The 115,343-nt window shown below is 37.4% G+C and carries 100 protein-coding genes, 1 tRNA gene, 7 pseudogenes and 1 riboswitch (2 of these 109 only partly in view); of the genes and pseudogenes, 52 read left to right on the forward strand and 56 right to left on the reverse strand.

The window, feature by feature from the left end; translation table 11 throughout:
- From ACXPAV_RS04600 to purR, 9 genes are all read left to right on the forward strand, one after another.
- Window positions 1-313: the final stretch of a zonular occludens toxin family protein gene (locus tag ACXPAV_RS04600; RefSeq protein ID WP_416080948.1), read on the forward strand. The gene continues 713 nt to the left of window position 1, outside the view; 313 of the gene's 1,026 nt are visible here — the last part of the coding sequence; its start codon lies beyond the left edge, outside the window; the stop codon is at window positions 311-313.
- Window positions 310-1,434, forward strand: coding sequence for a type II secretion system protein GspD (locus tag ACXPAV_RS04605; RefSeq protein WP_458004190.1), 1,125 nt, complete (start codon window positions 310-312; stop codon window positions 1,432-1,434). Before ACXPAV_RS04600 ends, ACXPAV_RS04605 begins: the two co-directional genes overlap by 4 nt.
- Before the next feature lie 550 nt (window positions 1,435-1,984).
- The gene (trpE, locus tag ACXPAV_RS04610) at window positions 1,985-3,520 is read left to right on the forward strand and encodes an anthranilate synthase component I (protein WP_458004191.1); all 1,536 of its coding nucleotides are present in this window, start codon (window positions 1,985-1,987) and stop codon (window positions 3,518-3,520) included.
- A 13-nt stretch (window positions 3,521-3,533) separates the two neighbouring features.
- Window positions 3,534-4,115 carry an aminodeoxychorismate/anthranilate synthase component II gene (locus ACXPAV_RS04615; protein WP_018346574.1) on the forward strand — a complete coding sequence of 194 codons (582 nt, stop codon included), beginning with the start codon at window positions 3,534-3,536 and terminating at the stop codon, window positions 4,113-4,115.
- A 48-nt stretch (window positions 4,116-4,163) separates the two neighbouring features.
- Window positions 4,164-5,165 carry an anthranilate phosphoribosyltransferase gene (gene trpD, locus ACXPAV_RS04620; protein ID WP_458004192.1) on the forward strand — a complete coding sequence of 334 codons (1,002 nt, stop codon included), beginning with the start codon at window positions 4,164-4,166 and terminating at the stop codon, window positions 5,163-5,165.
- A 10-nt stretch (window positions 5,166-5,175) separates the two neighbouring features.
- Window positions 5,176-6,600, forward strand: coding sequence for a bifunctional indole-3-glycerol-phosphate synthase TrpC/phosphoribosylanthranilate isomerase TrpF (trpCF, locus tag ACXPAV_RS04625; RefSeq protein WP_458004193.1), 1,425 nt, complete (start codon window positions 5,176-5,178; stop codon window positions 6,598-6,600).
- Window positions 6,601-6,609: 9 nt separating this feature from the next.
- Window positions 6,610-7,806 carry a tryptophan synthase subunit beta gene (trpB, locus tag ACXPAV_RS04630; protein WP_458004194.1) on the forward strand — a complete coding sequence of 399 codons (1,197 nt, stop codon included), beginning with the start codon at window positions 6,610-6,612 and terminating at the stop codon, window positions 7,804-7,806.
- Entirely contained in the window at window positions 7,806-8,618 is an 813-nt protein-coding gene (gene trpA, locus ACXPAV_RS04635; protein ID WP_065231508.1) for a tryptophan synthase subunit alpha, read from the forward strand. Before trpB ends, trpA begins: the two co-directional genes overlap by 1 nt.
- A 198-nt stretch (window positions 8,619-8,816) precedes the next feature.
- Entirely contained in the window at window positions 8,817-9,821 is a 1,005-nt protein-coding gene (gene purR, locus ACXPAV_RS04640; protein WP_039132913.1) for an HTH-type transcriptional repressor PurR, read from the forward strand.
- Between the two features lie 35 nt (window positions 9,822-9,856).
- Here purR and ACXPAV_RS04645 read toward each other — a convergent pair whose 3' ends face one another.
- Window positions 9,857-10,471 (reverse strand): riboflavin synthase, encoded by a 615-nt coding sequence (locus ACXPAV_RS04645; protein WP_039132927.1) that lies wholly within the window; start codon window positions 10,469-10,471, stop codon window positions 9,857-9,859.
- A gap of 65 nt (window positions 10,472-10,536) precedes the next feature.
- Between ACXPAV_RS04645 and ACXPAV_RS04650 the strand changes: the two genes are divergently transcribed.
- The gene (locus tag ACXPAV_RS04650) at window positions 10,537-11,925 is read left to right on the forward strand and encodes an MATE family efflux transporter (protein ID WP_458004195.1); all 1,389 of its coding nucleotides are present in this window, start codon (window positions 10,537-10,539) and stop codon (window positions 11,923-11,925) included.
- Window positions 11,926-11,940: 15 nt separating this feature from the next.
- Window positions 11,941-12,993: a Gfo/Idh/MocA family oxidoreductase gene (locus ACXPAV_RS04655; RefSeq protein ID WP_039172623.1), complete on the forward strand. Its 1,053-nt coding sequence runs from the start codon at window positions 11,941-11,943 to the stop codon at window positions 12,991-12,993.
- A 175-nt stretch (window positions 12,994-13,168) separates the two neighbouring features.
- Here the strand turns inward: ACXPAV_RS04655 and ACXPAV_RS04660 are convergent, their stop codons facing one another.
- Window positions 13,169-14,374, reverse strand: coding sequence for an ROK family protein (locus tag ACXPAV_RS04660; RefSeq protein WP_458004196.1), 1,206 nt, complete (start codon window positions 14,372-14,374; stop codon window positions 13,169-13,171).
- Between the two features lie 270 nt (window positions 14,375-14,644).
- On the opposite strand from ACXPAV_RS04660, the gene asnS reads away from it, so the two are divergent.
- Window positions 14,645-16,048 (forward strand): asparagine--tRNA ligase, encoded by a 1,404-nt coding sequence (asnS, locus tag ACXPAV_RS04665; protein WP_458004197.1) that lies wholly within the window; start codon window positions 14,645-14,647, stop codon window positions 16,046-16,048.
- Between the two features lie 119 nt (window positions 16,049-16,167).
- On the opposite strand, the gene ACXPAV_RS04670 is transcribed toward asnS, so the two are convergent.
- From ACXPAV_RS04670 to ACXPAV_RS04680, 3 genes are all read right to left on the reverse strand, one after another.
- Window positions 16,168-17,565 carry a surface lipoprotein assembly modifier gene (locus ACXPAV_RS04670; protein WP_458004198.1) on the reverse strand — a complete coding sequence of 466 codons (1,398 nt, stop codon included), beginning with the start codon at window positions 17,563-17,565 and terminating at the stop codon, window positions 16,168-16,170.
- Window positions 17,566-17,618: 53 nt separating this feature from the next.
- A complete protein-coding gene (locus tag ACXPAV_RS04675) occupies window positions 17,619-18,557 on the reverse strand; it encodes a factor H binding protein domain-containing protein (protein ID WP_458004199.1) in 939 nt (312 codons plus the stop codon).
- 362 nt (window positions 18,558-18,919) lie between these two features.
- Window positions 18,920-23,575, reverse strand: coding sequence for a S6 family peptidase (locus tag ACXPAV_RS04680; protein WP_458004200.1), 4,656 nt, complete (start codon window positions 23,573-23,575; stop codon window positions 18,920-18,922).
- A gap of 379 nt (window positions 23,576-23,954) precedes the next feature.
- Here ACXPAV_RS04680 and ACXPAV_RS04685 point away from each other — a divergent pair.
- The 3 genes from ACXPAV_RS04685 to nrdB all read left to right on the forward strand — a co-directional run bounded on the left by ACXPAV_RS04685 (window position 23,955) and on the right by nrdB (window position 28,036).
- Window positions 23,955-24,031, forward strand: a tRNA-Val gene (locus ACXPAV_RS04685).
- 540 nt (window positions 24,032-24,571) lie between these two features.
- Window positions 24,572-26,842, forward strand: a complete 2,271-nt coding sequence (gene nrdA, locus ACXPAV_RS04690) for a class 1a ribonucleoside-diphosphate reductase subunit alpha (protein ID WP_458004201.1) — start codon at window positions 24,572-24,574, stop codon at window positions 26,840-26,842.
- 63 nt (window positions 26,843-26,905) lie between these two features.
- Window positions 26,906-28,036, forward strand: a complete 1,131-nt coding sequence (gene nrdB / locus ACXPAV_RS04695; RefSeq protein ID WP_065231711.1) for a class Ia ribonucleoside-diphosphate reductase subunit beta — start codon at window positions 26,906-26,908, stop codon at window positions 28,034-28,036.
- A 184-nt stretch (window positions 28,037-28,220) separates the two neighbouring features.
- Here the strand turns inward: nrdB and ACXPAV_RS04700 are convergent, their stop codons facing one another.
- From ACXPAV_RS04700 to ACXPAV_RS04710, 3 genes are all read right to left on the reverse strand, one after another.
- The gene (locus ACXPAV_RS04700) at window positions 28,221-29,714 is read right to left on the reverse strand and encodes a surface lipoprotein assembly modifier (protein ID WP_458004202.1); all 1,494 of its coding nucleotides are present in this window, start codon (window positions 29,712-29,714) and stop codon (window positions 28,221-28,223) included.
- A 70-nt stretch (window positions 29,715-29,784) separates the two neighbouring features.
- Window positions 29,785-31,293: a factor H binding protein domain-containing protein gene (locus ACXPAV_RS04705; protein WP_458004203.1), complete on the reverse strand. Its 1,509-nt coding sequence runs from the start codon at window positions 31,291-31,293 to the stop codon at window positions 29,785-29,787.
- A 14-nt stretch (window positions 31,294-31,307) separates the two neighbouring features.
- Window positions 31,308-31,700 (reverse strand): hypothetical protein, encoded by a 393-nt coding sequence (locus tag ACXPAV_RS04710; protein WP_458004204.1) that lies wholly within the window; start codon window positions 31,698-31,700, stop codon window positions 31,308-31,310.
- A gap of 129 nt (window positions 31,701-31,829) precedes the next feature.
- On the opposite strand from ACXPAV_RS04710, the gene ACXPAV_RS04715 reads away from it, so the two are divergent.
- Window positions 31,830-33,038 (forward strand): IS4-like element ISVsa5 family transposase, encoded by a 1,209-nt coding sequence (locus tag ACXPAV_RS04715; protein ID WP_021112574.1) that lies wholly within the window; start codon window positions 31,830-31,832, stop codon window positions 33,036-33,038.
- A 9-nt stretch (window positions 33,039-33,047) separates the two neighbouring features.
- Here ACXPAV_RS04715 and ACXPAV_RS04720 read toward each other — a convergent pair whose 3' ends face one another.
- The 5 genes and pseudogenes from ACXPAV_RS04720 to ACXPAV_RS04740 form a co-directional block, all read right to left on the reverse strand.
- A complete protein-coding gene (locus tag ACXPAV_RS04720; RefSeq protein ID WP_001303004.1) occupies window positions 33,048-33,173 on the reverse strand; it encodes a LysR family transcriptional regulator in 126 nt (41 codons plus the stop codon).
- Window positions 33,174-33,403: 230 nt separating this feature from the next.
- Window positions 33,404-34,492 (reverse strand): annotated as a pseudogene (gene gltS / locus ACXPAV_RS04725) (sodium/glutamate symporter); the annotation flags it as partial.
- A gap of 38 nt (window positions 34,493-34,530) precedes the next feature.
- Window positions 34,531-34,914 (reverse strand): annotated as a pseudogene (locus tag ACXPAV_RS04730) (transposase); the annotation flags it as partial.
- Between the two features lie 372 nt (window positions 34,915-35,286).
- A complete protein-coding gene (locus ACXPAV_RS04735) occupies window positions 35,287-35,910 on the reverse strand; it encodes a type A-11 chloramphenicol O-acetyltransferase CatP (RefSeq protein WP_002570989.1) in 624 nt (207 codons plus the stop codon).
- Window positions 35,911-36,091: 181 nt separating this feature from the next.
- A complete protein-coding gene (locus tag ACXPAV_RS04740; RefSeq protein WP_065189288.1) occupies window positions 36,092-36,433 on the reverse strand; it encodes a TnpV protein in 342 nt (113 codons plus the stop codon).
- Between ACXPAV_RS04740 and ACXPAV_RS04745 the strand changes: the two genes are divergently transcribed.
- Both ACXPAV_RS04745 and ACXPAV_RS04750 read left to right on the forward strand, forming a co-directional pair.
- Window positions 36,432-36,818 (forward strand): hypothetical protein, encoded by a 387-nt coding sequence (locus ACXPAV_RS04745; RefSeq protein WP_000460651.1) that lies wholly within the window; start codon window positions 36,432-36,434, stop codon window positions 36,816-36,818. The genes ACXPAV_RS04740 and ACXPAV_RS04745 overlap by 2 nt on opposite strands.
- 70 nt (window positions 36,819-36,888) lie before the next feature.
- Entirely contained in the window at window positions 36,889-37,512 is a 624-nt protein-coding gene (locus ACXPAV_RS04750) for an ArsR/SmtB family transcription factor (RefSeq protein ID WP_425332587.1), read from the forward strand.
- Here the strand turns inward: ACXPAV_RS04750 and tetR(B) are convergent.
- Entirely contained in the window at window positions 37,490-38,113 is a 624-nt protein-coding gene (gene tetR(B), locus ACXPAV_RS04755; protein ID WP_000088605.1) for a tetracycline resistance transcriptional repressor TetR(B), read from the reverse strand. The genes ACXPAV_RS04750 and tetR(B) overlap by 23 nt on opposite strands.
- Window positions 38,114-38,194: 81 nt before the next feature.
- On the opposite strand from tetR(B), the gene tet(B) reads away from it, so the two are divergent.
- Window positions 38,195-39,400: a tetracycline efflux MFS transporter Tet(B) gene (gene tet(B), locus ACXPAV_RS04760; RefSeq protein ID WP_001089068.1), complete on the forward strand. Its 1,206-nt coding sequence runs from the start codon at window positions 38,195-38,197 to the stop codon at window positions 39,398-39,400.
- Window positions 39,401-39,512: 112 nt separating this feature from the next.
- Here the strand turns inward: tet(B) and tetC are convergent, their stop codons facing one another.
- A complete protein-coding gene (gene tetC / locus ACXPAV_RS04765) occupies window positions 39,513-40,106 on the reverse strand; it encodes a tetracyline resistance-associated transcriptional repressor TetC (protein WP_000428546.1) in 594 nt (197 codons plus the stop codon).
- Window positions 40,107-40,193: 87 nt separating this feature from the next.
- Here tetC and ACXPAV_RS04770 point away from each other — a divergent pair, with 87 nt between their 5' ends.
- A complete protein-coding gene (locus ACXPAV_RS04770; RefSeq protein ID WP_000275180.1) occupies window positions 40,194-40,610 on the forward strand; it encodes a helix-turn-helix domain-containing protein in 417 nt (138 codons plus the stop codon).
- Between the two features lie 9 nt (window positions 40,611-40,619).
- Here ACXPAV_RS04770 and ACXPAV_RS04775 read toward each other — a convergent pair whose 3' ends face one another.
- From ACXPAV_RS04775 to ACXPAV_RS04790, 4 genes are all read right to left on the reverse strand, one after another.
- On the reverse strand, window positions 40,620-41,828 hold the full coding sequence (locus ACXPAV_RS04775; protein WP_001339197.1) for an IS4-like element ISVsa5 family transposase: 1,209 nt from the start codon (window positions 41,826-41,828) through the stop codon (window positions 40,620-40,622).
- A gap of 103 nt (window positions 41,829-41,931) precedes the next feature.
- Window positions 41,932-43,083 carry a hypothetical protein gene (locus ACXPAV_RS04780; protein WP_458004205.1) on the reverse strand — a complete coding sequence of 384 codons (1,152 nt, stop codon included), beginning with the start codon at window positions 43,081-43,083 and terminating at the stop codon, window positions 41,932-41,934.
- 423 nt (window positions 43,084-43,506) lie between these two features.
- Window positions 43,507-45,645 (reverse strand): phosphate acetyltransferase, encoded by a 2,139-nt coding sequence (pta, locus tag ACXPAV_RS04785; protein ID WP_039161120.1) that lies wholly within the window; start codon window positions 45,643-45,645, stop codon window positions 43,507-43,509.
- Between the two features lie 66 nt (window positions 45,646-45,711).
- On the reverse strand, window positions 45,712-46,917 hold the full coding sequence (locus tag ACXPAV_RS04790; protein ID WP_039086774.1) for an acetate kinase: 1,206 nt from the start codon (window positions 46,915-46,917) through the stop codon (window positions 45,712-45,714).
- A gap of 190 nt (window positions 46,918-47,107) precedes the next feature.
- Between ACXPAV_RS04790 and yfbV the strand changes: the two genes are divergently transcribed.
- On the forward strand, window positions 47,108-47,551 hold the full coding sequence (gene yfbV, locus ACXPAV_RS04795) for a terminus macrodomain insulation protein YfbV (protein WP_039086772.1): 444 nt from the start codon (window positions 47,108-47,110) through the stop codon (window positions 47,549-47,551).
- Window positions 47,552-47,575: 24 nt separating this feature from the next.
- Here the strand turns inward: yfbV and moaE are convergent, their stop codons facing one another.
- The 5 genes from moaE to topA form a co-directional block, all read right to left on the reverse strand.
- Window positions 47,576-48,031, reverse strand: a complete 456-nt coding sequence (moaE, locus tag ACXPAV_RS04800) for a molybdopterin synthase catalytic subunit MoaE (RefSeq protein ID WP_458004206.1) — start codon at window positions 48,029-48,031, stop codon at window positions 47,576-47,578.
- A 1-nt stretch (window position 48,032) separates the two neighbouring features.
- Entirely contained in the window at window positions 48,033-48,278 is a 246-nt protein-coding gene (moaD, locus tag ACXPAV_RS04805; protein ID WP_458004207.1) for a molybdopterin synthase sulfur carrier subunit, read from the reverse strand.
- The gene (gene moaC, locus ACXPAV_RS04810; protein WP_039142352.1) at window positions 48,275-48,757 is read right to left on the reverse strand and encodes a cyclic pyranopterin monophosphate synthase MoaC; all 483 of its coding nucleotides are present in this window, start codon (window positions 48,755-48,757) and stop codon (window positions 48,275-48,277) included. The genes moaD and moaC overlap by 4 nt, the downstream gene beginning before the upstream one ends.
- A gap of 22 nt (window positions 48,758-48,779) precedes the next feature.
- Complete coding sequence (gene moaA, locus ACXPAV_RS04815; protein ID WP_458004208.1) at window positions 48,780-49,796, reverse strand: GTP 3',8-cyclase MoaA; 1,017 nt, start codon at window positions 49,794-49,796, stop codon at window positions 48,780-48,782.
- Window positions 49,784-49,914, reverse strand: a riboswitch (molybdenum cofactor riboswitch). Its footprint overlaps the gene before it by 13 nt.
- 62 nt (window positions 49,915-49,976) lie before the next feature.
- The gene (topA, locus tag ACXPAV_RS04820) at window positions 49,977-52,583 is read right to left on the reverse strand and encodes a type I DNA topoisomerase (protein ID WP_458004209.1); all 2,607 of its coding nucleotides are present in this window, start codon (window positions 52,581-52,583) and stop codon (window positions 49,977-49,979) included.
- Between the two features lie 261 nt (window positions 52,584-52,844).
- On the opposite strand from topA, the gene folM reads away from it, so the two are divergent.
- The 3 genes from folM to ftnA (ACXPAV_RS04835) all read left to right on the forward strand — a co-directional run bounded on the left by folM (window position 52,845) and on the right by ftnA (ACXPAV_RS04835) (window position 54,716).
- Window positions 52,845-53,567, forward strand: coding sequence for a dihydromonapterin reductase (gene folM, locus ACXPAV_RS04825; protein WP_335796648.1), 723 nt, complete (start codon window positions 52,845-52,847; stop codon window positions 53,565-53,567).
- 153 nt (window positions 53,568-53,720) lie between these two features.
- Complete coding sequence (gene ftnA, locus ACXPAV_RS04830) at window positions 53,721-54,206, forward strand: non-heme ferritin (protein ID WP_039171512.1); 486 nt, start codon at window positions 53,721-53,723, stop codon at window positions 54,204-54,206.
- Window positions 54,207-54,221: 15 nt separating this feature from the next.
- Window positions 54,222-54,716: a non-heme ferritin gene (ftnA, locus tag ACXPAV_RS04835; protein ID WP_039171509.1), complete on the forward strand. Its 495-nt coding sequence runs from the start codon at window positions 54,222-54,224 to the stop codon at window positions 54,714-54,716.
- 59 nt (window positions 54,717-54,775) lie between these two features.
- Here ftnA (ACXPAV_RS04835) and ACXPAV_RS04840 read toward each other — a convergent pair whose 3' ends face one another.
- The gene (locus ACXPAV_RS04840; protein ID WP_167332833.1) at window positions 54,776-54,919 is read right to left on the reverse strand and encodes a hypothetical protein; all 144 of its coding nucleotides are present in this window, start codon (window positions 54,917-54,919) and stop codon (window positions 54,776-54,778) included.
- 140 nt (window positions 54,920-55,059) lie between these two features.
- Between ACXPAV_RS04840 and ACXPAV_RS04845 the strand changes: the two genes are divergently transcribed.
- Window positions 55,060-55,830: an FNR family transcription factor gene (locus ACXPAV_RS04845; protein ID WP_013747225.1), complete on the forward strand. Its 771-nt coding sequence runs from the start codon at window positions 55,060-55,062 to the stop codon at window positions 55,828-55,830.
- A gap of 78 nt (window positions 55,831-55,908) precedes the next feature.
- Entirely contained in the window at window positions 55,909-56,850 is a 942-nt protein-coding gene (gene uspE, locus ACXPAV_RS04850) for a universal stress protein UspE (RefSeq protein WP_458004210.1), read from the forward strand.
- Window positions 56,851-56,999: 149 nt separating this feature from the next.
- Here uspE and ACXPAV_RS04855 read toward each other — a convergent pair whose 3' ends face one another.
- The gene (locus tag ACXPAV_RS04855; protein ID WP_039171500.1) at window positions 57,000-57,203 is read right to left on the reverse strand and encodes a hypothetical protein; all 204 of its coding nucleotides are present in this window, start codon (window positions 57,201-57,203) and stop codon (window positions 57,000-57,002) included.
- 146 nt (window positions 57,204-57,349) lie between these two features.
- Here ACXPAV_RS04855 and ACXPAV_RS04860 point away from each other — a divergent pair, with 146 nt between their 5' ends.
- The gene (locus ACXPAV_RS04860) at window positions 57,350-57,796 is read left to right on the forward strand and encodes a nucleoside triphosphate pyrophosphohydrolase family protein (protein WP_458004211.1); all 447 of its coding nucleotides are present in this window, start codon (window positions 57,350-57,352) and stop codon (window positions 57,794-57,796) included.
- Window positions 57,797-57,861: 65 nt separating this feature from the next.
- Here ACXPAV_RS04860 and mukB read toward each other — a convergent pair whose 3' ends face one another.
- The 4 genes from mukB to ACXPAV_RS04880 all read right to left on the reverse strand — a co-directional run bounded on the left by mukB (window position 57,862) and on the right by ACXPAV_RS04880 (window position 65,306).
- Complete coding sequence (gene mukB, locus ACXPAV_RS04865; RefSeq protein ID WP_458004212.1) at window positions 57,862-62,328, reverse strand: chromosome partition protein MukB; 4,467 nt, start codon at window positions 62,326-62,328, stop codon at window positions 57,862-57,864.
- On the reverse strand, window positions 62,328-63,047 hold the full coding sequence (mukE, locus tag ACXPAV_RS04870; RefSeq protein WP_013747220.1) for a chromosome partition protein MukE: 720 nt from the start codon (window positions 63,045-63,047) through the stop codon (window positions 62,328-62,330). Before mukE ends, mukB begins: the two co-directional genes overlap by 1 nt.
- Before the next feature lie 21 nt (window positions 63,048-63,068).
- Complete coding sequence (mukF, locus tag ACXPAV_RS04875) at window positions 63,069-64,409, reverse strand: chromosome partition protein MukF (protein ID WP_458004213.1); 1,341 nt, start codon at window positions 64,407-64,409, stop codon at window positions 63,069-63,071.
- Window positions 64,410-64,556: 147 nt separating this feature from the next.
- Window positions 64,557-65,306 (reverse strand): SDR family oxidoreductase, encoded by a 750-nt coding sequence (locus tag ACXPAV_RS04880; protein WP_458004214.1) that lies wholly within the window; start codon window positions 65,304-65,306, stop codon window positions 64,557-64,559.
- A gap of 387 nt (window positions 65,307-65,693) precedes the next feature.
- Here ACXPAV_RS04880 and ttcA point away from each other — a divergent pair, with 387 nt between their 5' ends.
- Window positions 65,694-66,614 carry a tRNA 2-thiocytidine(32) synthetase TtcA gene (gene ttcA, locus ACXPAV_RS04885; protein ID WP_458004215.1) on the forward strand — a complete coding sequence of 307 codons (921 nt, stop codon included), beginning with the start codon at window positions 65,694-65,696 and terminating at the stop codon, window positions 66,612-66,614.
- Between the two features lie 205 nt (window positions 66,615-66,819).
- Here ttcA and ACXPAV_RS04890 read toward each other — a convergent pair whose 3' ends face one another.
- Window positions 66,820-67,272 carry a LexA family protein gene (locus ACXPAV_RS04890; RefSeq protein ID WP_039135946.1) on the reverse strand — a complete coding sequence of 151 codons (453 nt, stop codon included), beginning with the start codon at window positions 67,270-67,272 and terminating at the stop codon, window positions 66,820-66,822.
- Between the two features lie 154 nt (window positions 67,273-67,426).
- Between ACXPAV_RS04890 and modF the strand changes: the two genes are divergently transcribed.
- The 3 genes from modF (at window position 67,427) to ACXPAV_RS04905 (ending at window position 72,919) form a co-directional block, all read left to right on the forward strand.
- Window positions 67,427-68,884 (forward strand): molybdate ABC transporter ATP-binding protein ModF, encoded by a 1,458-nt coding sequence (gene modF, locus ACXPAV_RS04895; protein WP_458004216.1) that lies wholly within the window; start codon window positions 67,427-67,429, stop codon window positions 68,882-68,884.
- Window positions 68,885-68,972: 88 nt separating this feature from the next.
- The gene (gyrA, locus tag ACXPAV_RS04900) at window positions 68,973-71,606 is read left to right on the forward strand and encodes a DNA topoisomerase (ATP-hydrolyzing) subunit A (protein ID WP_039137748.1); all 2,634 of its coding nucleotides are present in this window, start codon (window positions 68,973-68,975) and stop codon (window positions 71,604-71,606) included.
- A gap of 167 nt (window positions 71,607-71,773) precedes the next feature.
- On the forward strand, window positions 71,774-72,919 hold the full coding sequence (locus ACXPAV_RS04905; RefSeq protein ID WP_458004217.1) for a 5-methyltetrahydropteroyltriglutamate--homocysteine S-methyltransferase: 1,146 nt from the start codon (window positions 71,774-71,776) through the stop codon (window positions 72,917-72,919).
- Window positions 72,920-73,695: 776 nt separating this feature from the next.
- On the opposite strand, the pseudogene ACXPAV_RS04910 reads toward ACXPAV_RS04905, so the two are convergent.
- The 9 genes and pseudogenes from ACXPAV_RS04910 to ACXPAV_RS04950 form a co-directional block, all read right to left on the reverse strand.
- A pseudogene (locus tag ACXPAV_RS04910) lies at window positions 73,696-73,951 on the reverse strand (VENN motif pre-toxin domain-containing protein); the annotation flags it as partial.
- Entirely contained in the window at window positions 73,948-74,328 is a 381-nt protein-coding gene (locus tag ACXPAV_RS04915; protein ID WP_458004218.1) for an Imm41 family immunity protein, read from the reverse strand. The gene ACXPAV_RS04915 and the pseudogene ACXPAV_RS04910, both read right to left, overlap by 4 nt.
- Window position 74,329: 1 nt before the next feature.
- Window positions 74,330-75,379 (reverse strand): annotated as a pseudogene (locus ACXPAV_RS04920) (toxin C-terminal domain-containing protein).
- Between the two features lie 45 nt (window positions 75,380-75,424).
- Window positions 75,425-75,865: a hypothetical protein gene (locus tag ACXPAV_RS04925; protein ID WP_155275117.1), complete on the reverse strand. Its 441-nt coding sequence runs from the start codon at window positions 75,863-75,865 to the stop codon at window positions 75,425-75,427.
- Window positions 75,846-76,493 (reverse strand): hypothetical protein, encoded by a 648-nt coding sequence (locus tag ACXPAV_RS04930; protein ID WP_458004219.1) that lies wholly within the window; start codon window positions 76,491-76,493, stop codon window positions 75,846-75,848. Before ACXPAV_RS04930 ends, ACXPAV_RS04925 begins: the two co-directional genes overlap by 20 nt.
- Window positions 76,442-77,065: a VENN motif pre-toxin domain-containing protein gene (locus tag ACXPAV_RS04935; RefSeq protein WP_458004220.1), complete on the reverse strand. Its 624-nt coding sequence runs from the start codon at window positions 77,063-77,065 to the stop codon at window positions 76,442-76,444. The genes ACXPAV_RS04930 and ACXPAV_RS04935 overlap by 52 nt, the downstream gene beginning before the upstream one ends.
- 415 nt (window positions 77,066-77,480) lie before the next feature.
- The gene (locus tag ACXPAV_RS04940; protein ID WP_458004221.1) at window positions 77,481-83,297 is read right to left on the reverse strand and encodes a hemagglutinin repeat-containing protein; all 5,817 of its coding nucleotides are present in this window, start codon (window positions 83,295-83,297) and stop codon (window positions 77,481-77,483) included.
- 16 nt (window positions 83,298-83,313) lie between these two features.
- The gene (locus ACXPAV_RS04945; protein WP_458004222.1) at window positions 83,314-86,253 is read right to left on the reverse strand and encodes a two-partner secretion domain-containing protein; all 2,940 of its coding nucleotides are present in this window, start codon (window positions 86,251-86,253) and stop codon (window positions 83,314-83,316) included.
- A 460-nt stretch (window positions 86,254-86,713) separates the two neighbouring features.
- Window positions 86,714-87,319: a DedA family protein gene (locus ACXPAV_RS04950; RefSeq protein WP_039171452.1), complete on the reverse strand. Its 606-nt coding sequence runs from the start codon at window positions 87,317-87,319 to the stop codon at window positions 86,714-86,716.
- Window positions 87,320-87,617: 298 nt separating this feature from the next.
- Here ACXPAV_RS04950 and rplY point away from each other — a divergent pair, with 298 nt between their 5' ends.
- From rplY to mrcB, 5 genes are all read left to right on the forward strand, one after another.
- Window positions 87,618-87,902: a 50S ribosomal protein L25 gene (gene rplY, locus ACXPAV_RS04955; protein ID WP_039171450.1), complete on the forward strand. Its 285-nt coding sequence runs from the start codon at window positions 87,618-87,620 to the stop codon at window positions 87,900-87,902.
- Window positions 87,903-88,073: 171 nt separating this feature from the next.
- Window positions 88,074-88,871 carry a tRNA pseudouridine(38-40) synthase TruA gene (gene truA / locus ACXPAV_RS04960; RefSeq protein WP_039155149.1) on the forward strand — a complete coding sequence of 266 codons (798 nt, stop codon included), beginning with the start codon at window positions 88,074-88,076 and terminating at the stop codon, window positions 88,869-88,871.
- 206 nt (window positions 88,872-89,077) lie between these two features.
- Entirely contained in the window at window positions 89,078-89,971 is an 894-nt protein-coding gene (gene accD, locus ACXPAV_RS04965; protein ID WP_039171447.1) for an acetyl-CoA carboxylase, carboxyltransferase subunit beta, read from the forward strand.
- 223 nt (window positions 89,972-90,194) lie between these two features.
- Entirely contained in the window at window positions 90,195-91,853 is a 1,659-nt protein-coding gene (locus ACXPAV_RS04970; protein ID WP_458004223.1) for a SulP family inorganic anion transporter, read from the forward strand.
- 46 nt (window positions 91,854-91,899) lie between these two features.
- Window positions 91,900-94,284, forward strand: a complete 2,385-nt coding sequence (gene mrcB / locus ACXPAV_RS04975) for a penicillin-binding protein 1B (protein WP_458004224.1) — start codon at window positions 91,900-91,902, stop codon at window positions 94,282-94,284.
- 26 nt (window positions 94,285-94,310) lie between these two features.
- Here mrcB and mepM read toward each other — a convergent pair whose 3' ends face one another.
- Complete coding sequence (gene mepM / locus ACXPAV_RS04980) at window positions 94,311-95,777, reverse strand: murein DD-endopeptidase MepM (RefSeq protein WP_458004225.1); 1,467 nt, start codon at window positions 95,775-95,777, stop codon at window positions 94,311-94,313.
- A gap of 195 nt (window positions 95,778-95,972) precedes the next feature.
- On the opposite strand from mepM, the gene znuC reads away from it, so the two are divergent.
- The 4 genes from znuC to ACXPAV_RS05000 are packed head-to-tail and all read left to right on the forward strand — an operon-like array spanning window position 95,973 to window position 98,519.
- Window positions 95,973-96,758, forward strand: coding sequence for a zinc ABC transporter ATP-binding protein ZnuC (gene znuC / locus ACXPAV_RS04985; RefSeq protein ID WP_458004226.1), 786 nt, complete (start codon window positions 95,973-95,975; stop codon window positions 96,756-96,758).
- Between the two features lie 8 nt (window positions 96,759-96,766).
- The gene (gene znuB, locus ACXPAV_RS04990; protein ID WP_065231519.1) at window positions 96,767-97,552 is read left to right on the forward strand and encodes a zinc ABC transporter permease subunit ZnuB; all 786 of its coding nucleotides are present in this window, start codon (window positions 96,767-96,769) and stop codon (window positions 97,550-97,552) included.
- Between the two features lie 2 nt (window positions 97,553-97,554).
- Window positions 97,555-97,971 carry a group III truncated hemoglobin gene (locus ACXPAV_RS04995; RefSeq protein WP_039135761.1) on the forward strand — a complete coding sequence of 139 codons (417 nt, stop codon included), beginning with the start codon at window positions 97,555-97,557 and terminating at the stop codon, window positions 97,969-97,971.
- 2 nt (window positions 97,972-97,973) lie between these two features.
- Window positions 97,974-98,519: a DNA-3-methyladenine glycosylase I gene (locus ACXPAV_RS05000; protein ID WP_458004227.1), complete on the forward strand. Its 546-nt coding sequence runs from the start codon at window positions 97,974-97,976 to the stop codon at window positions 98,517-98,519.
- A gap of 77 nt (window positions 98,520-98,596) precedes the next feature.
- Here the strand turns inward: ACXPAV_RS05000 and ACXPAV_RS05005 are convergent, their stop codons facing one another.
- From ACXPAV_RS05005 to ACXPAV_RS05020, 4 genes and pseudogenes are all read right to left on the reverse strand, one after another.
- The gene (locus ACXPAV_RS05005; protein ID WP_094873525.1) at window positions 98,597-98,935 is read right to left on the reverse strand and encodes an IS3 family transposase; all 339 of its coding nucleotides are present in this window, start codon (window positions 98,933-98,935) and stop codon (window positions 98,597-98,599) included.
- Between the two features lie 9 nt (window positions 98,936-98,944).
- The gene (locus ACXPAV_RS05010; RefSeq protein WP_458004228.1) at window positions 98,945-99,643 is read right to left on the reverse strand and encodes an IS3 family transposase; all 699 of its coding nucleotides are present in this window, start codon (window positions 99,641-99,643) and stop codon (window positions 98,945-98,947) included.
- Window positions 99,640-99,933, reverse strand: a pseudogene (locus ACXPAV_RS05015) (helix-turn-helix domain-containing protein); the annotation flags it as partial. The gene ACXPAV_RS05010 and the pseudogene ACXPAV_RS05015, both read right to left, overlap by 4 nt.
- A 559-nt stretch (window positions 99,934-100,492) precedes the next feature.
- Window positions 100,493-101,341, reverse strand: coding sequence for a hypothetical protein (locus ACXPAV_RS05020; protein ID WP_458004229.1), 849 nt, complete (start codon window positions 101,339-101,341; stop codon window positions 100,493-100,495).
- Here ACXPAV_RS05020 and ACXPAV_RS05025 point away from each other — a divergent pair.
- The 3 genes and pseudogenes from ACXPAV_RS05025 to ACXPAV_RS05035 all read left to right on the forward strand — a co-directional run.
- Window positions 101,340-101,405: pseudogene (locus ACXPAV_RS05025) on the forward strand (hypothetical protein); the annotation flags it as partial. The gene ACXPAV_RS05020 and the pseudogene ACXPAV_RS05025 overlap by 2 nt on opposite strands.
- 14 nt (window positions 101,406-101,419) lie before the next feature.
- Window positions 101,420-102,097 (forward strand): IS3 family transposase, encoded by a 678-nt coding sequence (locus ACXPAV_RS05030; protein WP_458004230.1) that lies wholly within the window; start codon window positions 101,420-101,422, stop codon window positions 102,095-102,097.
- Between the two features lie 9 nt (window positions 102,098-102,106).
- Entirely contained in the window at window positions 102,107-102,445 is a 339-nt protein-coding gene (locus tag ACXPAV_RS05035) for an IS3 family transposase (protein ID WP_080735399.1), read from the forward strand.
- Window positions 102,446-102,700: 255 nt separating this feature from the next.
- On the opposite strand, the gene ACXPAV_RS05040 is transcribed toward ACXPAV_RS05035, so the two are convergent.
- The 3 genes from ACXPAV_RS05040 to ACXPAV_RS05050 form a co-directional block, all read right to left on the reverse strand.
- Window positions 102,701-103,576, reverse strand: a complete 876-nt coding sequence (locus ACXPAV_RS05040) for an IS256 family transposase, variant Zn-binding type (protein ID WP_458004393.1) — start codon at window positions 103,574-103,576, stop codon at window positions 102,701-102,703.
- 223 nt (window positions 103,577-103,799) lie between these two features.
- Entirely contained in the window at window positions 103,800-104,084 is a 285-nt protein-coding gene (locus ACXPAV_RS05045; RefSeq protein ID WP_039093854.1) for a HigA family addiction module antitoxin, read from the reverse strand.
- A gap of 11 nt (window positions 104,085-104,095) precedes the next feature.
- Complete coding sequence (locus tag ACXPAV_RS05050; protein ID WP_013747140.1) at window positions 104,096-104,371, reverse strand: type II toxin-antitoxin system RelE/ParE family toxin; 276 nt, start codon at window positions 104,369-104,371, stop codon at window positions 104,096-104,098.
- Between the two features lie 489 nt (window positions 104,372-104,860).
- On the opposite strand from ACXPAV_RS05050, the gene ACXPAV_RS05055 reads away from it, so the two are divergent.
- Entirely contained in the window at window positions 104,861-105,535 is a 675-nt protein-coding gene (locus tag ACXPAV_RS05055) for a P22AR C-terminal domain-containing protein (protein ID WP_458004231.1), read from the forward strand.
- Between the two features lie 30 nt (window positions 105,536-105,565).
- On the opposite strand, the gene ACXPAV_RS05060 is transcribed toward ACXPAV_RS05055, so the two are convergent.
- From ACXPAV_RS05060 to ACXPAV_RS05090, 7 genes are read right to left on the reverse strand one after another with little or no spacing between them, the layout of a single operon-like run.
- Window positions 105,566-105,991: a recombination protein NinB gene (locus ACXPAV_RS05060; protein WP_458004232.1), complete on the reverse strand. Its 426-nt coding sequence runs from the start codon at window positions 105,989-105,991 to the stop codon at window positions 105,566-105,568.
- Window positions 105,981-106,511: a DNA N-6-adenine-methyltransferase gene (locus ACXPAV_RS05065; protein WP_458004233.1), complete on the reverse strand. Its 531-nt coding sequence runs from the start codon at window positions 106,509-106,511 to the stop codon at window positions 105,981-105,983. Before ACXPAV_RS05065 ends, ACXPAV_RS05060 begins: the two co-directional genes overlap by 11 nt.
- Window positions 106,512-106,519: 8 nt before the next feature.
- A complete protein-coding gene (locus ACXPAV_RS05070) occupies window positions 106,520-107,170 on the reverse strand; it encodes a replication protein P (protein WP_458004234.1) in 651 nt (216 codons plus the stop codon).
- A complete protein-coding gene (locus ACXPAV_RS05075) occupies window positions 107,170-108,018 on the reverse strand; it encodes a helix-turn-helix domain-containing protein (RefSeq protein WP_458004235.1) in 849 nt (282 codons plus the stop codon). Before ACXPAV_RS05075 ends, ACXPAV_RS05070 begins: the two co-directional genes overlap by 1 nt.
- Window positions 108,015-108,737, reverse strand: coding sequence for a phage antirepressor KilAC domain-containing protein (locus tag ACXPAV_RS05080; RefSeq protein WP_065233194.1), 723 nt, complete (start codon window positions 108,735-108,737; stop codon window positions 108,015-108,017). Before ACXPAV_RS05080 ends, ACXPAV_RS05075 begins: the two co-directional genes overlap by 4 nt.
- A gap of 38 nt (window positions 108,738-108,775) precedes the next feature.
- The gene (locus ACXPAV_RS05085) at window positions 108,776-109,039 is read right to left on the reverse strand and encodes a CII family transcriptional regulator (RefSeq protein ID WP_013747126.1); all 264 of its coding nucleotides are present in this window, start codon (window positions 109,037-109,039) and stop codon (window positions 108,776-108,778) included.
- A gap of 20 nt (window positions 109,040-109,059) precedes the next feature.
- On the reverse strand, window positions 109,060-109,251 hold the full coding sequence (locus ACXPAV_RS05090; RefSeq protein WP_013747125.1) for a Cro/CI family transcriptional regulator: 192 nt from the start codon (window positions 109,249-109,251) through the stop codon (window positions 109,060-109,062).
- A gap of 120 nt (window positions 109,252-109,371) precedes the next feature.
- Between ACXPAV_RS05090 and ACXPAV_RS05095 the strand changes: the two genes are divergently transcribed.
- From ACXPAV_RS05095 to ACXPAV_RS05105, 3 genes are all read left to right on the forward strand, one after another.
- A complete protein-coding gene (locus tag ACXPAV_RS05095) occupies window positions 109,372-110,127 on the forward strand; it encodes a LexA family transcriptional regulator (RefSeq protein ID WP_458004236.1) in 756 nt (251 codons plus the stop codon).
- Window positions 110,128-110,238: 111 nt separating this feature from the next.
- On the forward strand, window positions 110,239-111,273 hold the full coding sequence (locus ACXPAV_RS05100; protein ID WP_458004237.1) for a dsDNA nuclease domain-containing protein: 1,035 nt from the start codon (window positions 110,239-110,241) through the stop codon (window positions 111,271-111,273).
- Window positions 111,274-111,326: 53 nt separating this feature from the next.
- Window positions 111,327-112,940 (forward strand): hypothetical protein, encoded by a 1,614-nt coding sequence (locus ACXPAV_RS05105; protein WP_458004238.1) that lies wholly within the window; start codon window positions 111,327-111,329, stop codon window positions 112,938-112,940.
- A gap of 31 nt (window positions 112,941-112,971) precedes the next feature.
- On the opposite strand, the gene ACXPAV_RS05110 is transcribed toward ACXPAV_RS05105, so the two are convergent.
- The gene (locus ACXPAV_RS05110; RefSeq protein ID WP_458004239.1) at window positions 112,972-113,124 is read right to left on the reverse strand and encodes a hypothetical protein; all 153 of its coding nucleotides are present in this window, start codon (window positions 113,122-113,124) and stop codon (window positions 112,972-112,974) included.
- Between the two features lie 428 nt (window positions 113,125-113,552).
- Here ACXPAV_RS05110 and ACXPAV_RS05115 point away from each other — a divergent pair, with 428 nt between their 5' ends.
- From ACXPAV_RS05115 to ACXPAV_RS05135, 5 genes and pseudogenes are all read left to right on the forward strand, one after another.
- Window positions 113,553-113,678 (forward strand): hypothetical protein, encoded by a 126-nt coding sequence (locus tag ACXPAV_RS05115; protein WP_458004240.1) that lies wholly within the window; start codon window positions 113,553-113,555, stop codon window positions 113,676-113,678.
- Window positions 113,679-113,835: 157 nt separating this feature from the next.
- Window positions 113,836-114,129 (forward strand): annotated as a pseudogene (locus ACXPAV_RS05120) (transposase); the annotation flags it as partial.
- Between the two features lie 17 nt (window positions 114,130-114,146).
- On the forward strand, window positions 114,147-114,824 hold the full coding sequence (locus tag ACXPAV_RS05125; RefSeq protein WP_458004241.1) for an IS3 family transposase: 678 nt from the start codon (window positions 114,147-114,149) through the stop codon (window positions 114,822-114,824).
- A 9-nt stretch (window positions 114,825-114,833) separates the two neighbouring features.
- Window positions 114,834-115,172, forward strand: coding sequence for an IS3 family transposase (locus ACXPAV_RS05130; protein ID WP_080735399.1), 339 nt, complete (start codon window positions 114,834-114,836; stop codon window positions 115,170-115,172).
- A 58-nt stretch (window positions 115,173-115,230) separates the two neighbouring features.
- Window positions 115,231-115,343, forward strand: partial view of a helix-turn-helix domain-containing protein gene (locus ACXPAV_RS05135; RefSeq protein ID WP_458004242.1) — the 5' portion only. It continues 85 nt past the right edge of the window; only the first 113 of its 198 coding nucleotides appear in the window; the start codon lies at window positions 115,231-115,233; its stop codon lies off the right edge, out of view.

Here is a 115,343-nt window from a genome sequence, read left to right on the forward strand (position 1 = left end):
TTATGCATTTAAATCTTTTTTCCCAAGTGAACAAGAAATTTCATCGCCACCGATACAGGAAGGGAAATCGGTAACCTCATCACAAGATAAAGTGCTAATCCCGTCCTTTTCTCCACCTATTCAGCTCAAATTATCTGATAAATGGCGAATAACAGGAGAGTTAACCAAGAATGGCAATGCTTTTGTTATTCTTGCCGATAATCAAGGAAATCTACGGTTAGAGCCTCGAAGTCAATTTCAGTTTAGCGGTCGAATGTTGCAAGGAGAAATTGATAACCAAACAGTTAATTATTATTCGGGAGTAGAAAAATGAAAAAATATTTATGGGCAATGTTGCTATTACCCTTTGGTGTTTGTGCAAAACATGTAGATTTTAAACTGGAAGCCGTCCCATTACCTAAAGCAATATCAATGATTTATGATGAGGTTTTGGAAAAGCCTTATATGCTTGATCCTAAATTGGCTGGAGATACAAGATTAATTAGCTTTCATACGACTGAAAAACAAGACTTTAACCAGTTCATTGAACGCTATTTTGATAATATGAATATCAAAGTTTATGAGAAAAAAGGCGTGGTTTATATTGCCCATGTTGAGCCAAAACCTGCAAAAATAGTTAAGAAGAGTTTTGTTTATAATCCTATTCATCGTGATACTGAATATTTAGCTCAATTTGTTCAAGGAGAGGGGGTAGTTTCAGCCAGTGGCGATAAACTCGTTTTTTACGGCACAAATGAAGAGATAGCAAGAGCAAAAAGTGTATTAAAATCTGTTGATACAAAGTCTAAAGAGGTTGTTGTAACAGGTTATGTTTTTGAAGTACAAGATATTGAAAAAGAGGGAAGCGGCATTAATTTATTGGCGAAATTGTTATCGGGTAAACTTGGTATTAACATTGGCTATAAACAAAACTATGAAAATTTTATCACTGTCAATGCCGGTAATTTAGATGCAATGATAGAATTATTTCGCACAGATAGCCGTTTTCAAGTAGTGAGTAGCCCGACCTTAAGGGTTAAATCAGGCTCAAAAGGGAATTTCTCTGCGGGGTCTGATGTACCCGTTTTATCTAATCTCACTTATCAAGATGGAAGACCTATTCAAGCCATAGAATACCGTTCTTCTGGTGTTATCTTTGATATTCAACCAACCATCAAGAATCAAGCCATTGATTTGAAAATTCAGCAACAACTATCAAATTTTGTTAAAACTGATACAGGCGTCAATCAATCTCCAACCTTGATAAAACGAGATATTATTACCGATGTTACAGTAAAAAATGGTGATGTGATTGTTCTCGGCGGACTTGCTGAAAATAAACTAACAGAGGGGGAGACAGGATTTTCATTTCTGCCAAAAGGTTGGCTAACAGGGAAGTCGAAATCAAATACAAAGACAGATATTATTGTTCTTTTGCAGATAAAAGAAATTTAAACGAAAATAAATAGCCATCCCCGCAAGAATGAGGAGATGGCTATTTATTTGAGTATAAGAATTAAACGTGCTAAAAAATGATTTTTTTGTTTTTTGAAAAAATCGTTTTTTAGTACGCGACAAACGAACGCCAGTGAGTGCGTCAGTGAAAACAGAACTTGATTATCTCTTTACATTCATGAAATCCCGAGAATAACGCAATCTACACATTTCTATCAACCCAATAACCAACCTTAGCCAAAACCATTTTAAGCTGTGCATAAGCCTGTTAATGGCATCATTTGTTTAGCTATTTTACCCGATAACTAATTTCGTATAATGTATATTATGTTAAATAATAAATATTGTTTGTCACAGTCTATTTTGTTACAGCATTTCTGATTTCCTCTCTTATTTTCTATTTATAGTGATGACATTTCTCAAAAATTTAAAACATACAATCGTTATCACGCTCTATCAATTTTTTAATTTTCTTAAAAGGCGCTTGCAAATCAAATTTTGTAGTTGTACTATTTTGCTAGTACAAAATAATATCAGAGAGGATGCTATCGTGGCTTTTTTAGACGTTATCCAACAAACTATTCCCTATCAAGCGGACACAACTTCTCTTTTTGCCCGTCTTTGTGAGAACAAACCAAACACCCTTTTATTAGACTCCGCTGAAATTGGTAGTAAAAACAGCCTAAAAAGCTTGTTAATCACTCAAACTGCGGTAAAAGTGGTATGCAGAAAACAAACTGTCGAATTTATTGCTTTAACTGAGAACGGAACGGCTGTTTTAACCCAACTTCAACAACATTTTTCTATTAATACAGCATTACAAATCCAACGCTCAACACATCAATTAAGTGTTATTTTTCCTTTATTAAATAATGAGTTGGATGAAGACAGTAAATTAAAAACCATTACCATATTTGATGGATTGCGAACTTTATTACAGCAATATCAACCCTACTCTCAACCAATTTTACTAGGGGGTCTTTTTGCTTATGATTTAGTGGCTAATTTCATTCCAATGCAAGACATTTATTTAGAAGATGATGGTTTGACTTCTCCGGATTATAGCTTTTACTTAGCTGAACAATTAATTGTGATCGATCATCAAAGTGAACAGGCAACACTTTATACTTACGCTTTTTCTGAACAACATAGAACAAAATTACAGCAACAAGCAGAACAGATAGTTTCGACTTTATCTAATAATAATATTGTATTATCGCGTCGAAACGCTTCTACTGAAGTCAAAGTCAATCTCGAAGATGAGGCTTTTAAAACTATTATTGAACGCCTAAAACATCACATTAATATCGGTGATGTTTTCCAAATTGTACCTTCTCGTCGCTTTTCGCTTGACTGCCCTAGCCCATTAGCAGCCTATCATCAATTAAAGCATAATAATCCAAGCCCTTATATGTTTTTTATGCAAGATGAAGAATTTACCCTGTTCGGTGCTTCACCTGAAAGCGCATTAAAATATACTGAAGCTACCCGTCAATTGGAGATTTATCCGATTGCAGGTTCTCGTCCAAGAGGCTTTGATGCGCAAGGTAATATCGATCCTGAATTGGATGCTCGTTTGGAACTGGAAATGCGCTTGGATCATAAAGAACAATCTGAACATCTTATGTTAGTTGATTTGGCTAGAAATGATATTGCTCGCGTATGTGAAAGCGGAACACGCCGCGTTGCAGAACTTATGCAAGTTGATCGTTATTCTCACATTATGCATTTAGTATCGAGAGTTGTCGGTAAACTTAAACCTGAATTGGATGCGCTACACGCTTATCAAGCCTGTATGAATATGGGAACATTAACCGGTGCGCCTAAAATCAAAGCAATGCAATTGATTTATCAAGTGGAAAAACAACGCCGCCATAGTTATGGTGGTGCGGTTGGTTACCTCTCCTCGGAAGGTGATCTAGATACCTGCATTGTGATTCGCTCTGCTTTTGTGCAAAACGGAACAGCTTATATTCAAGCTGGTTGCGGCGAAGTATTGGATTCCGACCCACAAATGGAAGCCGATGAAACCAGACATAAAGCGGCTGCCGTGATTAAGGCAATTAAACAGACAAATTGCCAATAGTAAGGATTTTGTTATGGCTAATATTCTTTTTTTAGATAATTTTGACTCTTTTACCTACAATCTTGTTGATCAATTTCGTGTGCTTGGGCATAACGTGACAGTGTATCGTAACGATTGTGAATTGGATACGTTAATTAAAGCAGCAACAGCGCAATCTGATACTATTTTGGCACTTTCTCCCGGTCCCGGAAATCCTCAGCAGGCGGGTAATATGTTGCCGTTAATCAATGCATTGAAACATCAGTGCCCAATTATTGGCATTTGTTTAGGGCATCAAGCCATTATTGAAGCATTCGGTGGGGAAATTGTCCACGCCGGTGAAGTAATGCACGGAAAAGTATCGAAAATTACGCACGACAATCAAGCAATGTTTGCCGGATTGCCTAATCCACTCTCTGTTGCTCGTTACCACTCTTTAATGGGGAGCAACTTGCCATCCGAATTGATTGTAAACGCAGAATATAATCATATTGTGATGGCGGTTCGTCATCAATCCTTGCCGATTTGCGGCTTCCAATTTCACCCAGAATCTATTTTAACCGTACAAGGTGGACAACTTTTAAAACAGACCATTGATTGGTTATTAGCTCATTAAGCCAACTATAGAAACAACAAAAATTAAATAAACTTGAGGACAAGAATAATGGAAACACAACAAATATTAGAACAATTATTTAGTGGCACTTCCCTTTCTCGTGAACAAAGCAAACAGCTTTTTACTGCTGTCGTACAAGGTGAATTATCTAATGAACAATTAGCCGGTGCATTGATAGCTCTGAAATTCAAGGGAGAAACAGTAGATGAAATCAGTGGCGCGGTAACCGCATTACAAACAGCTGCTGAACCTTTCCCTACACCAAATTATGTCTTTGCCGATATTGTCGGTACCGGCGGTGATGGTGCAAATACCATCAACCTCTCTACTGCCAGCGCCATTATTGCCGCCAGTATGGGGGCAAAAGTCGCCAAACACGGCAATAGAAGCGTTTCCAGTAAAACCGGATCAAGCGATGTATTGGCAGCATTAGGTGTTCGTTTAGATTTAGATGCGACCACCGCGCGTAAAGCACTGGATGAAATCGGTATCTGTTTTTTATTTGCCCCACAATACCATCGTGGTTTTAAACACGCAGTGCCGGTACGTCAGGCGTTAAAAACCAGAACCATTTTCAACATTCTTGGACCATTGATTAACCCGGCAAAACCAAAACATCAATTATTAGGCGTTTATGATGAAAAATTACTACAACCTTATGCTGAAACCGCATTAACGTTGGGGCATCAACATAGTATTGTCGTTCACGGCGCCGGTTTGGATGAAGTAGCATTACACGCAGAAACACAAGTAGCTGAAATTTATCAAGGCAAAATTGAACGCTATACTTTAACAGCAGAAGATTTTGGATTAAAACCGCAACCGCTTGATGCAATTCGTGGTGGCGAACCGGAACAAAATGCACAATATATTCGTGCATTATTACAAGGAAAAGGCGAACCGTCTCACGTTAATGCAGTAGCTGCCAATACTGCTCTGCTATTACGGCTTTTCGGTTATCAAGATCTAAAACAAACTACACAGCAAGTATTGGAACAGATTGCCAGTGGCAACGCCTATAAAACATTAGAAAAACTTTCACAATATTAATGAGATAACAATGATTACACAAAATTTTTCACAAACATTGCAACATAAAGCGACAGTATTGCAAAAAATTGTGGCAGATAAATTAATTTGGGTACAACAGAAGCAACAAAAATTTCCTTTGGCAGAGTTTCAGGCAAAAGTGACAAAAAGTGATCGTGATTTTTATCAAGCATTAGCCAAAGGGACTCAGCAACAACCGGCATTTATTTTAGAATGTAAAAAAGCTTCTCCTTCAAAAGGATTAATTAGAAAAGAGTTTGATTTAGAAGGTATTGCTGATGTTTATCGTCATTATGCTACAGCGGTTTCAGTTCTAACCGATGAGAAATACTTCCAAGGAGATTTTGCCTATTTACCACGTGTTCGCCAGCGTATTTCACAACCTGTTCTTTGCAAAGATTTTATGATAAGTGAATATCAAGTTTATTTAGCACGTTATCATCAAGCGGATGCCATTTTATTGATGTTGTCTGTAGTAAATGATGATACTTATCGTATATTGTCGGATCTTGCTCACTCTTTGGGAATGGGAGTGCTGACAGAAACCTCTAATCAGGAAGAGTTGGAACGTGCAATCAAACTAGGCGCAAAAGTCATTGGCATTAATAACCGTAATCTGCACGATCTCTCCGTTGATTTGCAACGTACGTTAGATCTTGCTTCACAAATTCCGCAAGACCGTATTGTTATCAGCGAATCGGGTATCTATACTCATCAACAAGTGCAACAATTAAAGCCAGTCGCTAATGCCTTTTTAATCGGCAGCAGTTTAATGGGCAGTGATGATCTTAACGCTGCCGTTAGAGCCATTATTTATGGCGAAAATAAGGTTTGTGGTTTAACTCGCCCGCAAGATGCTAAACAGGCATATCAAGAAGGGGCATTATATGGCGGCTTAATTTTTGCCGAACACTCTCCTCGCTGTGTCAGTTTAAGACAAGCCCAAGAGATTAGTACCGCTGCACCGCTGCACTATGTCGGCGTTTTTCAGAATCAAGAGATTGATCTGATTGTGAAATTGAGTCAGCAATTATCTTTATTTGCTGTTCAGTTACACGGTCACGAAGATAGCAACTTTATTCAGCGATTACGTCAACAATTACCGCCGAAATGTCAAATTTGGAAGGCAATCAGCGTTGACGTAGAAAATTCGTATTTTCAATTTAATCCTGATGAAAATATCGACCGTTATGTCTTTGATGCACAATTAAAATTACAAAAAGGTGGCACCGGAAAAATTTTTGATTGGACTCTTTTACCTTCGCAATGGAAGCAGAAAATTATGCTTGCTGGTGGTCTAAACAGTGATAATGTGGATGCTGCGATGTCTCAATCTTGTTTAGGTTTAGATATTAATTCCGGTGTGGAAAGTAAACCGGGCATAAAAGATGCGAATAAATTACATACCATTTTCCAACAAATTATCAATTATTAGGATGAAGTTATGAGTGATACATTATTAAACCCTTATTTTGGCGAATTCGGTGGAATGTATGTGCCAGAAATTCTTGTTCCAGTGTTACAACAACTAGAAAAAGCGTTTGTTGAGGCGCGTCAGGATCCGGAATTTCAAAAACAATTTAACGATTTGCTACAAAATTATGCCGGTCGCCCGACCGCATTAACTTTGTGCCGTAACTTAACTAAAGATACAAAAACCAAACTCTATTTAAAACGAGAAGATCTTTTACACGGGGGCGCACACAAAACCAATCAGGTATTAGGTCAAGCATTATTGGCAATGCGAATGGGTAAAACTGAGATTATTGCTGAAACCGGTGCCGGCCAACACGGAGTTGCTACTGCTCTGGCCTGTGCAATGCTTGGATTAAAATGTCGTATTTATATGGGAGCAAAAGATGTTGAGCGTCAATCGCCAAATGTTTTCAGAATGCGCCTTATGGGGGCAGAGGTCATTTCCGTTAATAAAGGTTCCTGCTCGTTAAAAGATGCTTGCTGCGAAGCAATGCGCGATTGGTCAGCCAATTACGATAAAGCCCATTATTTATTAGGTACTGCTGCCGGTCCGCATCCGTTTCCAACTATTGTGCGTGAATTTCAAAAAATGATTGGTGAAGAAACCAAACGTCAAGTTTTTGAACGTGAAGGACGCTTACCGGATGCTGTGATTGCGTGTGTTGGTGGAGGATCAAATTCAATTGGAATGTTTGCTGATTTTATTAAAGAAGAGTCAGTAAAACTCATCGGTGTTGAGCCGGCAGGTAAAGGAATTGAAACTGGAGAACACGGCGCACCGCTTGGACACGGTTCTATTGGTATTTATTTCGGAATGAAATCACCATTAATGCAAACAAAAGATGGTCAGATCGAAGAATCCTACTCTATTTCTGCTGGGTTGGACTTCCCGTCCGTTGGACCACAGCATGCTTATTTGAACAGTATAGGACGTGCGCAATATGTTTCTATTACTGATGATGAAGCCCTTGATGCATTCCAGCAATTGGCACAATATGAAGGCATTATTCCAGCATTGGAATCCTCGCACGCCTTAGCTTATGCTTTAAAATTGATAAAACAGAACCCAGAAAAAGAGCAACTTTTGGTAGTTAATCTTTCTGGACGTGGAGATAAAGATATTTTCACTGTAGATAAAATCCTAAATGCACAAGGAGTGAACTAATGAGCCGTTTTGATCAACTTTTTAAAAAACTAAATCAACAAAAACAGGGAGCATTTGTTCCTTTTGTGACATTATGCGATCCAACATTAGACCGCTCTTTTGAAATTATTTGTACTTTAGTCGATAACGGTGCCGATGCGTTAGAATTAGGTTTTCCTTTTTCAGATCCTTTATTAGACGGGCCGGTAATCCAAGCTGCGAATAACAGAGCATTATCTGCCGGATTCAGTACTGATGCCTGTTTTCAATTATTAGAAAAAGTACGCCAAAAATATCCACAAATTCCAATCAGTCTATTACTTTGTGCCAATTTAATCTATGCCAAAACATTAGATGGTTTTTATCAACGTTGCCAACAAGTTGGCGTTGATGCGGTACTGGTTGCCGATGTGCCTCTACTTGCTGCGGAACCTTATGTTACCACAGCGAAAAAATATGGTATTCAGCCGGTATTTATTTGCCCACCGAATGCTAGCGAAAAAACGATTGATGGTGTAGCGAAAAATAGTGAAGGATATACTTATCTTGTGTCACGTGCAGGCGTTACCAGTGCTGAAAATCAAGCACACGCAAGTAATTTAGAAGATCTTATTTCTCGCCTAAAATTACATAATGCGCCACCTATTTTACAAGGTTTTGGCATTGCTAAACCGGAACAAGTTCAGGAAGCAATTACTTCTGGTACGGACGGAGCAATTTCAGGGTCTGCAGTGGTTAGAATTATCGAACGGAACCTTAATAACCATCCTCAATGCCTTGTCGAATTAGCTGAATTTGTGCGAAATATGAAAGCTGCAACTGAATTGGTATAAAATCAAATCTAAGGGGCGTTTTCACATTATTCGCCCCGTTTTTCATAAAATCACTTTTTATTTTCTTAACCTACAATAATGATCCTGCTTTTATCTACAAAAACACAATAATTTCTGTGATCTGATGCACAAAATGGATAAAAAAGTCACAAATCGTGATTTTATCTTTATAATAGCGCAAATTTTTTGGAGGTAAGAATGGCTACAATTAAAGATGTCGCTAAATTAGCAGGCGTATCAACAACAACGGTTTCTCATGTGATTAACAAAACCAGATTTGTGTCTGAAGATACGTCAAAGTTGGTTCAAGATGCGATTCAGCAGCTAAATTACTCGCCAAGTGCAGTAGCACGCAGTTTAAAGGTGAATACAACTAAATCAATTGGTATGATTATTACCACCAGTGAAACCCCTTATTTTGCAGAAATTGTACATGCTGTGGAAGAATATTGTTATCAACGGGGATATTCTCTGTTTTTATGTAATACACAGAATAATTTCCAAAAAATCAGTAATCATTTAGATATGTTGGTTAAAAAACGGGTTGATGGGATTTTAGTTATGTGTTCTGAGTATACTCAAGATTCAGTGAACTTGTTTGAGAGCTTTTCTACCCTACCATTAGTAGTAATGGATTGGGGACCAAACAATTCAAAAATGGATGTAATTCAAGATAATAGCTTTGAAGGTGGTTATTTAGCAACTAAATATTTAATTGACTGTGGACATAAAAAAATCGGAATTATTGCCGGTGATCTCAATAAAACAACAGCAAAAACACGTTATGATGGCTATGTAAAAGCAATGAATGAAAAGGGATTAAGTATTAATCCGGACTGGGTGCTAGAGGGACATTTTGAACCAGAAGATGGATTTGAGTGTATGAATAAAATTTTAGCTCAAAATAACCTGCCGACTGCTGTTTTTTGTTGCAATGATGTTATGGCTTTAGGTGCAATTTCCGCCATTGGTGAAAAAGGGCTGTCTGTGCCACAAGATATCTCCATTATTGGTTATGATGATATTCACGCTTCTCGCTTTTATGCCCCACCATTGACAACAATTCATCAATCCAAAATGCGTTTGGGCATTATGGCAATGGATCTGTTAATTGCTCGAATGACTGATAAAAATAAAGAGCCGGCAAAAATTGAAATGCATCCTGAATTGGTCATTCGTAAATCGGTGAAAAAACTAAATTAATCATAGAAAGTGCAGAATCTTCTGCACTTTTTTCGTTATTTTTGTTGGCTTAAATAACGTTCAACCGTATCAACCACTGCTTGTGTTTGAGAATCCAGCTCAATATTAACTAAATCTCCGACCTGTTTTTGCGAGATAATGGTACGTTGTAACGTTTCTGGAATTAAATTAACACAAAATGATTGCTCTTTTACCTCACCAATGGTCAAACTAATGCCATCAATAGCAATATAACCTTTTGTCAGAATATATTTCATTACATCCTGATTCGGTAAAGTAAACCATATTTGGCAGTTGTTCGGTGATTGAATAATTTCTGCGACCGAAGCAGTGCAATAAACGTGCCCTGACAATAGATGTCCGCCTACTTCATCACCGATTTTCATCGCTCGTTCAACATTAATTTCATCCCCTACTCTAAGTTGACCAAGATTGGTAACTCGTAACGTTTCTTGCATTAAGTCGAAACTAATCAAATCATTTTGAATGTCCGTTACTGTTAAACAAACGCCATTATGTGCAACAGATGCTCCTAATGCTAATCCGGCAAGTAAATCCTGTGGCATTTTTATAACGTGTGTTCTAAAATTGTCGCCTTTACTTTTAATTTCTTGGATTTTTGCTTTTCCTTGAATTATTCCAGTAAACATATTTCCCTCTTATAAAAATGATATTGTTATTCCTATAACGATAGCAACTAAATATCGGGCATTTTATGACAAATTGGCAAAGATATAAAACACAAATTATTGAATTAATTAAATTAGCTACGCCTATTTTGCTTGCACAAATTGCACAAAACTCTATGGGATTGATCGATACTATAATGGCAGGGCGTGTTAGTGCAAAAGATATGGCAGCGATTTCTGTCGGTGCTTCTATTTGGTTTCCTTTGTTATTATTCGGTCAAGGTTTATTATTAGCCTTACCACCAACCATTTCTTATTTAAATGGTTCCGGCAAACGCAATTTGATTGCACATCAGGTTCGGCAGGGCTTTTGGATAGCATTTACTATCAGCATTCCTATTTTTCTGATTGTTTATAATGCTCACTTCATCATTGACTATATGCAAATGGATGAAGAACTGGCACATATCACGACTGGTTATTTAAAAGTAATGGCCTTTGGCGCATTACCCTATTTATTAATGATTACTTTCCGCTGTTTAAATGATGGTATTGCTAAAACAAAACCGGCGATGGTGATTGCCTTTACCTGTTTGGTACTCAATGTACCTCTCAATTATATCTTTATTTACGGGGCATTCGGGATACCGGCATTCGGCGCAATTGGCTGTGGAATTGCGACAATGATTTTGAATTGGATCAGCTTTATTTTAATCACAATTTATTGTTACAAAGTGCCGAGTCAGCGTGATCTAAAAATTTTTGCACATATTATTGAAAAACCGAATTGGAAAACTTTGAGTAAATTGATTCGATTAGGATTTCCTATTGCGGTAGCAATTTGTTGTGAGGTGTTGCTTTTTTGTATCATTTCATTATTAATTTCGCCATTTGGTGCAGAAATTATAGCTAGCCATCAAATTGCGTTGAATACCAGTTCATTCATTTATATGTTGCCAATGTCTATATCAATGGCAACTACAATCCTCGTTGGGCAAAATTTAGGTAAAGGCAAGCCGGCAGTAGCAAAACAGTTTACTTATTGTGCTCTCTTTTTCGGTTTAACTGTTACTTGTTTTACCGCTTCTCTAACTCTATTATTCAGAGAGTGGGTTGCTTCTATTTTCGTCAATGATATTGAAGTGATTATGATGGCATCTTCACTTTTAATTTTCGCCGCACTATATCAATTTTCTGATACGGTGCAATCCATCATTGGCGGAGCATTGCGTGGCTATAAAGATACTAAATCAGTATTATGGATTTCACTTTTCGGTTATTGGGTAATTGGAATGCCGGTCGGCTATATTTTAGGAATGACTGATTGGATTGTGCTACATATGACAGCGAAAGGTTTCTGGATTGGCTTTGTTTTTTGTTTAACCACCACAGCAATTTTGCTGTTTTTACGTTTACGTCATATCCAAAATTTACCCGATGAAGTGCTATTGGCTCATTTGGATAAGATTAAATAAAAAAGGAGTATTTTTATGCAATCAGAACAAGTTATTCGTGTCGGTATTGCCGGTTTTGGTATGTCCGCCAACGTCTTTCATTTGCCATTTTTAATGCGTGATCCACGTTTTAAAGTTGTTAAAATTTTTGAGCGTAGAGGCAACAAAGTGGCGGAAAAATTTCCACAAATTGCCACCGTGCGTACTTTTGCAGATTTACTGGCAGATGATGTTGATTTAGTCATTATCACTACACCAAATCTGACACACTACTCTTTCGCCAAACAGGCAATTATGGCAGGGAAACACGTCATTGTTGAAAAACCGCTAAGTACAACTTCAGCGGAAGCAAAAGAGTTAGTGAAATTAGCTCAACAAAAACAAGTAAAATTATCGGTCTATCAGAATCGCCGTTGGGATAATGGCGTGTTAACGGTCAAACAAGTTCTCGAAAATCATCTCATAGGAGATGTTGTCGATTATGAAATTCATTTTGATCGTTATACACAAGCTAAAAACAGTAAACAATGGAAAGAAACCGGTGAGCGTGGAGTTGGTTTAGTTTACGACTTAGGTGTGCATTTAATTGACGGTGTGGTGCATTTATTCGGTTTGCCGAAAGCGCTTTATGCTGATTTACGCCACCAACATCCAGGTTCTCTTGGCGAAGATAATTTTCAGATCTATTTTTATTATGATGATAAAAAAGTGGTGATGTCTTCGAGTAAGTATGTACGTGAAAAAGGACCGACTATTGCTCTGCACGGCACTTTAGGCTCTTATGTCAAATATGAATTGGATAATCAGGAGCCGCTTCTTATTGCCGGCATTGAACCGAAAGGCAACTGGAATAAAGAAGATAAAATATATTGGGGATTTTTGAACACTGAAATTAACGGTGTCCATATTCGCACTCAGTTAGAAACTGTCAATGGTAATTATCAAGCCTACTATGACAATATTTATGAGGCATTAACTTCTAATGAACCGCTTGCCGTCACTGCTGATCAGGCTGTCATTGTTTTAGAATTGATTGAAAAAGTATACCAAAGTGCAGAAACTGGAGTAAAAATCAATATAAAACAATAAGATAAATAAATTTCAAATATTTTTAAAATTTTTGGAACTTTTTATTTTTATAGCGGTCTTAGTAATCGCTAGTGACTGCAAATGCGTAAGCAGATGTTTTTTATTTTATTCATTGAAACCTCCCCCCGTTCTCTCTTGGAACGGGGGTTTTTTCTTTCTGGGTTTAGCTTAAATACTAGCTTAATGAATCTATCAATTCACCACTATAAAGATATTTTTTTACCATTGCATTAGCAACAACTGCATCATTTTGTGAATAGTGACCTGTAATGACATCAACTTGATGCTGATCCAACAGCAAATTATCATTTAACTTCTGTTTTAATCTTTCGACGAACAAAATATGTGAACCGATAATACTCGAATTGACCATTATTTTATCTGATGAAAATATGTTTACTAAATTCATTAATACATAAGAAATATTGTCAGCAACATAGTGGATAATTTCTATTGCTTTTTCATTTTTTTGCTCTGCCTGTTCACATAAATATCGAATTTTTTGCTCATTATCTTCAAGTTGATTCGGTAATAAATTATCAATCAGCTGATAAATTGCAGAGTAAGTGACGTGATGCTTCAATTGTTGACGAGCTTCAGCCGGTAAACGTTCACCAATGATATTCGCTAGTGGACTTAATATTGGAAGACAAACACGATCAATATTCATCCTCTGTTGTTTATCTCCTTGCAACATTTTGCCTTTAATCAAAACACTTATATTAATACTGTCATCAATTTGTAAGAAAATTACATTATCACTACTGATCGCTCCCCCTAACGAAGATTCGGCAAAAACCCAAGAGGAAAAATATTCAGACAAAATAATCGGCAAATGGAAAGTTTGGTGTAAAACAGATTGCAATTCAATATCTATTACGCTACGACCTAAGCGAACAATACCGCTCTGCCAACGGTTAAGCTGTCCGATAATAGTCACTGATATAGCAAAAATCTGTACAATATATCTCTGAAATGTCGTTTGAAAATCGGTCAAATTTCTTATCAACAACTGAGCCAAATCAGAATGTTGACCTACCAAAATTGGATAATGCTTCTCCTGCACTACTTTCCCATTCAGTTCACAGAGAAAGATTTTCATCTCATACTCGCTTAATACAACACAAATAGATTGCCAATGAAAAGGAGATATTGCTAACCCGACTGCAGGACGCCCCCTAACAATAGGCGTTTGTGTAGTACGCTCTATTACCAACTTAAGATCAATCAATTCACGAGTAAAATTGGTAATACTTGCAGGTGCCAAACCGGAAATTTTTGATAAATCAATCCGAGAAATAAGATCGAACTGTTCTATCAAACGATAGATCATACCCAAATGTTGTAATTTTTGCGGTGAATTCAATAACTGCTTTGCCATAATCCTTTAAACAAACAACCAAAACTAAAGGCGTTTGACTCCATAAGATAATAAATTTAGCTTTATACGAATTTTTTTCTCTTATCTCAAGTGGGTTGGATCAAATTTGCGTTAAATATCACATTTTATTTCTCAAATCTTTTTTAATTTTTAAATTTTGTTGATAATTTGTTCCGCTTTGTCGCTTTGTGCATTTATCAGGTGGGGAAAGTATTGTAGAATGACCAACCTAATGAAAAACAAGAAATTGATTAATTCACTGAGGTAACTATGACACAAGCTAAATCTGTTGCTCAAATTTTAAAAGGTGAGGTTGCGATTGGTGAGAGCGCAACTGTACAAGGTTGGGTACGTACCCGTCGTGATTCAAAAGCCGGTGTTTCTTTCCTTGCCGTGTATGATGGTTCCTGCTTTGCGCCAATCCAAGTAGTAATTGAACAAACAATCGAAAATTATCAGTCTGAAATTCTTCGATTAACTGCCGGTTGTTCCGTAATTGTCACCGGTAAAGTAGTAGCCTCTCCTGCACAAGGACAGGCGGTTGAAATGCAGGCACAAAAAGTAGAGGTTTGTGGTTGGGTTGAAGATCCTGATACTTATCCAATGGCAGCAAAACGCCATTCCGTTGAATATTTACGTGAAGTGGCGCACTTACGTCCACGGACTAATTTAATAGGTGCCGTTGCACGTGTACGTCACTGTTTAGCACAAGCTATTCATCGTTTCTTCAATGAACAAGGCTTTTATTGGGTCGCGACTCCATTAATTACCGCTTCCGATACTGAAGGGGCTGGTGAAATGTTTCGTGTTTCAACTTTAGATTTAACCAATTTGCCAAAAACGGAACAAGGTGAAATTGATTTTAGCCAAGATTTCTTTGGTAAAGAATCTTTCCTTACTGTATCAGGGCAGCTTAACGGTGAAACTTATGCTTGTGCTTTAAGTAAAATTTATACTTTTGGGCCAACATTCCGTGCAGAAAACTCCAACACCACTCGTCATTTAGCTGAATTCTGGATGGTTGAACCTGAAATGGCATTTGCCACTTTAGCCGATAATGCCAAACTGGCAGAAGAGATGTTGAAATATGTTTTCAAAGCAGTTTTAGATGAACGTATGGATGATATGGAATTCTTTGCAAAACATATCGACAATACTGTAATTACCCGTCTACAAGATTTTATTTCATCTGATTTTGCACAAGTTGATTATACCGACGCTATTGAGATCCTAAAAAAATCTGGTAAGAAATTTGAATTTCCTGTTGAATGGGGAATTGATCTCTCTTCTGAACACGAGCGTTATCTTGCAGAAGAATATTTTAAATCACCGGTTGTTGTGAAAAATTATCCTAAAGATATAAAGGCATTTTATATGCGTTTAAATGATGATGGTAAAACCGTTGCTGCAATGGATGTTCTTGCACCAGGAATCGGTGAAATTATTGGTGGCTCACAACGTGAAGAACGCTTGGATATTCTTGACCAACGTATGGATGAAATGGGTCTAAAAAAAGAAGACTACTGGTGGTATCGTGATTTACGCCGTTACGGTACGGTGCCACATTCAGGTTTTGGATTAGGATTTGAACGCTTAATTGTTTATGTTACCGGCGTACAAAATATTCGTGATGTCATTCCGTTCCCTCGCGCCCCAAGAAATGCAAATTTCTAATAACGAAAATATGATCTAACACCGAAAAGTTAGACTGCTATTTTAAGGACTGAATCCTGTATTGATCGGGATTCAGTCCATTAATTTAACTACCTTTATTTCTAACATTAAGCATTTTACTAAAATTGCTTCTCTATCGTAAAAAAGAGTTCCTGATTTTTTCGGCTATAAAGTGCAGGAATATTGCTGTTTATCCGTTGATAGCGGATATGTAATTTAGGCAAGAAGCCTCTCCAAGATAATTTTTGATACCAAATCGCACCGTTTAGTTGATATTCTCTATCGTGCCGTTTTAAATGCATTAAATAGTGATGATCAGCAAAATGACGATCTATATAACGAACATTGATTTGTGTACCCCATTGTTTTTGATAATAAGCAATGCCAAAACCACTTGCCCATTTCAACGATGATGAAGACTTCTCTTTTAAACGATCGGACACCAATTCTAAATTAAGCCAAGATTGCCAATGTGTATTATCTTGCCAAATTATAGTGGTCAAAATAGTGTTTTCATTACCATTATAACGATCTGCCAAACTAGTATCAGCATAATGTTTTCTCATATTTGCCAAATGATTCTGCCAAAGCCAGTGTTCAGAAAGTTGAATTTGGCTAAACAACTTTACGCCAAATTGATGATTGTAACGATGAACGCCAAACCAATTCTGTTCAACAAAAGGAATAATTTTTCCAATAAACTGAGCATCTCTCCACATATAGCCTAATGAAAAATGTAAAGTTTGTTCGTTATAATATTGATTATCCCAATAGTAAACCCCGTTATATCCTAATGTCGTTTGCCAAAAATGATTGCCTGTTATATTTTTTATTCGTTCAAGTTCAAACGCATACCGAAAACCTTGTGCTGATTGAGGAAGTGATTCTTCGTCTTTTACAAGCGGTTTACCATTAATAGTTATCTCTCGTTCAGAAGAAGCATTATTCACATTATCTGTTTTCACATATTGAAAATTCACATAGGGCTGCCATTGCTGACGATGTTCAATTTCTTGCAAATAGGCTTCAATCAATGTTTTTAATTTGCCATCTGCTTTAAGCATTAAACGTTCAAATTGTTGTTTGGCTTGTAAATATTGATAATTTTCAAAAAAAATCATTGCCATATCAAAGCGAGGGTAAATGACTTCAGGGTGTAAATCTAATAATGTTTGATAATGCAGAATAGCTTTATCATACTGTAACGTATTGAAATAATAGGCAGCTAACGCATAATGATACAACGCAGGATCATAATGTCCCTGTTGTTGATATTGCCTTAATAATCTAGGTAATAATGCCCATTGTTGCTGTAAAATCGCAGATTGAATTTGTGAATCAATTGGCAATGCCATAGGAATCATTGGCATTTTTTGATAATTAGCATTGGGTTTTAGCAGTGTAGGTAATGAAATATCACCTTCTTGCGAAAAATCAATTGGATCTTGCCGTAATAAAGATTCAGCATTTAATGAATGTGCAAAAATGACAAAACTGGTGATCAATAATTTTTTCATTGCTTTAATACTTAAAAATGCCGTTTAAAATGTATTTAAACGGCATTGCATTTCTACTGTTGTGATTCTTTTTGAGCTGCTAAACCAAATGCTACGCCTCTATTTTTTGCCTCATATTTTTTTCGTGTGCCTCCGTTAGCAGGAATACTATTGTCTAACGAGCTATCAATATAAAGATCACCAGCAATTTCTTCCCCATTTGGCCCAAAGAAACCTAGCGTATATTTTCCTGTAATTCCGCCTGCCATTGATGCATCAGCTTTAATTTCCTGATCATTAATTGAGCCTTGATGTAAGGTAATATGACCTATATTATTTGAAAAATTAGTGATTTCCCCTTGACCCGTTCGCTGTTCAAAATCAACACGATAAGTTAAATCTCCCATATTGTTCGCATTAAATGCTTTTCCTCGATACGTTGCTGAACCTTCACTTGGGAGAATTGTCGGTTCATCTTCAAATAAGTTACCAATGCCATTAACAGAGAAACGCCCTCCTTTTGATAAAACGCCATCAGGCAAAGAAGCTAACCAATTTCTAGCATAAACGACAGAATATTGTTGTTTATAAAGATATCTATCACCAACCAACATCCCTTCACTATCCTCGCCTAAAGGATAAAGAGCCATTACAGGCTGTGTATACAATTGATTTTGAGGTAATTGATCGTGGTTAATAGTTTTTTCCATCAGCCATGGGTTATTCAAAGTTGCCCCCATTGACTCTACGGTATCACTCATTTTTTGCTTAATAATTTCAATAAGTTGCTCACGTTCGGTTAATTTTTGATGAGTTTCAGATAGCTCTTGTAATTTAAGTTGATTTTGTCTTTGTAATTCTTCAAAAACCCTTTCCTTTTCCTTTAAATCAGATTGGATTTGTTTCAAGCTATTAGACGCATCTGTTAATTGTTTTTCCGTTGTTGCTTGTGCGTCTTTTAGGGCTTTAAATTCAGCTGTTTTTCTCTTCAATTCCTCTTGTGCTTTTTTCAAGCTGCTAGAAGTTTCCGTTAATCTATCTTGAGTTTTCTTAAGTTCGTCTTTTTGAGTGGTATCAGTAGAGGTTGAAAGGTTATTTGCTTGATCTTGAGGATGATTAGGAATAATTGGTTCAACATTAGATCTGTCTATATTGTTACTACCCCCCCCCACAGGCGGTTAAAGCTAAAACAATCGCATTGGTAATAATTAATTTTTTGAAGGTCATTTTTTTCTCCCATTGATTAAAACAATGAGTATTATCCATAAAAAAATATACATATCAACTAATACATACTAAGAATTTTATTTTTTCCTAAACATAAATAAAAATGTGCCTTTTCTTTTGCAAGATAGGCACATATTATTGTTATTTATTAGAATAAATAGGACAGTTTAATTTCTGCATTTTTTGCTTTTCGTGAATTATTTCCTTTCCCTACACCTAAACGAGAAGAAATCTGCCACTTTTGGTAAAAATTAATATCGATTCCGGTCTCATAATATACACTTTCGCCAAAATCTTGTTTCAAACTGATATTATCAATATTCATTTTATCGTTAAGCTCTCTTTGCGCAAAATTATCATAATGAAGTGATATTAATGGTTTAAACTCTATATCCTCAGTTCTCCACATTTTTGCTATTGTTAATTCAGAATAATAATTTAATAAATTCAAATCCTTAGTATTTATATTAATACCATTAAACTGATAACTTACATTATTATAATGATAATTCCTCATTCCTAATAATGTTTGTAATTCAATGCCGAATAATGAAAAAGATTGACCAAAGCCTAAACCAATACTATACATTTGACGATGAAAATGTTCATTCTGTTTTTTTAATTTCAGTTCATTATGAGAACGCCCATAACTAATATCCATAGTAACAAAACTCTTAGGTGTCAATTGTTGCTTTAAATATAAGGTCACTTGGTTTACTTTTGTCGTACTTGTCGCATTATCAGATAAATAGTTAGTCGCATAAGCATTCGAGAAAATCGCACCAACACTCTGCCCTTTATCATTAATTAAACTTTGGATACCGATTTCATTAATATTTAAATTTTGTTGATAAGCTCGGTAATTATCTGAAAAATGCCTGGTTTTTTGTTGGGCAAAATTAGTCCATATTGTTGTTTTATCATTTTTTGTTGCAAGTTGTTGATTCAATAATCTTGCAAACTGCAAATTAATATTAACTTCTGCTGCAAATTCAGAAAGCATCATATTCGCAGTAGAACTAATGTTTGCTGCTTGCTTTTTCGCTAAACGTTCTTGTTCTGCTCGTTCTTTCGCTAAACGCTCTTGTTCAGCTTGTTCTTTCGCTAAACGTTCTTGTTCAGCTTGTTCTTTCGCTAAACGTTCTTGTTCAGCTCGTTCTTTTGCTAAACGTTCTTGTTCAGCCCGTTCTTTCGCTAAACGTTCTTGTTCAGCTTGCTCTTTCGCTAAACGTTCTTGCTCTGCTTGTTCTTTCGCTAAACGCTCTTGTTCAGCTCGTTCTTTCGCTAAACGTTCTTGTTCTGCTTGCTCTTTCGCTAAACGTTCTTGCTCTGCTTGTTCTTTCGCTAAACGTTCTTGTTCAGCTCGTTCTTTTGCTAAACGTTCTTGTTCAGCTCGTTCTTTCGCTAAGCGCTCTTGTTCAGCTCGTTCTTTCGCTAAACGTTCTTGTTCTGCTTGCTCTTTCGCTAAACGTTCTTGTTCAGCTTGCTCTTTCGCTAAGCGCTCTTGTTCAGCTTGCTCTTTTGCTAAACGTTCTTGTTCTGCTCGCTCTTTTGCTAAACGTTCTTGTTCTGCTCGCTCTTTTGCTAAACGTTCTTGTTCTGCTCGCTCTTGCGCTAAACGTTCTTGTTCAGCTCGTTCTTTCGCTAAACGTTCTTGTTCAGCTCGTTCTTTCGCTAAACGTTCTTGTTCAGCTCGTTCTTTCGCTAAACGTTCTTGTTCAGCTTGCTCTTTCGCTAAACGTTCTTGTTCAGCTCGTTCTTTCGCTAAACGTTCTTGTTCTGCTTGCTCTTTCGCTAAGCGCTCTTGTTCAGCTTGTTTTGCTTGTAATTCTGCTGCTTTTTCTTTTATTCTCTCTTTTATATTTTCCGGAGCATCCGGATTAACATAAGGATTTGTTAAAACAATGGCATCTAAATTCTTTTTAGCTTTATAACGCCAAGCTCCAGCATCAACATAAGGTTCACCATTTTCACTATTTTGCAAAATAAATGTGAAATTATTTTCTTCATTTGGATTAAACTGAATTAGTGTAAGTGAGTCTGTTGTAGATAATGTTTCTGCTTGATCTTTAACTAATAAAGTTAAAGATCCTCGCAGTGCTCCGTTAACTATTAATTTATTTCCTAATGAGGAACCTATGTTTGTATTAAAATCTAAGACACCTTGCCCATTGAGATCATTTTGAACAATTAAATTAGTATAACCATTACGACGGCTTTTTAGTACAATATGAGCATTATCCTCTAAAGTTAAATAACCTACTTGACTGTTTTGTGTTAATTCCCACAGACTATTGGAAAAAAGATTTATATGTGTTCCTGCTTTAGCAATAGCCCTTCCTTGAAATATTACATTACTTAAATTAGCTGTACTTTCATTGTCTAGAATAATATGTCCTTTCACTAATGTTTGAGGAATAGTATTTAGAACCTCTTGAGAATAATTTGGTTTATCGCATTGTGTATTACCGCTATAGTTTGAACGATAACAAACATCCTGCCCTGTCCGATATCCTAAATTTAAAACAGCTTTGTCAGTTACTGAAAAGATCGTATTTACCTCACTAACATTACGACCAATCGTTAAAGTAGCACTGTTTTTAACTATCATTGCAGACGCAGTATGAGATGTATTTATCCACTCATTATCCAATATCACTTCTTTATTATTAATGTCTCTTGCGTGTGGAACTGGACGCCCAGAAATAATAACATTGCCCTCTTCAACCTCTAAATTACCATTCAAATTTATTGTTCCATTAAGTAAAAGTGTTGAATTAGCTATTTTGGGGCGATAAATAACATCTAATGCTCCATTACTACCTTTGTTAAAATCAGTTTCTCCTAAAGTTCCTTCAAAAGTTTTATAACGAAATTCTGTTGATGTATTTTTACTATCAACAATAAATTGCATAGCTGTTGCTTTATCACTGCTGATAAACTTCCAATTTTTTGAACTATCTTGATTGGTTGGATAGTATCTCCAAGGTTCATCACCAACTAACACAAAATAATCTGTTCTGCCAGCAGCCCATTGATTTTTATATTCATACAGATCTTTACCTTTTTCTCCGTGTTGTCCCCATTGTATCTGATCAGCAGTGAAAGGTTCTGTTCCTGTAAGTGTTAATGTTGCACCTATGTTAGTATTATGGTTAACAATCTGTGCCCCAGAATCACTATGGCGAATATATTGCATAGTTAAGCTATTTCCATTTAAATCTAGACGCCCACCACGAAAACCAAAATAAAGATTATCAGGATTAATTTGATCCTCACTATTTAAAGTTAAAATTGGTCGCCCACTAGTGATGCCTACTTTATTGAATGCCTGTTTTAGCCCATTCTCATCTTCACGCTGATTAAAAATAACAGTGCCATCACCGATACTGATATCCCCTAAATTCTTGCCTTTACCATTTACATAAAGCATTCCAGCACCAATTTTTGATAAACGGTCATTTTCTGGATTTTTCACTTTCCATACAACATACTTCCCTTCGGCTATGGAAATACCACCACCAAGCCAAGTTTGATCTTCTTTTGGTGCAACTGTAAAATTGGTATTAAAATAAAGTGCTCCCGCTCCTTGATTAATATCTTGGTTTAGGATTAATTTTCCATCAGTATCACCATTAAAAATTACATCTTGTCCATAATCAATTGATGGACGAGATTGGTGACTATCATTGGCGGATAAAGATTCATTATATAAATTCACTTTTAATGATGCCTGCTCAGAATGAATATGGCTTGTTGATTTGTCATTATCATCTACCTCCCACTCCCATTCTGTATTTGTATTATTTTGAACAATGCCAGCAGTAAACTTATCCTTAACCAATTTAATATAACTTGGGTAATGTATGTTAAAAACAGTGATATATGGTGCATTAGGCGGTTGTGTTCCACCAATTAATACACCAATAGCCACCCATTTCTTTAACTTAGAATCATAACCCAGTAATGGTGAACCGCTATCTCCAGCATCTCCCCACGTTGGCATTACTCCATAATCAGTTCCAAATAAGCTTCTTGAATCCTGTACCCAAGTGTTATCCGGTAATTTGTTTCCTTTTGACCATAATGTATGCCCTTGTACTGAATGAACACCTAGTATTCCACCACCTGTTAGAAAATTATAAGCATCAGTTATGTTTGTAATCTTATTTTCTACTAGATCATAAACAGATTGATCTCCACTTCCTACACGGACATAACTTAAAAAACGTCCGCTACCATTAATGCCATAAGTGTTATAATTTTCTTTATCATTATTTTCAATAAAAGCATCTGTTACCGATATAGGCGCAACTTCTGTTACTAACTTATGCAAGCGCGGAACGTGATAATCTGTTTCGTATGCTCTAGGTTTTTTTAAGTATCCATTTTCTCCTGATGTCATTTCATTCCTGCTAGTCAGTAAATAATCAAAAGTATGAGAATCAGGTTTATTATCCTGATCACCAAATTGGACACTGCCATATCCTCTATTATGTTGAACACTACTTACAAAAGCATTATCAATTAATGAGGCAAATCCACCATTTTTGTTAGCGATGTTTAAGTCAGGCATAGGTATTCCTTGCATCATTATCCCAATTTTTTCATTATTTTTATTAAAAATAGGAATATTACTTGCACCAACTGTAAATTGCCCTTTATTTTCTGCAAAATCACGGAAATATTGATAATCAATATCCGCACGAACTCGAGAAGCGTTTGCCACCGCACTTGCCAAAATAGATGAAACAAAAAATGCAACTTTAGTATATTTAAATCGAAGAATAGAGTGTAATAGCATAAATTTTATTAGATATTAAAAAAAGTGGTGAAGTATATAGAATCTCAAATAAAGAATTGAATAGATAAGATATTTTTCATTAAGATTTTTATATAGTTTTTCATAAAAATGAAAACTTGATTATAAATATATAATTTCTTTTTCCAATACATATAAATATTAAATAAATGAAAGTTTTCATTAAAAAGATCAAAATTGATGGATTTTTGACTACTTACTATTTCTTCTAAAGAAGACAAATTTAAAAAATATGATTTATAACAATTCAAATCTAAACTTTTTGATAAAAATGCTATCTTTTTAAGCGATTGATTTCTTTCCATTAAAAAATCTTTTGCAATTCTCTTTTTACCCTCTATAATAGCCCTCGTTTTCATATGCGACCGTAGCTCAGTTGGTTAGAGCATCACCTTGACATGGTGGGGGTCAGTGGTTCGAGTCCACCCGGTCGCACCATCTTACCTTTCACAACCGTTCATATCTCATCAAAAAACCTTTATAAATCCAGTAATAACAGGGCTTTTCGGTTGTTTTACCCCTCGCAACCTTTCGTATTAAATCGGTTCTGACCAAAGATTTTAGTAACTATCATAGTAACTATGTAAAAGCCAAATTTAATGATTTATCCATTAAATCAGCGGTAGTTTCCGGCGTATCAGGTGCGTGCAGTGTATTTTCTTCTGATATGTTTTCTTTGGTTTTAGTCGGTTTATCAAATCGATTTAAAGCAATAGGATTATTGTTAAAAGCAGCAATATCTCATTGATTTTAATAGGAATTAAATAGATTATTGTACTTATTTTGTGCAATGTTTTCTTTTTGTGCGAATGGATTCAAAAGCAAATTGAGAAATTCTTTATTTTTAAATAAGTTAGTTTTTGTCAATTGCAGATCTCTCATTTCCACAAATTTTTCTGCTTGAGTTTTTCTCGAAACACATTATATTGACGAAAAATTTTTTTAAAATACAACATATTGTGTTAGGGATCTTTATTAATGAATAAATCACTTCGAGTAACTAAACGTGATGGGCGTTTAGAGCCTATCAATTTGGATAAAATCCATCGTGTAATTACTTGGGCAGCAGAAGGTTTAAATAATGTTTCTGTTTCGCAAGTAGAATTGCGTTCACATATTCAGTTTTATGAAGGCATTAAAACTTCCGATATTCACGAAACAATCATTAAATCTGCTGCAGATTTAATTAGTAAAGATACTCCAGACTATCAGTACCTTGCTGCTCGTTTAGCTATTTTCCATTTACGTAAAAAAGCTTTCGGTCATTTTGAGCCACCTCGCCTTTATGAACAGGTAAAACGTTTAGTGCGTATGGGAAAATACGATGCGTCACTTTTGGTTGATTATTCTCGCGAAGAGTGGGATGAAATGGACACTTATCTCGACCATTGGCGCGATATGACTTTCTCTTATGCGGCAGTCAAACAGTTGGAAGGGAAATATCTCGTCCAAAATCGTGTAACCGGTGAAATCTATGAATCTGCACAATTTTTATATATTTTGGTTGCAGCTTCCTTATTTGCACAATATCCAAAAGAAACTCGTTTAAATTATATTCGCCGTTTTTACGATGCGACTTCCACTTTTAAAATTTCATTACCAACACCAATTATGGCGGGTGTTCGTACCCCAACTCGTCAATTCAGCTCCTGTGTATTAATTGAATGTGATGATAGTCTAGATTCAATTAATGCAACTTCTGCCGCTATTGTGAAATATGTTTCACAACGTGCCGGAATTGGCGTAAATGCCGGAGCTATTCGAGCATTAGGTAGCCCAATCCGTAATGGAGAAGCGTTCCACACTGGTTGTATTCCATTTTATAAACACTTCCAAACAGCGGTGAAATCTTGCTCTCAAGGTGGTGTTCGCGGTGGTGCTGCAACGGTTTATTACCCAATTTGGCACTTAGAAGTTGAAAGTTTATTAGTATTAAAGAATAACCGTGGCGTTGAGGACAATCGCGTTCGTCATATGGATTACGGTGTGCAGTTAAATAAACTGATGTATCAACGTTTAATTAAAGGCGCAGATATTACACTCTTCAGCCCATCTGATGTGCCGGGGCTTTATGCAGCTTTCTTCGCCGATCAGGAAAAATTTGAACAGCTTTATGTAAAATATGAACAGGATCCGAATATTCGTAAACGTTCGGTTAAAGCTATCGAACTGTTCTCGTTATTAATGCAGGAACGTGCATCAACTGGTCGTATTTACATCCAAAATGTAGATCATTGTAATACTCACTCCCCATTCGATCCGTCAGTTGCACCAGTACGTCAATCTAACCTTTGCTTAGAAATTGCATTACCGACAAAACCGTTACAACATATTCACGATGAAAACGGTGAAATTGCGCTTTGTACCCTTTCTGCATTCAATCTTGGTGCATTAAACAATTTGGATGAATTGGAAGATTTAGCTGATTTGGCAGTGCGTGCATTGGATGCTTTATTGGATTATCAAAACTATCCAGTGAAAGCAGCTGAAATTGGGGCAATGGGTCGTCGTGCGTTAGGTATCGGCGTAATAAATTATGCCTATTATTTAGCCAAAAACGGTGTGCGTTATTCAGATGGTTCTGCCAATGATTTAACTCACCGCACCTTTGAAGCTATTCAATACTATTTATTGAAAGCATCAAATCAACTAGCAAAAGAGTTCGGACCTTGTAAATTCTTTGATGAAACAACTTATGCCAAAGGTATTTTGCCGATCGATACCTACAAAAAAGATGTCGATAGTTTAACCAAAGAACCACTGCATTATGACTGGGAAAGTTTACGCAAAGAGATTCAGGAATTTAGCTTGCGTAACTCAACCTTAACCGCATTAATGCCGTCAGAAACCTCTTCACAAATCTCTAATGCAACCAATGGTATTGAACCGCCACGTGGCTTTGTCAGCATTAAAGCATCGAAAGACGGTATTTTGCGTCAAGTCGTGCCGGATTATGAAAATTTAAGTGAAAATTATGAATTGCTTTGGGATATTCCGAATAACGATGGTTACTTGCATTTAGTTGCGATTATGCAAAAATTTATCGACCAATCCATTTCGGCTAATACCAATTATGATCCGCAACGCTTTGAAGACGGCAAAGTGCCTATGAAAGTGTTGTTAAAAGATTTGTTGACAGCGTATAAATATGGTGTAAAAACGCTTTATTATCAAAATACACGTGACGGTGCCGAAGACAGTCAAGAAGATCTTGATGATGGCTGTGCCGGCGGTGCTTGTAAGATTTAATTCTAATAAAAAGGTCAGTCGCTCTGACCTTTTTCTTACTAATATCTAGTCGAGGAAAATAAAATGGCTTATACCACCTTCTCACAACATAAAAACGATCAACTTAAAGAGCCGATGTTTTTCGGACAAAACGTAAATGTGGCACGTTACGATCAACAAAAATATGAAACTTTTGAAAAACTTATTGAGAAACAACTCTCTTTTTTCTGGCGTCCGGAAGAGGTGGATGTTTCTCAAGATCGTATTGACTATCAGTCTTTACCGGAACACGAAAAACATATTTTTATCAGTAATTTAAAATATCAAACACTGCTCGACTCAATTCAAGGTCGAAGTCCAAATGTAGCTTTGTTGCCGTTGGTATCTATTCCCGAATTAGAAACTTGGATAGAAACTTGGACGTTCTCAGAAACCATTCATTCTCGTTCCTATACACATATTATCCGCAATATTGTGAATGATCCTTCGATTGTATTTGATGATATTGTTACGAATCAGGAAATCATTAAACGAGCAAGAGATATTTCAGCTTATTATGATGATCTAATTCGTGATTCACAGCTCTATTCCCTTTATGGTGAAGGGAGTTATACAGTTGACGGTAAAGAATATCAAGTGACATTACGAAATTTAAAACGTCAGCTCTACCTTTGTTTAATGAGTGTCAATGCATTGGAAGCTATTCGTTTTTATGTTTCTTTTGCCTGTTCTTTTGCCTTTGCAGAACGTAAACTGATGGAAGGCAATGCAAAAATTATCAAATTTATAGCACGTGATGAAGCTCTTCATCTCACTGGAACACAACATATTCTAAATATTATGGCTGCAGGTCAAGATGATCCAGAAATGGCAGAAATTGCAGAAGAATGTCAACAAGAAGCCTATGATCTTTTCGTTGCCGCTGCTGAACAAGAAAAAGATTGGGCAAATTATCTCTTTAAAGATGGTTCAATGATCGGATTAAATAAAGATATTTTGTGCCAATATGTAGAATATATTACTAATATTCGTATGCAGGCGGTTGGTTTGCCATTACCATTTACTACTCGTTCCAATCCAATTCCATGGATTAATGCGTGGTTGGTATCCGATAATGTACAAGTTGCTCCACAAGAAGTGGAAGTTAGCTCCTATCTTGTTGGTCAGATTGACTCTAAAGTTGATGTTGATGACTTTGAGGATTTTAAACTTTAATCCTATCTTCTGATAAAGGCGTAGTATTACGCCTTTATTTTTCATCTATCTATAAATCTATTTTACCTCTACCCTAACTAAATTCAGCAGATAAAAAAATCAGCCAACGATTTACGTCAGCTGATATTTTGAAGAAAAAATAAAACCTATTTAATTTCGTATAAGTAAAGCAATACAATGACGATTAGAATGTTTTCTCAAAATTTAAAAAAACTCTATTTTTATCATAACTATACAGTGCTGGAATATTACTATCTACTCTCATCCAACTCAAATTAAGTTTTGGAGTAATTCCCCATAAATGCCATTCACGATTCCATATAGTAAAGACACTATTATATTCTTTATCTTTACGAACTTTATTAAAAAATAGGTTCTTTTCTTTAAAGTTACGATGTTCTATGCCAAATTGTAAACGGGTAGAAAGTCCCCATTTCCATTCTTGTCCCCACCCCAAACGAAATCCCATTCGATCGGAAGAAAACATTCGATTTTGAGCTTTTTCACGTTGATAATCTACTCCCCCATAAAAATAGGTTTTCGCATTAAATAAGTGAAGTAAGGTTGTAGAATAAAGTTGGCTATTACTATCCGCATCACTATTTTCTTTATATTTCGTTTTACTTAATTCAATGGCTGAACTGGTTTGCCATTTTGGTGATAACCAACGTTCATACTCAAAACGAGTACCATAATTACGGCTATATTTCTCACCACCGAACCAGCGATAAGCATAGAAAGGAAGAATAGCAAAACGATTCTTTATATCCTGATATTGATAACCCACTGTAGTACGGTTCAGAATATCGTCATATTCGTGGTTATCCCAAAAACTTTTTCCATACAAATTATTTTCTAAATAAAGAGAATGACGACCAATTAAATTAAATTTTTTGCTCAAATTGATACTATATTGCAAACCATGGGCTGATTGTGGCAAAGATTCTTCACTTTTTTGGAAAGGTACATTACCAATATAAACCACTTTATCTTTTGCTGCATTATTCACATTATCATCTTGTAAATAAGATAAAGAGCCACTAAACGACCACGCTGACTGTTGCTTAATTGCCATTAAATATTGCTCAGAAACAGCCATAATCTCTGGCGGAAGGTTTGAGCTTGCTCGTAATTTATTAAATTGATCTTCTGCTGCTTCTGTTTGATAATCCTCGAATAAGGCTTGTGCTAATGCGAAACGAACAGGTCCAAAGTTTGGATTGTCTGCCAAAATATGGCGATATAAGCTAATGGCTCCTGTTAAATTACCTTGTACACGATAAAGTGTCGCTTGAGCATAATCAATGAGAATAGGATCAGGATCACGAGTTTTCTTATAAATCTCTAAAAGATCAGGCAATAAATGCCAACGTTGTGTATCAATAACATAATTTAATAACCTACGTGCAAGTTCAGGGCGTTGTTGCAACTCTTCATCTGTAATTTCACGGCTGTCATCTTGTTTCGTAGCTGTCTCTTTTGGTTGCACTTTTGGCGTAGAACGTAAATCCGGTTGTGCCACATTAATATATTCTTTTGGCTCAGTCTTAACATCAATAACGGTTGTCGGGGAAGTAACAGGAGCAGCTAAACTATTTGTTATAAAAATAAACGGAAATAACCCTACTACCATAGGAGAAAAGGCAAACTTTGCTGTTTTTTTTACTAAATTAGGCATAATAAATCGTTCTCAATCTAAACAATAAAAAGCCCTGCTAAGCATAAGCCTAGCAGGGAATACAAAAGGATTATTTGGACGAAGCACCAAAAACTTGCGTCTCATCGCCCGGTCTGATGTCATCGCTAATAAACCCGACTACTTCTTCAGCTTTCGGGCCAACAAAAACACCCTTATATTCACCATCTGTGCCCCTATTAGCATCATATGGACCATACTGTATTCTACCTGAAAAACCTATCTTATTAGTTGGTTGTTCTGATATTGGCGTTTGTAGTAAGACTATATCCTGATTATTCTTATAACCACTACGATTAGTTACTGTGCCAGACACCGTATTGTCTGCAAAATTAGCCTTTAACGTTATATCACCTTGCGCTGGAGTGTATTTTCGAGATTCATTGAAATAACCAAGCACTTTACCTCGGTAAGTAACAATCTCTTGGCCAGATGGTCTAGCCCATACATTATTATCCTGCGGTAATTCTTTAAATATATACCCCCTTTTTGGAGACGTAGGATAATATTTATCATCACTAGAATTATATTTCATAGCAGTATGCATAAAATAAGTAGAGTAGGTTTGGTTAACAAAACGTGCTTCCACAATTTTACGCTTAACCGTTGAGTTACAAGCGACTTTAGAAGCACATGCTTGTGCAAACTGCTCATCACTTTGAATTTGTTGCGGATTTACTGGATATTTAGAAAAGTCAATATCTTCAGAAGGAATCTCTCGGATTACTGTATCCTCACCACCTACTGAATTACGTGCAGGTAAAAGGATATCAACTGTATTAGTGATCCCAAAACCTGTCATATTATCTAATGGTATTAATTGTTCTATACCACCATATTCGTTAAATTTAATACTACGCCATTTATATTTATCTCCCATATAATTCTCTTCAGTGTGTGCCTCAACAATAGGATTATCTGGGGTCAGTTGTTTAAGTTGAGATTTTTCTTTATCTAATGCTTGTTCTGCCGCTTTTACTTGTGCGGTTAATTGGCTTAACTGTGTCTGTTTTTGGGTAATTTGCGTAGATAACGATTTCTTTTTACTCTCTAACTCAGCAACAGTTTGCTTCAGGGAAGCAGACTGCTTTTCGGCATTAGTTAATTGGTTTTGGGCTTCAGACAAAGAACTGTTCGCTTTCACCAATGCTTGTTGGGTTTGCGAAAGTTTTTGCTGAATATCATTGCTGTTTCCTAATTTTTGTACCTCTACCAATTCTGCCATTTCTTGAGTTAAACGGCTCACTTCTGCCTTTTTAGCGCTCACTGTATTCGCAAGCTGTTTAACATCACTTTGCGCTTTAGTTAATTGCTGTTTAGTTTCGGTTAATTGTTGCGAGGTTTGAGTTAATGATTGTTGATGTTGATTAACATCTGCTTGAGCTACGGATAATTGCTGTTTTACTTTGGCTAATTTTGTTTTAGCATTATCTAACTGTTGCTGTAATTGTGCTTCTGAACTTGGTTTAGCCGGAGAATCACTGGAAGATGAACTACACGCCATTAATGCTGCACATGCTAAAGTAATTGTACTTAATTGGAAAAATGTTTTCTGTTTCATAATTTATTCCTTATCTATTTTGTTACCTGTGTACCACCAAATACTGAATTTGCTTCATTTGGCAAACCAGATATTGTACCTACGACTTCTTCCATATTTTTACCTGCAAAAGTACCGCTAAAATTAGCATCTCTAAATGGCAAATTATCTGGATTATTCCCTACAGGAATGATAGCTTTCCCAGTGGTGCTTCCAAAATGAATCCCGCTTCCAAAAGCATCTATACTGATTCGACCATGTTTTAATAATAAATCTCGACCATCCTGTGCTGGATTTACAGTTCTGTTTGTAATTCTGCCTTCTACTAGATTTTTATCTAAATCGGCAGTTAATGTAATATCGCCAGATTTACCACCAACATTCAGCATATATCCACGATAAGTAATCTGCGGTGTTTTAGTTTTCACTGCTTCATAACGCTGTTGTGCTCTGATGAATCCCCTAATGATTTTTATCAAAATCATTAAGTTAAGGTAGATACACATCTTGTCATATGATCAAATGGTTTCGCCAAAAATCAATAATCAGACAACAAAATGTGCGAACTCGATATTTTACACGACTCTCTTTACCAATTCTGCCCCGAATTACACTTAAAACGACTCAACAGCTTAACGTTGGCTTGCCACGCCTTACTTGACTGTAAAACTCTCACTCTTACCGAACTTGGCCGTAACCTGCCAACCAAAGCGAGAACAAAACATAACATCAAACGAATCGACCGATTGTTAGGTAATCGTCACCTCCACAAAGAGCGACTCGCTGTATACCGTTGGCATGCTAGCTTTATCTGTTCGGGCAATACGATGCCCATTGTACTTGTTGACTGGTCTGATATCCGTGAGCAAAAACGGCTTATGGTATTGCGAGCTTCAGTCGCACTACACGGTCGTTCTGTTACTCTTTATGAGAAAGCGTTCCCGCTTTCAGAGCAATGTTCAAAGAAAGCTCATGACCAATTTCTAGCCGACCTTGCGAGCATTCTACCGAGTAACACCACACCGCTCATTGTCAGTGATGCTGGCTTTAAAGTGCCATGGTATAAATCCGTTGAGAAGCTGGGTTGGTACTGGTTAAGTCGAGTAAGAGGAAAAGTACAATATGCAGACCTAGGAGCGGAAAACTGGAAACCTATCAGCAACTTACATGATATGTCATCTAGTCACTCAAAGACTTTAGGCTATAAGAGGCTGACTAAAAGCAATCCAATCTCATGCCAAATTCTATTGTATAAATCTCGCTCTAAAGGCCGAAAAAATCAGCGCTCGACACGGACTCATTGTCACCACCCGTCACCTAAAATCTACTCAGCGTCGGCAAAGGAGCCATGGATTCTAGCAACTAACTTACCTGTTGAAATTCGAACACCCAAACAACTTGTTAATATCTATTCGAAGCGAATGCAGATTGAAGAAACCTTCCGAGACTTGAAAAGTCCTGCCTACGGACTAGGCCTACGCCATAGCCGAACGAGCAGCTCAGAGCGTTTTGATATCATGCTGCTAATCGCCCTGATGCTTCAACTAACATGTTGGCTTGCGGGCGTTCATGCTCAGAAACAAGGTTGGGACAAGCACTTCCAGGCTAACACAGTCAGAAATCGAAACGTACTCTCAACAGTTCGCTTAGGCATGGAAGTTTTGCGGCATTCTGGCTACACAATAACAAGGGAAGACTCACTCGTGGCTGCAACCCTGCTTACTCAAAATCTATTCACACATGGTTACGCTTTGGGGAAATTATGAGGGGATCTCTCAGTGCTCAGCATGTTTGAGTGCTTTACTCGCCGCGGGTTGAGAAATATGTAAAACTTCAGCCGCACGCGTTAAGGAACCACAAGTCATTACAGCATAAAAGATATCGAGATGTCTTAATTTCATTCCATGTAGCCTACTGATTATTTATTTCTACGGACTATTCTAACGAATAAAGTATAAATAATCAGATATACTCGTCATAATTCAAATTTTGGTTTAGTTGTCACGAGAATTAATTCGTAAACGTGCAAGCTAAATAGATTGACTAGGGGAATATACGGGGTAAGAAAGCGGCTCGGCATACTGCCCTATAATAAATTGTTAGGAGAAGTACGCCGAGTAGTGTGTAGCTATTAGGTAAAGTATGTACCAATTTCAATAAATATTTTAATTAAGATACTGTTTGAAATATCAACAATAAAGGCACCGACCATAGGAACGACAAGGAAAGCTTTATGTGATGGTCCAAATGCTTTTGTGACTGTTTGCATATTCGCAATTGCTGTTGGTGTTGCTCCCATACCAAAGCCACAGTGACCCGCGCTGATCACGACAGCATCATAATCTTTGCCCATCATTTTGAAGGTGACAAAGCAGGCAAATAGCACCATGACAACAGTTTGTACAGCAATGATAATTAATACTGGCCCTGCCATGCTTGCCAATTGACCAAATTTTAATGACATTAACGCCATTGCCAAGAAAAGCGATAAAGCAACGCTACCTAATACATCGACGGTCGGCTCAAACACTTCGTGTTTAAATACATGAGTCAGTGTATTACGGATAATAATACCGACAAATAAACACCAGACAAAAGTAGGCAGTTGCAGAAAAGTATCTTTAAACAATGCACTGATATAGCCACCAACAACAATACAGATAATCAGCATTGAAATGGTTTCAATAACGTTATTTGCATTGATTTTTCTTTTGACGCTTGGTTGCTCAAAAGCTTCAACGATAGTGTCGCGCTCTTGCTCGGTTGTTTTAGGAATAGAGACCTTTTTCAAAAGATGACGGGCAACAGGGCCGCCAACTAAACCACCCAACACTAATCCAAGTGTTGCACAAGCCATCGCTAATTCAACGGCGCCTGTTACACCATATTTATCAGCGAGAATAGGGCCCCATGCTCCGGCATTACCATGACCACCTGTTAGAGTAATTGAACCTGCAATTAAGCCAATAAATGGACTTTCATTCATCATGACAGCCATACTCATGCCGACAGTATTTTGAATGGCGATTAGGATCGTTACTGCAATAGTTAATAGAACTAACGGCTTTCCTCCTTTAATCAGTCGAGAAAAGTCAGAACTTAGCCCGATAGAGGAAAAGAATGTGAGCATTAATAAACTTTGCAATGAAGCATCAAAAGTAAACGAATAACCTGATGTTTTATCAATAATTAACAGAACAATTGCAACAATAAAGCCACCAACGACGGCTTCTGATCTGACCCCGAAAAGTTAGACTGTTATTTTAAGGACTGAATTCTGTATTGAACAGGGCTCAGTCCATTTAATTTTAATTGTATTCTTTCCTCATTGTAATAACGAACATATTCTTTGATAACAGATTCAAGTTCTTCAATGCTTTCGAAAGTTTTGCCATAAAAACATTCTACTTTCATCCGACCAAAGAAACTCTCCATCGCGGCATTATCTAAACAATTGCCTTTCCTCGACATACTCTGCACAATATGATGCTCAGCTAATAACTGTTGATAACTTGCCATTTGATACTGAATACCTTGGTCTGAATGTAATATCGGGGAGTCACCCTCAGCCAACCGAGCAATCGCTTGTAACACCATCTGTTTTACTAATCTACCATCTGGATGACGACTACATTGAATAGCGTAACTTTGCCAAACGGAATATACGGATACCACAGCCACTTTACTTCTTTCGGCTCGATTTCACTTGCCTTGATGATTTCAAGAGGTACGCTGAAATTCATTTCGTTTTCATTTAGTTTCATTTTTTCTTGTTCTCCTTTTCTCTGAAAATATAAAAACCACAGATTGATACTAAAACCTTGGTTGTGTTTCTTTTTGAAAGGCTTAAATCAAGGAAAAATCCTTGTTTTAAGCCTTTCAAAAAGAAACACAAGGTCTTTGTACTAACCTGTGGTTATGTATAAAATTGTAGATTTTAGGGTAACAAAAAACACCGTATTTCTACGATGTTTTTGCTTAAATACTTGTTTTTAGTTACAGACAAACCTGAAGTTAACTATTTATCAATTCCTGCAATTCGTTTACAAAACGGCAAATGTGAAATCCGTCACATACTGCGTGATGAACTTGAATTGCCAAAGGAAGTATAATTTTGTTATCTTCTTTATAATATTTCCCCATAGTAAAAATAGGAATCAAATAATCATATCCTTTCTGCAAATTCAGATTAAAGCCATCGAAGGTTGACCACGGTATCATAGATACATTAAAAATGTTTTCCGGAGCATTTGGCTTTCCTTCCATTCTATGATTGTTTCCATACCGTTGCGTATCACTTTCATAATCTGCTAAAAATGATTTAAAGTCAGACTTACACTCAGTCCAAAGGCTGGAAAATGTTTCAGTATCATTGTGAAATATTGTATAGCTTGGTATCATCTCATCATATATCCCCAATTCACCATCTTGATTGATTGCCGTCCTAAACTCTGAATGGCGGTTTACAATCATTGCAATATAATAAAGCATTGCAGGATATAGTTTCATTCCCTTTTCCTTTATTTGTGTGATATCCACTTTAACGGTCATGCTGTATGTACAAGGTACACTTGCAAAGTAGTGGTCAAAATACTCTTTTCTGTTCCAACTATTTTTATCAATTTTTTCAAATACCATCTAATTTCCCTCTCAAATTCAAGTTTATCGCTCTAATGAACAAAGATATTATACCACATTTTTGTGAATTTTTCAACTTGCCCACTTCGACTGCACTCCCGACTTAATAACTTCTTGAACACTTGCCGAAAAAGAAAAACTGCCATCACTTGACAGCAGTTCTCTTTCGGATAGTATTCCGTTATGAATACACAATATCGTTTAATACGATTTCATCTACGCAAGCTCTGATATTGTTCATCAATCCTATCCATCTCATCATATCCACAGCCTTTAATTGCTCGGTAACGCCTTGCTTTCTTGCCATTTCCTTTATGAGATATTCAGCCATATCACAAGCCGAAGTGTCAATCTCGGCAAGGTGTTCATATAACTTTCCACTTGTCATCAGAGTGTAATATAAAACTCGCTTGTGTTCTTTCAAATATCGCTCTCGCATTCTTCCGTACCTTGAAAGCAAAGGTTTTTCTTCTGCGGTTAAGCAGGGGTAGTAATAGTCCCCGATAAGTTCATATCGGATAATGTTTGATGTTCACGTTGTTTTAGATAATCAAATAGGACAATTAGCATTACTAGGAAAAACATTAGGTAATAAAGGTATTGGATTGGAAGGGGGAGGGATATTTACGGTTGGTGATGAATGCCATGCTCATTTTCTTGTTGAACAAGGAAAGGAAGCTAAAATAGCGCTAGAGCAAGCTGGACTGTTAGTACTTGCGATCCGGACACCATTAATTCGTAAGTTAAAACAGGAAAAACCGGGGGAACTTGGCGAAATAGCACGAGTATTGGCGGAGAATAACATTAATATTTTAGTGCAATACAGTGACCATGCTAACCAACTGATATTAATAACGGACAATGATAGTATGGCTGCATCTGTTACGCTCCCTTGGGCAATAAAGTGAACTTGCGATGGCTAATTTAATACGAAAAGAGGTTACCTTTGAGTCCTCAATAGCCGCGATAGGGGCGGCTATGTCTGACATTTCACGAGTTAAAATACTCAGTGCTTTGATGGATGGGCGAGCTTGGACGGCCACTGAGCTAAGTTCTGTGGCGAATATATCAGCTTCAACGGCGAGCAGTCATTTATCTAAATTATTAGATTGCCAGCTAATCACAGTAGTAGCTCAAGGCAAGCATCGTTATTTTCGGCTAGCAGGAAAAGATATTGCTGAATTGATGGAAAGTATGATGGGGATCTCCTTAAACCATGGCGTACATGCCAAAGTTTCCACGCCAGTGCATTTACGAAAAGCACGTACTTGCTATGATCATTTAGCTGGCGAAGTTGCCGTTAAGATCTATGATTCCCTTTGTCAACAGCAATGGATCACTGAAAATGGTTCAATGATCACATTAAGTGGTATTCAATATTTTCATGAAATGGGAATTGACGTTCCTTCCAAACATTCACGTAAAATCTGTTGTGCGTGTTTAGATTGGAGTGAACGCCGTTTCCATTTAGGTGGGTACGTTGGAGCCGCATTATTTTCGCTTTATGAATCTAAAGGGTGGTTAACTCAACATCTTGGTTACCGTGAAGTTACCATCACGGAAAAAGGTTATGCTGCTTTTAAGACCCACTTTCACATTTAAGTTGTTTTTCTAATCCGCATATGATCAATTCAAGGCCGAATAAGAAGGCTGGCTCTGCACCTTGGTGATCAAATAATTCGATAGCTTGTCGTAATAATGGCGGCATACTATCAGTAGTAGGTGTTTCCCTTTCTTCTTTAGCGACTTGATGCTCTTGATCTTCCAATACGCAACCTAAAGTAAAATGCCCCACAGCGCTGAGTGCATATAATGCATTCTCTAGTGAAAAACCTTGTTGGCATAAAAAGGCTAATTGATTTTCGAGAGTTTCATACTGTTTTTCTGTAGGCCGTGTACCTAAATGTACTTTTGCTCCATCGCGATGACTTAGTAAAGCACATCTAAAACTTTTAGCGTTATTACGTAAAAAATCTTGCCAGCTTTCCCCTTCTAAAGGGCAAAAGTGAGTATGGTGCCTATCTAACATCTCAATGGCTAAGGCGTCGAGCAAAGCCCGCTTATTTTTTACATGCCAATACAATGTAGGCTGCTCTACACCTAGCTTCTGGGCGAGTTTACGGGTTGTTAAACCTTCGATTCCGACCTCATTAAGCAGCTCTAATGCGCTGTTAATCACTTTACTTTTATCTAATCTAGACATCATTAATTCCTAATTTTTGTTGACACTCTATCATTGATAGAGTTATTTTACCACTCCCTATCAGTAATAGAGAAAAGTGAAATGAATAGTTCGACAAAGATCGCATTGGTAATTACGTTACTCGATGCCATGGGGATTGGCCTTATCATGCCAGTCTTGCCAACGTTATTACGTGAATTTATTGCTTCGGAAGATATCGCTAACCACTTTGGCGTATTGCTTGCACTTTATGCGTTAATGCAGGTTATCTTTGCTCCTTGGCTTGGAAAAATGTCTGACCGATTTGGTCGGCGCCCAGTGCTGTTGTTGTCATTAATAGGCGCATCGCTGGATTACTTATTGCTGGCTTTTTCAAGTGCGCTTTGGATGCTGTATTTAGGCCGTTTGCTTTCAGGGATCACAGGAGCTACTGGGGCTGTCGCGGCATCGGTCATTGCCGATACCACCTCAGCTTCTCAACGCGTGAAGTGGTTCGGTTGGTTAGGGGCAAGTTTTGGGCTTGGTTTAATAGCGGGGCCTATTATTGGTGGTTTTGCAGGAGAGATTTCACCGCATAGTCCCTTTTTTATCGCTGCGTTGCTAAATATTGTCGCTTTCCTTGTGGTTATGTTTTGGTTCCGTGAAACCAAAAATACACGTGATAATACAGATACCGAAGTAGGGGTTGAGACGCAATCGAATTCGGTATACATCACTTTATTTAAAACGATGCCCATTTTGTTGATTATTTATTTTTCAGCGCAATTGATAGGCCAAATTCCCGCAACGGTGTGGGTGCTATTTACCGAAAATCGTTTTGGATGGAATAGCATGATGGTTGGCTTTTCATTAGCGGGTCTTGGTCTTTTACACTCAGTATTCCAAGCCTTTGTGGCAGGAAGAATAGCCACTAAATGGGGCGAAAAAACGGCAGTACTGCTCGGATTTATTGCAGATAGTAGTGCATTTGCCTTTTTAGCGTTTATATCTGAAGGTTGGTTAGTTTTCCCTGTTTTAATTTTATTGGCTGGTGGTGGGATCGCTTTACCTGCATTACAGGGAGTGATGTCTATCCAAACAAAGAGTCATCAGCAAGGTGCTTTACAGGGATTATTGGTGAGCCTTACCAATGCAACCGGTGTTATTGGCCCATTACTGTTTGCTGTTATTTATAATCATTCACTACCAATTTGGGATGGCTGGATTTGGATTATTGGTTTAGCGTTTTACTGTATTATTATCCTGCTATCGATGACCTTCATGTTAACCCCTCAAGCTCAGGGGAGTAAACAGGAGACAAGTGCTTAGTTATTTCGTCACCAAATGATGTTATTCCGCGAAATATAATGACCCTCTTGATAACCCAAGAGGGCATTTTTTACGATAAAGAAGATTTAGCTTCAAATAAAACCTATCTATTTTATTTATCTTTCAAGCTCAATAAAAAGCCGCGGTAAATAGCAATAAATTGGCCTTTTTTATCGGCAAGCTCTTTTAGGTTTTTCGCATGTATTGCGATATGCATAAACCAGCCATTGAGTAAGTTTTTAAGCACATCATCATCATAAGCTTTAAGTTGGTTCTCTTGGATCAATTTGCTGACAATGGCGTTTACCTTACCAGTAATGTATTCAAGGCTAATTTTTTCAAGTTCATTCCAACCAATGATAGGCATCACTTCTTGGATAGGGATAAGGTTTTTATTATTATCAATAATATAATCAAGATAATGTTCAAATATACTTTCTAAGGCAGACCAACCATTTGTTAAATCAGTTTTTGTTGTGATGTAGGCATCAATCATAATTAATTGCTGCTTATAACAGGCACTGAGTAATTGTTTTTTATTTTTAAAGTGATGATAAAAGGCACCTTTGGTCACCAACGCTTTTCCCGAGATCTCATCTATTGAAACAGCTTGATAGCCTTTTTCAACAAACAATATTCGTGCTGAGTTAACCAGTGATTGATAGGTACTCTTAAAATTTTCTTGTTGATGATTTTTATTTTCCATGATAGATTTAAAATAACATACCGTCAGTATGTTTATGGTATCATGATGATGTGGTCGTGACAATCTTAAGAACATTTAGGTTATTTTATGTATATTGAACAGCATTCTCGCTATCAAAATAAAGCTAATAACATCCAATTAAGATATGATGATAAGCAGTTTCATACAACGGTTATCAAAGATGTTCTATTATGGATTGAACATAATTTAGATCAGTCTTTACTGCTTGATGATGTGGCGAATAAAGCGGGTTATACCAAGTGGTATTTTCAGCGGCTGTTCAAAAAAGTAACAGGGGTCACACTGGCTAGCTATATTCGTGCTCGTCGTTTGACGAAAGCGGCTGTTGAGTTGAGGTTGACGAAAAAAACTATCCTTGAGATCGCATTAAAATATCAATTTGATTCCCAACAATCTTTTACACGTCGATTTAAGTACATTTTTAAGGTTACACCAAGTTATTATCGGCGTAATAAATTATGGGAATTGGAGGCAATGCACTGAGAGATCCCCTCATAATTTCCCCAAAGCGTAACCATGTGTGAATAAATTTTGAGCTAGTAGGGTTGCAGCCACGAGTAAGTCTTCCCTTGTTATTGTGTAGCCAGAATGCCGCAAAACTTCCATGCCTAAGCGAACTGTTGAGAGTACGTTTCGATTTCTGACTGTGTTAGCCTGGAAGTGCTTGTCCCAACCTTGTTTCTGAGCATGAACGCCCGCAAGCCAACATGTTAGTTGAAGCATCAGGGCGATTAGCAGCATGATATCAAAACGCTCTGAGCTGCTCGTTCGGCTATGGCGTAGGCCTAGTCCGTAGGCAGGACTTTTCAAGTCTCGGAAGGTTTCTTCAATCTGCATTCGCTTCGAATAGATATTAACAAGTTGTTTGGGTGTTCGAATTTCAACAGGTAAGTTAGTTGCTAGAACCCATGGCTCCTTTGCCGACGCTGAGTAGATTTTAGGTGACGGGTGGTGACAATGAGTCCGTGTCGAGCGCTGATTTTTTCGGCCTTTAGAGCGAGATTTATACAATAGAATTTGGCATGAGATTGGATTGCTTTTAGTCAGCCTCTTATAGCCTAAAGTCTTTGAGTGACTAGATGACATATCATGTAAGTTGCTGATAGGTTTCCAGTTTTCCGCTCCTAGGTCTGCATATTGTACTTTTCCTCTTACTCGACTTAACCAGTACCAACCCAGCTTCTCAACGGATTTATACCATGGCACTTTAAAGCCAGCATCACTGACAATGAGCGGTGTGGTGTTACTCGGTAGAATGCTCGCAAGGTCGGCTAGAAATTGGTCATGAGCTTTCTTTGAACATTGCTCTGAAAGCGGGAACGCTTTCTCATAAAGAGTAACAGAACGACCGTGTAGTGCGACTGAAGCTCGCAATACCATAAGTCGTTTTTGCTCACGAATATCAGACCAGTCAACAAGTACAATGGGCATCGTATTGCCCGAACAGATAAAGCTAGCATGCCAACGGTATACAGCGAGTCGCTCTTTGTGGAGGTGACGATTACCTAACAATCGGTCGATTCGTTTGATGTTATGTTTTGTTCTCGCTTTGGTTGGCAGGTTACGGCCAAGTTCGGTAAGAGTGAGAGTTTTACAGTCAAGTAATGCGTGGCAAGCCAACGTTAAGCTGTTGAGTCGTTTTAAGTGTAATTCGGGGCAGAATTGGTAAAGAGAGTCGTGTAAAATATCGAGTTCGCACATCTTGTTGTCTGATTATTGATTTTTCGCGAAACCATTTGATCATATGACAAGATGTGTATCCACCTTAACTTAATGATTTTTACCAAAATCATTAGGGGATTCATCAGTGTTGTGCTTGTAATTCAAGATTATCAGAATTATCATAAAAATAATCAAAATCATTTGGATGATCAATATGAATAACATAGAAGTTATCATCCCCATAATACCTTCCCTTTAATGATAAAACTGATAGTCCGTCCCTTGCATCTACTATAGGTTGCCAAGCACCATAAGAAGAGTAATTTTGATTAACAAAAAAAGCTTTACCAACCGCTTTTCCTTTATTTTCAGGTTGTTCTGAACTAATCAGAACTTCATTAATTTTGCTAGGATTAGCTTTATATTGGGAAAGAGGTAGAGTAGGTGTATTAAATACAGATACTTTTGGATCTCCGAACTCATCAGTAATTACCTCAATATGTCGCTTCACTCCTACTCCTGTACCATCAATATAAGTAAATTCTGATTTTGAGGCTCGTCCATTATATTTTCCACCAAAATAGATATCACGCCATCTTACTCCATTGCTATCTAATTCATATTGTTTCACCCACTCTTGATTTTTAGTATATTCTGCAATCTTCGTTGTTACTGCTTTTCGCTCTGCTGCAATTTTAGTGAGTTTATCTTGTTGTTGTTTAACTTGAGAATTTAAACCACTTATTTGGGTTTCTAATGGTTTGATTTGTGCTTTGAGTTGTTCAACTTTCGTTGTCGATTGTTTAATTTGGGCAGTTAATTGACTTAATTGGCTTGTTTTACTACTCACATCAGCATTCACTTTTTTTAACTGAGTTTCTGCTGTATTTTTTTGTTTTACTAACTCCACTACTTTTGGATCAATTTTCTTTTGTAAATCCGCCAACTGAGCAGTTAAAGATTTAATTTGTTCTTCCAGCTGTGCTTTTTCTTTACTGCTAGCTTGTAAACTATTAGTTAAAGCATCACGCTCCTTTATTTTTGATTGTAAGTCCTGTTTGGCCTTGGTAATTTTACTTTGCAAATCTTTTATTTGATTATTTAATTCTACTGCTGTCTTCTCTTTCGCTGAAATCTCCTTATTTAATTGATTAATTTCAGCAATAAGTTGTTGCTTAGACAGGGTAGGAGAAGGTGATTTTTCCTGATTTTGTTCTGCAGCAAACACTGTATTCACTGCGATAACATTACTTATACATAATGCAAGTAAAGAAAATTTAATTGATTTTCTCATAATTTATCCTTAAAGGTTATAAATAAGACTCACACTATCAAATAGTGCACAAAAACATCACTATCTAAATATCAAACTCAATACAGCTAAATAGGTTGATAAGTTTTTCTCTAGCAATGGGTATGTTTATCAAAAAATCCAATATCAACTCATTATGAGTTATCATCAAATACACATTCATTTAATATGAAAACACTATATCTGATAATTTCATATTGAAATTTTTTGAGAAAACTTCCCTATTCTAAAAAAAAAAAAAAAACGCAATCGATTGCGCATTATTTTACAAATTTTTTACAAATTATTTATTAATCTAGATAAGATAGGTTTCAAAAATGAAAATTGAGAAAAATAGCCGTATAAAAAAATCAGCCAACGATTTACGCCAGCTGATTGTTCAATAATAAAGATAATAATGAATGATTAGTTTTGGGTTGCCTGAATTGCTGTTAATGCAATGGTGTAAACAATATCATCCACTAATGCACCGCGTGATAAATCATTAACCGGTTTACGCATACCTTGAAGCATCGGCCCGATAGAGATTAAATCTGCTGAACGTTGTACTGCTTTATAAGTGGTGTTACCTGTATTCAAATCAGGGAAGATAAAGACAGTCGCTTTACCGGCCACCGGTGAATTTGGTGCTTTAGAACGAGCTACATCTTCCATAATTGCCGCATCATATTGCAATGGACCATCAATAATCAAATCTGGGCGTTTTTCTTTCGCTAAACGGGTAGCCTCTTTCACTTTATCAACATCTGCACCTTTACCAGAAGTACCAGTTGAATAAGAGATCATTGCAACACGAGGTTCAATACCGAATGCTTTTGCTGAATCAGCAGATTGAATTGCAATTTCAGATAATTCTTCTGCTGTTGGATTCGGGTTAATAGCACAATCCCCATAAACAAGTACTTGATCCGGCAATAACATAAAGAACACAGAAGAAACTAATGAACTACCCGGCGCAGTTTTAATTAACTGAAGTGGTGGACGGATAGTATTCGCAGTGGTATGTACTGCACCGGATACTAAACCATCAACTTCATTTGCTTCAAGCATCATTGTACCCAGCACAACGGTATCTTCGAGCTGTTCACGCGCCAAGACTTCTGTCATACCTTTGTTTTTACGCAACTCCACTAAACGAGCCACATAATTTTCACGCACATCAGCAGGATTGATGATGGTAATACCTTTACCAAGCTGTACGCCTTGTGCTTCGGCAACACGTGCAACGGAAGTCGGATCTGCCAACAACACACATTCCGCAATGCCACGTTCCGCACAAAGTGCCGCAGCTTTAACAGTTCGAGGTTCATCCCCTTCAGGCAATACGATACGTTTTTTCGCATTACGCGCTAATTCGGTTAATTGGAAACGGAATGCCGGTGGTGATAAACGATGGACTTTGGACGTGGTTTCCACTAAAGATTCAATCAACTCTTTATTGAATTGTTGCGCCATATAATCTTTGATAGCTTCGATACGTTCTTTATCATCAATCGGCACTTCAAGATTGAAACTCTGTAAACTTAATGCAGTTTGCCAAGTTGTACCTTCAACACGGAAAATTGGTAATCCGGTTTCAAAAGCACGTTCACATAATTTAGCCACATTGTTATCTAGACGATATCCACCAGTAAGTAACATTGCTCCAATTTCAACGCCATTCATTGCTGCTAAAGCAATCGCTACAACTACATCAGGGCGATCAGCAGAAGTTACCATTAAATTTCCAGCTTTAAGATGTTCAATGACGTGCGGTAAACTTCTTGCACAGAAGGTAATACCACGAATACGACGTTTATTAATTTCACCCTCTTTTAAAATGGATGCGCCTAAATGGCGAGCGATGTCGATTGCACGGCTGGCAACCAATTCCGGATTCCAATCAATGCAAGCAAGCACACGAATTGGGCTTTTTTCAAACAATTTATAAACGGTATTGGCATTAAGATGGCTGTGTTGGAAAGAATCGAAAATCTCTGCCAAATCTAAACGGGTGCGTCCACTTTCATCTGTCGGCGCATTGAATTTGTTAATCACCACGCCCAATAAATTCGGGTTATTTTTACCACCGAAAAGAGAGGCTGCCGCTTCAACACGTTCTTTCAATTCCACCGGAGTATCGGTTGCCGGCGCAGTAACTAAAATAATTTCCGCATCCAATGCCTGCGCAATACGATAGTTAATGCTGTTGGCATAAGAGTTTTTGCGAGTTGGAATTAAGCCTTCAACCACAACAATTTCATTGTTTCTTGCCAAAATTTGATGACGTTCAACAATTTTTTCCAACAATACATCGGTTTGGTTCTGTCCGATCATATTTTCCGCTTCGCTTAATAAAAATGTTTTCGCGGTATCAATAGTTGGGCTTTGATAAAGAATAGAAGTCGTTCTATCTAAAGTATCTTCACCACTGATAGGCTGAGAGATCGGTTTCATAAAACCGATTTTTGCACCTTTTTGTTCAAGGGCTTGGATTAAACCTAAACTGACACTGGTCAAGCCAACGCCGGTACTGATTGGAATCAGGATAATAGTTCTTGACATAATAACCTTCTTACTCAGGAATAAAAAACAAACTGCCGATAATTTATCGGCAGTTCAGAAAAACAATTATTTAACGCAAAGACGTGCTGTATCTTGTGCAATCACCAATTCTTCGTTTGTTGGGATCACGATAGCAACAGGTGAATCTTCAGTGGTGATCACGCCTTCGTGACCGAAACGTGCTGCAAGATTACGCTCTTTATCAACGTTATAACCAAAAGTTTTTAAATGCGCTAAAGTCAATTCACGAACGTGCGCAGAATTTTCGCCGATACCGCCGGTAAATACGATTGCATCAATCGGTTCACCCACAGCGACCATATAGCTACCGATATATTTTGCTAAACGATAGCAGAAAACGTCTAAGGCACGTTTTGCCGCTTCTTCTTTATCGTAATTATCTTCCGCATAACGGCAATCACTGGTTACTTCGGTTAAGCCTAATAAACCGGATTTTTTGGTCAGAGTAAGCTCAATTTCATCCATACTCATTCCCAATGTTTTTGACATAAAGAATGTGACCGCCGGATCAACATCACCGCAACGTGTTCCCATAACTAAACCTTCCAACGGTGTTAATCCCATTGAGGTATCAACACATTTGCCGTGACGGATTGCAGAAACTGATGCGCCATTACCTAAATGGCAAGTAATCGCATTAATTTTATCTTCAGCAATATTAAGGCGTTTCGCTGCTTCTTTAGTTACATAATAGTGGCTAGTACCGTGTGCACCATAACGGCGAACTCCGTGTTCTTTATACATTGAATATGGCAATGCGTATAAGAATGCTTCTTCAGGGATAGTTTGATGGAATGCCGTATCAAATACTACTACATTTTTATCTTTCAATTCCGGAAACATTTTGAAAGACTCTTCAATTCCGATTAAATGAGCAGGATTGTGTAACGGTGCAAATTGAATTGCCTCACGAATACCTTCAATAACGCTTTCATCAACGATAGTTGATGCTGTAAAACGTTCACCACCGTGTACGATACGATGTCCGATTGCAGCGATATTTTCTTTTAAAGACGGATCTAATGGGAAAATATGTTTAACGATAAAATCAAGTGCTTCACTATGCGCTGCACCTGCACCCAATTCAGCATTCCCCTTTTCACCGTGCAATTTCCATTTAATACGTGCATCAGGCAAATGGAATGCTTCGGCAAGACCGGATAACTTCTCTTCTCCGCTTTCAGGATTTAAAATAGCGAATTTTAATGATGAACTTCCACAGTTAAGAATAAGAATAAGATTTTGCGTCATTGAAATAACCTATCTTGTTGAATTAAGAGTAATCTGTTTGAATAAACAGGATGATAAATTTTGTGGCGATAGGATACACTGTTATGCGTAAAAAATAAATTTCAAAGCGAATAAAATCAAAATTTTTTTAATTTTTAAAAAAAAGTGTAACCTATTTGGGTCAGATTGGTTAAAAAAATAGGATTAATTTATGTTCAAGATGCTAAAACAAGGTGTTAATTATGCTGCAATGTGGCAAGAAATCAATCATATCAAAAAGCTGCAAATGATCTTTCCGGAACCTAGAATTATTAAAGCGACAAAATTTTCTCAACAATTATTAATGCCCTTGTTATTGTTGACCCTTGCATGGCAATATTTTGTCATCGGTTATCATATTGCTTCGTTCGCCAGTACCATTTTGACGATTATTTTTATCATCTCGTTGCCTTTACAAGGTTTTTATTGGTTAGGAAAACGTTCGTTAACGCCATTAAACGAAGGCACTTTGGCGTGGTACTTTAAGATCTATCAAAAATTGAGTTTACAGAAAGCCTTACCGGCAATGGAAACACAACCCACATTTAATGACTTGGTTCGTTTATTGCAACTTGCCGATAAAACGTTAGATCAGGATTTTTGGGAGGAAATTTAATCAAAAAAGAAAGGGAATAACGACTTATTCCCATCTATGCGCTGCTTGTTGGTCAGATTCTCTGCTATCCAGCCAACGATCACCGCTTTTTGTCGTCTCTTTTTTCCAAAACGGCGCTTTGGTTTTTAAAAAATCCATAATAAATTCATTGGCTTGATAAGCACTGCCACGATGGGCGGAGCTGACAGCCACCGCTACGATTTCATCACCGGTATATAATTGTCCGACCCGATGTACGATATAAATACGCTGTAATTGCCAGCGTTGTGCTGCCTGTTCAGCAATTTCTCGGAGTGCCTTTTCCGTCATTGCCGGATAATGCTCAAGATATAAACCGGAAACATTGTCACCTAAATTCATATCCCGCACTTTACCGACAAAAATTACTGTTGCTCCACTCTCTACTGAAGCGGAAGTCCATTGATAAATAGTATTCTGATCGAACCTCTGAGTTTGTACACTAATTTCAATTTCTGCCATTTTAACCTCCAGTAACTGGTGGGAAAAAAGCAACTTCATCCCCCTCTTGTAATGGCGTAGATAATGGCACAATTGATTGATTCACCGCTACCAAAATGCGCCCGGAATTTAATGCTAATGCCCAACGTTCACCTTTTTCTGATAATGCTTGGCGCAATGCTTCGGCATCTGCATATTTCGCTTCAACTTCGATTGCAGACTCGCCGATTAACTCTCTTGTTTGCGCAAAAAAGACAACTTTAATCATTCCGCCTCCGCTTTAAAATGACCCGATTTACCGCCCAGTTTTTCCAATAAACGAATACCGTCAATTCTCATATCTTTTTGCACCGCTTTACACATATCATAAATGGTCAAAGCCGCTACAGACACCGCCGTCAATGCTTCCATTTCCACGCCGGTTTTTGCGGTCAGCTTGCAATAACTTTCAATACGAATGCGATTGTGTTCCGGTTCGGCAAAAAGTGAAACTTCCACTTTACTCAATAACAATGGATGACATAACGGAATTAATTCCCACGTCCGTTTTGCTGCCTGAATACCGGCAATCCTCGCAGTCGCAAAAACATCACCTTTATGGTGTTTCCCCGCTATAATCATTGCTAATGTTTCCGCTGCCATTAACACGTACCCTTCAGCTCGTGCTTCACGTACGGTGTCCGCCTTGGCAGAAACATCCACCATATTCGCTTCACCGGATTGATTAATATGTGTAAATTGACTCATATTGTTCCCATTAAATTCAAAATTAACCGCCGATCGAGGCAAGATGCTGTCTGACGCCGCTATCACCTTGATGTAAAAAGTGATGTTCTCGTTTGCCTTGCAAGGCAGCCATCAAACGTTGTTGCAATTCAGTCTGTTGCTCATCATTTTGTAACCAAGGGCGAATATCAATGCCCTCTTCGCCAAATAGACAAAGATGCAGTTTCCCTTTTGCAGAAACCCTTAAACGATTACAGCTGGCACAAAAATCTTTTTCATATGGCATTATTAATCCGATTTCACCAACATAGTCTGGATGTTTGAACACTTGTGCCGGGCCATCAGTATAATGTTTTTGCTGTAATTGCCAGCCCGAAGCCAATAAGCGTTGCTTTAACACCGCACCGGATAAATGATGTTGGTGAAAAAACGCATTCATTTCGCCAGTTTGCATTAATTCGATAAAACGCATTTGAATCGGTTGATGTTTGATCCAAGCTAAAAATGAATTAAAGCCGTGATCATTTAAATTTTTCATCAACACTGCATTTACTTTGATTTTTTCATAACCCACTGCAAACGCACGTTCGATACCTTTGAGAATATCGTGCAATTTATTCTCTCCGGTAATCAGATGAAATAGACGTGGATCTAAGCTGTCCACACTGACATTAATTGAATCAATGCCGGCTTGCTTCCAACTCGCTACCTCTTTTGCCATACGGTAACCGTTGGTAGTTAAAGCAATTTTCTTGATCGATTGTTGACGGCGTATCGCCTCCACCACTGCAAGAAAGTCTTTTCTTAATGTCGGCTCTCCACCGGTAATCCGCACTTTTTCCGTGCCTAATTCGGCAAAAGCACTCACAAGACGCGCTATTTCATCAACACTCAGGAACATCTGTTTGTTGCTTGGCGGCTGATAGCCATTCGGCAAACAGTAATTACATTTGAAATTACAGACATCTGTAATGGAAAGACGAAGATAAAAATATTGACGGTTAAATGCGTCAATCAATCGATATTCGGATGATGTAAACATTTTGATACGTTGTTGCATAGACACCTTTCTAAATATGAGAGGATAGATCGTTTCCCATCTATCCTTGAACACATTGTGTTGGCATAGCCACCATATCTTACGACTTAGGTAAACTAGCTCGGAGTATGCTAAAAAATTGCTTTTATTGTATTACACTGTTCGGCAGTTGCAATAACCTGTTGCCGTTATTTCACGCAACTATTTTGCTCTTGCCACCCATTTGCCGTCAATATAATCAGCCATCCATTTGGTCGCCTTACCCTCTTTCTCAGAGTTAACATATTGGCGTTTCTCTTTACGGCTAAAACGAATCACCGTCGGATTACCTTCCGGATCTTGCTGCGGTGCATCGGCTAAATACTGCAGTTTTTCCGGCAAACGATCACGATATTGTGCCAATTCCGACACTTTTGCCGGACGAGTTTCCCGAGATTTCGGGAAATTATGTGCTGACATAAAGACACCGCTCGCACCATCTCGCAATACAAAATAGGCATCCGATTTTTCACATTTTAATTCAGGGAATGGGATTGGATCCTCTTTCGGTGGTGCAACTTCACCATTTTTTAAGATTTTACGAGTATTATCGCATTGTGTGCACGCCATATATTTACCGAAACGCCCCAGTTTTAAATGCATATCCGCACCGCATTTATCACATTCAACGACCGGCCCATCATACCCTTTAATTTTAAACTGCCCCTCTTCAACTACATAGCCATCACAATTCGGATTATTACCGCAAATATGTAATTTACGGTGTGCATCAATTAAATAACTGTCCATTGCCGTACCGCATTTCGGGCAACGTTTACGTTCCATTAACGCTTTGGTTTCTGAATTGTCATCAAGTACATTTAACAATTCTGACTCTGGAATCAAATTTATTGTGGTTTTACAACGCTCTTTTGGCGACAAAGCATAGCCGGTACAACCTAAAAATACGCCGGTACTGGCAGTACGGATCGCCATTGGACGACCACAACTTGGGCAAGGAATATTGGTTTCAACCAAATGATTCGGTTTCATTCCCCCCTCCAATTCGTCCAATTCTGCTTGTGAAAGTTTAGTTGAGAAATCAGCAAAGAATTGATTTAACTGCTGTTTCCAATCTGTTTTTCCTGCTGCAATTTGATCCAATACGTCTTCCATATTCGCTGTAAAATCATAATTCATTAGATCAGGGAAAGATTCATTAAGGCGATCGGTAACAATTTCTCCCATTTTTTCTGCATAAAAGCGGCGATTTTCTGTGCGTACATAACCACGATCCTGAATAGTCGAAATAATCGAGGCATAAGTTGATGGACGACCGATCCCTCGTTTTTCCAACTCTTTAACCAATGCCGCTTCAGTATAACGTGCCGGCGGTTTAGTGAAATGCTGGCTTGGTATTACTTGCAAGAGTGTTAACTCTTCACCTTTTTTCACCTCTGGCAAAACACGATCTTCCGCATTTTTACCAATTGGCGGCAATACTTTTGTCCAACCATCAAAACGCAATACTCGCCCTTTAACTTTCAAGGTGTAATCATCTGCTGTCGCCGTTACTGTTGTAGAATCATAATTCGCCGCCGTCATTTGGCACGCCAAAAATTGACGCCAAATTAAATCATAAAGACGAATTGCATCTTTTTCCATTCCTTGTAAATCATCCGCTTTTAGCTGAATATCGGAAGGACGAATTGCTTCGTGTGCCTCTTGTGCATTTTCTTTACTAGAATAATAATTCGGCTTTTCTGGTAAATACGCAGTACTGAAATTATCGGAAATATATGCTCTTGCCATCGTCAATGCATCCTGACTCAAATTAGTCGAGTCGGTACGCATATAGGTAATATAACCGGCTTCGTATAAACGTTGTGCCAACAACATGGTTTTCTTCACCCCAAACCCTAAACGAGTGCTGGCGGTCTGTTGCAATGTCGAGGTAATAAAGGGGGCTTTAGCGCGTGATTGAGTCGGTTTTGTTTCAACTTCAGTGACAATGTAACGTGAATTTTTTAAGGTTTCCGTTGCTTTGTCGGCACCTTGTTTATCTTTTATTTGCAATGGTTTGGATTGATAATGCGTTACTTCAAAAGGCAATAACTGCTGCTCCGCATTTTTTGTTTCCACTGCGATTTGCCAATACTCTTCCGGTTGAAACGCTTTAATTTCTCGTTCCCGCTCTACCAACAATTTTACCGCTACTGATTGCACACGTCCGGCAGACAAACCTCGTGCCACCTTTTTCCACAACAACGGCGACACCATAAAACCCACTACGCGATCCAGAAAACGGCGAGTTTGTTGTGCGTTTACACGATCCATATTGAGTTGTTCCGGATGACTGAATGCCTGTGTAATCGCATTCTTCGTAATTTCATTGAAAACAACACGGCTAAAACGCTCATCTTCACCACCGATCACTTCGCGCAAATGCCACGCAATCGCTTCTCCTTCTCTATCCAAGTCGGTTGCGAGATAAATATGATCAGATTTTTTCGCTAAAGATTTTAATTCACTGACAACCTTTTCTTTGTCCGGAAGAATTTGATAATTTGCTTTCCAATTATGATAAGGGTCAATGCCCATACGTTTCACTAACGCATCGCGCTCTTTCTTTTGTTTAATTTTAGCTTTTTCTTCCGCACTTAATCCTTTTGTGGAAACTGGCTTCGCTTTCTCACCATTGCCACTGCCGGAAGTCGGCAAATCACGAATATGGCCGACACTTGATTTAACAATATAGCTGTTGCCTAAATATTTATTAATGGTTTTAGCCTTGGCAGGTGATTCCACAATAACTAACGACTTACCCATAATTAAACCTAATAAATTCCTCTTATAAAAAACAGACAACTTCTCGTCGCATCAACAGACATTTTTGTCATTTGCTGTGCTGTTGTTATAACCAGTTGATGTGGCGTAGAAGAAAAATTTAGTTGGCAACAATAACAGCAAAAATTGAAGATAACAAGACAAAGCCAACTAAAATCAATAAACTTCATCTCATTTCAGCAAAAAAATAAATTTTCTGATACGATAAACGCCACTCAAAAAAGTGAAATAAGAGAAGAAGTTATGAAAGATGCCATTATCATCACCGGTGCCGGTCGGCGTGTCGGCTATGTTTTAGCACAGCATTTCGCCAAAAAGGGGGAAAATGTCGTGATCTCTTATCGGCACACTTATCATCAGCTGACTCAGCTGCCCAAGAGTGTGTTACAACTACAAGCTGACTTTTCTGAATTGAATAATATTGAACGCTTTGTATCACAGATAAAAACACATTGCGAATCCGTTAAAGCTGTTATTCATAATGCCTCTGCTTGGCAAGCGGAGCAAAACGCAGATATTTTGCAAGATAGCCGGTTATTTCAAGCTTTAATGCGTATTCACGCTGAATTGCCTTATCTACTAAATCGTCAACTCTTTCCTTTATTACACGCATCAGCGCAACAACGTCAAGCAACATCAGATATCATCCATATCACTGATTTTGTCGCTTACAAAGGAAGCCAAAAACATCTTGCTTATGCCGCCAGCAAAGCCGCATTAGAAAATTTGACACTCTCCTTTGCAGCACAATATGCACCGCTAATAAAAGTGAACAGCATTGCCCCTTCTTTAATTATGTTTAATGAAAATGATAGCGCAGAATATCAACAAAAAGCATTGCAAAAATCAGTGATGCAAAAAATAGGTGGTTATGAAGAAATGATTAAAGCAGTCGAATATCTCTTTTCAAGCCAATATATTACCGGTGAAACCATCAAAATAACTGGAGGCAGACACTTAAAATAACGTTAATAAATAAGAATAAATCTTGATTGAAATAATTTATTATTTAATAAATAAGAATTATTCTTGTTGTTTATCTAAAATAATAAAAAATATTTTATTTTTATTAAATAAATCGCTAAACTATAGCGGAATTATTTATCAGAGGAATTAAGTATGTTAAAACCAGCAATGATTGAAAAACTTAATCAACAAATTAATTTGGAATTTTACTCTTCCAATCTTTATTTACAGATGAGTGCGTGGTGCAATGAACACGGTTATGAAGGTGCTGCTGCATTTTTATTACGTCACGCTGACGAAGAATTAGAACATATGCAAAAATTATTTGCTTATGTCAGCGAAACCGGTGCATTGCCGATTTTAGGCGAAATTGCCGCCCCGCAACACGAATTTACATCATTAAAACAGCTATTCACATTAGTTCTTGAACACGAACAGTTAATTACACAAAAAATTAATCAGCTTGTTGACGAAAGCTTTGTTGAAAAGGATTATTCTACTTTTAATTTTCTACAGTGGTATGTTGCTGAACAGCACGAAGAAGAAACACTATTTAAACGGATTCTTACTAAGTTTGATCTGGCCGGAGAAGATCAACGAGGACTTTATTTTGTCGATAAAGAGTTAGCATCATTATAATCAGGAGAATTTAATATGTTATCGCAAAAAATTGTTAATATGCTTAATGCGCAAATGAATTTGGAATTTTATTCTTCTAATCTTTATCTACAAATGAGCGCGTGGTGTACTTACCACGGTTTTGATGGTGCAGCAAAATTTTTACATACTCACGCCGATGAAGAATTACAACATATGCGTAAACTATTCACCTACCTCAATGAAACCGGCTCTAGCACTCGTATCGAAACAATTGCAGCAGTACAAAATGAATTTGCTTCATTACAAGAAGTTTTTGAGTTGGCATATCAACACGAAAAGCATATTACTGCCAAAATTAATGAGCTAGTTTCTGCAGCTTTTGAAGAAAAAGATTACTCTTCTTTTAATTTCTTGCAATGGTATGTTTCTGAACAACATCAAGAAGAAACTTTATTTAACGGTATTTTAGATAAACTCAACTTATTAGGTACAGATAATAAAGGTTTATACCATTTTGATAAATATTTAGCGAATTCTGTTGTCGCATAATTATAAATATAAAAAAATAGCAGTTTAATTTCTAAATAACTGCTATTTTTTTATTTTCTTTATCGAGAGTTTTCTTCTATTGTTTCCGTATTCGCTGATTGTGGTTGATAATGACAACTGCGATATAAAAAGGCACTGACTAAAATAACCAACATCACTAAAATTTGGATTAATCTCTTTTTTGTCAATTTTTCTACAGACATAAAATATTTACCTCAAAAGATGTATTTTATACTTCTTAAGAATTTTGTTTTATGATACCATTTATTGCGTTAGATCAAAATTTTTTCAGATAGCAAAATCGTAGATTTCACTATCGTTGTCAGTTATGGGGTATCCGTAGATGAAAGGATTAATCGATAATCGCGTTGGACGCAGAATTCAATCCGGTGGTTGTGCTATCCATTGCCAGGATTGTAGTATTAGCCAGTTGTGTATTCCGTTTACGCTTAATGAACACGAACTGGATCAACTAGATAACATCATAGAACGTAAAAAACCTATCCAAAAATCACAAATTCTCTTCAAAGCAGGTGATGAATTAAAATCGCTCTATGCTATCCGGTCAGGTACCATTAAAACTTATACTATCAGTGAAAACGGTGAAGAACAAATTACATCATTCCACTTACCGGGTGATTTAGTCGGATTTGATGCTATTCACAGTATGCATCATCCTAGTTTTGCTCAAGCACTTGAAACATCAATGGTATGTGAAATTCCATTTGATGTGCTAGATGACTTGGCAGGTAAAATGCCGAAATTGCGTCAACAAATTATTCGTCTAATGAGTAATGAAATTTTAAGTGATCAGGAAATGATTTTATTACTCTCAAAGATGAATGCTGAAGAGAAACTGGCTGCATTTATTTATAATCTTTCCAAACGTTACTCAGCTCGAGGTTTCTCCGCAAGAGAATTCCGCTTAACAATGACACGTGGTGATATCGGCAATTATCTCGGTTTAACCGTTGAAACCATCAGTCGCTTACTCGGACGTTTCCAAAAAAGTGGTATGTTGGCAGTACAAGGTAAATACATAACTATCAATGATATGCCAGCGTTAGTTGAATTAGCTGGTTCTACTAAAGTTAAATTGAGATTAGCAATTTAATGATTTAATCCCAAGTAATAGCTTGCTTTCAATAATGACCTCCTTATAATAAAACAAACTACATAATAAGGAGGTTTTATGTACTTCAACAATATTCTTGTGGTCATTGATCCTGAAAGTGAAAAGCAAGCTGCTCTTGAGCGTACTTTACATTTGCTAAAACAGCAAAACAGTTCTCAACCTGTTAATCTCACTGCGTTTCTTGCCATTTATAATTTATCCTATGCCGTTAGTGTTACACTCTCCTCCAGCGAACGTGAAGAAATGATCGCTGCCGTTATTGCAGAGAAAAAAGAGTGGTTACAGGGTATTTTGGCTCAATATGATTTATCTAACATCCAGCTAAAAATTGAAGTAGTTTGGGAAAGCAATGAAGCCGATGCAATTGAAAAAGAGATTGTGAAACATCATCACGATTTAGTAGTTAAATTTACTCACCAAGAAGATGATCTCTCTTCCTTAATTTTTACACCTACTGATTGGCAATTATTACGTAAATCCTCTTGTCCGATTTTGATGGTTAAAGACGGTGACTGGCAACATCAGCGGCGCATTTTAGTTGCTGTGAATGTTTCTGACGATGAACCTTATCACGATGATTTTAATAAACAATTAGTGGGTTTAAGTATGAGTTTGGCGCAAAGTTTAGATCGTGGGAATATTCATCTTGTCAGCGCCTATCCAAGTGCTCCAGTCGGTATTACCCTAGACTTGCCGGAATTCAGTGTACCAGATTATGGCAACAGCATTCGCGGTCAGCACTTAATCAATATGAAAGCTTTACGCCAACATTTTGGTATTGATGAAGACCATACCCACGTTTATGAAGGCTTACCTGAAGAGGTTATTCCTAAAGTTGCACAAGATATTGGAGCTGAATTAGTTGTATTAGGAACTATTGGCCGTACAGGACTCTCTGCTGTATTATTAGGTAATACAGCCGAACACGTTATTAGTCAGTTAAACTGCAATTTATTGGCGATTAAACCATCTAAAAATTTAATTACTGATGATGAGTAAATACTTTCCATAAAACGCTATACTCATATTAAAAGGAAATAGACATTTAAACTAAAAAGTGTTGGCAAATTCCAACACTTTTTACTGTAAGTATTTCTCATTATATCTGACAATTTATAATCCTATCTCATTATCAGTAAGGTATATTTTTACCTCCCTTCAAACCAAACTTTTTCCGCTTTGATATCAATTACCTCTTTTTCAGAAGCTTTTATAAAAGATTTGGATAAAAACCATATTGCTGAAGACACAGCAATTCCTAATAAACTGACGATAAAAAATAGCACAATAATGGTAATATCTATCACGCCCAATACTGTATTTTGTAATGCTGCGAATAAGTTCTGCATCATAATATTCTCCTTGTAAAGTATAAGATGGATTTCTGCAATTCCTATAGTTTAGAGATACCAAATTAGATAAAAATTAGTTGCAACAACAGAATAAAATAGATAAGTTTTATCGTTTTATTATTCCTTATAAGTGAAAGGAGAAGGATATGAACCATCAAAATGAAATTAAACGTACACTAGATTGGTTTAAAGAAGCAAAACCTAAACCGAATCAACGAGATTTATCCATACAAATTGGTTGCCATTTTGAGGAAATAGTAGAAATGTTGGATGCGTTAGGGCATACAGAAATAGCTCATCGTCTTGAAACAATAGCTGACAGCTATAAGCAGAATCAACAAACTGAAAGATTACAGCAATTAACGCATCAACAAAAAATAGAAGTATTGGATTCACTGGCAGATCAAGTTGTTACTGCGATTGGCGTTGCTTATATGACAGGATTTGATTTTAATGCGGCTTTTGTTGAAGTAAATGATTCGAACTGGTCAAAATTTGAAAACGGTAAAGCTATTTTTGATGAAAATGGGAAAATCAAAAAAGGGAAAAATTATTTTAAGCCAAATTTGCAAAAATTTGTTCCTGAAGACTAACCCATTATCACTTTATTAACCGCAAAATCCGGCAATTTGCCGGATTTTTTTACGATTAATGCAAGTTAAACACCAAAACCTTTAAGACCAACTACATGCACAAACTCTTGGTTATGTGCAATTTTACGCACCAGCTTATAAGTTGTTCCTTTTTCCGGACTGATATTTTCTGGTGCAGCGATTAACAACTGCATATCTAAACGATTACACAACTCAAACAATGTGGAAATAGATTTTCCATCCAGACGTGCAGCCTCATCAAGGAATAATAAACGGCAAGGAATAATATCTTTACCGCGTAAACGGCGAGACTCCTCTTCCCAACTTTGTACTACCATCAATAAGATTGACATCCCGGTACCAATTGCTTCACCGGTTGATAACGCTCCACTTTCCGCACGTAACCAACCATCAGCACCACGAAATACTTCTACTTCCAAATCAAGATAATGGCGATAGTCCAACAACTCTTCACCGATAGTCTGCGGGCTAAGTTGCCCCATATCGATATGTGGATTTAAACGTTGATATAATTTAGCCAATGCTTCAGAGAAAGTAATCTTATTGTTGTTAAACAAATCTTCATACTCCGCTTTTTGACCTGATAGTGCATCTAACAGCATTGCGTGTGTATCACGGATATTCACTACCAAACGAACGCTTTTCACCTGACCAAAAGCAATATTTTGCAAACCTTGGTTCAACAATCGAATACGATTTTGTTCACGTTGAATGGTTTTACGCATAATGTTCGCCACACTATCCGCACTGATTGCTAATTTCTGTTCGCGACTTGTCAACTCTTCAGTTAAACGAGAAAGTTCCACTTCCATTTGTTCAATTGCATCAATCGGATCATCGGTTTTCAAAATATCCTGACGAATACGTTCACGTAAATGTTGGTAAACCGCAATAAAGAATTTCACTTTATTTTCCGGTTTTGCAGAATCTTCCGATAAACGCAACGCATCACGCAGATATTCATTATCTGCCACCGCATTACGCAATGCTCCTAGTGCTTTATCCGACATAGAACGTAACTCTTCGGCAGAAAGATAAGCCAATTCACGACGATGTAAGCGTTTTTCGACATCACTATGGCGGGAAAGACGTTGTACGGCACACCAACTGATTTTTGCCATAACCACCATCTCACGCTGTGTCTTATAATCACGTTCCAATTTGCGCAACGCTTTGTTTAAACTGTCACTTTCACTTTCCAGCACGGCTAATTGTTTTTCTAAGTAGTTATAACGTTGGCGATTCACTGATAGTTGCTGATAAAGCTCATCACGACGCGTTTTAGCTCGATTTTCAGCATCCGCATCCACTCTCACGCCAAGTTGCGCCACTTCATCCAACAATTCCTGCAATGTTTGTTGTTTTACATCGCGGGAAGTGGTTAAGCCGGTTAAAACTTGTTGATATTGAGAGAACTGATGTTGTGCCTGTTGTAACGCTTCACGCACCTGTTCACGCTGTTGCTGCATCTGTTCTAAACGCTCGCGTAATGCAGTGCTTAAAGTTGAGGTTTCAATTTCGACACTTTCTTGATAAGCAAAGTGTGGCAAACGACTGACAACATCGGTTACGGCAAACAATTTTTGCTGTATCAGTTTCTGTAACTCGACTGCACGTTGATAATCCTGTTGCAAAGTTTGATGTTGTTCAGGATCACTTTGTAACGCGGTTGCAATCGGCTCAAGTTGTTCAATCCAATTTCCTTTTTGCCGCACAAAAATAGCGCTCTCTTCTGCAATGTCCAACTGCTCTTGAAAAGCCTCAATCTGTTGTTCCAGATCATCCGCCTCCAACAAGGATAAGTGTGGCAATAATTTATTTAATTGCTGTAACTGCTGACGAATATCTGCAATTTGACTACGTAATTGCTGCTCTTGATCGGTAAATGCAGCTAATTCACGCTCAACATCAGTGCGCTGTTGCTGAACCTCTTTCATCAACTCTTCCGGATCAACTTCAAAGGCTAAAGCAAGATGGCTGCCGACAAATTGACTTAATTGTTGATGCAGACGCTGACATTTTTGTACATCAAACGACACTTGAGCAAACTGCTCCGCAATTTCATCACGCTGTTCACGCAAAGTTTCCAAATGCTTTTCTCTTGCTGCACGACCAAACAACGGAATTTCCGGGAAGGTGGAATAACGCAATTCACGTTCCGACACCTGAACCACGACACCGGCATTTAATTCTTGTGCCGATAAAACACTGTCATCAAACGCATTCGGATCGCCTTCAATTAAGTAGAGATCATCCGGACAATCTTGTAGATCCTGCAACAACGGTTTTACCGCTTCTAAATCCCGCACCACGATCGCGTGGCGCGCCGGTCCGTATAATGCAGAAAAATAAGGCGCATCGCTAATATCAACATCATCATATAATTCAGAAAGCAACACGCCACCGAATTTTTCAGCCAACTGATTTAAACGTGGATCTTCCGAACCGTCCGGCTGCGTTAAACGCAAAATTTGTTGCTCTAGGTGCTCTTTTTTCTGTTGTAATTGATCGCGTAAAATCACCAATTCACGTTCTTTATTAAGCTGAACCTGCATAAAATCCATTACACTTTGTGCACTTTGGAACTGCTGACTCACCTGTTCCTGAATACGCTCCAATGCCGCCTGTGCAGTTAGCCATAATGGTGCTTTTTGGGCATATTGTTGATATAACGCTTGATAGTGATCCCGTTGCTGACGCAAACCTGAACGCTGTTCAATCAAAGCGTTTAATTGCTCTTCCAACTCTGCCCCAATCTCTTCTTGCTGCAACGCATAATGCTCTAGCATTTCCGCACTATTCAAGGCTTGCCCGGATTGTTGGTTAAACGCGGCTAATTGTTGCTGTACTCGGCGCTGCTGTTGCGCTTTCTGTTGCAATTCGGATAATTTCGTCTTTAATGTATTTGCCTGTTGTAGCTGCAATTTTTGTGCCGGATAATCACGCAAAATCTGTTTAGCTGCCTCATAAGCCTGATCACGCTCAACATTCTCATCGTGAATTTTGCAAACCAACTGATACGCTTTATCAAATTGATTTTTTGCAATATCCGCCACCGATAATTTCTGTTCCAGCTCCAACACACGTTCAGTCAGCACTTCTGCCTGTTCTTCAAACTCTGCTTGATACTGTTCCGCACTCTCTGCTGTTAAAGTGGTAATGCCGGTAATATTCTTGGCTTTTTCCAAAGTTTGAACTGCTTGTTGATACTGCACACTGCGCGTTTGCTGTGCGTTTAATGCTTGTTGATAATCGGCTAATTGATCGCGGATAGATTCAATCTCTTCCTCTATTGCTTCAACCTGTTCTCGTTGCGTTTCAAGATTGATTTGTGCCTCTTCAACAATACCTTGTTGTTCTTCAATATTTTCTGTTAATGATTCAACATCTTGTTGATAACGTTCAATTTTTTCTTGATGACGCTGTGCATTTACCACCAAATTGTAATGATCATTGGCACTTTGATAATCAATTTCTAATGCTTTTTCCGCCTCTTTCAGCTGACTGACCTCCCGACTGAAATCAACGATATTATGCTGTGCTAAATTGAGTCGCTGCTTAGTGTTAAACAATTCGTGACGTTGTGACAAAATCGCTTCGATATTATGTCTACGTTCATTGGCGTGACGCATATAATCTGCTGCCACATAGTCAGTGGATTGCGTAATTAAATGTTTGAATAAATCCCGATCCGCTTGTGTGACTTTAATCGCTTCCAGCGTCATACGATTTTCACGCAATGCCACTTCCATATCTTGGAATGCTTTTTTTACACCAACATTTTCCGGTAATAAGTAATCACGCAATGATCTGGTGATCGCAGAAGAGATACCGCCGTAAAGTGAAGCTTCAATTAATTTATAAAATTTACTGCGATCGGAAGAAGAGCGTAACCGTTTCGGAATAATGCCCATATCAAACATAAAACTGTGGTAATCAGCAACGGAGTGATACTGTTTAAAGCCGGCACCTAATTGCTCCACTTTCTCTTTCACTTCATTCAATCCGATAACTTTCGCTTGTGTTTCGGAAATTTTATCGGTGAAAACTTCTGTCGGCGAAACTGATAAAGACAACCCTTGAACGGAGAACGCTTTAATGTCTACTTTACGATCCCGTCCTGCGATCTGTTGCAGACGCACCCCTACCAATGCACGTTGGCGGTGAGAATTAATAGTATCGAGGATCGCATAACAGACACCCGGGCGTAATTTTCCATATAAGCCTTTATCTCGAGAACCGCCGGAAGCCCCTGCTTCAGTGGTATTTCTAAAATGTAACAAAGTTAAATCGGGGATCAATGCGGTCACGAACCCTGCCATTGTGGTCGATTTTCCGGCACCGTTACCACCGGACAAGGTTGTTACCAAATCATCAAGATCAAATGTACGTGCAAAAAAACCGTTCCAGTTAATTAAGGTCAAAGAACGAAACTTACCACGCTCTGCATCACTGTTTTTGCTTGTCGGTGCAACTTGTGGCTCTAATGTTTCCATTTGCAAATCCGCCATTATGCTTCCCCTTCTTCACTATTTTCATCTAAATCTTCGTCAATATCGTCTTGTTCCGCTTCAATTTGTAATGAATCCGGTGTCGCTATTTCTCCCTCGCGGATTAAACGTAATTGCGCCGCCTGTAAATCTTCTCCGCTGCGCACTTCTGCACCGAAACGGAAAACTGCCTCCGAAATAATAAATTTACCGCTGTTTTGTTCACCTACAGTTTGCAACATCCCTAAACGGCGTAAGCGACCAATTGCGGCACGCACTTTTTCCGCCAATTTTTGTTTATCCAAATCTGAACCGCTGGAACGCTGATTAACCGCTTTCAACAATTTATTTTCGTCCGCAAGATTAAGCAGTTCGTCATATACTTCCTGTACAGTGAACACGCCTTGTTGTGCCAGACGTTCCGGACTTAAATATAGATAGCACAACACTTTACCGACCAACATTTCCAATTCTGACAATACACTGCGTGCAATTAAGGTGGTCGCTTTCGGTCGCAAATAGAAAAAGCCTTCCGCTGCGCGAATCAACTCAACATTATAACGACGATAGAACAATTCCAGTTCCGTTTGGAAATCCATTAAAAAGGCGTGTGGATCGAGCTGATCAATGCTGATATGTCGTCCGGAACGTAATTGGCTGTCAACAACAGGAAATAACGGATTTGCAATGGCGATTGCCAACTTTGCCGGGATAGGTTCGTAAGAGGTAGTTTCACTCATAATTTGTTCGCTTATAAAAATCTATTTTTTCGGTTGATTATTATATTCATCAATTGGGTGTGCTTGAACTTCTGCACCAAAATCATTAATCGGTTGCCATTGTGGTACATTGCCACTGAAATCTTGACTCGCAATCCCTAATTTGACTGCCTGATCAACAATAATTCTGGCAACATCAAAATGTTGTGATTGCGGATAACGCTCAAGCTGTTGACGTAACAACTCACCCAATTCAATCTGCTGTTTCGTTTCATAATAACGGATTAACAATGATTGCATTGCTTCGCTAATCTGTTCGTGTACCGTCTGTAGAGATTCATATTCCAATTCTGCCGGCAACTCACCTAGTGCTTCTTCTTCACGCAATGCTAACTCTTCATCGCGCAGATCAATCAGACGCTCTGCTTGCACGTGCCACAAATAAAACGGTGCATCAAAATAATCAGCAATTGAACGGCGTAAACGTTGTGCAAACACACGGTTTTTATCCAAATCGATCGCTGTACGAATAAATTTATGCACATAACGGTCATAGCTGATCCATAAGTCGATTGCCTGCTGTCCCCAGCTGATAATGCGGTCTAACTTAAGTTGTAGACTGATAATAAGCTGTTCTACAAAATCCAACTCGGCACGTCCGACAATACAATCCTGAATACGCAATAAGCCTGCCTGTAATTTATCGCCGGCAGCGTTCAATGTGTCCTGTAATTCACGCAAATTACCGGATGTTTCATCCAATAACCGTTCACAACTGGAAATTGCCGCTTGCCAATCTTTGCTTAATAATTCCGCAATTTCCTCTTTGGTTTGATGTTGGCTTTCATCCATAATACGTTGCGAAAGATCAATGCTGTCAAAAATCTCCGCCACCGAATATTTCAACGGAGCAAACACTTCACGCCGCCAATAATATTCATCGCCGTCATTTTCTGCCGCTTCGGCAGCACGTTGAATTTCATCAGCCACAATCGAAAGCTGTACAGAAAGACGCAACGCCGAGAACTCCCGTTGACGAATATAATAATCGGAAATGCCCACGCCCAATGGAGTTAAGCGATAAATTGCCAAGCCTTCCGTAAATTCGCTGCTAAAGCGATTTAATAGACGCTGTTTGACTAAATCATTGATAGCATTATTTGCACGTTGTACAAGCGTATCTTCCGATTGCCCTAATGCTTTGGAAACGTGACGAAACAGATCGACTAAATCGCCCTCTTCCATTTCACCGGCGAAATGCTCATTATTAAAAATAGTGATCGCTAAAAGAAACGCTAATCGATCGGTACTTAAGCTAAGGTTAAATTCTCGCTCCTTGACCCACGACACTAATTCAGGAATGGTTTGAGTTGAATCACTCATTATTGGTTACCTAAACAACTGAGATTTATTTTGATCAAAATAACTAAATGTGCGTTATTCTAGCAAAAAAAGCTGATTTCTCTAAAGGTTATTTCATTCCAGTAACGAAGAAAAATCCCCACCGCAGTGGGGATAATAAACGATGAATTATTGTTTTTTCTTAATTACTAACCCTGCAGGTGCTTGTGCAACCGGCATAATTTCAATACGGTTAATATTCATATGTGGCGGACATTGTGCAATCCAAGCAACAGTATTGGCAATATCTTCTGGTGTAATGTAATCCACATTTGCATAAAGTGCCGCTGCTTTGGCATCATCGCCGTGGAATCGAACATTTGAAAATTCAGTACCACCACAAAGACCAGGTTCAATATTGGATACACGAATTGCGGTTCCAACCAAATCTGCACGTAAATTCAAGCTGAACTGTTTCACGAACGCTTTAGTTCCACCATAAACATTGCCGCCCGGATATGGATAAGTACCGGCGATTGAACCTAAATTAACGATTAAGCCACGATTACGTTCCACCATACCCGGTAAAACAGCGTGTGTTACCGTTACCAACCCGGTGATATTAGTCGCAATCATTTGCTTCCAATCTTCTAAAGAAGAATCTTGTGCTGCACCGATACCTAACGCCAAACCAGCATTATTGACCAAAATATCGATCGCTTTCCACGCTTCCGGCAATTCTGTTATTGCCTGTAGTGTCGCTTTCTCGTCTGTAATATCAAATGCTAACGGTAGGCAATTCTCACCAATCTCCTGTTGTAATGCGAGCAGCCGCTCTTTACGGCGAGCCGTTACAATCACTTTATGCCCCTCTTTTGCCAATTTACGTGCTATCGCCGCACCGAATCCGGCACTTGCTCCAGTAATTAATGCAATCATATTTCTCTCCCTCATTATCGCCGATAAAATCTACATTACTATATACTATAAATGACTTATCGGTTACAATTCAATAACTAACAAATGAAAGAATAAACCAAAGTTTTATATAAATAAAAAGTCATATTTTGAACAAAATTATAACATCAAAACATTAGTTGAGTTTTCATCACAATCTAAGTTTAAAAACATCGCTAACTAACGAGAATAATTTCCTTTGCAATATACAGATAACAACAAGTCTCTTTTATACTTTTTATACTTTAGTTTTAAAATTAGCCTACCTAAAAAGAGAGTTTTTCCATCTAAACAGATAAATCTGTTGCAAAAAAAACATAACTCCGTACCATATCAAGCCGATTTTTGACTATCTAGTAAATAACAACAATGTCTATAGAAAAAAAACAGATTTATAACTTAAATAAACTACATAAACGCTTACGCCGTGAAGTGGGTAAAGCCATTGCTGATTTTAATATGATTGAAGAGGGCGATCTCGTAATGGTATGCCTTTCCGGAGGGAAAGACAGCTATACCCTGCTCGACATTTTATTGAATTTAAAATTGAATGCGCCGGTAAATTTTGAAATTGTTGCGGTTAATTTAGATCAGAAACAACCCGGCTTCCCTGAAGAGGTGTTACCAACTTATTTACAACAGTTAGGTGTGGAATACAAAATTGTCGAAGAAAATACTTACGGTATCGTTAAAGAGAAAATTCCGGAAGGAAAAACAACTTGTTCGCTTTGTTCTCGTTTACGCCGTGGTATTCTATACCGCACAGCTACAGAATTGGGAGCTACTAAAATTGCGTTGGGACATCATCGTGATGATATGTTGGAAACCTTATTCTTAAATATGTTTTATGGCGGTAAAATGAAAAGTATGCCGCCTAAGCTGATTAGTGATGATGGCAAACAGATTGTTATCCGCCCGTTAGCCTATTGTCGAGAAAAAGATATTGTACGTTATGCGGAAGCAAAACAATTCCCGATTATTCCTTGTAATTTATGTGGTTCACAACCGAATTTACAACGTCAAGTTATTAAGGAAATGTTACAACAATGGGATCGCCAATACCCAGGTAGAATCGAAACAATGTTCAGTGCATTACAAAATATTGTTCCTTCCCATCTATGTGATGCTAAATTGTTTAATTTTAAATCGATCCAACAAGGCGTACCGCTAGAAAATATTGAGGGAGATATTGCCTTTGATAAGCCTGATTTGCCAACCGCACCTCTGTTACCTAATGAAGAAAATGACTTCCTTGAACAGACACAAATCGCATTTAAAGAGGTGATTTAACCATTTTCTCTTCTTTTTCTTTATTTGAATTAGAGTTTTAAATTTGGGGAAAATATCAAACCTAATATAGCATTTGATATTTTCCTTAATTTTTATCTCCGAGATCTTATCTAGCTATTTTTAAAACCTTTCCTAATCAGACAGTAGTCATACTTGCAAGTTTTATACCTCTCCCTTTTCTACATCACTTTCTATAGTGTATTGCCTATGCCACTTTGCGATTTTTTAACTGATGAATTGTACTTGCAACAACGCCTTGAATGTTAAGTTGCGTTAATTGCTTAATGGTTAAATTACTATGATTTGAGTCTAAAGAAAAAAATACATATTGTTGATCTTTCATTGCAAAATATTCATATAACTGCAATCCGTCATTTTGCTCAACTACAACTAAATCACCTTCATTGATTTGTTCTCTTTGCTCAATGATCAGGATATCACCTACATCAATCCCCCATGCCAACAAATTTTCATTAGTCACACGAAGAAAAAAGGTTTGTTGCGGCTTGCGGATGCAATAACGATTCAGATCCATTTTATAGTGAATATCGCTTTGTTTATTGAAATAAGGTAATTGCGGCTTATCATCATATAACGGCAAAGGAAGATAAGAATATTTTTGTTCTACACTGGCAGCTGTTTTAGTTTGCGGTTGCATAATGACCTCCACGATCATAAATACTGTTTATTTATACAGTATAATTTACTGTATATTAATACAGCATTCAACTATTTTTTTACACATTTATTTGCTAATAGCATCAAGTTAAATAAACTAAACAGGCTTATCAATAAGTTAGAGTGACATCAATATGCAAATTACATTTCAACAAGCAAAAATAAAAATAACATCGGAACTCTGGTTACATATCGATCATTTTGCCATCGAAGAGAAAACATTTAATGTCATTGTCGGTCATAACGGCAGCGGTAAAAGCACATTAAGCAAATTTATCAGTCAACACCAACCCCCTTATGAAGGACATTACCAAAATACATTTGAAAAAATCAGTTTAGTTTCCTTAGCTCAGCAGCAAGTATTATTGGAGCAGATTTTTCGAGATTTAAATAATGACAGTGTCAGCCCAGATGATCATGGTAAAACAGCAAAACAAATCATTTGTATGAACAAACAGTATAGTGATCAAAAAATTGTAAAAACAGCCACTTTAATTGGTATAAAACCTTTATTAGATCGTGCTTTTAAATTGCTTTCTACTGGAGAGGCAAGAAAAGTGTTATTGGCAAAAGCTTTAATTGAACAGCCGGATTTATTGATTTTAGACGAACCGTTTGAAGGATTGGATACAAACTCTCAACAGCAATGGCTACAATTATTACAACAGTTAAAACAAAATATTACTATTATCTTAGTGATTAATCGTTTGAACGATGTGCCAATTTGGTCAGACACTATTTCATTGCTACATCAATGCCATTTATTAATGCAAGATCAAGCAGATAAAATTCTAGACAGTGATGCTTTCCAACAACTCTGCTATGCAGAAACTTCGCTACACGTTCCTGTGCCTCTTCCTGCTTTTCCTCCTGTGACATTGTCACAAGATTTACAAACTATTTTTGACTTAGAAGATGTTACTGTTAAATATGGAGATAAAATTATTCTAAATAAACTGAACTGGCAGGTAAAACCGAAACAACATTGGTGGATAAAAGGCCCGAATGGTTGTGGTAAATCAACCTTGTTGTCAATAATTAACGGCGATCATCCTCAGGCATTTAACAACAAAGTAAAATTATTTGGCAAGCAACGTGGTAGTGGCGAAACTGTTTGGCAAATTAAACAAAATATCGGTTTTCTTAGCAATCATTTCCATCTTGATTATCGGGTTAACTGCTCAGCATTAAATGTGATTATTTCCGGGTATTTTGACTCTATCGGTGTTTATCAGCAGGTTGATGAAAATACCCGTTTGAACGCTTTGCAGTGGTTACAACGCATTAATATGGAAAAGTTTACCAACACACCGTTTCGCTCTCTTTCTTGGGGACAACAACGACTATTATTAATAGCCAGAGCTTTGGTTAAACACCCTCCGATTTTAATCTTAGATGAACCATTAATCGGCTTGGATGCATTAAATCGTCATTTGGTTTTAACGTTTATCGATCAACTGATTGTAAACAGCGATACGCAACTCTTTTTCGTTTCTCACCATTTAGAGGATCAGCCTGATTGTATTAGCCATATTTTTGAATTTTTACCAACAGAAAACGGTTACCAATACCATAGTTATGCCCTCGATTAAATTCGGCTTTTCCCTATGGTTGCAGTGCTTTTTGTGCTATAATCCAAAACTGTTTTTTTGACAAAATTCAAATATAGGAAATGTCTAAATGAGCGATTTAGCAAAAGATATTATTCCCGTTAATATCGAAGAAGAAATGAAATCGTCTTACTTGGATTATGCGATGTCCGTGATTGTCGGTCGTGCATTACCTGATGTAAGAGATGGGTTAAAACCGGTGCACCGTCGCGTACTGTTCGCAATGGCTGTCGGTGGCAATGATTATAATAAACCATATCGTAAATCCGCGCGTATTGTTGGTGATGTTATCGGTAAATACCACCCTCACGGGGATTTCGCCGTTTACTACACTTTAGTGCGTATGGCTCAACCTTTCTCTTTACGCTATCCATTAGTTGATGGACAAGGTAACTTCGGTTCTATTGATGGTGACTCCCCTGCGGCAATGCGTTATACCGAAGCGCGTATGACCCAAATCGCACACGAATTGTTAGCTGATTTAGATAAAGAAACTGTTGATTATCAACCGAACTATGACGGTTCGGAAATGATTCCGGAAGTGTTGCCGACCAAAGTTCCGGCACTGCTTGTTAATGGTTCCAGCGGTATCGCTGTTGGTATGGCAACCAATATCCCTCCACATAATTTAGGCGAAGTGGTTGATGGTTGTTTAGCCTATATTGATAATGAGCAAATTACTATTGATGAATTAATGAGCTACATTCCAGGTCCGGATTTTCCTACTGCGGCTATCATTAATGGTAAAAGAGGCATTGAAGAGGCTTACAAAACCGGACGCGGTAAAATTTATATCCGTGCAAAAGCCGATATTGAAACTGATGACAAAGGTCGTGAAAGCATTATCGTTCACGAAATTCCTTATCAAGTAAACAAAGCACGCTTAATCGAAAAAATCGCTGAATTGGTTAAAGAGAAAAAAATTGAAGGTATCAGCGGTTTACGCGATGAATCCGATAAAGACGGTATGCGGATCGTGATTGAAGTCAAACGTGATGCGGTCGGTGAAATTGTCTTAAATAATCTTTATGCGCTCACACAATTACAGGTTACTTTCGGCATTAACATTGTCGCACTCGATCACGGACAACCTAAACTACTCAATCTTAAAGAGTTAATTGAAGCGTTCGTATTGCACCGTCGTGAAGTTGTTACTCGCCGCACTGTATATGAACTGCGTAAAGCACGCGAACGGGCGCATATTTTAGAAGGTTTGGCAATCGCGCTTGCCAATATTGATCCGATTATTGAGTTAATTCGCAATGCTCCAACACCGGCGGCAGCAAAAGAAGGGTTATTATCTCAACCGTGGCAATTAGGCAATGTTGAAGCTATGTTGGCGGCAACCGGCGTTGATGCAGCACGTCCGGAAGATTTAGATGAAAATTTAGGTATTCGTGGCGGCGTTTATCATTTAAGTGAAGCGCAGGCACAAGCAATCTTGGATTTACGTCTACAAAAACTCACCGGTTTGGAACACGAAAAAATTCTTGATGAATATAAATCCTTGTTGGATGTGATTGCAGAGCTTCTGCACATTTTGCACAGTCCGGCTCGTTTAATGGAAGTTATTCGTGAAGAGTTGGAAAAAATCAAAGCGCAATATAATGATCCTCGTCGTACAGAAATTACAGCAAGTAGCGGCGATATTAATCTTGAAGATCTCATCAATCCTGAAGATGTTGTTGTGACATTGTCACACGAAGGTTATGTCAAATATCAACCGCTTTCCGATTATGAGGCCCAACGCCGTGGGGGTAAAGGTAAATCCGCAACGAAGATGAAAGATGAAGATTTCATTGAAAAACTCTTGGTGGCAAATACCCACGATACTATTCTCTGTTTCTCCAGCCGTGGTCGCTTATATTGGTTGAAAGTTTACCAACTGCCGCAAGCCAGCCGTGGTGCAAGAGGTCGTCCAATCGTCAATTTATTGCCACTGGAAGAAAATGAGCGTATTACCGCCATTCTCCCAGTTAAAGAATATGCTGAAGATAAATTTATCGTGATGGCAACCGCCGGCGGTTTAGTGAAGAAAACAGCCTTGACTGAATTTAGTCGTCCTCGCGCTAATGGCATTATCGCTGTCAATTTGCGTGATGATGATGAGCTGATTGGGGTTGATATTACAGAAGGCAATAATGAAATTATGCTCTTCTCCGCTCAAGGACGTGTTGTGCGTTTTGATGAAAACGCAGTGCGTGCAATGGGTAGAACGGCTGCCGGTGTACGTGGTATCAAACTTGCTTTAACCAATGACATTTCCGATGAAGAAAATGATAACGAAGAAAGCGGTAATGATGAAACTGATCAATCCTTAGATTTAAGCATTGATAAAGTCGTTTCCTTAGTTATTCCAAAAACCAATGGCGCTATTCTCACTGCAACACAAAATGGTTACGGTAAACGAACCGATCTAGCGGAATATCCGACTAAATCACGTAATACCAAAGGTGTTATTTCAATCAAAGTCAGCGAACGTAACGGTAAAGTGGTTGCCGCTGCCCAAGTTGAAGAAAATGACCAAATTATGTTGATCACTGATGCCGGCACCTTGGTGCGTACTCGTGTGGCAGAAATCAGTTTAGTTGGTCGTAACACGCAAGGAGTTCGTTTGATTCGTACCTCAGATACTGAACAAGTAGTCAGCATTGAACGTGTTTGTGATGACGATGAAGAAAACGATACTGTTGCTGAAGAATAGCTTCTATCTCAAAACAGACCTCAATTAAATAGAGCAAGGCGATGATAAATCGCCTTTTTTATCACTATTTTTCCCTTCGCCTCTTGATTACTGACAGAAAGTAAAGTACATTATTTTTCGTTTAGACATCTAAACGTCTATTTAATATATGATAATGAGGTTTTAAAATGAGTAAATTATTCCCAAATGCAACACAACGTACAAAAGCCCCTTTTCGTTTCGATATCGTCGGCTCATTCCTACGCCCAGAAGTATTAAAACAAGCACGTCATCAATGTCAATGTGGTGATATTAGTTGTGCTGATTTAAAAGATATTGAAGATCAAGAAATTACAAAATTAGTAGAACATCAAAAACAGGTTGGTTTACATGCGGTAACCGATGGTGAATTTCGCCGAACATTCTGGCATATGGATTTTCTTGCAGCACTGGATGGTGTAGAAGAAGTCGATGCGAAAAAATTCTCCGTTCAATTCAAACATCACAATGTACGTCCTAGAACATTAAAAATTGTCGATAAAGTTGGTTTCAGTGACAACCACCCATTTGTTGAACATTATCATTCATTACAAAAAATTGCAGGCGATTATCCAGTAAAATTCACCATTCCTTCACCGACAATGTTGCACGTTATCTGTATTGCTCGTGAAGCAGAATATCAACCGATTGAGCTTTATAAACAAAATCCACAACAATTATTTGCCGATCTTGCGCAAGCTTACCGTGATGCTATTGCTAAATTCTATGAATTAGGCTGCCGTAATTTGCAATTAGATGACACCAGCTGGGGTGAACTCTGCTCAGAAGAAAAACGTGCCGCCTACACTGCACGCGGTATCGATGTTGATCAACTCGCAAAAGATTACGTTAATTTAATTAATGAAGCTATTAAAGATAAACCAGAAGATATGACAATCACAATGCATATTTGTCGTGGTAACTTCCGCTCAACTTGGTTCTCTTCCGGTGGTTATGAACCTGTCGCTGAAACATTATTCGGCCATTGCAAAGTGGATGGTTTCTTCCTTGAATATGATAGCGACCGTGCCGGAGATTTTAAACCGTTACGCTTTATTAAAGATCAACAGGTTGTATTGGGCTTGGTCACCTCAAAAAGCGGTGAGCTTGAAGATAAAGATGAAATTATTGCCCGTATTAAAGAAGCAGCGCAATATGTTGACATCAATCAGCTTTGTTTAAGTCCACAATGTGGTTTTGCTTCCACTGAAGAAGGAAACGTGTTGACTGAAGAACAACAATGGAAAAAACTTGAATTTATTCGTGAAATCAGCGAAGAAGTTTGGGGAAAATAAATTTCCTTAATGAAAAAATCATCTGCACTTTAAAGTTGGATTCACCAACGTACAGAGAGGTGCAGATTTTTTTATGACCTTGAATTTACAATCTAACTGCAACAAATAAAAAAGTGTTCATAAGGAATTCAACTATAATTTGTTTACCACAACAAAATCACTGATAAGAACTTATGAACACCTACAAACATATTACACTTGGTGAACATAAAAAGATAACGGCTTTTTTACGCATTAGGTAAAACTATTACACAGATCGCTTAGCAATTACAGTAACTCTAGCCATTGTAATGCAGGCGAAATTTTACCCATTGCCTTTTCAGCTTGCAGAGCAGTGATAAAGGCTTTATCACTGATCCCTCTAGCAAGCGTAACAGTAGTAACCCCTTTAATTATTGCGTTACCACTATTCCCAAGCACCGCCAATCCCTCTAAAGTGGATTTACCAAATTGATAATCTAATGAGCTGTAAATCCTATGTGCAGCTTGGTATTTCTTTTCTAATTCAGGGTTTGAATATTTTATTGCAGCTCCTGTAACATCCATTTTCAAAATATTTTTGGCGGTTTCAGGTTGCCAAGCTGCCGCTTCATTCACCCAATACATGAGTTGTTGATATTCTTGTGGGGTTAATGATGTTGGGTCTTGCTGATATTTAGTCAGTAAAGCATCAGAGACTTTATCTTTCATTTTGATGCTCGTAATACGTTCAACATCCTCTGGTGTTAATACTTTTTTCTGAGCAAGTTTTTCTAGAATAGTAATCTCTTTTTCAGAAAGGAAGTTATTCTCAACCGCCCGTTTACCAATTTCTGCCGAATTAATCGCCCCTGCGGTACTGTCGCTAATCAAGCCACCGGCTAATCCACTCGCTAACTGGCTTAATGCCGATACCGTTTGTTTTTGAGCTTCAGTCAGTTGGTCTGGTGCTTTTTGGTAAAGCTGTTTGCTAATTACTTTGGCAGCTAATTCACCGCCAACCGCACCAGCTGCCCCTGCAGCAGCGTTGTTTCCTGTGACATAGGCTTTTACTTCTCAGATAACACAATCGGGGGATCATAAAAGAACCCTCTAGTTTCAATATTACTTTCACTAAATAACATTGAAATAATGTATTTAAATCTTTCATATCTATCATATATACTGCCATTTTTAATATTAGATGGTTTAAAATCATTCCAATTAGGAACAATAAGTAATTGAATTATTCTCATTATTCCCATTAATATATCCGTAGACACATTTTTCTCTATTCTATACATATTAGAAATTTCTAATAAAGATTTTTCTAATTTCCAATATTCAACGTCATTCCATTCTGAATAATCTAGCCATCTGCCAATAAATGAGTTTTCATCATATTGTTCAAAATAAGTTATATTTCTATAAAAATCATACAATTTATCCATTTTAATCACCTATTTTATTTAAATTGATATCAAATGTACCATTTCTAGTTTCTTTTGAATTCAATTTCTCAGGGCTTGAGGCTTCTTTTCAAGCCCCTCCATTATGTCCGTCAACATCTCGTGTTATATAGCTATTACCTTTTTTAAATACAGCTGCACCTGATTTTGTTCTATAATTTGTTTTTATATATCCCAGTTCTTTAACAACTTTTGCTGCATCACTATCTCTTTGAAAAACAGGTTTATTAGCTCTGATTATATTTGTAGGTTTCGTTTTTTTAGCAAAACTAGCAATCTTAGGCGATATTTTTATTCCTTGAGCTTGTTGAGAGGCAATAAAACTCTCTACCAAACCAACTATCGCTTTTTCTGTAATCGTTCTGTTTTCTTCAATAAAATTAAATTCTTTACTATTCTCATCAATAATAAACTCAAGAAATTTATTTTGAGCTTCATAAGATAAATTACTTAGTTTAGAATTAAAATATCCTACCAATTCAAAGGCTTTTTGATTTGCTTCTTCTAATGCTTTTTCTGTGCCGTAACGGCATATTGCAGAATCAGTACAGTTTTCTGTTAATTCTTTATATTGCTTATCACTTAGCGCTTTAGCTTTTATAAAAATTTCTTCTATAGGCTGCTTATCTTTCTCCGCCGCCTCCAACTCTCTAAATAAATCAGATACTTGCCCGCTAAGCAATCCATTATTCTCAACCGCCCTCTTTCCAATCTCTGCCGCACTAATAGCACTTGAGGTGCTATCACCCACCAATCCACCGTCTAATCCACTCGCTAACTGGCTTAATGCCGATACCGTTTGTTTTTGGCTTTCAGTTAAATTTTCGGGGTTGGTTTGATACAGTTTTTCGGTGATAATTTTTGCCGCCAATTCACCGCCAACCGCTCCAGCTGCCCCTGCAGCAGCGTTGTTCCCTGTGGCATAGGCTTCGATTGCACCTAATAGAGCATGGGCAATTAAATTTGCTTGGGTATCTACTTCGCCTGTTATTTGATTAGTGGTTGCTTCCTTTATCGCATAATTGGCATACAATAATAATTCACAAACTCCTATAGGATAACAATATAAATGATATAATTATCTGGTAAAAACATTCCAATTTTTATATTTTTTCATTATATAAAATTGAAATGTTTCTATTATTGAGAATAAATGTACAAATATTATAAAAAATATAAATAACATGGAGCATTTAGTTTCAATAAAAAAGAAACATAAAATTATAGTACCTACAACACTTAATAATAAAGAATGAGCAAAATCTCTTATATCATTATCTTCCATATATTTTATATTCAAAGAAAAACCTTTACTTAATAAATCAGCCATCAATAATATTATAAAAAAAGACAAATTATATTTTAAAAGTTTTTCTTGTATAAAAAAAAACGAATGAAAAAAAATATATACCTCTTTTTTTGGTATCATACTGATAAAAAGACCTACTGATGATAAGAGAAATGGTAATGAAAATAAGGCAATTATTCTATATAAATATTTACTTAGCTTCTTCATCATTACCTCCTATCTCTAAATTAGTTGATGGTAAAATACGATTTCCAATTTGAGGTATTTTTTGAATAAGTTCGCTAGATATTGCCGAAACGATAGGCTGTTTTATTTGATTACTTATTATCGTACTAATGCCTGATAAACTTGTATCCTGTAAAGGATTTCCTCCTGAAGCTAAACTCACTCCCATAGAAATTCCCATATTAGCTCTAATTGAATTTTTTAGGCTCATCCCATATGTAACGCCAGAAGCAATACCAGCACCAGCAAATTCATACCAATTAAAATCTTGACCTGATACAAATTGCACTGCTCCATTAGCCCCTAAACCGATAGTTGTATTTTGTACGGCTGGATTACTCGCTACTTTTTGTAAAGTTGGTGCAACTCTAGTGCCTATTGCTTCAACGGTAGTAACCCCTTTAACTATCGCATTACCGCTATTTCCAAGCACTGCCAATCCCTCTAAAGTGGATTTACTAAGTTGATAATCCAACGATCCATAAATCCTTTTTGCATCTTGATATTTTTTATCTAACTCAGGGTTTGAATATTTTATTGCTGCTCCTGTAACATCCATTTTCAAAATATTTTTGACGGTTTCAGGTTTCCATGCTGCCGCTTCATTCCCCAATACGTCAGTTGTTGATGTTCTTGAGGGGTTAATGATGTTGGGTCTTGCTGATATTTCGTTAGTAGGGTATCAGAGACTTTATCTTTCATTTTGATGCTCATAATAAGTTCAACATCTTCTGGCGTTAAGACTTTTTTCTGAGCAAGTTTGTCTAAAATAGTAATCTCTTTTTCAGAAAGGAAATTATCCTCAACCGCTCGCTTACCAATTTCCGCCGAATTAATCGCCCCTGCGGTATTGTCGCTAATCAAGCCACCGGCTAATCCACTCGCTAACTGGCTTAATGCCGATACCGTTTGTTTTTGTGCTTCGGTGAGTTGGGCTGGTGTTTTTTGGTAAAGCTGTTCTGTGATAATTTTTGCCGCCAATTCACCGCCAACCGCTCCAGCTGCCCCTGCAGCAGCGTTGTTACCAGTCGCATAAGCTTCGATTGCACCTAATAAGGCGTGTGCCATTAAGTTGGCTTGGGTATCTACTTCGCCTGTTATTTGATTAGTTGTGGCTTTCTTTATCGCATAATTGGCATACGGCGATAAGCCACCAACCACCGCTTGCGAGGCTTCACCTGTCACTATTCCTTGTAAGATACCTGTAACCGCCCGTACTGCTAATTGAATTTGACCGCCTTGTCCGTAGGTTTTTATGACCTTATTGGCTGTATCTAATTGTTGTTGTGCTTTTTGGTTTTAAAACGATGGTAATACCATTATTCGCAATCTCACCAATCTCTTGTGCCATTTCTTGGCGTGTTTTTAGCAATATTCTCGCCTATCATATTTTTTCTAATCTTTCATATATGAAATAAATATAAGAAAAATCCATATAAATATAAAAAATTTAATATTTAATGTGATATAACTTTTATCCAGAAAAAAATCTAAATGATTTACTTTCCCTGATGTAGAGTATAAATGTAACCATACTGAAATTTGAGAAAAAATCATTATTTGTATAGAAATTATAAGTGTTTTTCTTAACTTAGAAAAACTATTCATTTTTATCTACCTCTTTTTTATCTTGATTTATTACTTCTCCAGAAAAGTTATTTATTATAATGCCAAATGTTGAATTTCTGATATTTTTAGGTAATGTATTTTGAATCAAATTTCCTAATATAGTGCTTCTAAGATACTTATTTTGATCTTCTAAATAAGTATTTCCATTATTACTTAATTTAGTATCTATTGCTGTCAAGGCATTTCCTAAAATTAATGAAGTTCCTATTGGTGTATAAATTAAATAAGGTGCAGAAAAACCTGCTTTTAGAGCCTCACTATAATCTATTTTTCCATTAACAAGATATTGAGCACCTATATTCGTTCCTGAACCAATTAACACTCCATTGAAATATTGTTTTGGCGTGATTTTAGAAATACTTTCAATCCCTTCACCGATAGATTTGGTCATTGCAGTAGAATAAGGATTATAAGAATAATAGATACCCTCACTTATAAGAGGTGATAATTTATTCACCGCTTTTTCAGCTTGCAGAGCAGTGATAAAGGCTCTATCACTGATCCCTCTAGCAAGCGTTTCAACAGTAGTAACCCCTTTAACTATCGCATTACCGCTATTTCCAAGCACTGCCAATCCCTCTAAAGTGGATTTACCAAATTGATAATCTAATGAACTGTAAATCCTATGTGCAGCTTGGTATTTCTTATCTAATTCAGGGTTTGAATATTTTATTGCTGCTCCTGTAACATCCATTTTCAAAATATTTTTGACGGTTTCAGGTTTCCATGCTGCCGCTTCATTCACCCAATACATGAGTTGTTGATATTCTTGTGGGGTTAATGATGTTGGGTCGTGCTGATATTTAGTCAGCAAGGCATCAGAGACTTTATCTTTCATTTTGATGCTCGTAATACGTTCAACATCCTCTGGTGTTAATACTTTTTTCTGAGCAAGTTTGTCTAGAATAGTAATCTCTTTTTCAGAAAGGAAGTTATTCTCAACCGCCCGTTTACCAATTTCTGCTGAGTTAATCGCTCCTGCGGTAGTGTCGCTAATGAGTCCACCTGCTAAACCACTGGCAAGTTGGCTTAAGGTGGAGACGGTTTGTTTTTGTGCTTCGGTAAGCTGCTCTGGTGATTTTTGGTAGAGTTGCTCGCTAATAACTTTAGCCGCTAATTCACCACTCACCGCACCAGCCGCCCCTGCAGCAACGTTGTTACCAGTCGCATAGGCTTCGATTGCTCCTAATAAGGCGTGTGCCATTAAGTTGGCTTGGGTATCTACTTCGCCTGTTATTTGATTAGTTGTGGCTTTCTTTATCGCATAATTGGCATACGGCGATAAGCCACCAACTACTGCTTGCGAGGCTTCACCTGTCGCTATCCCTTGTAATACCCCTGTAACCGCACGCACGGCAAGTTGGATTTGACCGCCTTGTCCGTAGGTTTTTATGACCTTATTGGTTGTATCTAATTGTTGTTGTGCTGCTTGGTTATGCTCATCATTTTCTAATATCGCTTCCGCTTCAGCCTTTTGCCGTTCCGCTTCATCTACTTTTGGTTTTAACACAATGGTAATGCCATTATTGGCTATCTCACCTATCACTTGTGCCATCTCTTGGCGCGTTTTCAGCTCAGCAATCTCAGTTTTATTAACTTGTTCGTTCGCGGTTGTGGTATCGCGAGAAAGGGTAGTCGGAATATCGCCTTGTTGCGTAGTAAGCTGAATATTACTTCCTACCGCACTGTGGGTGGTGCTGCTTTTGCGCTTTTGCATATTACCCAACGCACTTAACGCCGCTGCCATACCATTGGCAATATTTTGTTCCATATTGGTCGAAATGCCTGCACTGATAGATTCCACTTTGGCTTCACTATGATTCTCAATATTTTCTGTGCTTAAGCTGCCTGTACTAAAGTGATTCTTATCTGCTGTGGCTTGGCTGTCAACGATAGCCCCTTTTAAGTGCGTATTGCCTGCCACATTGACGGTTAACCCTGCTTCCCCTGCGTGTAAACCACTCTGCTCTTCAACTTGGGCATAATTGAACTTGCCTTTGTTCAAGCTTGCATTGACTGAAGCATTTGAGCCGCTGCCATAAATCGCCACCGATGCCGAAACACCTGCTTGAACTTGGTTACTATCATAGTGTTGCTCATCTTGTCGGCTTGCTATCGTGAGATGACGCCCTATCTCTGCTTGAATGTGGTCAGCATTAACTACGGCTCCTTTCAGGTTTGTGTCTTGCCCACTACGAAGCATAGCGTTATCCGCTTGTATGGCTGTATTTACTTGCGTAACACTATCGCTGTTCTCGCCTCCTTTTCCTACTTGAGCAGAGCCTTCCACTCCAAAACCATAGCTACCGCCGCTATAGCCCACAAATACCCCAGCACTCCAACCGCTATTCTTATTATCACTACGATGACTCATCGTATCTTGTGTAGACAATAAGTTAAGGTTGCCTGCTGCGTCTAATATGGTATTGCCTGCCTTGATAGAAGAGCCAATAATATCTAAATCGCCTTCTGTAGTCGTCAAATTCACATTACCTGCACTTAAGGTACTGCCTTGGTGTATCACTTGTGTGGTTCGACTATGTGATTCTGATTTTTGCTCGCCCACCGACACGGAGATTTTAAAGTCTGAACGCTGACCTGATTGTGCTGCTTGAGCCACTTTTGAGGCTTCTTGTGTGGCTAATACGCCTTCCTGAGCCGCTTTGATTTCATAAAGGGCTTTTAAACGACTATCCTGCACCTGTTGACTACGTGTCATACTGTCTCGTGCTTTCATCGCCATATCAGTCACTGGAGAAGACAGGGATACGGTCAAACCTGACTGTTTAAACTCGTGGTCTTCTGTGCGCTCAATCACGTCTTTACCTGCTTCTACTTTTAAGGACTTGGCGGTGACATTAATACTTTTCTCTGGTTGAACAATCAGGTCAGTCCCCAGAATATTAGCTTGACTGCCAGCGACTAAGGTAACATTACCGCCTAAGCTGCCTACTGTGGCACGTGCATCGGATTGGGTAATTTCATTATCGGTATAATCCTGTTTTTCTGAGCGGCTGCCAATGGTAAAACCAAACCCACCACTACTCATTAAACCTGATTTCTTCTCTGCGTAAAAATCATGTTCTTGTCTGGTGTTTTTAGCTGCAGTGATCTCAATGTCTTGAGCTTGTAAGTTCACATTTTTATCGGCAACAATGGTGCTGCCTTTAACAGAAACTTTGCCTTGATTTGCAGTAAGTACAATGTTGTCTCCTGAGAGTTGTGAACCTTGGGCTAAGTCATATTGGTGATCATGTTTAATGATTGTTGTGCTACGGCTCAGTAGGCTTTTATCTTTGTATTTGGTTGCAAATGAGAGTGTTTCTTGGTCACGCCCTGCTTGTAGTTGAATATCACCTTGCTCACTATTAACAATAAGGTCGCCACCCGCATTAATTTGTGCGGCACGTAACGTGACATCTTGTTTACTATTGAGTACCGCATCTTCTTTAATCTCAAAGGTAGAGCCGATTTCTCTTTGTTGGTCGAGTTTCCAATAGTTTTCTGAATTGGCGACATAGTGTGAGCGTTCGCTTTCGGTGACAGTTCCGATATGTATATCACTACCTGCTTGTAGTAAGGCTGAGCCTGCTTTAACGTTGGTTGCATTTAATTGAATATCGCCTTGGCTTTGCAAAATAAGCGCTTGTTTTACCTGTAATAAAGCTTGCTGATCTAATTGACGATGCGCATAGTTAGGGTTGGCTTTTGCTTCGCTCATTCGCCCTTCAATCTGAATTGAACCTGCATTGAGATAAAGATTATTGGCATTAAGCTCTCCACCTTGCTGATAGAAACGCTTCGCTAGCTGAAAATTCAGTTGATCAGCAGAGAAGGTACCAGTATTGACGACATTTTGTGCGGAAATTTGTGTTAAATTGCGTCCGGCAATTATGCCACTATTGTTGACTTCACCCTCACTATCTATTTCAATTTCTCTTGCAGAGATAATAGCGCCTGTTGGCTGAATATCGACATCACGTTTTACGAGATAAACTTGAGGGACAAGCACTTGAACTTGAGTACCGTCCTTTAAGGTGACGGTTTGAGGCGCAAGCCATACCATATCTTCGGTTAATTCCTGCATTTGTGCAGCACTAAGCGCAACACCAGGAATCAACTGATAACGTTGTGCATAACGAATACCGGCATCCATCAATGCTTTGTATTGTTCATAATCTGAAGTGTAATTACCTAAGAAACGTTGGCCCGTTAATTGATTAATCTGTTCATTCACTAAACGTTGTTCATAATAACCATCCCCTAATCGTTTGAGCATCGTTTGCGGATCAGCACGTAGGGCATTAAACATATAGTCAGAACTTAGCCATTGGCGTTTATTGGCAAAGCGTGGATCAGTTTCTACTAAGATATGGCTATCCGTATTTGGATTAATGCGATAGAGGCTAACTTCTGGTAAACGAATTTCAGATTGATACGTTCTTACTTTACCAACCGCTTGACTCATTTCAACACTGATAATGTGTGGAAGGGCGGGTGCCGATATTTGGTGCGGTTCAACAGAAGAAACGGGGGCTACATTTAATGTTTGTTTCGCAAGCGTAGTGGCTTGATGTTGTCCATCAATTGTGGTGTTGGTTGCTTGACTTGCTACTGCTTGCGTTTGACCGATAGTATTTTCGACTAAGTTAAAGTTAAAATACTTCACCGGTAAATCTCGACTAAATGGTTTATCATCATCACCATATTTAGCCCATACTTTTTTACCTCTCCAACCATGACGCTTACGTTTTGTGACCATGGTGTACCAAGTGCCTTCATCATGACGATGAATTTCACCGATGAGGTCTTTATTCTCTAATCGAACAGAATTACCTTTTAAGTTACGATTTTTCTCATTTTGATTAAATACCCGTCCATCCATATGGATTCGATTACCGACCAAAATTTGTGAAACATCATTCACTAAATCTTCACCATTTAAACGTAAATCACCTGCAATCAAAATTTTAGCTGGGTCACGATGTTCCAATGTCGTTGTGACAGTATGGCGATTAAAATGCCATTGTACCCAAGTTGGATTGCCCACTCGTGGCCTACCGTCATTAAAATTAAAATAAGAGTTTTTATCATGCCGATTATTATTATTACGATTAAACCATCCTTCGAGACTAGAATAGCGTTTACCTTTACTATGTACCGCATATTCACTGATACGTTGATCTTGATGATCTTCTCCAGTAATTAAATGTAAATCATGATTCCATAACCGTTTAGTATTAATTTTTCCATTCCCCAAAGCTTCAATAGTAGCACTACCATTATCCACAAAATCAGCTTGTCCAATGGCTCGTTGCTTTGCATCGATTTGTCCACCAATCGTTAAATCTCCTAAACTCAAAATTAAGGCATGATCACTATTGGTTAAGGTACCTACCCCTAGATGAAGATTTTTACGTGCTGCTATGGTTGCAGTATGCACTTCATTATTGGATTGTTCTGGTTGATTATTTAACACATTGGCTTGAATCGCTAACTCATCGCCATAAATACGTCCTGTGCCGAGATTATTTAAAGTATTCACATAAATTGCATTTTGTGTACCATCAATTAATCCCCGATTGGTCAATGAATTTGCAGTCAGTTGGGTATTGGGCGAGGTAAACTCGCTGTTTGTTGGATTCTCAATCTGTTTTGCTGTGATCTGTAAACCTTTTCCCGTGATTAATTGAGTCTGATTAATAAAATCGCCCATTGTTTTTATCGCTAAATGGCCAGCGACAGTAAAAGGTTGGGTAAGGATTAAATCTTTTTGTAGCTCAATCAAGGCATCCTGATGACTTTTAATTATTAAACTGTTGCAGAACCAACCTTAGATTTTGCCCGCTTTCAATGATACCCTGTTGATTATGTAATGTGAGAGAATCGCCCTGCAGATTCACGTTGCCTAAAGAGAGGATTTCACCTTGTTGATTATGGATATCTTGTGCCACATTCACACTAAGTTGATCGGTGGTATAAATGCCACCTTGCTGATTATCCAGTTGATGACTACTCAAGATAAGCTGATGACCTAATAAGCCTTGCGTTGGTATCGCTGTCATTGCTTTGGTGGCTTGATTATTCAGGTGATTTGTGATCAAGGTGAGCGTGGCGCCACTTTGAATCACCGAACCTTTAGCGTTGATTGCTTGATTGTTAATTTCACGATTTGCCGTAATTTCAATATTTTGTTGTGCTTGAATAGCTCCCTGACGATTATCTAAAGTATTCCCTGTTAAAGATATTTGTTGTTGGCTAAGTAAGTTTCCTTGTTGGTTATCAATTTGTTCACTTTGGATAACCAAATTACCTTTCGTACTGAGGTTTCCTTGTTGATTATTTAATACAGAAAGGGCTTGTAAATGAATATCACCTTGACTTGTTATTCCTTTATTTTTGGTTTGATTATTATTTAACGTATGGTTATGAGTATTAATTGTGATACCAGTTTGCCCATTAATAAAACCTTGTTGATTATTAAGCTCACCACTGTCGAGATGCAGAGATTGTTGTGCAAATAAAACACCTTGTTCATTGCGTAATAACGATTGATGGGTGTCAATCACTAAGTTAGCGGCACTACTAATTACCCCTTGCTGTGCATTATCACTTTGAATAATTCCATCCGAATTGGTTATCTGCGTTGCGGTGATTTGCTGGTTTTGATGACTTGCAATAAAGCCATTTTGATTGATTAACTCACCTGTTTTTACAGCTAATTTATCAAACGAAATGATTCCTTGCTGACGTGAAGATTGCTCCGTTGCTTGATTGCTTAACCGTTGTTGATGTGTATCAATATTCATTGCAGCAAGACTTTGAATAAGTCCTGAGTCATTGATGAGCTCTCCACTTTGGAGATCAAGTTGATCCTCTGTATTGATTACACCTTGTTGATTATTAATCCGTGTTTGTTGACTATTAAGAGTTAAATGTCCTTTAGCGAAAAGCAGACCTTGCTGATTATTAATTTCTTGAGCGAGAAGATTGAAGCTGCCTTGTGTAAAAATCTGCCCTTGTTGATTATTAATACCTTTTAGTAATTGAAGGTTAAATGGTTGTTGATCTCGGTTAATCCAAGTACCTAGTCGATTATCAAGTGAAGAGGCTTTGGTAAAAATATGAGCCGCTTGTAAATTCGCTTGCTGACTAGAAAGATGAGTTGGCGTAGATAAGTGAAGCGTATTTTTCAGCTCAAGATGACTTTGATCTAATACTAAATTATTTTGGGTCGCCGTTAAATCAGCTTGATAAGCCAGAAATCCACTTTGAGAGAAATCAAGTTGTTTTGCTTGGGCGGTAATTTGCGTAGAAGCTAGGTGTTTCCCGTGCGATAAAATCGTTTCTTCAGCGATCAAGTTCAATACATTTCCCGCAGAATGATAAGCAGGAATAGTCACTTGCTCACCTTGTGCTGTATGTGTAAAAGCTCCTCCGGCGATTAATTTTGCTGTAGGATGGGTTTCAATATGCTTCGCTTGATAAGTAATATTCCCCTCTGCCAAACTCTCACCAGATTGACTCATCGTTTCTTTGGCTTTTAAGGTAATATTGCCTTTTCCTTGTGCTTTGCCTTTGGCAATTAAACTACCTTGTTGTTGAATACCGTTCTGTTTACTCGTTGCTTGCAGATTGCCTTGCTGGCTATATATCACGCCAGCAGGCTGATTTACTATCTGCTGTTGGCTTTGTAAGGTAATATCTTGTTTGGCACCGAGATAGCCTGTATTGACTAATTGCCCTTCAGTGGTAATTTTGACTTCACCTGCGGCGGCACCAATATGCCCTGCATTGCGAACCTCTAAACCATTTTCTGTGCCAATGAGGTGAATTTTATTGGCATACATTCCGCCTAATTCAGCAACATCGACGACATAGCCTACAGGTTGGTTTGCTTTGCCAGCACGGATAACTTGAATACTGTCATTGTTGGCAGAAACCTGATTTTGCCCCGTTGTGACCTTGAGTTCATTTGCCCAAATGCCGGCATTTACCTTAACTTCTTTGGTAATAATATCGGTATAATCTTGACGGCTACTATCGAATCCACGACCTGAAACGGTGACCGAACCTTTCTCAACACGATAGCTTTTCACTTCTCCATTTTCAATCTGCACCTCTCCAGTGGTTAACGTGCTGCGTCCGGCATTAATAATGCCGCAGCCTTCGCAATGAATCCCACTTGGGTTGGCAATAATTACATCCGCTTTTTTGCCTGCTACTTCAATATAGCCTTTTAATTGGCTTGGCTTTTTGGCATTAATTTCATTTAAAATGACTTTCGCTTCACCACCCGCCAAGTAAGGATTTGCCTGTACCCAGCCGCCTTGTTCTGTTTGCGTATTTTTACGGCTATTATTGAGAATCGCCCCTTTTTGTGCCACATCAAATTGTTGGTATTTATTATGCGATAACCCTTTATCGTTTGGCGTTTGAATATTGACTTGTGGCAAGCCGTTGGCGGTTTGTAATACTATCGGTTGTTGGTTTTGGGGTGCAGTATTGTCCGCTCGGATTTGTAATTCTTCTGCGTGTGCGGAAGTGAAATAGAAAAAACCTAACAGCGAATATAAGCCGACAGTTAAAGGTTTTAATCGCCAGTGAGGACGTTGACTAAGCGAAGTGGAATGACAACGTTGACCTTGATATTTGGCTTTACCTTCACGCGTTGTAATTTCAGAAACCACGACTAAACGTTGTAATCTTTTACTAAAGATAATGCGATAAAGATGTTTATTCATAATTTACCCCTCAACGCTTCGCTTAGAATTGATAACTTAAATTGAAACCTGTAGTCACGTGCGATGTTTTAAAACCTGTCGGCTTATGCAAGGGTATCAGGTTGCACTGCCTAAATATTCACGATAGCATAATCTTCATATTCCCAAAAAATATCTAGATAATTTTAATCCAATTTCTTCCCAAGATTCACCTTCGCATTTATCTACACATAGATTTATATAGCTCTCTATTTTTTAAAATCATATTTATCAATGATCATAGTATGTCTTAATATATTTGGCTTACTTTCATAAAGTTTTAATCACTCCAAAAAGCAAACAGTTAAAATCTGTTGCTTCCGAAGCATCATCAACACCTATACATAATAGTAGATTTACACAAAATATTTTTTCATTCTCAGGCTGATATGTTTCTAATTCAAAAGTACAAATTTGTTACACCAAGAATTCCAAAATAACTTTAATTCTTTTTTTCTTGGAATTTTTTACGAAAATAGTGAAACAATAAATAAACTGCTAAAAGCGCAACAAAAATATAAATTCCAGTTTGCCCTTTACTTACTTGCTCTTTGATCCAATCAATATTATGTGCGCCGTGATATCCCAAATAAACCCAAATAGGTACAGAAATAATTGCAGCACAAAAATCCAAAACAACAAAACGAACATAGCTGATACGACGTGTGATCCCTGCTACCATATAAATTGGCGCTCTTAATCCGGGAAGAAAACGAGCAACGAATAATACTCGATTACCATAACGATCAAATTTTTCACGTACAGTTCGCATTGTTTTCGGCTTTAAAATTCGACGTAACGGACGGAAACGCAAAATTTTCACTCCGTAAATTCGACCTAGCCAATACATTGTGCTGTCACCGGCCAGCACACCTAGCATACTGACTACCAACATAATATGTGGATTAGCATACCCCAACCCAGCGATAATACCACCTGAAACTAAGGTAATATCCTCAGGAATAGGCACGCCAAAACCACAAATAATTAAAACAAATAAAACAGCAAAGTAACCATAACTACTGAAAAATTCTACTAATAATTGCACAACAGACTTCCAAATAAAAATAATAAAAGCACATTTCTTAGCTCAGTATTTTGCCTTCTTTGTCACAAAATTTCTACTCAATTTGTTACTATTATCAACACAAATAAAAAACTTTTGCTCCGTTACAAAATTATCGCAATTGTTTAAACAAAACTCTCAATTAACGATTGCATTTTATCGTCATTTCTCTATAATGCGACAGCTGATTTATTTTCAGCCCTATTTTGTCAAGCTACTGGGTCGCCTGTAGCTTGTTTTGTCTAACGACCGTTTAGGTCATAACATAAAGAGAATTAAAATGTTTAAATTTAATGCTGAAGTTCGTGAAACGCAAGGAAAGGGTGCGAGCCGCCGCTTGCGTAAAGCAGGCAAAATCCCTGCAATCGTTTATGGTGGTAATGAAGCACCTGTTTCTATCGTATTAAACCACAATGAATTAAATAACGCTCAAGTTGAAGATAGCTTCTATTCTGAAGTTATTACTTTAGTGATCAATGGCAAAGAAGTTGCGGTGAAAGTTCAAGCTATGCAACGTCACCCATTCAAACCAAAATTAGTTCACATCGACTTCAAGCGTGCTTAATTAATGTTTTATAAATACAGAACACCAACAGTAATGTTGGTGTTTTTGTTTATGTCTACAACGTATTCACTTTCAGAATTCGCTAATCCATTTTGGAGATGTTTATGTTTCTCAAATTGAATACTATCTACTATCGTGAACGGCAAGGTTTCAACCATTTAGGAGTTTTTAATGAAAAAAATTGCATTAGGTATCAGTTATGACGGCTCTCGTTATTTTGGTTGGCAAAAGCAACAATCTGTACAAAGCATTCAAAACGAATTGGAAAAAGCACTTTCCACCATCGCCAATGAACCTATCGAAATTTTTTGTGCTGGACGGACTGATGCCGGAGTACACGCCACAGGTCAAGTAATTCACTTTGAAACATCCGCTTCTCGCCCATTACAGGCTTGGATCTTCGGAACAAATGTACATTTACCAAATGATATTGCGGTGAAATGGTCAACAGAAGTAAACGAAGATTTTCACGCCAGATTCAGTGCTTTATCACGTCGTTATCGTTACATTATTTATAATCGTCCACAACGCTTTGCTATTTTACCGACTGGTATCACCCATCATCATTATCCATTAGATGAAAAATTGATGCATATTGCCGGTCAATACTTACTTGGAGAGAATGACTTTAGCTCATTCAGAGCTGCCCAGTGCCAATCCAAATCACCTTATCGTAATGTACATCATTTACAAGTTTCTCGCATTGGTGATTATCTTATTGTTGATATACAAGCCAATGCTTTTGTACATCATATGGTACGAAATATTGTCGGCAGTTTACTCGTCGTTGGTGAAGGAAAACAAAAGCCGGAATGGATTAAATGGTTATTACAACAAAAAGATCGCTCTTGTGCCGCTCCTACTGCTAAAGCTGCTGGTTTATATTTAGTGGAAGTTCATTACCCTAATATTTTTCAGTTGCCAAAAAGTGCGGTTGGCCCATTATTTTTACCGGATGAAATAATTTAAGCCAATTTTGCGATAATCTTGATATAGAAATAGTGAAAAAGATAGATAATACAAACTTTCAAACACGTTATCCTCAATAATGATCATAACGGTATTATCAACAAATAATACCACTTTTATCTAGCAAAAAAGATATTAAATTCTATGAAATTATGCTTTAATAAGCGCTATTTGCTATCATCTCGAACCAATTTTTGGAGATAAATATGAGTTGGATTGAAAGAATTTTTAATAAGAATCCCGTTTCCGGTTCACGCAAAGCGAATGTGCCGGAAGGAGTTTGGACAAAATGCACTGGTTGTGGGCAAGTATTATATCGAGAAGAACTTAGTCGTAATTTGGAAGTTTGTCCTAAATGCGATCATCATATGCGTATTGATGCTCGTACTCGCCTGCTTGCACTATTAGATCAGGATAGCACTGTCGAAATTGCTGCCGAATTAGAACCGCAAGATATTCTCAAATTCAAAGATCTAAAAAAATATAAAGACCGTCTTTCCGCCGCTCAGAAACAGACTGGTGAAAAAGATGCAATGATTGCATTTTCAGGCAAACTTTATGAAATGCCAATTGTTGCTGCAGCCTCAAACTTTGATTTTATGGGAGGCTCTATGGGTTCAGTTGTGGGTGCAAAGTTTGTTAGAGCAGCAGAAAAAGCCATTGAAAACAACTGTCCGTTTGTTTGTTTTTCTGCTAGTGGTGGAGCGCGTATGCAAGAAGCATTAATTTCATTGATGCAAATGGCAAAAACCAGTGCAGTATTAGCAAGAATGCGTGAAAAAGGTGTTCCATTTATTTCCGTTTTAACCGATCCGACTTTAGGCGGCGTATCCGCTAGTTTTGCAATGCTTGGTGATATTAATATTGCCGAACCGAAAGCATTAATCGGTTTTGCCGGCCCACGAGTAATTGAACAAACAGTGCGTGAAAAATTGCCAGAAGGTTTCCAACGCAGCGAATTTTTGTTAGAAAAAGGTGCGATTGATATGATCGTACATCGTAAAGATATGCGACAAACATTGGCAAGTATTTTAGCTAAATTAACCAACCAACCTTCTCCATTCAAAATGCCGGAAATGGTGGAAGAAACATCTGAGTAAAATAAAGGCATCTGTTTTAATGGCAGATGCTTTTCATTACTCTCAGAGTCTTCTCATATCTTCATTATTTAAGAGCATATAATATAGCAACATCAGTAAAATCATTCTTTCACAAGAACCTATTCCTCATCTAATATTGTAAATTAAATTTTTACTAATTTATCTACCCTTTTATCGGCTCTGTTTTATAATAGCATCTTATTTTTCTTTCTAAACTTTCCTTATGTTTGCAATTCAAGAAGCCTATAAAGCCGGGCTATTACAAAAAAAGTATTGGCTTAATAATTTAATTGCCGGCGTCATTGTCGGTGTTGTTGCACTCCCTTTAGCAATGGCATTTGCAATTGCTTCCGGAGTAAAACCTGAACAAGGTATCTATACTTCCATTATTGCTGGTTTAGCAGTCTCTCTTTTCGGTGGTAGTCGGTTACAAATTGCCGGCCCAACAGGGGCATTTATCGTAGTATTATCTGGTATCACTGCACAATACGGCATTGAAGGATTACAGATTGCAACTTTAATGGCAGGAATTATCCTATTTGCACTCGGTATCAGTAAAATGGGAGCTATTATCAAATTTATTCCAGCTCCAGTCATTGTCGGTTTTACTGCTGGTATCGGAGTCATTATCTGGGTTGGTCAATGGCGTAACTTTTTTGGGTTACCGCCAATTGAAGGTAGCCATTTCCATCAGCAAGTTTGGCAGCTCATTCAGGTTTTCCCTCAATTGCATTTTGCGACAACTACATTAGCAATCGCTGCATTATTGTTAGTTCTTTATGCACCTAAAGTGAAATACCTACATCGCGTGCCTGGGCCATTAATAGCTTTGGTTGTTATTACTATAGTTCAACAATTCGCTCAATTTGAAGGTGTTGCCACTATCGGTTCCGTTTTCGGTGGTATTCCACAAGGCTTACCTGAATTTAAACTACCTCGTTTGGAATGGACACAAATGATGACATTGATCGGCCCTGCTTTTACTATTGCGATGTTGGGAGCAATTGAATCACTGCTCTCTGCTGTGGTTGCTGATGGAATGTCAGGTACGAAACATCATTCCAATCAAGAATTGATTGGACAAGGTATCGCCAATATATTGGCACCGCTATTCGGCGGTTTTGCCGCAACCGGTGCCATTGCACGTACAGCAACTAATATTCGTAATGGTGGCAATAGCCCACTTGCAGGTATTATTCACGCCATCACTTTAGTTATCATTCTGGTTGTTCTCGCGCCACTCGCTTCCAATATTCCACTTGCGGCATTGGCTGCTATTCTGTTCGTAGTAGCTTGGAATATGAGTGATGTTAGACGTTTTATTAATATGATTAAACGTGCGCCTCGTGCCGATGTAGTGATTTTACTGATCACCTTCTTTTTGACTGTTTTTTCTGATTTGGTGATTGCGGTTAATATTGGTGTTATTTTAGCCACTCTCTATTTCTTGAAACGTATGGCCGCGAGTGTTGAAGTTTCGCCAAACAGTGCCGATCAAATTAATCAGGAGTTAGGACGTCAAGGAGAAAAAGAAGGATTGCCAGAATCAGCACTAGTGTTCGCCTTAGAAGGGCCATTTTTCTTCGGTGCAGTTGAAAATTTTGAGCGGGCTTTAGCCGGTACCAATACCGATGCCAGATTTTTGATTATTCGCTTAAAATGGGTTCCTTTTATTGATATGACCGGTATTCAAGCTCTAGAAGATGTCATTAATTCGTTGCAAAAACGCAATGTGATCGTTCTGCTTTCCGGTGCTAATAAAAGAGTGGATCGTGAATTACGAAAATCCAGAATATTAAATTTAATCGGTGAATCTCGTTACTTTGCCCATTTTGAACAAGCTCTGGAACACGTTATTGAATTAGATCAACAGGCTCACTAAACTTGTAGTGCTCAATGTGATCCATATATGTAGTAAAAGATAGAAAATGACAAAACAAGCACCCAAAAAACAGACTAAGCCTAAGAAAAACAACCCTAAACTGAAACAGCGATTTTTCACTTTTTCGATAAAACTCGGCATCACTGCTCTTTGTATGGGTAGCTTTTATGCTATTTACCTAGATGGAAAAATTCGTTCAAAAATGGATGGGCAAATTTGGCAACTTCCTGCCGAAGTATATAGCCAAATTCCGGTTATACAACAACCGGAACATCCTACATTGCTCGAAGTAAAGCAACTACTGATTGATAACGGTTATCGTCAAACCTCTCTGCTTGCCGCTCCGGGTGATTTCAAAATTGATAACAATGATACTTTGGTGTTAATTCGACGGGCTTTTCCTTTCCCTGATATTGCTGAACCGCAACGTGTTTTGCGATTACGATTCCAACAGCAACAACTTCACGTCATTGAAGATCTGGTGGCACGAAAAGCAATCACTGAATTTCGCTTATCGCCAAAATTGATTGCAATGTTAAATTCTGATGACGAAGAACGTTTGGCTATTCCATTACAACAATACCCACGTTTTTTGATTGATACCCTTATTTTAACCGAAGATCGCAACTTTTTTACTCACGATGGCGTTAGCTTTATCGGTATTGCTCGAGCCTTAGTTAATAATTTAAAAGCCGGTCATACTGTTCAAGGCGGAAGTACATTAACGCAACAACTTGTTAAAAATCTCTTTTTAAGTAATGAACGTACACTAAGTCGCAAAGCAAATGAAATCATTATGGCATTAATGTTAGATTGGCATTATGACAAAAACCGAATTTTGGAAACCTATCTAAATGAGATTTATTTGGGGCAAAGTGGTGATACACAAATTCACGGTTTCGCATTAGCCAGTCAATTCTATTTCGGTCGTCCAATTCAGGAAATCAGTTTAGATCAAATTGCACTGCTGGTAGGAATGGTCAAAGGTCCATCACTTTATAACCCGTGGCGTAATCCTGAAAATGCAACCAAACGGCGTAACATAGTATTGCAGATGATGTTGGAGCATAACATTATCGATCACTCTTTGTATCAAATGTTAAGCCAGCGTCCATTGGGTGTTCAAAGCCAACGACCAGTACAACAAGCTCAGCCTGGTTTTATGCAGGCGGTCAGACACGAACTGACAGATTTACTCGGTAATAAAAAACTCAATTTTTTATCCGGTGCAAGAATCTTTACTACACTTGACCCTAAGTTACAGACGCAAGCAGAAAACGCCATTATCAGTGCAACAACTGCCTTGAAGTTACGCCATAAAATTCCGGATTTAGAGGCAGCAATGATTATTGCCAATTATCATACCGGTGAAATTCAAGCATTAGTGTCAGGAACGAATGTACAATATGCCGGCTTTAATCGTGTTTTGTCAGCAAGGCGACAAATTGGCTCTTTAGTTAAACCTTCCGTTTATTTAACAGCGTTATCCTATCCAGAACGTTTTGCTCTGAACACACCGGTGAAAAACCAACCTATTAGTATTCCACTACGTGGTCAGCCGGCTTGGCAACCACGCAATTATGATCGCAAATATAGTGGTTCAGTGACCTTATTGAATGCCTTAGTTCGTTCCTTAAATATTCCGACAGTAAATATCGGAATGGCGGTAGGGTTGGATAATATTATTCGCAATCAAAAAAGTATGGGGTGGGATCAAGTCAAAATTCCTCGCGTACCGTCAATGCTGCTCGGCTCTTACTCTATTTCTCCCTATGATGTAACTAAACTTTATCAGGTCATCGCCAATAAAGGGGCAAAAGTACCATTAACGACGATTCGTTACATTGTGGAACGAGATGGTCATCAATTTTATCAACACCAGACCAATCCAGAACAGGTCGTTGCTGAAGAAGCGGCTATCGAAACATTATTTGCGATGCAACAGGTTGTGGATCGAGGTACAGCTCGTTCATTACAAGCTGATTTCGGCAAACTTCATCTTGCAGGCAAAACGGGCACAACTAACGATGGACGTGACACTTGGTTTGTCGGCATTGATGGTAATAATGTTACTACCGTCTGGGCAGGGTTGGATAATAATCGAAAAACAAAATTAACCGGTGCTTCCGGTGCATTACAAATCTACAAAACATTATTACTTAATATTTCAGTAAAACCTTTCAAATTGCCACATACCGACACCTTAAAATGGGTGAGAATCGATAATCACGGCAGTTGGAGTTGTGACAACGGAATGGAAATCCCTGTTTGGACTTCTCATAACCCTTGTGCAGTACAACCGCAAAATTCAGCTCCTGCACAAAGTGTATGGGATGCGTTGCAATTAAACGAATCCTCCGATGAGGCAACCGATGATGATAATCCGGATAACAACCAAGTACCAGTAGAAGAAGCTGTTCCTGTACATTAAAAAATATCAGCCAACAGGCTGTTTTCTTACATCTTCAATTTATCCTGAACAATTCTCGCTTGTCGTAAGAATCGCTGACGTTCTTTACTTGCCATAGTATTATTCATACCTGGCAATTTCACTTTCATTGGGTTAACCGCAACGCCATTGATATGAAATTCATAGTGTAAATGCGGACCGGTTGAACGCCCGGTATTACCTGATAATGCGATGCGTTGCCCTTTCTTTACTGTTTGCCCCGGTTTAACTAATGAGCGACTTAAATGCATATAAACAGTTTGATACTCACGCCCGTGTCGTAACATTACATAACGTCCTGCACCACCTGCCTGATAAGATACCTTCACCACTACGCCATCTGCTGGCGCAATAATTGGTGTACCAATCGGCATTGAAAAATCGACGCCTTTATGTGGTGCAATACGCCCTGTTACCGGATTTTTTCGACGTGGATTAAAATGCGAAGAAATTCTATATTGACGCTGTGTCGGATAACGAGAAAAACCTTTACCCAAAGTTTCACCGTGATTATTGTAATAACGTCCATTCTCTGCTTGAATAGCATAATAACTCTTGCCTCGGCTGATAATATGAATTCCCATCACATTTCCTTGACCGGTCAATTTATTATTCAAATATTCACGATTAACCAAAATAGCGTAACGATCACCTTTTTGTAATTTGGTTAAACTAATTTGCCACTGTAAGGCATTAATCAGCTGATAAATTTGTTTGGAATCTAAACCGTTTGCACGCAAATGGTTATACAAATTACCTTCAATATCCCCCTTTAGTACTTCTTCTTTCCAAATACTTTGCTTTTGGATAACTTGCATCGTAAATTGACCATCTGCCTGCCGCTCATAAATACGCTCCTCTTTTCGAGAAACTAACCAGTTTAAATATTGTAAATCGCCATCCTTAGACAAAATCCAATAAAGCTGTTGCCCAGTTTGTAGTTTTTTCAAAGTCGGATCTAACTGATACAACTCATTGACGGTATCTACCTCTAAACCGCTCGATCCCAATATATCAGCTAGAGTATCACCGTCTGCTACAGTCGCACCGAATTGATTGGTAATACTAAGCGCCTGTCCAGCTGCATTGAGAAGTTCATTAAGTGCATCTTTCGCATCTTGTGGCAACTCATCATCACTAAAAAAGGTATCATCCGATAACTGATCATCAAAATTTTCATCACTATCTGTATCTGTCGCATTAGTATCATTACTCTGTGTAGTCTGATTGTTTTCTATTTGATTACTATCACTATTTTTCCATTTTAATCGAGCTTTATTTTGCTCATCAGCAGTAGATGTTTTAGTTTCAACCATTTCTTTCAATAGCGGCTCATCCGTACTACTCATTGGTTTAGTTTGATGCAATAAAAAATAAAGTATTGATGTAAAACAGAGAATCGCAACACTAGCAAGTAGTGCTCTAATTATTATTTTTCGCTTTAAACGATCTCTGGCTAATTTAATATGTTGCATTTTAATTAACTCAAATAACTAACTCATATAATCTATTTTGAATTGAAATAAGACATAATATTAACGGAAAAATTCCCCCTTTTTAGGAACATATTTCATTAAATGCATAAATCTTAAACATTATCTAAAAATTTATTTGATCCCCTACAGGATTTGCATAAAATACAGACCGATTTTTAGAAAGGTACCGTTATTATGCACACTTCACAACCGCCCCTAGTTGAATTAAAAAATATTTCAGTTGAGTTTAATAACAAAATTGTATTGCAAGATGTTTCGTTATCAATTCAACCACGATCCATCACTACTATCGTTGGGCCGAACGGCGGTGGAAAATCTACTTTGCTTAAAGTTTTGTTAAAACTGATTATGCCTAAGAGTGGATCTGTCCACTATGCTGCCAATACCAAAATTGGTTATGTACCACAAAAAATACATTGGGATAACTCATTCCCTATTACAGTAAAAAAATTTCTTTCACTTAAACCGAAAACAACGAAACAGGATATTGAAAAGGTACTACAATTGCTTTCTATCACCCGTTTGGGGGAACAAAGTATGCAAAAATTATCCGGTGGAGAAATGCAACGTGTTCTATTGGCGCGCGCTATCTTGAACAAACCTAATCTATTGGTATTGGATGAGCCAACTCAAGGTGTTGATATTATTGGGCAAAATGAACTTTACCAGTTAATTAATCAAATGAGGGAACGATTTGATTGTGCTGTACTAATGGTTTCTCACGATCTACATTTAGTGATGGCAAAAACCGATCACGTACTCTGCATCAATCATCATATCTGTTGTGAGGGTACGCCGGACTCCATCAGTGCTCATCCGAATTTTATTGACTTTTTTAACAATCAGAATGAACAGAATGTTGCTATTTATACGCACCATCATAATCATAAACACAATCTACACGGTGATGTCTGCTGTTCTGGCGAACATCATTCTGCTGATTGCCAACATCAACATTAAGGTTAATTATGTTTGAAATTATTTTTCCTGCTTGGATAACCGGCATTATTTTATCTTTAATCACAGCCCCACTCGGTGCTTTTGTTGTTTGGCGGAAAATGGCTTATTTTGGAGACACCCTGTCACATTCCGCATTACTCGGTATTGCTTTGGGCATCGCTTTTAATTTTAATCCTTATATCGCCATTCTTTTACTGATTATTTTATTAGCGCTTATTCTGGTTTGGTTAGAAAACAACACCCATTTTGCTGCTGATACCTTGCTCGGTATTATTGCTCACACTTCTCTTTCATTAGGTGTAGTTACTATTGGCTTAATTGGCGGCGTCAGAGTCGATTTAATGAATTATCTGTTCGGCGATCTGCTCGCCATTACTTATCAAGATTTACTCTGGATAGGTATTGGCGTTATTTTAGTATTGAGTATTCTATGTTACTTCTGGCAAGCATTGATTTCTGCCACAGTAAACCCGGAATTAGCGCAAATTGAAGGGATTGATGTCAAAAAAGGACGCATTGTGTTAATGTTGCTAACTGCCATTACGATTGCATTAAGTATGAAATTTGTCGGCGCATTAATTATTACCTCTCTACTGATTATTCCTGCTGCTACTGCTCGCCGTTTTTCCCGCACACCGGAAAGTATGGCAATTATTGCCGTGGTAATCAGTATGATTGCAGTAACCGGAGGATTACTACTCTCGGCATTTTATGATACAGCTGCCGGTCCATCTGTGGTGATTTGTTCTGCTTTACTATTTGTTTTATCATTATTCAAAAAACAACAGGAGTAGCTATGAGCAAACTTTTAGAAGATCGTAATGATATTGAACTACTGGTTAATCGCTTTTATGATTCGCTTTTAGCCGATGAAAGAATTGGATATATGTTCGCTCATCTACGCGGAAAACATTGGCAAACCCATTTAGAAAAAATGTATCGATTTTGGGAAAGTAATATTTTTGATATGGAAAGTTATCAAGGAAATCCAATGTTGGCACATATCAAAATACACAACCGCCAGCCAATGAGCGAAGAGATGTTCGCTATTTGGCTATCTCACTGGCAAAATACGGTAAATCAGCTCTTCTACGGAGAAAAAGCTGAAAAAGCCCTTTTTCGAGCGGCAACAATTAAAGATTTGATGCAACAACGTGTACTCACTGATGAGCTACCAATGTTTATGCAGAAAATCAGACCAATTCGAGGTTAATAATGAGCTATTGTGATTATGTTAATCAATTAGCGGAGGATGAAGATCCATTTAATAAATCATATCACGATCATCGTTATGGTTTTCCGATTGAAGATGATAATGAGCTGTTTGCCCGTTTAGTAATGGAAATTAATCAAGCAGGGCTTAGCTGGACGTTGATCTTAAAGAAAGAACAGGGCTTTCGACTTGCTTATGACCAATTCAATATCGCAAAAGTGGCTAACTATAATGATGAAGATCGCCAACGCTTATTGAATAATCCGGATATTATTCGCAATCGTCTTAAAATTAATGCCGCTATTTATAATGCCAAACAAATCTTACAACTACAGCAACAATTCGGTTCATTTAAAACGTGGCTTGATCATCACTATCCCCAAACACTCCCCGAATGGGTTAAACTGTTTAAAAAACAGTTTAAATTTGTTGGCGGAGAAATTGTTAATGAATTTCTTATGAGTACTGGTTACTTACCGAACGCTCACGATAAAACCTGCCCGATTTATCAAAAAATTCTACAAACAAATGTGAAATGGAAAGAATAATGTTGACTTAATTCGATAATTAATATTTATTTATATAAAAAGCCTTGCATATGATCTGACCCCGAAAAGTTAGACTGTTATTTTAAGGACTGAATTCTGTATTGAACAGGGCTCAGTCCATTTAATTTTAATTGTATTCTTTCCTCATTGTAATAACGAACATATTCTTTGATAACAGATTCAAGTTCTTCAATGCTTTCGAAAGTTTTGCCATAAAAACATTCCACTTTCATCCGACCAAAGAAACTCTCCATCGCGGCATTATCTAAACAATTGCCTTTCCTTGACATACTCTGCACAATATGATGCTCAGCTAATAACTGTTGATAACTTGCCATTTGATACTGAATACCTTGGTCTGAATGTAATATCGGTGAGTCACCCTCAGCCAACCGAGCAATCGCTTGTAACACCATCTGTTTTACTCATCTACCATCTGGATGACGACTACATTGATAAGCAATCAATTCATTGTTATAGCAATCCAATATCGGGGAAAAATAGAGTTTATCGCCTTTCACCTTAAACTCAGTAATATCGGTCAACCATTTCTGGTGCGGAACGGTGGCGTGGAAGTCTCGTTGTAAGTGATTCGGGGCGATGTTACCCACTTCCCCACGATAAGAATAATATTTACGTTGTCTTTTCCCTTTTACCTGCAATCCCATCACTTGGATTAATCGTTGTACCCGTTTATGGTTGGTCCCCTCGCCTAATTGTTTGGTGACTCGGCGATAGCCATAATGTGGATTCTGTTGTTTGATAGCAAGAATTTGGGCACATAAGGAAGCGTTGTCATCCCTTGTCTTATCTTTACCATGTAAATGATAAAAGAAAGTACTTCTGGCTAAGTTGGCATACCGTAACAGTAAGTCTAACGGATAGTCTGCACTTAATTCTTGGACGGCGTTGGCTTTTTCCTCATTTTTTCTCGGTCTAATTGCTGACACTTTTTTAGGTAAGCATTCTCCGTTTCTAATTCTAGAATTCTTAAGCGTAAGCGCTCTTCTTCTGTTTTCGGTGGCGGTGGCATTTTGGCATAGCGTGTTTTTTTCATCGCAGGTCGTCCTTTGGGTTTTGGGTGTAATCCTTCTATACCGCATTGTTGAAAGCTTTTCAACCATTGGCTAATAGCACCCGAATTAGCAATTCCAAACTGTAAACAGGCTTGGTCAGCTGTCATATCTCTGTTTTGAATCGTTTGTATAACGTGATATTTAAACTCTGGGGTGTAGGTTCGTTTGGTATGCAGCACGGCTAAGCCATTTATACCTGAATGTTGATATTGGGCAATCCAACGCCTTAATGTGCGTTTAGACACGGTAAATGTACGACAGGTTAAAGAAAGACTTTCCTCGTGTTGAAAGTAGAAATCTACCACTTGTTGTTTAAATGTTTGGTTATATTTAGTCATAAAAAATCTGCACCTCTGTATGTTGTTGGATAATAAGTCCAACTTTTGGGGTGCAGATCATAACAAGGCTTTATCTTTATTTTGAAATATAGTGATATGTTATGAAATACGAAGATTTTACCTACTCAATTGTATCAACAAAACTAAAATAAACTAAATCAATAATATAAATTAAAATACATTAAAAAATACCGTCATTCATACCGTCAACAAAGATTAATTGGTTTAAATCACAGTTATACTAGTAAAATCATATTAATTTTATTTGCCCGTTATTTGATAATATCTACCATACAAAGATATGGATTCCATCGTTTTACTACCGCCTAAAAGCAGTTGGTAAATTACTGTGTATTTCATCGTACACTTACCATAAAGGCAACATATGACATAAACCCGCATTAGAAAAGGCTTGATCTATGTTTTTTATTCCGATTACATAGCGCAATTATGCTATGTAAATTATCTCAATAACTGCTGCTCTACTTCAGCACTGCTTCCTTGTAATTTAGTATTTCACAATTAATAGGGAAATTACTTTTAAAGTCCTTTAAAGGTTTTATCCAATCTCAATTGGATAACCACCTTTTCCTGTGAATTCAAAAGTTTTTTGATGATGTGGCCATAATACCCCTTCGGAAGATGGTATCAAAGAATCTGCCTCTAAGTAGGTATCACGATCATCTCTACTACCCTCACTAATGAAATCATCGCTATATGTCAATGTCGCCACTTGCCAACCTCGTTTTAATAATTGATCTTCCGGGTTTGATTGAGCGTAAGAAGTAAGTAATTCTACAGCACGCTTATCATCAATACCAACATCACTTGGGCTAGGTTTAATAGTTATGCCATAAGTTGGATATAGCGTGTAACTTAACTTAATGCCCTGATCAAGCTTGTCATAAATGACATCAAGTCGTTCATCTTTGATATTTCTCCCATCTTCACACTCATAAATTCTATAATGGTTGATATTCTCATCAATTTCTTGAGCGTAATAATTTACCACTTTGACTCGTTCCATTTCTGTTAAATTAGGTGCGTAGATTTCATTTTTTGTAGATGGCAATAACTTAAGTTGTTTCATAAATTCTGAGGCAGTGGCGGCATTAATTACGGCAAAACGCTCTTTATTTTGGACATCATAATCAATAGGTTCAATAAAAAAGCGGTATTTTGTGAAAAATGCACCATTTTCTAGATAGAAACGTATCTCATTTTCTCCAATATTAAACTGCTGATTATCCGCAGCTAAAGTGATTTCTGTAACACTAGATGAAACTAAAATTTTAGGATTTTGATTAATTTGATAGGCTGTATCAACGCTTAGCCCAGTAAGTTTGATTCGGTAATTGGCGCTGTATCTTATCGTTTCTACAGGATTATCATTCTCTAACAGAGACATGACAGCTGACCAAGCCTGTTTACAGTTTGGAATTGCTAATTCGGGTGCTATTAGCCAATGGTTGAAAAGCTTTCAACAATGCGGTATAGAAGGATTACACCCAAAACCCAAAGGACGACCTGCGATGAAAAAAACACGCTATGCCAAAATGCCACCGCCACAGAAAACAGAAGAAGAACGCTTACGCTTAAGAATTCTAGAATTAGAAACGGAGAATGCCTACCTAAAAAAGTGTCAGCAATTAGACCGAGAAAAAATGAGGAAAAAGCCAACGCCGTCCAAGAATTAAGAGCAGACTATCCGTTAGACTTACTGTTACGGTATGCCAACTTAGCCAGAAGTACTTTCTTTTATCATTTACATGGTAAAGATAAGACTAAGGATAACAACGCTTCATTATGCGCCCAAATTCTTGCTATCAAACAACAGAATCCACATTATGGCTATCGCCGAGTCACCAAACAATTAGGCGAGGGGATCAACCATAAACGGGTGCAACGATTAATCCAAGTGATGGGATTGCAGGTAAAAGAGAAAAGACAACGTAAATATTATTCTTATCGTGGGGAAGTGGGTAACATCGCCCCGAATCACTTACAACGAGACTTCCACGCCACCGTTCCGCACCAGAAATGGTTGACCGATATTACTGAGTTTAAGGTGAAGGGCGATAAACTCTATTTTTCTCCGATATTGGATTGCTATAACAATGAATTGATTGCTTACCAATGTAGTCGTCATCCAGATGGTAGATGAGTAAAACAGATGGTGTTACAAGCGATTGCTCGGTTAGCTGAGGGGGACTCCCCGATATTACATTCAGACCAAGGTATTCAGTATCAAATGGCAAGTTATCAACAGTTATTAGCTGAGCACAATATTGTGCAGAGTATGTCAAGGAAAGGCAATTGTTTAGATAATGCCGCGATGGAGAGTTTCTTTGGTCGGATGAAAGTGGAATGTTTTTATGGCAAAACTTTCGAAAGCATTGAAGAACTTGAATCTGTTATCAAAGAATATGTTCGTTATTACAATGAGGAAAGAATACAATTAAAATTAAATGGACTGAGCCCTGTTCAATACAGAATTCAGTCCTTAAAATAGCAGTCCAACTTTTCGGGGTCAGATCATCCTGCGATGGCATTATAGTTTTGCTGAATGTATACCCAAACAATGAGCCATACATTCGGATCTTTTTCAGGCATTTTCATTCCTCAGCCTCCTTTTGGCATAGTAGACAAAATTGTTGCTGATCTATCAAAAACTATGCCATGTGGACAATTTTGTTGCTAATATTTATTTTTCAAAATATTAGCAACTCTTTTTATTTAAAAAATCCTTTATAAACATAATCTTATGCTATTTTGTTAAGCCATTATGATTATTTAATTGACGTTTTAGATGTTTAAATAATCCTTCAATCCTATTTGTCGTCTTTTCAATATTTATTTCAGTATACTTTTCAAAATAGAATAAATAATTCATATACCATTTTAAACTGGCATAAGCGCCTCTTATGTTTCGATGCTTATATGGGAAATAGCCTTTTTCATTCGCTTTTTCACTTCGTTCTTTTAAAAAAATCTCGTGCTTTAAATACCATGTATGTAAGCGAAGATAAAATTCATTTTTTGTACTTTCTGTTATTGTTTTAGTGATAATTTTTAATTCCTTACCTGCTGATGATTGATGTTTTTTTCTTAATTTTCTCATTACAATAGCTATCATATGAAATTGACACATCTGTACCGGAGTATTAAAAAGATCTTTCATTAATCCTCTTCTCCCATCACAAGTAATAGCTTGAATTATATAGCCTTTTTCTCTTAGTCGATTTAATGCTAATTTGTAATAAATATCCTTTTCTGTTCGTATAAAGTGATAACAAACTACCTTATTTGTTTTTGAATCCATCAGCACTAAAACACCAAAATAGCGACCAAAAAAGGTGGTATCCATAATAATGTTCAGGTATCGATTTTGAGGTAATTTTAAGGGTGTTTTGGGGGATTTATCTATATATCTTTGAATGGTTCTAACGGAACAATGATATTTAATTGCAAGTTGTTGATAAGTTTGTTTTCCACAAGTGTAATCAGACCAAATTTTTATTGGCTCTAATTTCTTTTTGAACGTAAATGTTTTATGGCATTGGTGACAAAAATAACGTTGAAAATTATTTAATTTGCCATGTTTCTTTATTTCTGCACTTTGGCAAAATGGGCAGTTTTTTATTCATATTTCAAAAAGAGGGCTTAAAGCCTTGTACTATAAGGCTTTAAGCCACTTTTTAGCAACAATTTTGTCTACTATGCCCTCCTTTTTTGAGGCAATAAAAAAACCCAGGCATTGCTGCCTAGGGTTAGAAAAAATATTTGTGTGTTTCAAGCGCGAAAAAACACACCATAGCTAACAATATATACTTTTAGTCCGGACAAATCAACTATACTTCTTATTTTTACGCAACAGCAAAATTAAATGGTTTGATATGATGTTCTCTTTTCTGTTTTAATTCCCACAAATCATAATCTGTCTGTAAAGACAACCATAATCTTGCTGTACTAATTCCCGCCTCCTCGAGTGCAATAGCTAAATTCGCTGTCATTGCAGTTTTACCATGCAATACTCTTGATAAAGTTTCACGAGAAAAACCAAGATGGGCTGCTAATTCAGACACTTTTATTTTGTTCGGTTCAATAAAACCATCTAATAATACTTCACCTGGATGTGCTGGTTTACGCATAAATACCTCCTTTAATGATAATCTTCGTAATTTAAAATATACGCATCACCATTAATAAATTCGAATGTAATGCGGTAATTTCCACTAACAGTCATTGAATATATTCCTTTTCTGTCACCTTTTAATTCGTGGCATTGATAAAATTGAATAAATTCTTCGACCGTATTAGCACGATCAACAAGAGATAAAATACCATTAATCTTTCGCACATGGTCTTGTCTCAATCCTTTTGTAATTCCTTTTTTGAAGAATTGTTCCAATCCTTTATGTTTAAAACTCTTAATCATATTTCATTCCTCTTTTATGTGATATAAATATATCACGCAATTCATCTACTACGCAAGAAAAACACACTTATTTTGGCTTAACTTACAAACCCATAATGATTTATGGGAGCTCAACCATAACCCCCGTTTTCAACAGAGTTTAAATAAAGTTAAAATTGCTCATCATCCATTAGCATTATCCATTTAACCTCCCCACGCTTGACAATCTCCTCGGTCAAGCGTAGGATTTAACACAGGTCTCAAAACCTAAAATCGGCGGTAATCCGCAACCGAAATCCAATGCGTTTTTTTTGTATCTAGAATTTGGTGTTTCTCCTTTTCTCAGCCAATTTTAGTAAACGAAAAACGGTATATTTACTCAATGTCGAGAGGGCGAGGAATACAATACCCGAAAGGGAAATAACTCCAGCCTGACCGAACAGGCTTTTGAGCCTCTCGACACCACTCTCAAAAGTGGAGTTAATCTCAAAATTAAAATCGGAGTTTACTATGTCAAATTTAACCATTCTCAACACATCTATTCGCACTTTAGATAATCTCTATTCTTTAACTGATTTTCATAAATCTAGCGGTTCAGAAGCTAAACATAAACCAGCTTTATTTTTATCAAATCAACAAACTAAAGATCTCATTTTAGAGATCGAAAATAGCAAAGTAGGATTTCCTACTTTGGCTGTTAAAACAATTCGAGGAGGCAAAAATCCTAGCACTTACGCTTGCCAAGAACTCGTTATCGCCTACGCTGCGTGGATAAGTGCAGCTTTTCATCTCAAAGTGATCCGTGCTTTTATGGCTCTCAACAGCATTGGCACACACCCCCAACAACTCGCTTTGCCTGAGCCTGAAAAAACATTCTCAACTGAACTCTCTGAGTATGAGCTACAAACTCTTGTCTGGTTATGGATTGCGATGTCTGAACAACAACAGCTAATCAAACACCTTAACCCAGCCTTACAACAACTCGGCTCTTCATTTGCACCTAAAGCACATTCACTTGTAGCGGAATTTAGTCCTGTTTTGGCAGACGCCAACCAACTCCTAAACAAACTCACTCAAGAAATCGCCTTTGAGCCACACAAAGATAACAACTGGACTCGCAGCCTACCAAGGCTAAGACAATTTGCGGATAAACAAAAACGACCACAACTCCGCAACAATTTTTAACCCTAATCCAACCGCACTTCGGTGCGGTTTTTAATAGCCGTAAAACCCTTGCTTGTTGCTAAATCTCACGCCATTCACCTCACCCCACGCCTCAACATAATCAATCAAACTGGCTAACCGTTTCACTCCCATTTGTGCCGTGCTTTCACGCAAATTAAGCACCTCTCCCTCCAGCCCGATTGCCATTTCTGCTTGCCCACCCGTTGCGATTTTGTGAGCGGACACCATAATCATTTTCCACGTTTCAATGTCACGTTTTTTCCCCTGAAACTCGCATTGTTTCGCAATATCGCCAAGCATTGCGTGAAGTTTTGCATTCTGTGCTAACGTGCGTGTTAAGGGCTTTATTTCCACCACGACGGGATTTTGTTCATCTAAAGTAAGGGAATGGATTACCCCAATGGCATTCGCTTGTATGCGTCTGTTACGCAAGAAAAAACGTTGTTTAGTTTCCATACCCACCACACTTCATCACAAAATCCAAACTTACTTGACGGGTAACAAAGCCTTGCATTGTCGGGTCGAACACTGCCACTGCCACCATTGAGCCTTTGTTGTTGCCTTTCACTTCTTCGCCAGTCAACGGATGAAGAAAACTAATGCGCCCACCGACAATATCAATGACCTCTGTTGCCTTTTCTTCAATCACCTTATACCACGCTGTTGATTTATCTGCCGGCAATAACATCACCACCAAAAAGCCCTGAGCCTTAAGCTCTGCCGCTCGTTTCACAAACGGCAACGGGTTGGAGTACGGCGGATTGACGAAAAATGAGAGAGTATGATCGGCAAAATCACACACTATTTCTAACGGATCAAACGCTAAAAAATCTTCTGCAACGCCGCCTTTGCCTATGTAAAAATTCCCCAAATAATTTTTTTCATCGGCGCAACCATCAATATCAAACTTAAAACGGCGGTGTAGCCAGTTGTACAAATAAATCGGGGTGCGGTAAGCGTCTTTGTCAAACTCCATTTCTTCTCCTAAAACTGTAATTCTGGACGATTAAAAAAGCGTTTTACCGCTTGTGGATTATGCGGCTTAAACGTGGTTTCTTTAGCGATAGTTCTTACAGGCTCAGGCAATTTCACACCGCTTTTTAAACGATTTGCCATTTCTTCTAAGGCTTTTTTAATCGCCTTATCCTCTTGCATCTCGGTGTGCGCTTTTTGCTGTGCGTCATTGGCAATTTTGGTAATCAACCAATATTCAGAGGTTGATATAAATTCAAAATTTTCAATGTTGTAAAAACCGCCGTTAGATCGGAATTTATTTAAGCGATATTTCAATTCCGCTTCATCAGGCAAACCTAAACGCTTACGTTCGCCTTGCTTGCAATAAGCAATAAATTCGCCAACACTAGGTAAGTAACCATTTTCTTTGGCTCTCACTGCTCTCATTCCGTCTTGTATTTGCTCAATGGTATTAATGCCGTTTTCAACAAAACCGTATATCCATTGCTTTTTTAGCGTATTTAATTGATCTTCGGTCATTGTTAATAACTTTGGACAACTTGCCGTAAGTTTTTTAAATAAATCATTCATAACAGATTCTATGAACTGTTTGCATTGTTCCGCATTTTTTCGTTGAACCGCAAAAGGAGCAATGGTTAATTTTGGGTTTAAATTATTCATTACAACATTACCCCTCTGGCGATTTCATCCTCTAATTCCTCACGCCATTTTGAATTATTATTGCGTTTATCAAAGCCGGCTATGCTTGTGTCAAAAGTCGATTTACGATTGTTACGCTTGATAATCAGCTGATCCCACTGTTCCCTAAGCTTTGTAGGCGAAAGAATATTAGTCTTCCAGAAGTCATCTTGATTTGCCCATTGGAATAAATCGCAAATATCGAAATGTGTTCTTCCATCACGTTCACGCATTAAACGGATTTCATTAGCCCATTTTTCAAAACCACCTTTAGGCTTAGCGTTTGGATCAAGCGTTGGTTTCAGTTTTTGGATTTTTTCAAAAATCCAATGCGCAGCCCTCATATCATCGTCAGAAAATTTAAACTTAGATTTTTTGCCATCACCGCCGTCCGAAATTTTTTCGGACGAAGAAATATGGTTAATTGACTGGTTAATAGAGTGACTAGTTCTGGGTGAAATATTTTCACTAGGGGTTGGTGAAATATTTTCACTAGGGTGGTGTAAATTTTTCACTACCCCTAGCGAATCATTTTCACTAGGTGGTGCAGAATTTTCACTATCTCGATCAAGGTGTAACACATATAAATTTGAGGTGTTACCCTCTGGCGTTTTGCGTGTTTTTTTCTCAACAAAGCCCGTTTCTATCAATGCCTCAATATGCGAGATCGCACTGCGGCGAGTAATCTCGCACTGATCTGCAATATGTTGATAAGAGGGGAAACAAACGCCGTTATCATTGGCATTATCCGCTAATTTCAGTAATACCAACTTACGAGTAGCATTCCCAACTTTACACTGCATTGCTTTAACCATTAATAACATACTCATAACATCAACTCCGTTGCATATTGTTCAGCAATAAAACGCATACCCTCAGCGGTAACTCGAGTTTGCGTATAGTTATGTCCGTGTTCAGCCGTTCCCGTTTTCACCGTAAAAAGTGGCTTAACTTTCTCAGTAGCGAATGGCAATAATTTTCCTGATTGGCGATATAACAAACGATCACTAATAAGACGATCGATCATTGCTTTTTCTGGCATTTTCAAAATCTTTGCCACTTCTCGCAGCGATTTACTTGTGCCGACTTCAACATAATGATCGACAAATGCGGCTTTTGGTTTTAGTTCTTTATTTTCTAAAGCTAATGTTTGATTTTGCTCCGCTAAATCTGCGGCTAAGCGCAAGGCTTCGGGTAATGTTTGGGGGATTTGGTGAGTTGGCTGTAATTCACCTTTAGTATAAGCATTAAATACTTGGTAAACCTTTACTTCAAACTCAGCATTGATCCAAGCAGCATATTTAAAAACTAACTCTCTACAAGCATAAGTACCTTGTTCAATACCACCTTTTATTGTTTTGATAGGCGATGTGCAAATTTGCATATCGGTTAAAGCTTGTACAAAATCAAGAGCAGATTTCGTTCTAAAAAATTGGGCAGGTGCGTGAATAGGATTTCCACCACTCGCACGATGTAAATCGTTTAGACAATATCGTCCTTGACCGTCTTGTCTAATTTCTGTATTATCAATTTTAATTAATTGGTTCATTTAACCTCCTAAACCACCGCTGCAACGGTGGTTTTTTATTACTCCATCTCATCAATCGCTTTTTTAGCTAAAGTGATTAATGCTTTCCTCTCTTCATCATCGCTATGCTTTTCTCTGACGACTAAACCTAGTTCATCTAAAAAAGCACAAAACTTATCGAGATGATCGGCTTTGAATCGACAAAGTGTGCTTGGATCTACCCCAATACTTTCTGCGATTTCTTTATCTGTTCTCTCAACAGATTTTCTTCTGATTAAATCCGCAATTCTCATTGCAGATTTGCTTAATTCATTGCGTGCCATTGCAGTTCCTTTTAATTACATTAACTTTGTTGATGCGGAAAAGGACGCAACTCTTCCCCTCGAACTGCATTACCTTTCTTATCAACAAACAAATAAATATTTCTCTGTGCTTGTATTGCTTTACTAATTGCAGCCTGAGTTACATTTAAATCTTTAGCAGTTTTCCACTGACCGTGCTTATTTGCATATTCAGAAAGTGAAATTCGTTTCATAGAACCTCGCTAGGGATAAATAAAAACATATATTACCGCAAATAATTTATTTGTAAATACTGACGGTTGTTTTACTTTTATAACCAACGGTTATAGGATTACTCAAAATAGGAGGACGTTATGTCTATATCAACAAAGAAAAAAGCACTTACAGAAGAACAAAAAAACGAATGTGCAGAACTGAAAAAAATTTTTGAACAAAAAAAAGCAGAATTAAATTTAAGCCAAGCTGAGGTGGCTGAATATTTTGGAATGAGCCAAAGTGCAATAAACCATTATTTAAATGGTATCAATGCCTTAAATGCTTATATTGCAACAAAATTTGCGAAACTGTTGAGAGTAACTGTTAGTACATTCAGCGAAAGACTAGCACTAGAGATCGCTGATATGGCAAAGTCTATCGACCAAGATCAAATTAATCTTTTAATGGCTGAACAAAACAGCAAAGATGAAAGAGTTGTTATTGACGTACTCAATGTAGAAGCCAGTGCTGGTAACGGTTCAACAGGCGATCTTGTTGAAGTGGTGAGCCGTCTTTATTACGTCCCTGAACAATATTACACGTTATTTAGAGGTATCAACCCTGACGGTATTAGAGTAATCAATATCAAAGGCGATTCAATGGCACCAACCTTCAATTCTGGCGATATGGTGTTTGTTAATATCAAAATTCAATCATTTGATGGTGATGGCGTTTATATTTTCAACTATAAAAATGCTTTATATATTAAGCGGTTACAACGTATAGGCGAGAAATTCCTTGTGTTATCTGATAACAAAACTTACAAAGAATGGGACATTGATGATGAAAACCAACTCTTTATTCAAGGGAAAGTGATCGTTCATCAAAGCCAAAAGTTGAATTTTATTGGGTAATGAGAAAATTCATATATTGATAGCTACTACAACATAATAAAATCAATGAATTTATCATAATGTAATATATGAGAAAAACTAAATATAATATTTTTACACATTTAATCCCTTATGCTAAATAAACTAAAAGAAATAAAACAAAGAGAAACTTCTGGTAGTGATACATTTAAAAATTATGATTATCAATACCACTGGGCAATTTATACTCTTTTAGAAACTTCAAGAAAAAACGAAGATATTGCTATTCTGATTGAATTTCATGAAGACGTTATTCTTATAGAAGATATATCTTCTGATAATAAATTTCATTTTTTTCAAATTAAAGCTCATGATAAACATTTAACTTTAAATGATATAATAAAGAAACAAAATAGTGAAAAGTCTATTCTTGATAAATTAACAATAGGAAAAGACTTTTTGGATGTTCTTGAAAAAATAAAATCCATTAAATTAGTTTCTGCAAACGGCTTTAATTTTTGTTCTAATGAAGTAAGTTTCCATCAATTAAAGGATGAAGATAAAAGAAAATTAGAAGAAAATTTATTATTGGAAATCGATAAAGATTCTTTCTTAGATCGACTTTATTTTGCTAAATCTAAGCTACCTAAAGATAGTTTTGATCAAACAGTTAAAGGTCTACTTTCTGATATTATTCAAGAGATTCATCCTGACAGAAAAACAAACATACAAGCAATCTATTTTGTTTTAAAAGATGATTTATATGATAAAGGAAAAGCTAAGCTACTTCCTGATAGCGATCTATTACAAGAAAAAGGAATGACTTTTGACACAGTAAAAAAAGTAATAGAACGTTATACAGATATAGAAGATTACGATCTAACATCAGCTCAACAATTACTTACTGATAGCTTATATGGTAGTGTTGAGAAATTGAAAATCAGTAGAGAATTATCTAAATACAGTACACACCATTTAAATTCTACAAGCATTCAATCCCAAATAAAATTAGATATATTGGATTCAAATATTCTCCATAAATTAGAATGTGCTGATAATAAAAAAATTATACAAATAATAGATAAATTCTCAGAAGACATATCCTCAAAGTATAGTATAATTACCGTTACAACTATTAAGGCTGGAGTGTTTTATGAATTATCAAGATATATTAGAGAAACAACGTAAATTAGCATCTTATCGAAAACTAATCCGTAACTTAAGAACAAGACCAGTTAAAAATGAAAAAATTAATAATAAAACAACTAACTATTCTCTCTAAGGATAAAAATGAAGGAAACCAATTCACTTTTACTAATGGTGTGAATTTTATTTTATCTAAAAATAATTCAGCAGGTAAAACAACGTTACTTAATTTGATATATAGTGTTTTAGGTTGTATGGTAAAATTTAAAGAAGAGTGGATAAATTCATTTATAAAATTAGATGTGTCAATAGAAGATAAAAGTTATACATTCTACAAAACGCCAAATGGCATTTATTATATAAAAGATGATAATTCTATAACAGAATATACTAATAACTCTGAATATCAAACAAGGATAGCTACAATTTTAGGGTATAGAATCTATTTAAAAGATCGTTCTGGCACACCTAAGATTGCTAGACCCGCTTATTTCTTTTTAACTAGCTATATTTCTCAAGTTAAAGGCTGGACTTCTTTTTTCCCACAGTCTTTTTCAAACTTGGGAGAGTTCCAAAGATTTCAAGTTGATTTGGTTGAACAATTTTGTAAAGTAAAAAGCAATCAAGAATTAGATAATGAGGAAGAAGTAAAAGAAATAACAAAAAATTTAACCAACAAATTCAATGAAAAAGGGGTATTATTATCAACTAGAGAAAGTCTTGAGTTAAATATAGGATCTAACCTGAAAGAGTTAGAAAGTTTAGTTGAAACTCATGAAAACAATTTAAATTTATTACAAGAAGAATTATCTGATCTAATAGTTGAACGGCAATTCCTACGTAATGAACTTGCATTTTCTGAATCAACAGCTAAAGAATTTGATGCAGACTACCAAGAAGCTAGAAAAAATACAAGCAAAATAGAATGTCCTTATTGTGGAACAATTCACTCCAATACAATTACTGAAAAATCAGAATTATTCTTTTTAAAAACTAAATTAGAAGACAATGTAGTTAATCAAAAGAATCAAATACAAAAAATAAATAATAGAATACATGAAATAGAAAAGGAAATATCAAATATTACAGGGCTTAGACATGAAATTTCATCAGCAATTAATGAGAATACAAAAAAATTCATAAAAAATATGGCTATTAATGGTATTTCTGAAATTCTAGTTAATATAGAACAAGATATTCTTGACTTAGAAGAAAGAAAAAATAGTATTATTGGAATTAAAAGAAAAAATGCAAAAAAATATAAACAACATAAAAGTTCAGTTAATGATTTTTTTGTTTCTAAGTTAAAACAATATGCTGACAAACTATCTATTACATTTAATAGTTATGATAATATAAAAAAAGTACGAGATTATAATAAAATATTAAATGCTGTAAAGGGTGGCGCAGCAGATAGTAACAGAGCAATTTTAGCATATTATTTAGCAATTTATAATACCGCTATTAAATATGATACTGAAATTTTACCTCCACTAGTTTTAGACACACCTAACCAAAATGACCAAGATAAATATAATTATGATTCTATTATAAATACTTTAATAGGAGAAAAGGAAAAACAAATAATTATATGTTTGATTGATAACACTCAGGTATCATCTATGGCAGATGTGAATAAAATTTATGTAAATAGACTTATGAAAAAACAAGATGATTTGGTAAACCATTTTAGATTAATAATCCAATAACATAACCGCCTTTATGGCGGTTTTCTTTTATCTAATCTTGCTTATTTCTCACAAAATCTTGCTTAATTTTAAAAAGTCTAGCTATATCAAAAAGATAAAAACCAAATCTAGCCTTGCTTATGCGTAACCATTGCTTAACCATTTTCGCAACGCCTCGAAATTTATCAGCTTCCTTGTTATTCATTATCTTTAATCTCCCCTCAACTTTTCTTGAAAAGTCAACTGTTCATTTGTCCATTGAACGAGTTCATTTGTTCATTTCTACCGTTCAATAATATCAACTTGATTAAAAATTAAGCAATTAAACGCCTTTCCAAAATTTTTATTTCCTTAAAACTCAAATACTTATAAAAAGTTATCGCAAATAATTTATTTTTATATAACTTGCAGTATTTACAATAAATAAAACCGCAGGTAATATACCCGCATCAAAACGAGATAACAACATCTCAATGTTCTTTAACAAATTGGCGTGGCAATGGCGGTAAGTGATCAACTGCGTTAAGTTGAGTAACCCCCGAGCAGAAAACTGTACTACGTGTTGAGAAATCAGAAACGAAGAGAGGCGTTTGGTAGGTCAAGGGCAGCACTGCTTACTAGCTTGAGTGCGAAATGCACGGTCGAAAGATTGCTACAACGGTTGGGGAAACAGGCGAACAAGCCCACGAACCGTTATCTAATGCCTGCTTAGTTAATGCATATTATCAGCATAATATGTTGTATTCTGAAAGGCGCTAAGTAGGCATTAGGAAACGCATTTAAGGCAACTATCCTCAATGTGTTTGCACTACCTAGCCTTGAGTGCGTTTCTATCCATATAACAACATATTGCCCTCTATGATCTGCACCCCAAAAGTTGGACTTATTATCCAACAGACAAAGGTGCAGATTTTTTATGACTAAATATAACCAAACATTTAAACAACAAGTGGTAGATTTCTACTTTCAACATGAGGAAAGTCTTTCTTTAACCTGTCGTACATTTACCGTGTCTAAACGCACATTAAGGCGTTGGATTGCCCAATATCAACATTCAGGTATAAAGGACTTAGCCGTGCTGCATACCAAACGGACCTATACCCCAGAGTTTAAATATCATGTCATACAAACGATTCAAAACAGAGATATGACAGTTGAACAAGCCTATTTATATTTTGGTATTGCTAATCCAAGTACCATTCACCAATGGTTGAAAAGCTTTCAACAATGCGGTATAGAAGGATTACACCCAAAACCCAAAGGACGACCTGCGATGAAAAAAACACGCTATGCCAAAATGCCACCGCCACCGAAAACAGAAGAAGAACGCTTACGCTTAAGAATTCTAGAATTAGAAACGGAGAATGCTTACCTAAAAAAGTGTCAGCAATTAGACCGAGAAAAAATGAGGAAAAAGCCAACGCCGTCCAAGAATTAAGAGCAGACTATCCGTTAGACTTACTGTTACGGTATGCCAACTTAGCCAGAAGTACTTTCTTTTATCATTTACATGGTAAAGATAAGACTAGGGATGACAACGCTTCATTATGCGACCAAATTCTTGCTATCAAACAACAGAATCCACATTATGGCTATCGCCGAGTCACCAAACAATTAGGCGAGGGGATCAACCATAAACGGGTACAACGATTAATCCAAGTGATGGGATTGCAGGTAAAAGGGAAAAGACAACGTAAATATTATTCTTATCGTGGGGAAGTGGGTAACATCGCCCCGAATCACTTACAACGAGACTTCCACGCCACCGTTCCGCACCAGAAATGGTTGACCGATATTACTGAGTTTAAGGTGAAAGGCGATAAACTCTATTTTTCCCCGATATTGGATTGCTATAACAATGAATTGATTGCTTATCAATGTAGTCGTCATCCAGATGGTAGATGAGTAAAACAGATGGTGTTACAAGCGATTGCTCGGTTAGCTGAGGGGGACTCACCGATATTACATTCAGACCAAGGTATTCAGTATCAAATGGCAAGTTATCAACAGTTATTAGCTGAGCACAATATTGTGCAGAGTATGTCAAGGAAAGGCAATTGTTTAGATAATGCCGCGATGGAGAGTTTCTTTGGGCGGATGAAAGTGGAATGTTTTTATGGCAAAACTTTCGAAAGCATTGAAGAACTTGAATCTGTTATCAAAGAATATGTTCGTTATTACAATGAGGAAAGAATACAATTAAAATTAAATGGACTGAGTCCTGTTCAATACAGAATTCAGTCCTTAAAATAACAGTCTAACTTTTAGGGGTCAGATCACTAGTGTTAGGCTTTTTTATTGGAGAAATACTATGCAAATAGACGAACGATATTTTTCAATAAGCGATTTAGTCAAAAAAGGAATTGGTTCTAAATCCACCATTCAACGTTTTATCAAAACAGGCAAGCTCAAATCCTATAAATT

It is taken from the genome of Gallibacterium sp. ZY190522, from assembly GCF_054166015.1.

Coding starts and splice junctions, on each gene's coding strand:
- ACXPAV_RS05075 (WP_458004235.1), bottom strand. CDS start 108,018: ATGAGTATGTTATTAATGGTTAAAGCAATGCAGTGTAAAGTTGGGAAT.
- ACXPAV_RS04970 (WP_458004223.1), top strand. CDS start 90,195: ATGTTTGCAATTCAAGAAGCCTATAAAGCCGGGCTATTACAAAAAAAG.
- ACXPAV_RS04890 (WP_039135946.1), bottom strand. CDS start 67,272: ATGCAACCGCAAACTAAAACAGCTGCCAGTGTAGAACAAAAATATTCT.
- accD (WP_039171447.1), top strand. CDS start 89,078: ATGAGTTGGATTGAAAGAATTTTTAATAAGAATCCCGTTTCCGGTTCA.
- ACXPAV_RS05100 (WP_458004237.1), top strand. CDS start 110,239: ATGCTAAATAAACTAAAAGAAATAAAACAAAGAGAAACTTCTGGTAGT.
- ACXPAV_RS05065 (WP_458004233.1), bottom strand. CDS start 106,511: ATGGAGTTTGACAAAGACGCTTACCGCACCCCGATTTATTTGTACAAC.
- trpD (WP_458004192.1), top strand. CDS start 4,164: ATGGAAACACAACAAATATTAGAACAATTATTTAGTGGCACTTCCCTT.
- asnS (WP_458004197.1), top strand. CDS start 14,645: ATGACACAAGCTAAATCTGTTGCTCAAATTTTAAAAGGTGAGGTTGCG.
- ACXPAV_RS04845 (WP_013747225.1), top strand. CDS start 55,060: ATGAAAGGATTAATCGATAATCGCGTTGGACGCAGAATTCAATCCGGT.
- ACXPAV_RS04720 (WP_001303004.1), bottom strand. CDS start 33,173: ATGAAATTAAGACATCTCGATATCTTTTATGCTGTAATGACTTGTGGT.
- ACXPAV_RS04645 (WP_039132927.1), bottom strand. CDS start 10,471: ATGTTTACTGGAATAATTCAAGGAAAAGCAAAAATCCAAGAAATTAAA.
- trpCF (WP_458004193.1), top strand. CDS start 5,176: ATGATTACACAAAATTTTTCACAAACATTGCAACATAAAGCGACAGTA.
- ACXPAV_RS04880 (WP_458004214.1), bottom strand. CDS start 65,306: ATGATTGCATTAATTACTGGAGCAAGTGCCGGATTCGGTGCGGCGATA.
- yfbV (WP_039086772.1), top strand. CDS start 47,108: ATGTTCAAGATGCTAAAACAAGGTGTTAATTATGCTGCAATGTGGCAA.
- gyrA (WP_039137748.1), top strand. CDS start 68,973: ATGAGCGATTTAGCAAAAGATATTATTCCCGTTAATATCGAAGAAGAA.
- ACXPAV_RS05030 (WP_458004230.1), top strand. CDS start 101,420: ATGCGGTATAGAAGGATTACACCCAAAACCCAAAGGACGACCTGCGAT.
- ACXPAV_RS04735 (WP_002570989.1), bottom strand. CDS start 35,910: ATGGTATTTGAAAAAATTGATAAAAATAGTTGGAACAGAAAAGAGTAT.
- ACXPAV_RS04650 (WP_458004195.1), top strand. CDS start 10,537: ATGACAAATTGGCAAAGATATAAAACACAAATTATTGAATTAATTAAA.
- ACXPAV_RS05105 (WP_458004238.1), top strand. CDS start 111,327: ATGAAAAAATTAATAATAAAACAACTAACTATTCTCTCTAAGGATAAA.
- ACXPAV_RS04855 (WP_039171500.1), bottom strand. CDS start 57,203: ATGATGCAGAACTTATTCGCAGCATTACAAAATACAGTATTGGGCGTG.
- ACXPAV_RS05090 (WP_013747125.1), bottom strand. CDS start 109,251: ATGAAACGAATTTCACTTTCTGAATATGCAAATAAGCACGGTCAGTGG.
- modF (WP_458004216.1), top strand. CDS start 67,427: ATGCAAATTACATTTCAACAAGCAAAAATAAAAATAACATCGGAACTC.
- moaE (WP_458004206.1), bottom strand. CDS start 48,031: ATGGCAGAAATTGAAATTAGTGTACAAACTCAGAGGTTCGATCAGAAT.
- ACXPAV_RS04605 (WP_458004190.1), top strand. CDS start 310: ATGAAAAAATATTTATGGGCAATGTTGCTATTACCCTTTGGTGTTTGT.
- ACXPAV_RS05055 (WP_458004231.1), top strand. CDS start 104,861: ATGTCAAATTTAACCATTCTCAACACATCTATTCGCACTTTAGATAAT.
- tetC (WP_000428546.1), bottom strand. CDS start 40,106: ATGGAAAATAAAAATCATCAACAAGAAAATTTTAAGAGTACCTATCAA.
- trpB (WP_458004194.1), top strand. CDS start 6,610: ATGAGTGATACATTATTAAACCCTTATTTTGGCGAATTCGGTGGAATG.
- ACXPAV_RS04860 (WP_458004211.1), top strand. CDS start 57,350: ATGAACCATCAAAATGAAATTAAACGTACACTAGATTGGTTTAAAGAA.
- ACXPAV_RS05070 (WP_458004234.1), bottom strand. CDS start 107,170: ATGAATAATTTAAACCCAAAATTAACCATTGCTCCTTTTGCGGTTCAA.
- nrdA (WP_458004201.1), top strand. CDS start 24,572: ATGAATAAATCACTTCGAGTAACTAAACGTGATGGGCGTTTAGAGCCT.
- ACXPAV_RS05125 (WP_458004241.1), top strand. CDS start 114,147: ATGCGGTATAGAAGGATTACACCCAAAACCCAAAGGACGACCTGCGAT.
- ACXPAV_RS04770 (WP_000275180.1), top strand. CDS start 40,194: ATGTATATTGAACAGCATTCTCGCTATCAAAATAAAGCTAATAACATC.
- ACXPAV_RS04840 (WP_167332833.1), bottom strand. CDS start 54,919: ATGTCTGTAGAAAAATTGACAAAAAAGAGATTAATCCAAATTTTAGTG.
- nrdB (WP_065231711.1), top strand. CDS start 26,906: ATGGCTTATACCACCTTCTCACAACATAAAAACGATCAACTTAAAGAG.
- ACXPAV_RS05020 (WP_458004229.1), bottom strand. CDS start 101,341: ATGTCTCTGTTAGAGAATGATAATCCTGTAGAAACGATAAGATACAGC.
- pta (WP_039161120.1), bottom strand. CDS start 45,645: ATGTCAAGAACTATTATCCTGATTCCAATCAGTACCGGCGTTGGCTTG.
- ACXPAV_RS05045 (WP_039093854.1), bottom strand. CDS start 104,084: ATGCGTAAACCAGCACATCCAGGTGAAGTATTATTAGATGGTTTTATT.
- ACXPAV_RS04715 (WP_021112574.1), top strand. CDS start 31,830: ATGTGCGAACTCGATATTTTACACGACTCTCTTTACCAATTCTGCCCC.
- ACXPAV_RS05085 (WP_013747126.1), bottom strand. CDS start 109,039: ATGGCACGCAATGAATTAAGCAAATCTGCAATGAGAATTGCGGATTTA.
- truA (WP_039155149.1), top strand. CDS start 88,074: ATGAAAAAAATTGCATTAGGTATCAGTTATGACGGCTCTCGTTATTTT.
- purR (WP_039132913.1), top strand. CDS start 8,817: ATGGCTACAATTAAAGATGTCGCTAAATTAGCAGGCGTATCAACAACA.
- ACXPAV_RS05095 (WP_458004236.1), top strand. CDS start 109,372: ATGTCTATATCAACAAAGAAAAAAGCACTTACAGAAGAACAAAAAAAC.
- moaC (WP_039142352.1), bottom strand. CDS start 48,757: ATGAGTCAATTTACACATATTAATCAATCCGGTGAAGCGAATATGGTG.
- ACXPAV_RS04790 (WP_039086774.1), bottom strand. CDS start 46,917: ATGACGCAAAATCTTATTCTTATTCTTAACTGTGGAAGTTCATCATTA.
- ACXPAV_RS05060 (WP_458004232.1), bottom strand. CDS start 105,991: ATGGAAACTAAACAACGTTTTTTCTTGCGTAACAGACGCATACAAGCG.
- mukB (WP_458004212.1), bottom strand. CDS start 62,328: ATGGCGGATTTGCAAATGGAAACATTAGAGCCACAAGTTGCACCGACA.
- topA (WP_458004209.1), bottom strand. CDS start 52,583: ATGGGTAAGTCGTTAGTTATTGTGGAATCACCTGCCAAGGCTAAAACC.
- ACXPAV_RS05000 (WP_458004227.1), top strand. CDS start 97,974: ATGAGCTATTGTGATTATGTTAATCAATTAGCGGAGGATGAAGATCCA.
- mukF (WP_458004213.1), bottom strand. CDS start 64,409: ATGAGTGATTCAACTCAAACCATTCCTGAATTAGTGTCGTGGGTCAAG.
- ACXPAV_RS05010 (WP_458004228.1), bottom strand. CDS start 99,643: ATGGTTGAAAAGCTTTCAACAATGCGGTATAGAAGGATTACACCCAAA.
- znuC (WP_458004226.1), top strand. CDS start 95,973: ATGCACACTTCACAACCGCCCCTAGTTGAATTAAAAAATATTTCAGTT.
- ACXPAV_RS05130 (WP_080735399.1), top strand. CDS start 114,834: ATGGTGTTACAAGCGATTGCTCGGTTAGCTGAGGGGGACTCACCGATA.
- ACXPAV_RS04905 (WP_458004217.1), top strand. CDS start 71,774: ATGAGTAAATTATTCCCAAATGCAACACAACGTACAAAAGCCCCTTTT.
- moaA (WP_458004208.1), bottom strand. CDS start 49,796: ATGCAACAACGTATCAAAATGTTTACATCATCCGAATATCGATTGATT.
- ACXPAV_RS05110 (WP_458004239.1), bottom strand. CDS start 113,124: ATGAATAACAAGGAAGCTGATAAATTTCGAGGCGTTGCGAAAATGGTT.
- ACXPAV_RS04750 (WP_425332587.1), top strand. CDS start 36,889: ATGTCTGACATTTCACGAGTTAAAATACTCAGTGCTTTGATGGATGGG.
- folM (WP_335796648.1), top strand. CDS start 52,845: ATGAAAGATGCCATTATCATCACCGGTGCCGGTCGGCGTGTCGGCTAT.
- ACXPAV_RS04670 (WP_458004198.1), bottom strand. CDS start 17,565: ATGAAAAAATTATTGATCACCAGTTTTGTCATTTTTGCACATTCATTA.
- rplY (WP_039171450.1), top strand. CDS start 87,618: ATGTTTAAATTTAATGCTGAAGTTCGTGAAACGCAAGGAAAGGGTGCG.
- ACXPAV_RS05005 (WP_094873525.1), bottom strand. CDS start 98,935: ATGGTGTTACAAGCGATTGCTCGGTTGGCTGAGGGTGACTCACCGATA.
- znuB (WP_065231519.1), top strand. CDS start 96,767: ATGTTTGAAATTATTTTTCCTGCTTGGATAACCGGCATTATTTTATCT.
- ACXPAV_RS04945 (WP_458004222.1), bottom strand. CDS start 86,253: ATGAATAAACATCTTTATCGCATTATCTTTAGTAAAAGATTACAACGT.
- uspE (WP_458004210.1), top strand. CDS start 55,909: ATGTACTTCAACAATATTCTTGTGGTCATTGATCCTGAAAGTGAAAAG.
- ACXPAV_RS04700 (WP_458004202.1), bottom strand. CDS start 29,714: ATGCCTAATTTAGTAAAAAAAACAGCAAAGTTTGCCTTTTCTCCTATG.
- ACXPAV_RS04775 (WP_001339197.1), bottom strand. CDS start 41,828: ATGTGCGAACTCGATATTTTACACGACTCTCTTTACCAATTCTGCCCC.
- ACXPAV_RS04745 (WP_000460651.1), top strand. CDS start 36,432: ATGTTTGATGTTCACGTTGTTTTAGATAATCAAATAGGACAATTAGCA.
- ACXPAV_RS04615 (WP_018346574.1), top strand. CDS start 3,534: ATGGCTAATATTCTTTTTTTAGATAATTTTGACTCTTTTACCTACAAT.
- ACXPAV_RS04705 (WP_458004203.1), bottom strand. CDS start 31,293: ATGAAACAGAAAACATTTTTCCAATTAAGTACAATTACTTTAGCATGT.
- ACXPAV_RS05115 (WP_458004240.1), top strand. CDS start 113,553: ATGCACGGTCGAAAGATTGCTACAACGGTTGGGGAAACAGGCGAACAA.
- ACXPAV_RS04660 (WP_458004196.1), bottom strand. CDS start 14,374: ATGGCAAAGCAGTTATTGAATTCACCGCAAAAATTACAACATTTGGGT.
- ACXPAV_RS04655 (WP_039172623.1), top strand. CDS start 11,941: ATGCAATCAGAACAAGTTATTCGTGTCGGTATTGCCGGTTTTGGTATG.
- mukE (WP_013747220.1), bottom strand. CDS start 63,047: ATGAGTGAAACTACCTCTTACGAACCTATCCCGGCAAAGTTGGCAATC.
- ACXPAV_RS05050 (WP_013747140.1), bottom strand. CDS start 104,371: ATGATTAAGAGTTTTAAACATAAAGGATTGGAACAATTCTTCAAAAAA.
- ftnA (WP_039171509.1), top strand. CDS start 54,222: ATGTTATCGCAAAAAATTGTTAATATGCTTAATGCGCAAATGAATTTG.
- ACXPAV_RS05080 (WP_065233194.1), bottom strand. CDS start 108,737: ATGAACCAATTAATTAAAATTGATAATACAGAAATTAGACAAGACGGT.
- ftnA (WP_039171512.1), top strand. CDS start 53,721: ATGTTAAAACCAGCAATGATTGAAAAACTTAATCAACAAATTAATTTG.
- ACXPAV_RS04915 (WP_458004218.1), bottom strand. CDS start 74,328: ATGGATAAATTGTATGATTTTTATAGAAATATAACTTATTTTGAACAA.
- ACXPAV_RS04925 (WP_155275117.1), bottom strand. CDS start 75,865: ATGATGAAGAAGCTAAGTAAATATTTATATAGAATAATTGCCTTATTT.
- mrcB (WP_458004224.1), top strand. CDS start 91,900: ATGACAAAACAAGCACCCAAAAAACAGACTAAGCCTAAGAAAAACAAC.
- ACXPAV_RS04680 (WP_458004200.1), bottom strand. CDS start 23,575: ATGCTATTACACTCTATTCTTCGATTTAAATATACTAAAGTTGCATTT.
- ACXPAV_RS04995 (WP_039135761.1), top strand. CDS start 97,555: ATGAGCAAACTTTTAGAAGATCGTAATGATATTGAACTACTGGTTAAT.
- trpA (WP_065231508.1), top strand. CDS start 7,806: ATGAGCCGTTTTGATCAACTTTTTAAAAAACTAAATCAACAAAAACAG.
- moaD (WP_458004207.1), bottom strand. CDS start 48,278: ATGATTAAAGTTGTCTTTTTTGCGCAAACAAGAGAGTTAATCGGCGAG.
- mepM (WP_458004225.1), bottom strand. CDS start 95,777: ATGCAACATATTAAATTAGCCAGAGATCGTTTAAAGCGAAAAATAATA.
- ACXPAV_RS05035 (WP_080735399.1), top strand. CDS start 102,107: ATGGTGTTACAAGCGATTGCTCGGTTAGCTGAGGGGGACTCCCCGATA.
- ttcA (WP_458004215.1), top strand. CDS start 65,694: ATGTCTATAGAAAAAAAACAGATTTATAACTTAAATAAACTACATAAA.
- ACXPAV_RS04780 (WP_458004205.1), bottom strand. CDS start 43,083: ATGAGAAAATCAATTAAATTTTCTTTACTTGCATTATGTATAAGTAAT.